The organism is Microcoleus sp. A2-C3 (assembly GCF_036706065.1).
Lineage (GTDB): Bacteria > Cyanobacteriota > Cyanobacteriia > Cyanobacteriales > Microcoleaceae > Microcoleus.
Genome location: NZ_JAUBVX010000010.1, coordinates 38,921 through 145,426 on the forward strand (window position 1 = coordinate 38,921; position 106,506 = coordinate 145,426).

Annotated in this window: 77 protein-coding genes and 8 pseudogenes; 38 read left to right on the top strand and 47 right to left on the bottom strand. The window is 44.4% G+C overall.

All coding sequences use genetic code 11. The features are described from left to right. Window positions 1-1,033 (bottom strand): annotated as a pseudogene (locus tag QUB66_RS08020) (hypothetical protein); the annotation flags it as partial. A 715-nt stretch (window positions 1,034-1,748) separates the two neighbouring features. Between QUB66_RS08020 and QUB66_RS08025 the strand changes: the two are divergent. Continuing rightward, window positions 1,749-7,631 (top strand): tetratricopeptide repeat protein, encoded by a 5,883-nt coding sequence (locus QUB66_RS08025; RefSeq protein WP_332967252.1) that lies wholly within the window; start codon window positions 1,749-1,751, stop codon window positions 7,629-7,631. Window positions 7,632-8,245: 614 nt separating this feature from the next. Here QUB66_RS08025 and QUB66_RS08030 read toward each other — a convergent pair. The 11 genes from QUB66_RS08030 to nadD all read right to left on the bottom strand — a co-directional run bounded on the left by QUB66_RS08030 (window position 8,246) and on the right by nadD (window position 18,537). Then, complete coding sequence (locus tag QUB66_RS08030; RefSeq protein ID WP_332967250.1) at window positions 8,246-9,010, bottom strand: cephalosporin hydroxylase family protein; 765 nt, start codon at window positions 9,008-9,010, stop codon at window positions 8,246-8,248. Between the two features lie 3 nt (window positions 9,011-9,013). After that, complete coding sequence (locus QUB66_RS08035) at window positions 9,014-10,090, bottom strand: class I SAM-dependent methyltransferase (protein WP_332967248.1); 1,077 nt, start codon at window positions 10,088-10,090, stop codon at window positions 9,014-9,016. A gap of 159 nt (window positions 10,091-10,249) precedes the next feature. Continuing rightward, complete coding sequence (locus QUB66_RS08040; protein ID WP_332967246.1) at window positions 10,250-11,179, bottom strand: NAD-dependent epimerase/dehydratase family protein; 930 nt, start codon at window positions 11,177-11,179, stop codon at window positions 10,250-10,252. After that, window positions 11,176-11,709, bottom strand: a complete 534-nt coding sequence (gene rfbC / locus QUB66_RS08045) for a dTDP-4-dehydrorhamnose 3,5-epimerase (RefSeq protein WP_332967244.1) — start codon at window positions 11,707-11,709, stop codon at window positions 11,176-11,178. The genes QUB66_RS08040 and rfbC overlap by 4 nt, the downstream gene beginning before the upstream one ends. Beyond that, window positions 11,706-12,938, bottom strand: a complete 1,233-nt coding sequence (locus tag QUB66_RS08050; protein ID WP_332967242.1) for a class I SAM-dependent methyltransferase — start codon at window positions 12,936-12,938, stop codon at window positions 11,706-11,708. The genes rfbC and QUB66_RS08050 overlap by 4 nt, the downstream gene beginning before the upstream one ends. Window positions 12,939-13,005: 67 nt before the next feature. Next, window positions 13,006-14,004 (bottom strand): GDP-mannose 4,6-dehydratase, encoded by a 999-nt coding sequence (locus tag QUB66_RS08055; protein ID WP_332967241.1) that lies wholly within the window; start codon window positions 14,002-14,004, stop codon window positions 13,006-13,008. After that, on the bottom strand, window positions 14,001-14,777 hold the full coding sequence (rfbF, locus tag QUB66_RS08060; protein WP_332967240.1) for a glucose-1-phosphate cytidylyltransferase: 777 nt from the start codon (window positions 14,775-14,777) through the stop codon (window positions 14,001-14,003). Before rfbF ends, QUB66_RS08055 begins: the two co-directional genes overlap by 4 nt. Before the next feature lie 33 nt (window positions 14,778-14,810). Beyond that, complete coding sequence (locus QUB66_RS08065) at window positions 14,811-15,050, bottom strand: DUF5678 domain-containing protein (protein ID WP_332967238.1); 240 nt, start codon at window positions 15,048-15,050, stop codon at window positions 14,811-14,813. A gap of 25 nt (window positions 15,051-15,075) precedes the next feature. Continuing rightward, window positions 15,076-16,029, bottom strand: a complete 954-nt coding sequence (locus QUB66_RS08070; RefSeq protein ID WP_332967236.1) for a GDP-mannose 4,6-dehydratase — start codon at window positions 16,027-16,029, stop codon at window positions 15,076-15,078. Between the two features lie 581 nt (window positions 16,030-16,610). Next, window positions 16,611-17,630 carry a type I glyceraldehyde-3-phosphate dehydrogenase gene (locus QUB66_RS08075; RefSeq protein WP_265235040.1) on the bottom strand — a complete coding sequence of 340 codons (1,020 nt, stop codon included), beginning with the start codon at window positions 17,628-17,630 and terminating at the stop codon, window positions 16,611-16,613. Window positions 17,631-17,802: 172 nt separating this feature from the next. Further along, a complete protein-coding gene (gene nadD, locus QUB66_RS08080; protein ID WP_332967235.1) occupies window positions 17,803-18,537 on the bottom strand; it encodes a nicotinate (nicotinamide) nucleotide adenylyltransferase in 735 nt (244 codons plus the stop codon). Between the two features lie 846 nt (window positions 18,538-19,383). Between nadD and murC the strand changes: the two genes are divergently transcribed. The 3 genes from murC (at window position 19,384) to QUB66_RS08095 (ending at window position 22,897) form a co-directional block, all read left to right on the top strand. Beyond that, entirely contained in the window at window positions 19,384-20,937 is a 1,554-nt protein-coding gene (murC, locus tag QUB66_RS08085) for a UDP-N-acetylmuramate--L-alanine ligase (protein ID WP_265235044.1), read from the top strand. A 149-nt stretch (window positions 20,938-21,086) separates the two neighbouring features. Then, window positions 21,087-22,043, top strand: a complete 957-nt coding sequence (gene murB / locus QUB66_RS08090) for a UDP-N-acetylmuramate dehydrogenase (RefSeq protein WP_265235075.1) — start codon at window positions 21,087-21,089, stop codon at window positions 22,041-22,043. Between the two features lie 506 nt (window positions 22,044-22,549). Beyond that, on the top strand, window positions 22,550-22,897 hold the full coding sequence (locus QUB66_RS08095; RefSeq protein ID WP_265235045.1) for a YbaB/EbfC family nucleoid-associated protein: 348 nt from the start codon (window positions 22,550-22,552) through the stop codon (window positions 22,895-22,897). 107 nt (window positions 22,898-23,004) lie between these two features. Here QUB66_RS08095 and QUB66_RS08100 read toward each other — a convergent pair whose 3' ends face one another. Next, the gene (locus QUB66_RS08100; RefSeq protein WP_332967284.1) at window positions 23,005-23,139 is read right to left on the bottom strand and encodes a hypothetical protein; all 135 of its coding nucleotides are present in this window, start codon (window positions 23,137-23,139) and stop codon (window positions 23,005-23,007) included. On the opposite strand from QUB66_RS08100, the gene QUB66_RS08105 reads away from it, so the two are divergent. After that, window positions 23,138-23,575, top strand: a complete 438-nt coding sequence (locus QUB66_RS08105) for a low molecular weight protein-tyrosine-phosphatase (protein WP_442923286.1) — start codon at window positions 23,138-23,140, stop codon at window positions 23,573-23,575. The two genes, QUB66_RS08100 and QUB66_RS08105, sit on opposite strands and share 2 nt — an antisense overlap. Here QUB66_RS08105 and QUB66_RS08110 read toward each other — a convergent pair. The 4 genes from QUB66_RS08110 to QUB66_RS08125 all read right to left on the bottom strand — a co-directional run bounded on the left by QUB66_RS08110 (window position 23,572) and on the right by QUB66_RS08125 (window position 27,769). Then, entirely contained in the window at window positions 23,572-24,984 is a 1,413-nt protein-coding gene (locus QUB66_RS08110; RefSeq protein ID WP_332967230.1) for a hypothetical protein, read from the bottom strand. The genes QUB66_RS08105 and QUB66_RS08110 overlap by 4 nt on opposite strands. 48 nt (window positions 24,985-25,032) lie before the next feature. Continuing rightward, window positions 25,033-25,767: a response regulator transcription factor gene (locus QUB66_RS08115; protein WP_265235048.1), complete on the bottom strand. Its 735-nt coding sequence runs from the start codon at window positions 25,765-25,767 to the stop codon at window positions 25,033-25,035. Window positions 25,768-25,839: 72 nt separating this feature from the next. After that, the gene (locus QUB66_RS08120; protein WP_265235049.1) at window positions 25,840-27,432 is read right to left on the bottom strand and encodes a glucose-6-phosphate isomerase; all 1,593 of its coding nucleotides are present in this window, start codon (window positions 27,430-27,432) and stop codon (window positions 25,840-25,842) included. Window positions 27,433-27,544: 112 nt separating this feature from the next. After that, window positions 27,545-27,769 carry a hypothetical protein gene (locus QUB66_RS08125; protein ID WP_265235050.1) on the bottom strand — a complete coding sequence of 75 codons (225 nt, stop codon included), beginning with the start codon at window positions 27,767-27,769 and terminating at the stop codon, window positions 27,545-27,547. Between the two features lie 271 nt (window positions 27,770-28,040). On the opposite strand from QUB66_RS08125, the gene dusB reads away from it, so the two are divergent. Together dusB and argF are read left to right on the top strand one after the other, a co-directional pair. Then, window positions 28,041-29,051, top strand: coding sequence for a tRNA dihydrouridine synthase DusB (gene dusB / locus QUB66_RS08130; protein ID WP_265235051.1), 1,011 nt, complete (start codon window positions 28,041-28,043; stop codon window positions 29,049-29,051). A gap of 71 nt (window positions 29,052-29,122) precedes the next feature. Next, the gene (argF, locus tag QUB66_RS08135; RefSeq protein WP_265235052.1) at window positions 29,123-30,043 is read left to right on the top strand and encodes an ornithine carbamoyltransferase; all 921 of its coding nucleotides are present in this window, start codon (window positions 29,123-29,125) and stop codon (window positions 30,041-30,043) included. 188 nt (window positions 30,044-30,231) lie between these two features. On the opposite strand, the gene QUB66_RS08140 is transcribed toward argF, so the two are convergent. Together QUB66_RS08140 and QUB66_RS08145 are read right to left on the bottom strand one after the other, a co-directional pair. Further along, on the bottom strand, window positions 30,232-30,816 hold the full coding sequence (locus tag QUB66_RS08140) for a Uma2 family endonuclease (protein WP_265235053.1): 585 nt from the start codon (window positions 30,814-30,816) through the stop codon (window positions 30,232-30,234). Between the two features lie 276 nt (window positions 30,817-31,092). Then, on the bottom strand, window positions 31,093-32,712 hold the full coding sequence (locus QUB66_RS08145; RefSeq protein WP_332967225.1) for a family 10 glycosylhydrolase: 1,620 nt from the start codon (window positions 32,710-32,712) through the stop codon (window positions 31,093-31,095). Window positions 32,713-32,875: 163 nt separating this feature from the next. On the opposite strand from QUB66_RS08145, the gene QUB66_RS08150 reads away from it, so the two are divergent. After that, the gene (locus QUB66_RS08150; RefSeq protein ID WP_265235055.1) at window positions 32,876-34,006 is read left to right on the top strand and encodes a hypothetical protein; all 1,131 of its coding nucleotides are present in this window, start codon (window positions 32,876-32,878) and stop codon (window positions 34,004-34,006) included. On the opposite strand, the gene QUB66_RS08155 is transcribed toward QUB66_RS08150, so the two are convergent. Next, window positions 34,003-35,187 carry a DNA cytosine methyltransferase gene (locus QUB66_RS08155; protein ID WP_265235056.1) on the bottom strand — a complete coding sequence of 395 codons (1,185 nt, stop codon included), beginning with the start codon at window positions 35,185-35,187 and terminating at the stop codon, window positions 34,003-34,005. The two genes, QUB66_RS08150 and QUB66_RS08155, sit on opposite strands and share 4 nt — an antisense overlap. 312 nt (window positions 35,188-35,499) lie before the next feature. Between QUB66_RS08155 and QUB66_RS08160 the strand changes: the two genes are divergently transcribed. Continuing rightward, a complete protein-coding gene (locus tag QUB66_RS08160; protein ID WP_332967223.1) occupies window positions 35,500-36,864 on the top strand; it encodes an MFS transporter in 1,365 nt (454 codons plus the stop codon). 97 nt (window positions 36,865-36,961) lie between these two features. Here the strand turns inward: QUB66_RS08160 and QUB66_RS08165 are convergent, their stop codons facing one another. Then, the gene (locus tag QUB66_RS08165; protein WP_332967222.1) at window positions 36,962-38,320 is read right to left on the bottom strand and encodes a calcium-binding protein; all 1,359 of its coding nucleotides are present in this window, start codon (window positions 38,318-38,320) and stop codon (window positions 36,962-36,964) included. 220 nt (window positions 38,321-38,540) lie between these two features. Next, window positions 38,541-39,911 carry an Mbeg1-like protein gene (locus QUB66_RS08170; protein WP_332967221.1) on the bottom strand — a complete coding sequence of 457 codons (1,371 nt, stop codon included), beginning with the start codon at window positions 39,909-39,911 and terminating at the stop codon, window positions 38,541-38,543. Between the two features lie 135 nt (window positions 39,912-40,046). Between QUB66_RS08170 and QUB66_RS08175 the strand changes: the two genes are divergently transcribed. The 4 genes from QUB66_RS08175 to QUB66_RS08190 all read left to right on the top strand — a co-directional run bounded on the left by QUB66_RS08175 (window position 40,047) and on the right by QUB66_RS08190 (window position 42,804). Further along, a complete protein-coding gene (locus QUB66_RS08175; protein ID WP_265235060.1) occupies window positions 40,047-40,250 on the top strand; it encodes a hypothetical protein in 204 nt (67 codons plus the stop codon). A gap of 4 nt (window positions 40,251-40,254) precedes the next feature. Beyond that, entirely contained in the window at window positions 40,255-40,770 is a 516-nt protein-coding gene (locus QUB66_RS08180) for a GNAT family N-acetyltransferase (RefSeq protein WP_332967220.1), read from the top strand. Between the two features lie 196 nt (window positions 40,771-40,966). Next, the gene (locus QUB66_RS08185) at window positions 40,967-41,713 is read left to right on the top strand and encodes a HEAT repeat domain-containing protein (RefSeq protein WP_265235062.1); all 747 of its coding nucleotides are present in this window, start codon (window positions 40,967-40,969) and stop codon (window positions 41,711-41,713) included. Window positions 41,714-41,880: 167 nt separating this feature from the next. Further along, window positions 41,881-42,804, top strand: coding sequence for an Rpn family recombination-promoting nuclease/putative transposase (locus QUB66_RS08190; protein ID WP_332967217.1), 924 nt, complete (start codon window positions 41,881-41,883; stop codon window positions 42,802-42,804). Between the two features lie 94 nt (window positions 42,805-42,898). On the opposite strand, the gene QUB66_RS08195 is transcribed toward QUB66_RS08190, so the two are convergent. The 7 genes from QUB66_RS08195 to QUB66_RS08225 all read right to left on the bottom strand — a co-directional run bounded on the left by QUB66_RS08195 (window position 42,899) and on the right by QUB66_RS08225 (window position 47,974). After that, entirely contained in the window at window positions 42,899-43,672 is a 774-nt protein-coding gene (locus tag QUB66_RS08195) for a class II aldolase/adducin family protein (protein ID WP_332967215.1), read from the bottom strand. A gap of 35 nt (window positions 43,673-43,707) precedes the next feature. Next, window positions 43,708-44,388 (bottom strand): VOC family protein, encoded by a 681-nt coding sequence (locus QUB66_RS08200; RefSeq protein WP_265235065.1) that lies wholly within the window; start codon window positions 44,386-44,388, stop codon window positions 43,708-43,710. Between the two features lie 268 nt (window positions 44,389-44,656). After that, window positions 44,657-45,925, bottom strand: a complete 1,269-nt coding sequence (locus QUB66_RS08205) for an NAD(P)/FAD-dependent oxidoreductase (RefSeq protein ID WP_332967213.1) — start codon at window positions 45,923-45,925, stop codon at window positions 44,657-44,659. Between the two features lie 24 nt (window positions 45,926-45,949). Next, window positions 45,950-46,111, bottom strand: coding sequence for a rubredoxin (gene rd, locus QUB66_RS08210; protein WP_332967212.1), 162 nt, complete (start codon window positions 46,109-46,111; stop codon window positions 45,950-45,952). 259 nt (window positions 46,112-46,370) lie between these two features. Beyond that, window positions 46,371-47,138 (bottom strand): ChaB family protein, encoded by a 768-nt coding sequence (locus tag QUB66_RS08215; protein ID WP_332967210.1) that lies wholly within the window; start codon window positions 47,136-47,138, stop codon window positions 46,371-46,373. Window positions 47,139-47,312: 174 nt separating this feature from the next. Then, window positions 47,313-47,684, bottom strand: coding sequence for a DUF5615 family PIN-like protein (locus QUB66_RS08220; protein WP_332967208.1), 372 nt, complete (start codon window positions 47,682-47,684; stop codon window positions 47,313-47,315). Next, entirely contained in the window at window positions 47,681-47,974 is a 294-nt protein-coding gene (locus tag QUB66_RS08225; protein WP_332967207.1) for a DUF433 domain-containing protein, read from the bottom strand. Before QUB66_RS08225 ends, QUB66_RS08220 begins: the two co-directional genes overlap by 4 nt. Window positions 47,975-48,053: 79 nt before the next feature. Between QUB66_RS08225 and QUB66_RS08230 the strand changes: the two genes are divergently transcribed. From QUB66_RS08230 to QUB66_RS08245, 4 genes are all read left to right on the top strand, one after another. After that, window positions 48,054-48,728, top strand: coding sequence for a polysaccharide deacetylase family protein (locus QUB66_RS08230; protein WP_332967206.1), 675 nt, complete (start codon window positions 48,054-48,056; stop codon window positions 48,726-48,728). 136 nt (window positions 48,729-48,864) lie between these two features. Beyond that, window positions 48,865-49,851 carry a hypothetical protein gene (locus tag QUB66_RS08235; protein WP_332967205.1) on the top strand — a complete coding sequence of 329 codons (987 nt, stop codon included), beginning with the start codon at window positions 48,865-48,867 and terminating at the stop codon, window positions 49,849-49,851. Window positions 49,852-49,937: 86 nt separating this feature from the next. Continuing rightward, window positions 49,938-51,419, top strand: a complete 1,482-nt coding sequence (locus QUB66_RS08240) for an S-layer homology domain-containing protein (protein ID WP_332967203.1) — start codon at window positions 49,938-49,940, stop codon at window positions 51,417-51,419. A gap of 425 nt (window positions 51,420-51,844) precedes the next feature. Then, complete coding sequence (locus tag QUB66_RS08245; RefSeq protein WP_332967202.1) at window positions 51,845-52,519, top strand: acetoacetate decarboxylase family protein; 675 nt, start codon at window positions 51,845-51,847, stop codon at window positions 52,517-52,519. A 44-nt stretch (window positions 52,520-52,563) separates the two neighbouring features. Here the strand turns inward: QUB66_RS08245 and QUB66_RS08250 are convergent, their stop codons facing one another. Then, entirely contained in the window at window positions 52,564-53,043 is a 480-nt protein-coding gene (locus QUB66_RS08250; RefSeq protein WP_332967201.1) for an orange carotenoid protein N-terminal domain-containing protein, read from the bottom strand. A 287-nt stretch (window positions 53,044-53,330) separates the two neighbouring features. Here QUB66_RS08250 and QUB66_RS08255 point away from each other — a divergent pair, with 287 nt between their 5' ends. Then, window positions 53,331-53,921 (top strand): Uma2 family endonuclease, encoded by a 591-nt coding sequence (locus tag QUB66_RS08255; RefSeq protein ID WP_332967199.1) that lies wholly within the window; start codon window positions 53,331-53,333, stop codon window positions 53,919-53,921. Window positions 53,922-54,003: 82 nt separating this feature from the next. Here QUB66_RS08255 and QUB66_RS08260 read toward each other — a convergent pair whose 3' ends face one another. The 3 genes and pseudogenes from QUB66_RS08260 to QUB66_RS08270 all read right to left on the bottom strand — a co-directional run bounded on the left by QUB66_RS08260 (window position 54,004) and on the right by QUB66_RS08270 (window position 58,811). Further along, entirely contained in the window at window positions 54,004-57,135 is a 3,132-nt protein-coding gene (locus tag QUB66_RS08260) for an MFS transporter (RefSeq protein WP_332967198.1), read from the bottom strand. Between the two features lie 365 nt (window positions 57,136-57,500). Next, window positions 57,501-57,812, bottom strand: a pseudogene (locus QUB66_RS08265) (hypothetical protein); the annotation flags it as partial. Window positions 57,813-57,869: 57 nt separating this feature from the next. Further along, window positions 57,870-58,811, bottom strand: a pseudogene (locus QUB66_RS08270) (hypothetical protein). A gap of 273 nt (window positions 58,812-59,084) precedes the next feature. Here QUB66_RS08270 and QUB66_RS08275 point away from each other — a divergent pair. From QUB66_RS08275 to QUB66_RS08285, 3 genes are all read left to right on the top strand, one after another. Next, a complete protein-coding gene (locus tag QUB66_RS08275; protein ID WP_332967196.1) occupies window positions 59,085-60,890 on the top strand; it encodes a proline--tRNA ligase in 1,806 nt (601 codons plus the stop codon). Window positions 60,891-60,979: 89 nt separating this feature from the next. Further along, window positions 60,980-63,952 (top strand): adenylate/guanylate cyclase domain-containing protein, encoded by a 2,973-nt coding sequence (locus QUB66_RS08280; protein ID WP_332967194.1) that lies wholly within the window; start codon window positions 60,980-60,982, stop codon window positions 63,950-63,952. A gap of 151 nt (window positions 63,953-64,103) precedes the next feature. Continuing rightward, window positions 64,104-66,167, top strand: a complete 2,064-nt coding sequence (locus QUB66_RS08285; RefSeq protein WP_332967193.1) for an adenylate/guanylate cyclase domain-containing protein — start codon at window positions 64,104-64,106, stop codon at window positions 66,165-66,167. A gap of 256 nt (window positions 66,168-66,423) precedes the next feature. On the opposite strand, the gene rpmB is transcribed toward QUB66_RS08285, so the two are convergent. The 4 genes from rpmB to rppA form a co-directional block, all read right to left on the bottom strand. Next, on the bottom strand, window positions 66,424-66,660 hold the full coding sequence (gene rpmB / locus QUB66_RS08290; RefSeq protein WP_265237677.1) for a 50S ribosomal protein L28: 237 nt from the start codon (window positions 66,658-66,660) through the stop codon (window positions 66,424-66,426). An 84-nt stretch (window positions 66,661-66,744) separates the two neighbouring features. Continuing rightward, on the bottom strand, window positions 66,745-68,730 hold the full coding sequence (htpG, locus tag QUB66_RS08295; protein WP_265237675.1) for a molecular chaperone HtpG: 1,986 nt from the start codon (window positions 68,728-68,730) through the stop codon (window positions 66,745-66,747). A gap of 217 nt (window positions 68,731-68,947) precedes the next feature. Then, the gene (gene rppB / locus QUB66_RS08300; protein WP_332967191.1) at window positions 68,948-70,279 is read right to left on the bottom strand and encodes a two-component system sensor histidine kinase RppB; all 1,332 of its coding nucleotides are present in this window, start codon (window positions 70,277-70,279) and stop codon (window positions 68,948-68,950) included. Between the two features lie 182 nt (window positions 70,280-70,461). Further along, window positions 70,462-71,151 carry a two-component system response regulator RppA gene (rppA, locus tag QUB66_RS08305; RefSeq protein WP_265237671.1) on the bottom strand — a complete coding sequence of 230 codons (690 nt, stop codon included), beginning with the start codon at window positions 71,149-71,151 and terminating at the stop codon, window positions 70,462-70,464. Window positions 71,152-71,358: 207 nt separating this feature from the next. Between rppA and QUB66_RS08310 the strand changes: the two genes are divergently transcribed. The 4 genes from QUB66_RS08310 to QUB66_RS08325 all read left to right on the top strand — a co-directional run bounded on the left by QUB66_RS08310 (window position 71,359) and on the right by QUB66_RS08325 (window position 76,262). Then, window positions 71,359-72,363, top strand: a complete 1,005-nt coding sequence (locus tag QUB66_RS08310; RefSeq protein WP_265237669.1) for a multicopper oxidase domain-containing protein — start codon at window positions 71,359-71,361, stop codon at window positions 72,361-72,363. 162 nt (window positions 72,364-72,525) lie between these two features. Continuing rightward, window positions 72,526-73,557: a helix-hairpin-helix domain-containing protein gene (locus QUB66_RS08315; RefSeq protein ID WP_265237667.1), complete on the top strand. Its 1,032-nt coding sequence runs from the start codon at window positions 72,526-72,528 to the stop codon at window positions 73,555-73,557. A gap of 194 nt (window positions 73,558-73,751) precedes the next feature. Continuing rightward, window positions 73,752-74,708: an FTR1 family iron permease gene (locus QUB66_RS08320; protein WP_332967189.1), complete on the top strand. Its 957-nt coding sequence runs from the start codon at window positions 73,752-73,754 to the stop codon at window positions 74,706-74,708. A gap of 81 nt (window positions 74,709-74,789) precedes the next feature. Then, on the top strand, window positions 74,790-76,262 hold the full coding sequence (locus QUB66_RS08325; protein WP_332967187.1) for a sensor histidine kinase: 1,473 nt from the start codon (window positions 74,790-74,792) through the stop codon (window positions 76,260-76,262). 120 nt (window positions 76,263-76,382) lie between these two features. On the opposite strand, the gene QUB66_RS08330 is transcribed toward QUB66_RS08325, so the two are convergent. Further along, complete coding sequence (locus tag QUB66_RS08330) at window positions 76,383-76,853, bottom strand: DUF2808 domain-containing protein (RefSeq protein ID WP_265237662.1); 471 nt, start codon at window positions 76,851-76,853, stop codon at window positions 76,383-76,385. A gap of 236 nt (window positions 76,854-77,089) precedes the next feature. Next, window positions 77,090-77,569 (bottom strand): hypothetical protein, encoded by a 480-nt coding sequence (locus QUB66_RS08335; protein WP_332967184.1) that lies wholly within the window; start codon window positions 77,567-77,569, stop codon window positions 77,090-77,092. Window positions 77,570-78,011: 442 nt separating this feature from the next. On the opposite strand from QUB66_RS08335, the gene QUB66_RS08340 reads away from it, so the two are divergent. The 5 genes from QUB66_RS08340 (at window position 78,012) to QUB66_RS08360 (ending at window position 81,420) form a co-directional block, all read left to right on the top strand. Continuing rightward, window positions 78,012-78,239 carry a hypothetical protein gene (locus tag QUB66_RS08340; protein ID WP_332967183.1) on the top strand — a complete coding sequence of 76 codons (228 nt, stop codon included), beginning with the start codon at window positions 78,012-78,014 and terminating at the stop codon, window positions 78,237-78,239. A gap of 95 nt (window positions 78,240-78,334) precedes the next feature. Next, a complete protein-coding gene (locus QUB66_RS08345; protein WP_332967182.1) occupies window positions 78,335-78,829 on the top strand; it encodes a PepSY domain-containing protein in 495 nt (164 codons plus the stop codon). Window positions 78,830-78,955: 126 nt separating this feature from the next. After that, window positions 78,956-79,723, top strand: a complete 768-nt coding sequence (locus tag QUB66_RS08350; protein ID WP_265237654.1) for a COG4705 family protein — start codon at window positions 78,956-78,958, stop codon at window positions 79,721-79,723. 178 nt (window positions 79,724-79,901) lie between these two features. After that, window positions 79,902-80,618: a COG4705 family protein gene (locus tag QUB66_RS08355; RefSeq protein WP_332967180.1), complete on the top strand. Its 717-nt coding sequence runs from the start codon at window positions 79,902-79,904 to the stop codon at window positions 80,616-80,618. Then, window positions 80,596-81,420, top strand: coding sequence for an ISL3 family transposase (locus QUB66_RS08360; RefSeq protein WP_265237650.1), 825 nt, complete (start codon window positions 80,596-80,598; stop codon window positions 81,418-81,420). Before QUB66_RS08355 ends, QUB66_RS08360 begins: the two co-directional genes overlap by 23 nt. Window positions 81,421-81,441: 21 nt before the next feature. Here QUB66_RS08360 and QUB66_RS08365 read toward each other — a convergent pair. The 6 genes and pseudogenes from QUB66_RS08365 to QUB66_RS08390 form a co-directional block, all read right to left on the bottom strand. Further along, window positions 81,442-81,855: pseudogene (locus QUB66_RS08365) on the bottom strand (transposase); the annotation flags it as partial. Between the two features lie 15 nt (window positions 81,856-81,870). Further along, on the bottom strand, window positions 81,871-82,149 hold the full coding sequence (locus tag QUB66_RS08370; RefSeq protein ID WP_332967178.1) for a hypothetical protein: 279 nt from the start codon (window positions 82,147-82,149) through the stop codon (window positions 81,871-81,873). Between the two features lie 135 nt (window positions 82,150-82,284). Beyond that, window positions 82,285-83,709, bottom strand: a pseudogene (locus tag QUB66_RS08375) (IS5 family transposase). A 119-nt stretch (window positions 83,710-83,828) separates the two neighbouring features. After that, window positions 83,829-84,164, bottom strand: a complete 336-nt coding sequence (locus QUB66_RS08380; protein ID WP_332971222.1) for a helix-turn-helix domain-containing protein — start codon at window positions 84,162-84,164, stop codon at window positions 83,829-83,831. Between the two features lie 234 nt (window positions 84,165-84,398). Beyond that, complete coding sequence (locus tag QUB66_RS08385) at window positions 84,399-90,104, bottom strand: AAA family ATPase (protein ID WP_332967176.1); 5,706 nt, start codon at window positions 90,102-90,104, stop codon at window positions 84,399-84,401. A gap of 208 nt (window positions 90,105-90,312) precedes the next feature. Further along, complete coding sequence (locus tag QUB66_RS08390; RefSeq protein WP_332967174.1) at window positions 90,313-91,056, bottom strand: hypothetical protein; 744 nt, start codon at window positions 91,054-91,056, stop codon at window positions 90,313-90,315. Window positions 91,057-91,954: 898 nt separating this feature from the next. On the opposite strand from QUB66_RS08390, the gene QUB66_RS08395 reads away from it, so the two are divergent. From QUB66_RS08395 to QUB66_RS08405, 3 genes are all read left to right on the top strand, one after another. Further along, window positions 91,955-92,161 carry a hypothetical protein gene (locus QUB66_RS08395; protein ID WP_332967173.1) on the top strand — a complete coding sequence of 69 codons (207 nt, stop codon included), beginning with the start codon at window positions 91,955-91,957 and terminating at the stop codon, window positions 92,159-92,161. A 322-nt stretch (window positions 92,162-92,483) separates the two neighbouring features. Further along, window positions 92,484-99,296, top strand: coding sequence for a PAS domain S-box protein (locus QUB66_RS08400; protein ID WP_332967172.1), 6,813 nt, complete (start codon window positions 92,484-92,486; stop codon window positions 99,294-99,296). Between the two features lie 547 nt (window positions 99,297-99,843). Further along, window positions 99,844-101,568, top strand: coding sequence for a two-component system response regulator (locus QUB66_RS08405; RefSeq protein ID WP_332967169.1), 1,725 nt, complete (start codon window positions 99,844-99,846; stop codon window positions 101,566-101,568). Window positions 101,569-101,848: 280 nt separating this feature from the next. On the opposite strand, the gene QUB66_RS08410 is transcribed toward QUB66_RS08405, so the two are convergent. Continuing rightward, entirely contained in the window at window positions 101,849-103,039 is a 1,191-nt protein-coding gene (locus QUB66_RS08410; RefSeq protein ID WP_332967168.1) for an RNA-guided endonuclease InsQ/TnpB family protein, read from the bottom strand. Between the two features lie 209 nt (window positions 103,040-103,248). On the opposite strand from QUB66_RS08410, the gene QUB66_RS08415 reads away from it, so the two are divergent. From QUB66_RS08415 to QUB66_RS08435, 5 genes and pseudogenes are all read left to right on the top strand, one after another. Then, complete coding sequence (locus tag QUB66_RS08415; RefSeq protein ID WP_332967167.1) at window positions 103,249-103,413, top strand: response regulator; 165 nt, start codon at window positions 103,249-103,251, stop codon at window positions 103,411-103,413. A gap of 19 nt (window positions 103,414-103,432) precedes the next feature. Next, on the top strand, window positions 103,433-104,566 hold the full coding sequence (locus QUB66_RS08420) for a hybrid sensor histidine kinase/response regulator (RefSeq protein WP_332967166.1): 1,134 nt from the start codon (window positions 103,433-103,435) through the stop codon (window positions 104,564-104,566). 213 nt (window positions 104,567-104,779) lie between these two features. Continuing rightward, window positions 104,780-104,971, top strand: a pseudogene (locus QUB66_RS08425) (IS5/IS1182 family transposase); the annotation flags it as partial. A 276-nt stretch (window positions 104,972-105,247) separates the two neighbouring features. After that, window positions 105,248-105,819 (top strand): annotated as a pseudogene (locus QUB66_RS08430) (ISAzo13-like element transposase-related protein). Beyond that, a complete protein-coding gene (locus QUB66_RS08435; protein WP_332967163.1) occupies window positions 105,794-106,312 on the top strand; it encodes an ISAzo13-like element transposase-related protein in 519 nt (172 codons plus the stop codon). The pseudogene QUB66_RS08430 and the gene QUB66_RS08435 overlap by 26 nt, the downstream one beginning before the upstream one ends. A 26-nt stretch (window positions 106,313-106,338) precedes the next feature. On the opposite strand, the pseudogene QUB66_RS08440 reads toward QUB66_RS08435, so the two are convergent. Next, window positions 106,339-106,506: pseudogene (locus QUB66_RS08440) on the bottom strand (ISKra4 family transposase); the annotation flags it as partial.

Sequence of the window (106,506 nt, forward strand, 5' to 3'; positions counted from 1 at the left end):
CCAATTCACTCTGAGTCTGATGCAGTTGTAACTGGGATTGTTCCAATTCACTCTGAGTCTGATGCAGTTGTAACTGGGATTGTTCCAATTCACTCTGAGTCTGGTGCTGGATTGCTTGGGATTGTTCCAATTCACTCTGAGTCTGATGCAGTTGTAACTGGAATTGTTCCAATTCACTCTGAGTCTGATGCAGTTGTAACTGGGATTGTTCCAATTCACTCTGAGTCTGATGCAGTTGTAACTGGGATTGTTCCAATTCACTCTGAGTCTGGTGCTGGATTGCTTGGGATTGTTCCAATTCACTCTGAGTCTGATGGAGTTGTAACTGGGATTGTTCTAATTCACTCTGAGTCTGATGCAGTTGTAACTGAGATTGTTCTAATTCACTCTGAGTCTGGTGCTGCAGTGCTTGGGATTGTTCCAATTCGCTCTGACTCAGTTGCAATTGCAACTGAAATTCTGCCAATTCACTTTGAGTTTGCTGTAGCAGAGCCTTGTTTTGCTCGAATTCTGCCCGCGTCTCATAGGGCATATTGTATAACAGAGGACTCGGCTCGACATTTAATTTCAAGTGAAAGTCACTTGAAAGCTTGGAAAGCTCGATAACTGCGATCGCATTTGCTTGAGAAAAAGGCGAGCCGTATTCCACATAACTAAGTTCAAGAGCATCTAACTCTTCCCAAAGCACGTTAAAACCACGGTCAGTTGTTTCTCTGTCTATTAGCTTTAAACAATTAACTGAGACAGCCTCTTTAGGAATTCCATATTTTTTGCCTAATAGATACAAATACTCTTTACTAAGTTGAATATACCATTCCCCATCTATAAGTTTTCCAAAAGGAACGGTAATCAAAGCTTTGCCATCAGGAGCAAGTAGGTCGTATATCTTAGCAATTGCTTTTAATGGGCCTTCAAGATCGCGGTTTTCTTCCTGCTCTCCATATCCACCCGAAGGATCTCCTTTTTGTCCAATGTGTTCGACTGTAGAAAGTGAGACAATCGCGTCGTATTTTTCTTCCGACTGCAGGTTCATTAAATCTTCATTATCTACCCCTAGTTCTACTTCAAATTTATCAACAATTCGTCTTGATGTTATACCAAGCGTTTCACTCAAATGGTTTTCATAATGAGATAGTACATTTCCGACTTCAAGGATGCTGGCTGGTTTGTTGATAGTGGCAAGAAAGTTAAAAGCAATAGGTATTTCTACCGCTCTTTCGGTTGGATTATTAAAATTTATACGATTGTAATAAAACTCTTGGTTATTGAAAAAAAACGTTCTTTTCCATTCTTGCATTGTGGCTCATCCTGTCTTTTCTAGATTAAATTTATTCGGCTTTGAGACTTGTGTAAATTGACTTAAGTGATCCTGAAAATGATTCCATTTGACTCATCTGCAGGTCCACCCAATTTTCGCATAAATGATCATTAAGCGCAGCTTATATTACAGCCATTTCCCTGAGTCTATTAAGACTGGCGTCGATAGCTATATGTTCCTGCCAATTTAATCAGGCATCAAGCACTGTCGCCAGAATTTCTGACAACGCATGATGACTTTCACCTGTTGCACTTACACAGCCCTCTGGCTGTTCGTGCTACAACATCAAGTACATCGCCTCTCCAGAGTCCGAGATTCAACCACAGTTTACACTAAGGTTAGGTTATTAAGGTTACATCTTGTCAAAAGTACACAACTTAGTGTAAGGTGAATTAGCTCATCAGCTTAGCACGATTGACAGTAACTCAAAATGGAAGCCAAAAAAACTGCCGTTGATTATTTGGAAGAGGGTGATAGACTTCTAGAGTCAGGGACTCTGGAGGAGGCGATCGCAGCTTACCGTCATGCCATAGAGCTAAATCCTGACCTCTCTTGGTCTCACCACAATTTAGGGGAAGCTCTAGCAAAACTTGGTCAATTGGAGGAAGCGATCGCAGCTTTCCGCCGTGCGATCGAACTCAACCCGGATTTTTCGTGGTCTTATCATCACTTGGGAGATGCCCTCGATGGACAACAACAGTGGGAAGAAGCGGTGCTTGCTTTCCGCAGGGCCATTGAACTCAATCCTGAACATTTTGGATCTTACTGCGGGTTGGGGCAGAGCTTGATTGAATTGGGTAAGTTAGATGAGGCGATCGCGGCTTACCGTCGTGCCAGTGAGCTGGAGCCAGAGGCGGATTGGATTCAGTATAGACTGGGGGATGTGCTGCAACAGCGAACTCAGTTAGATGTGGAGGGGGCGATCGCTTCTTATCGCCGTGCTATAGAGCTCAATCCAGATGATGTGGAAGCTTGTCGCAAACTCCTAGAGATTCAACCTGATAACTTTGAAGTCTGGTTGCAGTTAGGGAAAGCATTGGTCAAACTTGAGCAGTGGGAAGACGCGATCGCGGCTTACCGTCGTGCCAGTGAGCTTGAGCCAGAGGTGGATTGGATTCAGTATACACTGGGGGAGGTGCTGCAACAGGGATCTCAGTTGGATTTGGATGGGGCGATCGCGGCTTATCAAAAAGCGGTTGATTTGAATCCGAGTTCGGAGACGTTTCGGCAGAAGTTAGAGAAGGTATTAGCTGAACAGAATCATGTTTCTGAAGAAGAAATAACAGAAACCATTGAAGATTGTTTGGAGTTCAAGGAAACTCCAATTGAACAAAAGAATATAGAACAAGCGATCGCTGAGTGGCGAAGTAATGTTGAGTTGAATCCACAAGCAGATAATAACAGCTTATTAAATAGCTTAGAACCGATATCTAATTTCCAGATTTATCCTGAACAGTTAGCGATTAATTCAGGGCAATTGGTTGAAAAAGGCACTAAAAAACAGTTAGTTAGTCCTGCCGGAAATCATGCGTTAGTGTCTTTTGGTCCTTACATTAATGTTCCTGATGGTTTATATAAAATCGGGGTTAACTTTCAGTTTATAGAAACCAATTTAGACAAAGAATTAGAAAATTCTGATCGAGTTGGTTTTAAGTTAGATGTAGCAACTGAAGGCCTCTACGTTTGGGGGGAAATCAATGTTTATACCCGACAAGACAAACTAGAATTTTTTATAGAGTTAGTGGATGCCAAAAACCTAGAAATTCGTTTTTGGTCAACAGGGATATCTTTTGCCGTAAATTGGATAGAATTGAACCTGCTTTATCCCCCTATAAATCAAGATTTGGCTGCTGATTACTTTTTTGATTTAGGAAAGCACCTACAATTGAAAGGCAAACAAGAACATGGAGGTAGATTACACCGCAAAGTGGTGGAATTGTATCCAGAAGGTTATCTGGACAAAGCAATTGCCCATTGGCGACAAACCAGAGAAATAGAACCTAACTGGATAACATACTTTAACCTAGGAATGCTACTCGCGCGAAAACAACAATTTGAAGAAGCTTTCGCCTGCTCCCAAAAATTATTGGAAATCCAGCCTAAAAAAAACGATGTTTATTCAGATTTAATCCTGAGTTTAGCCAAAAAGGATATCACCATTTTTCAAAAGGCTTCTCAGAAACAATTGAATGAAGGAGAGATTTATGAAACAATATGGCAGGGCCTTAATCAGTTAGGCATCCTCAACAAGGAAAGTTGTGATTTGCCTACAGCAATTAGTCCTGAAGCTACTTATAAATACTTTAGTGAAAATAGTAATTATAAAATTATTAACTGGTCGTCTCTGACAGATTCTGATCGATATTTTATTGAACAAGAGGGTTTGTCTATCGCTAATTTAGAATTAATCTCCAAAGATGATATAGAATTAGAAGAAATATATATTAACAGTTTTGAACATAATCTAAAACGAAACCTATCTAAACAAGCATGGCGGGAAGATAGAAGCGTAAAAGGTTACCATAACGTCAAAGAAGGAAATTATTTTAAGCAAAGTATTGTAGAAACTGGCTATATTTATTGTGTTTGTCCTGTAACGGGTAAGATTCTTAGAAGTAATCATTCATTTTTACTGGCACTTGGTCACACTATACAGATATACCGATTTGAGGGGGGTGAAGTATTTTATTTAGTATGTTCAACATGGCTTGGACATAAAACCCTACTCTATTTTCCCCAAAAAGAATTAATTATTAGAATTTATCCTTTGAAATATATCCCAGATGAAAATGTCATAAATCTACTTAAGAGTAAAGCCGTCGCTTTTTGGAAACAATTTAAACATTATATATCAAAAAATAATCAAAAAAAGCAAATAGTAGCAATGTTGGGTTTTTATGGTAGTCTAGGTCATTATTATTGGAACGAACTAACAGGAATTTATCATTTATACGAAGCTAAAATTTTAGATAAAGTGGATAAATTTTTAAGAGGGCCGCAAGATTTATTACAAGTAGGGGAAATTTTCCCAGAAATTCCTGCTGAAAAGATAATTTCTACAACAGACGATACCGAAGACATTTTTAAAAAATGTATGGAGAATAATTATTTTCTTGTTTGGGTAACAGATTTAGTAATTAAGGAGGAATTAGCCAGTAGAACGTATCAAAACTCGATCAAAAGATGCTCCAAAAATCCCGAATTTATGCAAGAAGTAGCTACAGCAAAACAACATTTTCCTTTGCTTTGTGTGCAAGTTCGTTCCCACAATAGAAGATGGATATCTCAAGTAGAAGGAACTGCTAATATTATCAAGAAATTATATCAAGATTTTCCTAATTTAGGAGTTGTTTTTGATGGTTGGTCTCGAACAGATAAAGAAAACTTAGTCGTCGAATCAATGATTAAGATAGATCGATCTATAGCAAAACAAATTAAAGAACTTATACCCGATACTATTCCCTGCTATAGTACAATAGGTTCCACACTTTATGAAACAATATATTTTGCTCATGCTATAGATTTATACACAGGATCAATGGGTACTGGACTCACTAGCTTATTATGGATTGCTAACAAAACTGGTGTAGTGCATACATCACAAATACATTGGAATGCTTTCAATCAAGACGCATTCTCATCTAAAATCAGAGAAAATGGAGTGATGCCAGTTTGGATACAAAAAGATGATATTATTGAAAATATGAATGACCCTAATCTTAACCGTGACTATGATTGTGATTGGCAAATGATTTACAGTGAACTCATGCAAATATTAAAAAACTTGCCAAAAAGAGACTTTGAAGGGGTAATCAAATATTATCGTAAGGCTTGTGAGTTAAATCCTAACTCATTTGATGCTCATTATCAGTTAAGTGTTTGTTTGTCTGAATATACTCAATCTAAGTTAGCAGATATTGAGTCTGATCCTGAATCGGGAAAAGTTATTCTGCAACAGCTTCAAGAAGCTCACCCTGACAGAGATTTGTCCGATTTGAATGATGACGCACTTCTGCAAGCCTTATCTGAATTTTCTGATCAATCTTTTGTTAGAGAACTTTACACAACTTATCTGATGCGTGAACCAGCACCAAGTGAGACAGAAGGGTGGTCTATCCATATAGCTTCAACCGGTAGAAAAGGATTGATCACTATATTTAGAAATTCGCCAGAATTCAAGAACGTCCTAAATATACAGGGACAAGAAAACGTACAGAAACATATAGCTATTCACTGCAAACGCATAAACGTTGGCTCAGAATATTTACCAGAAAAAAAGGATTGCTATCAACGATGTATGGAATTAAACCCCTACTCTTATGATTTATATTTAGAGTCCGGTCAAGATTGGGATAGAGCAGGAAGACCTGATGAAGCTATTTTAGATTACCAGCAAGCTATTAAAATTGGCTGTAAACTGGTAGACGAAGACCGCATAGAAGAAGCAATTAAATGCTACAAAAAATCCTTAGAAATTTTCCAGGAAAAAATCGAAATTTACTATGATCTATCATTAAAACTAGCTAGTCACGGAAAAATTAATCAGTTACTGTCCTGTTATGATGAACTATTAAAAGGATCTGAAAAAAGCTTTTATTTTTATCATAACTTAGCTTTGTTTTTGGCAAAACAAAATTTTATGAATGAAGCTGTTACCTGTTTGGAAAGGTTGTCGAAGATTTCAGAATTAAATAATGATAAACATTTATACGAAAGGATATGGAATGACTTAAACAATAATACCAATAATACTTTTGTATTTTCAAACAATCAAATTGATTATCCCGATGAAATTGATCGGCAAGAGGCAGAAAAATACTTCCAAAGCCATAGTCGTTATTTATTTGTCACTTTACAGACATTAACAGAAGAACAAAAACTCTATCTAAATCAAATGGGTTTGCTCATAGATAATTTAGGATTAATGGCTGAAGATGATTTTTATCTTGAAAGAATATACATTAATAGTTTTTCTGAGCCACAACAAGAACTCTCATCTAGTAAGCTTAGACTAACCACCCCTTCTTATCAACAAAGTTTAGTAGAGACAGGTTATGTTTATACAATCTGCCCTTTCAGTGGTCAGGTTCTAAGGTCTAATCAATCCTTTGTGATTAACCATCACGAAAACCCTATCAAGCAAAGAGGACACGACTTACAAAGTTTCTGTTATAGATTCTCAGGGAAGGAGATTTTTTATTTAATTGTAGGTTGTCCCGGTGGAGAAAGGCTTTTAGCTTATTTTCCTAAATTAGAGTTAATAATTTGTTTAAATGCCGCATTATTGGGGTTTGCAAGACCAACAGAAAGCATCAACAAACTTAAAAGTTATATGGTTAGTTATTGGCGTGAGGTAAAATCATATTTATCTCAAGAAACTAAACATAAAAAGCTTGTTGATGTTATCGGCTTAGGATTTAACATAGGACATTATGTTGGGCAAGATTTGGCGGGGATTGATGTACTGCGTGAAAATGATATGTTACACAAGTTGGATAAAATTATGGTAGCGCCTGGCGACTATTTCAGTTGTCAGGATATTTTTCCAGAAATTCCTGCTGACAAGTTCATTGAAGTAGAGGATGTTAGCGATGTCTTTAAAAAAGTTATAGAAAATAATTATGTAGCTTTAAGAGTAAATGGCATCTTTATGAGAGATCAATTAATTGAGAGAATACGCAAAGTTTCTTACCAGAAATGTTCCCAAGAATTTATTCAAAAGGTTGAGGAAGCCAAGAAACAATGTTTCCCCTTTTTGGGTATTCAAATTAGGGCTAAAAATAGTAGGAGAACATGGCTATCTCAAGTAGAGGGAATTGGCAATATTATCAATCAACTTTATGCCGACTACCCAAAATTAGGTATTGTGTTTGATGGTTGGTCTATTACAGGTAAGGAAAATGAGTCTAGTTCCTGTTGGTCTATGATTGATGCGGACAAAGCCACTATGAATGACATAGTAGCTTTGATTCCTAGTCAAATTCCTGTGTATAGCGCGATTGGTTCCACAACTTACGAAACGGTTGCTTGGGCTTTGAATATAGATTTGCACATATCACCCGTTGGGGCTGGATTAACGTTCTCCGTATGGATAGCTCATAAGCCTGGTGTATTACATGCACATACTGCTGGTCTTGCTGCTTGGGGAGAACCATACTATGTCAACCCAAATCAACAAATTATTGAAAGTTTCCAGCCACAAGTATTGGTTCCAGATAATAGTGTAGAAAATTTTGACAACTTTAACTATAAATGTGATTGGCGAGTAATTTATAATGAAGTTATTAAGATAATCAAGGAATTGAAAGAGTAAATGATGTTAAGTTTAGGAAAAAATAGATTTTTACTTTCGCATCGAGTCCCTTGCTAGCCACACAATGACTAACAAGGTCACTTTTTACAACAGTCAATAGTCAATTCCACCACACCTACAACTTACCTATGCTGAACTAGATTTTCTTCTCGGAGGTTTGATAATTCCAGAAAGCTTAGCCAAAGAGGTACTGAGTATTCCTATTGGCTCTCATTATCAAAGGAGAATTTTAACTTAGTTAGGGCTTGCTGAAAAAGCCCACAAATCGAATCCAGGTGCCAAACAGCTTGAAAAATGGGAGATTCGGAGATGGGTTCCCAAATTTACTCCACAATTTTCCACCGAAATCCAAGGATTTTGAGCCGAAAAACGTCATAACCTTGCACTTTTTTTTGTTTAAAAATATTGAAAGCCTTGGCACTCATAGCTTCTAGTTCTATTCAGCAAGCCCTAGTTATTTCAGATCTCTAAAGAACCATAAGTTCTAGCGCCTTTGGCTATCCTCAGTAAGGGTACTTGCAGGCAAACTGAGGATGCTCAAACTTATTTTGGTGTATTCTGTATCGACTTCGGCCCTGAAATGACGCGATCCCACTCGCATCACAAAATTTTCGTTACTTGCGCTGCAACCAAGCCCCCGGCCAGTGAGTTACATTCTCTGTCAAATCGCTCTCGCTAAACGGCCATTTAGGCTGCTCTAGCACAAACTCAGAATGCCCCTCCGCAAACTCAGCCGCCGCCGCAGTAGGATGATCCCACTTCCACTCTGGATTGCCACGCGGCACATCATCCAAATCCTTCATAATCCCATCTGTAGCAATTATGTAGGAGCCCGGTGTCACCAGACCGCAATAAGCCTCTAACTCGTCAGCAACGTGCTGTTTCGTGTGGCACGAGTCAAGACAAACCAAGACAGTCTCCCCAGGATTTAGAAGTTTTTTCACATCACCTACAATGCCGGGGTCTGTAGAACTCCCTTCCACTAAAGTAATGAACGATGACAATTCATGTTCCTCTATAGCCTTGCGGTTGTGAGGTCTGATTTCAATGTCAACTCCTATTACCCTCCCTTTGCCCATTGCTTTACAAAGACTTGCATAATAAATCAGAGATCCACCATGTGCTACACCTGTTTCAACAATCACATCCGGTTTAACTTGATAAATAACTTCCTGAATGCGAATCACATCTTCAGGCAGTTGCAGCAAAGGGCGACCGAGCCAACTAAATGTATAAGAATATTTCTGATTCCATCCGACTTTAACCCATTGCAGCGATATCAGTTCAAAAGCCTCTTTTGTATAAAGGTCTAATACCTGCTTCTGGTTATCAATTTCACAAGTGAGTGTTTTTTCAGTCGTATCGATTGTCAATTTCATAAGTTACTCCACTAATAAATCAATATTGATATTTGCTGCCTTTAATAAAGCTGAATTCTCTTCATAATAATTCGGATTCATCAAAATAGCAGTTGTAATTCCCCGATCGCCCATCTCATGATAGCTGACAATGGGGTGGGCTGTCCCAGGGATATACTTACCTTGTTTGTTAGGGTTCAGGTCAACAATGCAGTCAATCCATTTACCATCGGGATCAATAGTATTGGCAAAAGTTACGCCCTTAGCTCCCGCCCCCCAAAGAGCAACTTTTCCTTGACTAGCTAATTCTTGAATCTTAATTTCCCACTTTCCGATCAGTTCCCGTTCTGATGTAGCAAATTGCTTAGCTAAAAGCGAGATGGATGCTGGGTTTTTCGTGACCGCAGGTTGTTGGGCCGGAATCGTAGCTTCTAACCAGAGATATTGCCCTCCAAATACATGATCTACACTCTCAACCTGAAAACCAGATACTTCAAAAGCCGTCGCGAGCGACTGTGCCGTAAAGTAGGAACAGTGTTCGTAGAAAAAATCCCATATTACTTGATTGCGGAGTATCCACTCCACGCACGGCGTTTCAAAGAAAACGCGAGCTTGAGGGGAATTAACCAAAGCTTGTCGGACAGAAGAGAGTAAGTTCAGAGGATCAGGAACGTGTTCGATCGCGTGGCGACAAACAACCACGTCAGCATGAATATTAGCACAATCTGAGTCATAGTAGCGTTTTTCAAACTTCAAGCGGCCGTCAAGAACAGTTTCTTCCCCGACATAACTTGGGTCAAACCCATAACCCTGATTTCCCAATTCCTCAGATTCTACTAGCTTCCTTAAAAATGAACCCTTACCGCAGCCCACTTCCACAATCGAACAATTTTGAACATTTTTATCATAGATTAGAGACCGGGCAAGTTCGCAAATATAACTCTCAAAAGATGGCGAATAAGTCTGGCTGTTATCATAATCTTTGCCATAGCTTAACTTGGAACCATCGAAATCAGCATTAAAAATAAATCCACAGTCTTCACAAACTGCTAGATTCAGATTGCCGCGATTGATTTCTAGAGCAGATATGCGATCCGCCATCACTAGGTTTTGATGAACGGGTACGCTACATCGAAGCAAAAATGGGGATACTAAGTTGGAACTACAAACAGGGCATTTCTGCATATTTAAAACTCATTTAAAGGTGAAATTTTAGATGTTGTGTAGGTGTTAACTTCCTTATCTTAAAAAAAATACTGACTAATTGCTCAATTTGCAATCCTGTATTATTTGAGTTTCCCACCAGATTATAGCTTGTCTTAATCCCATCTCTAAGCTAAACTTTGGCTTCCAACCCACCTCATTCAATAAGCGACGCACATCAGCCACTAACAAGGGCGGTTCTTTCGCAGCAGACGGGATAGCACCTAACTCTACTAAATCGGATCGCCCAATTAAATCAGCTATTTTATAAACAACATCTTTAATCGCGATCGCCTGTCCCGATCCAATATTAACAGCACCCGTCACCTCACTCTCCAAAAGAGCCACAAAAGCATCAGCCACATCCTGCACGTACATAAAATCGCGAATTTGATTGCCGTGAGAACAACGAGCGGGTTCTTCCTTCAAAAGAGAAAGAATCACCGAAGAAACCAGCCGGTTCGGATACTCGTAAGAACCGTAGGGAAAGAAAATCCGTCCCCAAGCACTGCTGAGACTTGTTGTCTGTGAATAGGAACTCACTATCTCCTGCAAAGCTTTTTTACAAATACCGTAGGGAGTATCTGGATTGAGCGGTGTTACAAATTCTGAGCAATAACCGTAATTCCAATCATACTCCGCACAGGTTCCGCCCATCACAGCGCGATCGCCCCCATGCTCTCGAAATTGCCTCAACAATTCTATACTAGCTTGCACCCACAAAAAGTTATCCTCAGATTTCCAATATTGACCGGGTACTGTATAACACCAGGCAAAGTGCAACAAATGCGTTGGCTTTACTTGACAAACTAACTCTTTAATGGATGTATGATCTAACAAATTTGCCAGATGCCACGTACAGTCAGAACTCAAACTCGGCAAAGTCTTAGAAGTGACAGCATGAACTTCAAAGCCGCGTTCCACCAGCGTCTTTAAAGCGTGTCTGCCAACAAAACCCCCCGCACCCGTAACCAACACTTTTTTCATAGCAAAAAATTAGGGTAACTCCGGTCTTTTTCCGAAATCACGCGCTGAGATATCTCAGGCCAATCAATCCCAAATATCGGATCGTCCCACCGCACTCCCCTTGCAGATTCCGAGCAATAAAACTCCGACATCTGATAGAAAACCTCAGTATTGTCCGCCAAAGTTTGACAACCGTGAGCCATACCTTCAGGAATATATATCATCTTGCGGTTTTCAGCATTTAGCTCAACTGAAAACCAGTCTTTGAAAGTAGGCGAATCGGGACGCAAATCTATAATTACATCATAAATTCCCCCTTTTACACATCTAACTAACTTGGCTTCCTCGTAGGGTTTAGCCTGATAGTGCATCCCCCGCAAAGTACCTTTCTTCAGGTTAAAAGAAATATTGCACTGCACTAAATTAGGATTCAAACCGTGTTCTGCAAACTCCTTTTGACACCAAGAGCGCCCAAAAAAGCCGCGCTCGTCCTCTATTCTATCTACCTCAATAACGTAAGCTCCCTTAATTTTTGTTTCAGTAAACTTCACCCTATCACCTCCACTTTAGGAATCAGCACCACAAATTTACCTCCCCACTCGCGGATATAATCCATCTGACTTACTATCTCATCTTTGATGTTCCAAGGCAAGATCGCCAAATAATCCGGTTTAGTTTCCCGAATTTTATCTGGATGATATATCGGAATTTGAGTTCCCGGCAAAAACAAACCCTGCTTGTGCGGGCTTAAATCCACCGTATAATCAATCAAATCCGTGCGAATACCGCAATAGTTCAGCAGTGTATTAGCCTTAGCCGGCGCACCGTAGCCCGCAATTGATTTGCCCTGGTTTTTAGCCTCAATTAGGAAACTTAGCATTTGGCGCTTGGTAGACTTCACCTGTTCGCCAAATCCTACATAAATTTCTATTTCGTTGAGTCCTGCTTGCATTTCCTTAGCTTTAAGTTGGGAAATGCGATCACAAACCTGTATACTCTCACAATCTGCGTGCCTTCCGTAAATCCGCAGAGAACCCCCGTGCGTCGGTAACTCATCCACATCAAACAAAGTTAAACCGTGACTTGCAAAAATTTTCTCGACAGTCAGAAATGAGAAATAAGAGAAATGCTCGTGGTAAATTGTGTCAAACAAATTGTCTTGAATTAGTTGCAATACATGAGGAAACTCCATTGTCAAGACACCGTTTGGCTTCAGGAGAATTTTCATCCCCGCCACAAAATCATTCAAGTCGGGTACGTGAGCCAACACATTATTGCCCAGCAACAAATCCGCCTGCTTCCCTCTTGCAACCAACTCTTTAGCCGTTTCCACTCCAAAAAACTTGACCAAGCTTGGAATGCCTTTTTCCTCAGCTACTTTGGCTACATTTGCAGCCGGTTCAATCCCCAATACGGGAATTCCTTTCTGCTGAAAATACTGGAGCAAATAGCCGTCATTGCTAGCGAGTTCAATTACCTGACTGGTTGTATCAAATCCAAACCGCTCCACCATCAAGTCAGTATAATTCTTGGCGTGGCGCAGCCAAGAGTCTGAATAGGAAGAAAAATAAGCATAATCGCTGAAGATGCTATCTGGGGATTCAAACTCTTCTAGCTGCACTAAAAAACAATTACCGCAGACATAAGTATGAAGCGGATAAAATTTCTCTGCACAATTCAGATGCTCTTGAGCAACAAAAGCATTCGCCAGCGGCGACATCCCGAGATTTACAAAAGTATGCTCCAATGGGTGACTGCAAAAACGACATTTAGATGGCACCGAATTAGCCCCCTTGACTATCCAATAAGAGAAAGAAAATTAAAACCCCAGTCACAGAAATCCTCAATCACACGTTGATAAAACAGGGACTTTCATTCAGCAAAAATTGCTCATACCACTCAATTGTTTCTTTCAACCCTTCTTCTAGAGGATATTTAGATTCCCATCCGAGCATTTTTCGCGCCTTATCTGCCGAGAGATACTGATGTTTGATTTCATTCTTAGCCCGATCCAATATGACTGGCTCTAAATGACTCTTACCCATCAATCTCAAAACATGGTCTACCATGCCGCGCACAGAAATTTGTAGCTCATTGCTGAAATTAAACGCTTCTCCCAAAATTTCCGGCCTGTCCATTTGCTCTGCCAAATGGAGATAAGCTAAAACCCCATCCTTAGCATAAAAATAGTCGCGGATAAAAGTGCCATCACTACGGATGACTACTGGCTTTTCACGTAATGCCGATCGAATTGTAGACGGAACAATGCGATTAAAATTTAAGTCTCCACCGCCGTAAAAGTTGCCACAGCGAGTAATGCAAACAGGCAAACCATAACTGACGTAATAAGTCCGACTGATTAAATCAGCACAGCTTTTAGAAACATCATAAGGGTGTTCTCCTTGCAGCGAAGTTGTTTCGCTATAAGGCAAAACAAGCTGGTCTCCATAGGCTTTATCGCTGGATGCGATGACAATTCGACTCACACCTCCGACACGGCGACAAGCTTCTAGAATATTCCAAGTGCCTTTGATGTTGGTTTCAAAAGTTGCTAACGGCTCTCTATTTGCAACTCCCACAATTGTCTGAGCTGCTAAGTGAAACACCGTGTCTATTTCATACTCATTAATCGCTCGTTCTACGGTTGGCAAATCCTCAACACAACCGCGCACTATATTAATTTGCCGATACCACTCTCCAGCATAAAGTCGGGATTGTGGCACCAAATCACGGACTAATCCCGTTACCAAGGCGCCTCTTTCCAACAACTCAGCCACTAACCAGTTGCCCAAAAGACCTGTGCAACCTGTCACCAATACCGATCGATCGCGCCAAAATTCACTCATTCCCACACCTTCCAAGGAGCCTCTCCATTATCCCAAAGTTCGTTCAAATATTTATACTCGCGGTAAGTATCCATCGCAAAAAAGAAACCTTCGTGGCGGTAAGCCATCAATTGCCCCTCTGCCGCTAACCGCTCCAGTGGCTCTCGCTCTAAGAAACAATCATCTCCGCTCAAATCTTCAAATATGCTGCGGTGAAGTATCAAAAACCCTGCACTTGCCCAGCCATCTATTTGAGGTTTTTCCGTGAATTCCAGAACTTTACCTTGGTTGTCCACATCTAAAATACCATATCGAGACATCGGACGCACTGTACTAACAGTTGCCAGCTTACCATGAGACTTGTGAAAATCTAGCAGCGCCCCAATATCGATATCAGCGACTCCATCACCATAAGTCACCATAAAGGTATCCTCGGCAATGTATTTTTCCACCCGCTTTACCCGCCCTCCAGTCATGGTATCCGGGCCAGTTTCCGCAAGTGTCACCTTAAAATCTTGCTCTTGATGCTCCTCGTGATAGGTGATCTGGTTTTGGCGGCCCAAGCAAATAGTCAAATCATTATTCATCGCTTCATAATTCAGGAAATACTCCTTAATCATGTTCCCGCGATAGCCCAAACACACAATAAAGTCCCGGAAACCGTAGTGGGCATAGGTCTTCATAATATGCCAAATAATCGGCCGCCCGCCCACATCAACTAGGGGCTTAGGACGAAATTCTGTTTCTTCTCGGAGACGAGTCCCCAAACCGCCGGCTAGTATAACTACTTGCATTTTTTCACACTTTGAAATGTCATTAACTAATCTCTAGTTACAGTGGAATCCTGGGAAACGGACAGCAGTTCCAAATTCGCTTTCAAATATGCGACAAAGCACATAACTCAATTTAGGTGTATCAGGGGTAATTCCATCCTTCATTTTGTCATAATCTGGGTCGTGACTAATTACCCCATGATTACTATAGGCAATCCATTCACCTCGATATTTTTTCAACTCTTGGCGATTAGCCTTATACCATTCCTTAGCCGTTGGATATTCTGGTGCCATATTTTTACCCCAGAATTTTACAACATCAAACCATCCTCGCCTCCACCATCATCCGCACCACATCGGGCATCTTATACTTCGCCTCCCAGCCTAACTTTTCCTTCGCCTTACTCGGATTCCCCAACCCAACCGCAATCTCCGTCGGTCTGTAGAGACTCGCATCAGTTACCAAATGTTCCTGCCAGTCCAAACCCGCAGCAACAAAAGCCGATCGCACAAACTCCTCCAAAGGATAACTTACACCCGTAGCAATGACATAATCATCCGGTTCATCCTGCTGCAACATCAAATACATCGCCTCCACATACTCCGGAGCCCAGCCCCAGTCCCGCTGCACCGAAATGTTGCCCAAATGCAGTTTTTCCGAACTACCCGCAGCAATTCGGCACACCACAGATACAATCTTTTGCGTCACAAACCTCTCCGGCCGCAGCGGCGACTCGTGATTGAATAAAATACCAGAACACGCAAACAAATTGTACGCTTCCCGATAATTTGCTACTTCCCAAAATGCCGTTGCTTTCGCTACAGCGTAAGGACTTCTGGGGCGAAAGGGCGTGTTTTCATCCGCTGCTGTGCCTCCGGTATCCCCAAAACATTCGCTGGAACTGGCATTGTAAAGTTTAATTTTTCCCCCTGTGAACCGGATTGCTTCTAACAGATTTAATGTGCCTGTGGCAATGCTTTCGAGGGTTTCTACGGGTTGTTCAAAAGACAAGCCGACGGAACTTTGACCCGCTAGATTGTACACTTCGTCTGGTGCAATTTTTGCCAATACTTGCAAGACGCTGCGAAAATCGTTGAGAGACATGGATTCTAGTTTTACTCTGTCTCGGATTCCCAAACGAGCCAGGTTTCCGAAACTCGACATTTGGGCGTCTCTGGAGGTGCCGGAAACTTCATAACCTTTATCCAGAAGCAGTTTAGCTAAATAAGCTCCGTCCTGACCGGATATACCGCAAATTAACGCTTTTTTCATATCACATTTTGTTTTTTCAACTCTACCGTAGAAGAACGGGCGGTTGCAACCGCGTCAATACAGACAAAACCCACCTCCGTGGGTTGAAGACCGGGCGGTTGCAATTGGGTTATTCTTCCGTCCGCGGAGGCGGACATCGTTTGTGTAGACGCGGTTTCAACTGTACCTCTGCATCTACAAAAAAATTTCAGGACTTACGCCGGGGACTAAAGAAACCGGGTTTTTTACCGATATTAAGGGTTTGAACCAAATATTGGGGGAAAAACCCGGTTTCTGCTCACCCGTGTGATATCGCGAAATCTCGTTTATATCCGAGGCCTGATCCCCCTAAATCCCCCTTAAGAAGGGGGACTTTGAGAAGACTCCTGTCCCCCCATTTTTTAGAGAAGACTCCTGTCCCCCCCTTTTTAAGGGGGGTTAGGCAGGGTCTGGGCCTAAGAAGACCGGGCGGTTGAAACCGCCTCTATACAGACAAAACCCACCTCCGTGGGTTGAAGACGCGGCACTTACAATTGGGTTATTCTTGAGTCCGCGGAGGCGGACATCGTTTGACAAGACGCGGTTTCCACCTTACGTCCTATCTAGCCTTCCCACCGTTGGGCGACCAATTCAGCCAAGTCAACAACCCGCTGACTGTAGCCCCACTCATTGTCGTACCAAGACAACACCTTTACCAGGTCGCCGTCCATAACTAGCGTCAAGCTGGAATCCAGGATCGAAGAAGCATCATTTCCGCGATAGTCGCAAGAAACCAGAGGCAAATCGTTGTACTCCAAAATCCCCTTCATCGGGCCTTCGGCTGCTTCTTTGAAAACTTGATTTACCTGCTCGGTAAAAGTCTTTTTCTCTACCTGAGCCACAAAATCAACTACCGACACATTCGGAGTCGGCACGCGCATGGCTATGCCATTTAACTTACCCTTCAACTCTGGAATCACCAAAGCCACAGCTTGAGCAGCACCAGTAGAAGTTGGCACAATGTTCATCGCCGCAGCCCGCGCCCGCCGCAAGTCGCGGTGGCTGGCATCCAACAAGCGCTGGTCGCCAGTATAGCTGTGCGTAGTGGTCATCATGCCTTTGATGATGCCAAAATTGTCGTTAAGCACTTTCACTACGGGAGCTAGACAGTTAGTGGTACAGCTAGCATTGCTGATGACTGTGTAGTCACTGTGCTTGTAGTTGTGGTGGTTGACTCCCATCACATAGGTGCCGACTTCAGGCCCTTTGCCCGGAGCTGTAATCAGCACCTTTTTTGCGCCTGCTGTGATATGCTTCGATGCACCAGCTTGGTCAACGAATACACCAGTCGCTTCAATAATCAGATCAATACCCCAATCTTTCCAAGGCAGGTTGAGCGGATTACGATCGCTCACACATTTAACTGTCTTGCCATTGAGAATAATCGAATTTTCATCCGTACTGATGTCCACACCCTTCAACGTTCCCATCATGGAATCGTATCTCAGCAAGTGAGCATTAGTTTTGGGATCGGAAGTGTCATTAATTGCTACCAGCTCAAGCTGGCTATTTTCTCGGCCCAGCAAGCAGCGCGTAAAACTGCGTCCAATACGTCCAAAACCGTTGATCGCGACTCTAATCACCTAGTACCTCCTAATGATGGCAGCCCTTAGCTCAGGCTGAAATTTTGGAAAAATTTAAGAATTGACTTATGAGACAAAATCATATCGCAAAGCTCGATCCTTTCTCACTTTTTGTGTTTATCCAAAAAACCTAAACTTTTTTAGAAGGCAGAAATCCCAACACACAAGGCATTCAGCTTTCGACTGCTGGTTGCTGGTAAAGGCTGTGAGTCGCAATATAACTTCGGACACTTTCCGGTACTAAGTAGCGGAAGTCGCGACTTTCGGCCGAGCAGCGACGGATGTGGCTTGACGAAATCTCGATCGCCCGCATCGCCAAAACCTGCCACCGAAGTTGCACTCCCAAAACAGCCATCTGTTCAGCAACTTTACAGCAAACAGCACTTGTCTCAACCTGGATATTGTCTCCGGCCCAATCATCAATGCTCGACTTTCCCATCTCCGACTCCCCCACTCCGACACTTTCCCGTCCCGCCACCAACCAGTCACACAAACCGGCAATTTCCGCACAGCGTGGCCATTTGGGGAGAGTTTGGAGTGCGTCAGCACCGATAATCCAGTAACGCTGAGCCTCGGTCGCCAAATTTTGTAAATACAGTAGGGTGTCAATAGCAGAAGTTCCAGAGGCATTGGTATCCACTGGCAAAAATGCAAAATCCGACCGCCCGGCCGTTGCCAGAGCCACCATTTCCCGCCGTTGGTCAAAACTTGCCAAAACACTGTGCGACTTGTGACGAGGCGTGTGATCGATCGCCCAAATGACTCGATCGATCCCAAATTGACTCACCGCCGTCTCGGCCATCAACAAATGCCCGCAGTGAACCGGATCGAAAGTCCCCCCCAAAATTGCTACTTTTTCCATACAAAGTGGTAGTCTTGGTAAATCTTTGTGGGTTTCACCCCACATCGGGCTTAATTCAGTTGACAGTTGACAGTTGACAGTTGACAGTTGACTGCTTGAGGGCGACCTCTACCTAAAAGCAAGAGAATTGGAGTAATGAATAGTTTTCTTTTAATTTCTCCCGATCAGGGTTCCGGCTTTAAACCAATTCTTTCTGATAAAAACATCCCCCGGCTGTGCTGACGTATCCCAGCACAGCCAGGAGATGGAAAAAAATCATACAGGAATATGCGATGCGATCGGCCCAAATCAGTCTGTTGCCCCAGACTGCAAAGCCCATCCTCTCTAACCTGCAATTTTATAGTTGTGACTATTCCGGAAATCGACTCGGTACTAAGTCAAATAGGATACAAGACAAACCTCTCTACAAATCCCCAAATTTAGGGAAGGGCAGAGAATTGTATACAAAAATGTCTAGCGAACTGTATCCTGAAAAAAACAATTCTTGATGTCAGGAACCTCAGCTATCAGGCATGAGGCTTGTAAGATTCTTACGAGCCGTTCTGACCAGCTATAGTCTTAACTGACTACGTTTTTTGAGTCACGACTGAGGATGCGAAGCTAGTCCCCTGAGAGTGTCATTTGCAGTTAAACAGTTCTAAGGTCACTGGAACGGTGCTGCAAGTCTAAAAAGCTCTTAAAACTTTGACCGACAAGCTAACTTTACCCCACAAGGGAGTTTTGGAGACAACCATATCTCCACGGAGGGGCAACCATGCTCCTCCTTCCCGAAAGGGAATATAAAGCCGTCCTATAAGGCTCGCCCTGAGCTTGCCGAAGGGACGGGGTTTCTACCCATTTTTTTGATGATATCGCGTGTTATTGGCGTGGCGTGGTGTGTGAGGAGCGAAGATGCCGAGTTCTGTTGATTTCAGCGGTAGACCATTTCATTTCATCGGCATTGGCGGGATTGGGATGTCAGCCATTGCCTATATTCTAGCTAAACGCAAGTTGCCTGTATACGGCTCCGACATTAAATCGAGTCACATAACCGAGCGCTTGCAAGGAATGGGAGCTCATATTTTTTGGAGTCAAGACGCCAGCAATTTTGAAGTATTTCAAACGGCACTCAACGGTAGCAGTCCTGACAGCGAGATGATTGGGGTCGTATCCTCGGCAGTCGCTGGTACGGTAGGAACTTCCGTCGCGACAGCCGAAGCTCTCAAATTGAACGGCAACGGTTCAAGCGCCCAAGCAATTGGGGGATTGCCTCAAGTAGTCTGTTCGACGGCAATTCACCCGGCAAATGCCGAATATCGAGCTGCTTTAGATTTGGGCTGTCCGATTTTTCATCGATCGGATGTGTTGGCAGCCTTAATTCAAGATTACCAAAGTATCGCCGTAGCCGGGACTCACGGCAAAACTACTACTAGCAGCTTAATTGGCTTCATGCTGATGGCTGCGGGTCTAGATCCGACGATCGTAGTCGGAGGCGAGGTAAATGCCTGGGAAGGCAATGCCCGTGCCGGCGAAGGCCCCTACTTAGTTGCCGAGGCTGATGAATCCGACGGTTCTCTCGTCAAGCTGGTAGCAAAAATTGGCATAGTGACCAATGTGGAACTGGATCATCCAGACCATTACGAGACCCTCGATCAGGTGATAGACATATTTAAGGTGTTTGCCCAAAACTGTCAAACCTTGGTGGGCTGCATTGACGACGAAATCGTCAAAGACTGCCTCGCCCCTCATGTCAGCTACAGCTTGCAGCCGGACAAGGGTGCTGACTACACGGCTTCGGACGTGGAGTACGGCGCAGAAAGCACTAAGGCTCAAATTTGGGAGCGAGGAGCTTTCCTGGGGGAAATGGAGTTGAAGTTGCTAGGCAAACACAATCTCAGCAATGCACTAGCTGCGGTAGCAGTGGGTCGATTGTTGGGGTTGGAGTTTTCGGCGATTGCGACAGCGATTGCCGGCTTTGAAGGCGCTCGCCGCCGTTTTGAGGTGCGGGGTTTTCATAATGACATCCTGTTTGTGGACGACTACGCCCACCACCCCAGCGAAATTCTTGTCACCTTGGCGGCGGCTCGGTTGCGCATCGCAGGTAGCGACAAGACTCCCCAATCCCGAAGAGTAGTTGCTATTTTTCAACCCCACCGTTACAGCAGGACTCTGACATTTTTGCCAGAATTTGCTCAATCTTTTGGGGATGCCGATTTGGTTGTGGCTTGCGATATTTATAGTGCTGGGGAACCGAATTTAGGAGAGATTAGCGGGCAGCAAGTTGCTGATTTGATTGCTAAAGAAGGCCGAGAAGTTGTGTTTGCGCCTTCTCTGGAATCGGTAAGTAAGTTTTTAACCGAAAATCTGCAACCGGGGGATTTGGCTCTGTTTTTGGGTGCTGGTAATCTGAATCAGATTATTCCAGAGGTTATGGCTTTCTATCAAGCAGCCGATCGCCCGGATTAGCTCTCAGATGCGGGATTAGCTCGACATGATGGCGGTGCAGGTTCTACCGACACCGCTGGAAGAGCGGCTCGCTCAAAGCAGCGACATAAGTTGCGTAAATGAATTTTCAACCACCTCTTCAAGCGAATGTATTTTTAAGGATTTTCAAGATGGTGACTATCTCGAATGACTCCTCTGTTAAGGAAAATCGGCGAGTGTATTCTCCTATTTCTTTGCGGGGAACTGACTGTAAGATTAACTCCCAAGTGGCGCTGGCCGGTCTGACTTCCTTCCGAGTGGGCGGCCCGGCCGAGTGGTACGTGGCTCCCCGCAGTTTGGAGGATTTACAAGCGAGTTTTGCCTGGGCACACGATGAAGGAGTGCCGGTGACTCTGCTGGGCGCGGGTTCTAATCTGTTGGTGAGCGATCGGGGTTTGTCCGGTTTGGTCGTCGGCACTCGCTACCTGAAACAGGTAAATTTTAATGCAGAAACAGGTCAAGTTACAGCCGGGGCGGGGGAGTCAATCCCTCGTCTCGCTTGGTTGGCTGCTAAACGGGGCTGGAAAGGTCTCGAATGGGCGGTTGGTATACCTGGCAGCGTGGGAGGGGCTGTGGTGATGAATGCGGGGGCTCACAGGGGCTGTGCTGCTGATATTCTGGTCAATGCTCGCGTCCTATCCCCCGGTGGTAAGCTGGAAATTCTCACACCGGGAGATTTGGGCTATCGCTACCGGACTTCTCTGTTGCAAGGGGGCGATCGCCTGGTAACAGAAGCGACTTTCCAGTTGCAGCCAGGATTCGATCGATCGCAAGTAATGGCAGAAACTAATCACAATTTTAGCCAGCGGCGGACGAGTCAACCCTACCATCTGCCTAGCTGTGGCTCAGTTTTCCGCAACCCCAGCCCGAAGGCGGCAGGTTGGTTAATCGAACAAGCGGGACTGAAGGGATATCAGATCGGCGGCGCACAAGTAGCTCAGCGCCATGCTAATTTTATACTTAACTGCGGGTCGGCAACGGCCAATGATATTTTTCAAGTGATCCGCCACGTTCAACAGCAAGTCGAGCAGCGGTGGTCGCTGTTGTTGGAGCCAGAAGTTAGAATACTGGGAGAGTTCCCTTTCTAAGGCATCATTGAAGTAATACGAAGGCGGCAAACTGCCAGCCCACACACCATCAGAAACTAGCTGTCAGGAACTCTGGTCTAAAGACACGCTCGCTTGGTCGCGAGCAAGTCTCGAAGCAAGCTATTCTGACCAGCTATAGTCTTAACTGACTACGTTATTTAGGTCACGACACCCTGTGGATGCGAAGCTGTCCCCTGCTCTGTCGCTAGTGGTTAAACAGTTCTAAAGTCACGCTTTACAGTGCTGCTAGCCCTGCGCAAGCCCTGATAACATTGACCGACAAGCTAACATCACCCCGCTTTCGTAGGCTCTAATCGAGCAAACATTATGCGTACAGGGTTGTAAGGTTTGAGATGGTAATTGTCCCATCGAAAGTACACTACAAAAGTACACCTGATCGAACAACTCGCCCGGCGGTAATGGAAAGATTCAATGCGGTTAAAACCGCCTGGTCGTTTTTCTCTCAGGTCTAAAGACTCTGAGTTTCCCACTTACCTAGTGTTTTTATGACAAAATCAGGACAAGGATTTGGCTTCGGCCTGGGCAAAATGAAGGAACTGACTGAAGCTTTCAAAAAAGCTCAGCAGGTTCAAGAAGGAGCTAAAAAGCTCCAAGAAGAGTTGGATGTAATGGAAATTGAGGGAACTGCCGGCGGCGGCTTGGTTAAGGTTTTTCTCAGCGGCAACCAAGAACCCCGCCGGGTGGAAATTTCGCCGGATGCGATCGGTGAAGGTGCTGATGTGGTTTCTGAACTCGTCACGGTGGCGATGCTGGATGCTTACACTAAGTCTACGGCAACGATGCGGGAGAAAATGGAAGAACTCACCGGCGGACTGAATCTCCCTGGTTTCTAAGTCAGTTGGCAGTTGACAGTTGACAGTTGACAGTTGACAGTAGTCATTGGACTGTTAGCTGTTGACTGTTGACTAAAATCTTGTAACTACCAACTATTAACTGTTGACTAAAATCTGGTAACTGCCAACTGCCAACTAGCCACCGCCAACTGCCAATTAGCCACTGCCAACTGACTAATGACTAAATTATTGTTTGTCTGCCTGGGAAACATCTGCCGATCGCCCTCAGCAGAAAATATCATGAATCACTTAATAAAAAAAGCTGGTTTGGGCGATCGCATCACCTGCGATTCGGCTGGAACTGCCGGCTATCACATTGGTAGCCCCCCTGACAGCCGGATGGCGTTGGCAGCGAGGAAGCGAGACATTGAATTGTTAGGCGCAGCCCGCCAATTTAAAAAGAAAGATTTTGAAGATTTCGATTTGATTCTGGCGATGGATCGGGACAATTATCGGAATATTCTTGCTGTTGATACTGCGGGGAAATACAAAGATAAAGTGCGCTTGATGTGCGATTTTTGCCAGCAATACGACCTGAAAGAAGTTCCCGATCCTTACTATGGTGGGCCGGAGGGATTCGATCGGGTAATTGATTTGCTGATGGACGCTTCGGAGGGTTTGTTGGAGTATGTTATCAGTCAAGAAAAATTCCGAGTTAGCGGCAAGCAATCAATTTAAAAAAGTGCCTTCTTCCGCCCGAATATTAGCAATACTGTAGGGGGGACAACGCTGACAAAACTCGTCACTAGGGATATCAGATTTTTTCCAGCACCCCCTCCCAAGAGGATACTTGGTGACAAACAAAAAGTTAAACTTGTCAATACAAAATTGGGAGAATTGATACTTAAAGCAGCAATTGGCAGCAAAATTGATGGATACCAAGGCATTAGCCAAGGTGTAGCAAACAAAAACAAAGTTAGAGTCGTCCATCCAATATCTGATACCAAATTAATTGCCGAATCATTTTTGCGGAAATATGATTTAATTAACGTCCCTGCATAGTAAAGTATCCAGCTTAAATACGCAAAATATTTGAGGAATGATAAAATACTTTCCCTGGCTTCAACAGTTACATTGGGGAAAAAATTCAGAAATAAATTGATAGCATGGTGAAACGATCGAGCTGTAGCCCCCGACACTCCTGGATTTAACAAACTTCTCCAAGCTGAAACTGTTGGCAGAAATGTATAAGTTACCACCACGATAATTAATAAAGAAAGTAAGATTAATACTGCTAAATCTCTCCACCGACGGTGCTTGCAGAGAAAGACAAAAACTAAGGGCAGCCAAATAATAGGCAATGTTTTGACGAGAAAACCCACCCAAATTGCTAAAACTGCCAAAACATATCGCCGATAGTAAAGATATCCTATTAAAACAATCAATGTATTAGCAAGAAATACGTCAAGGTGAGCATTAGCGATCTGCTCGTTTAACAAAATTGGATTGATTAAATAGGCTATTGTTATGAGGTTACGGTTTTCATAGTTTGTTAGCAACCTCCAAATCAAGTAGGCATTGAGTGTATGTACCAAGACGCAGATTATTTTAAAAATATAAACTCCCAGTAGAGGGCTAATTGGTAAAGCAAGTGCTGATATAGCAAAAAAGAATAGAGAAACTGGGCCGTAGGTAGAAGTTTGCCGCCAGTGGAGGAAGGGAGATACGTTAGAAACAAATGTAGAGGAACTATTAAGATAAGGATTTATTTTATGTAAGCTCAACGATCCGTAATGCAAGTACAAATAAATATCACTGCTTGCGGGATAAGCTATGAGGGCAAGTGCCAGAAAGGGGATTGCATACTTGCAAATATCTAAAAAGCTGGAACTGGTCGCCTTTTTTTGAATTAACCAGATAATATATGTAACTGTTGCTATTAAGTAGGAACCGTTAATTAGAAGTCTGATGACACTGAAACGGCTGGTAGGGAAATCGTTATAGTTTTCTCCCCCCTGTAAAACGCTGTAAAACTTGGTGATTCCCATTGATGTCATGGAAATACAGAATATTATGGAAGCTGCTAATGCGACAGCATATAGAATTTTCTCATTTTTTAAGTAATTTTTGAGTGTGCTGTTATTCATATTTGTGGGCTAAGTGCAGGTAATTTTCGTGCCAAAAGCGGTTTGCGGTTATCTGACTAAATGGTGTTCCATCGCAAAGCGCACGAGTTCTGCACGGTTGTTTCTTTCAGTTTTTCTGAACAAGCTGCTAACGTGCTTTTCGATGGTGCGAGGACTGAGGTGGAGCCGATCGCCAATTTGAACATTAGAAAGACCTTCTGTCAGCAAATCTAGCACTTCCTGCTCTCGCTGCGTCAATTTCGGAGCATTTGGGCTTGGAGATGCACGCGCGGCGTAGCTCTCCCGTAGGGAATCACCCGTTTTTGACTTTTGAGTTAAAAAATCCGTTTCTGGCTTGTCATTGGCTCTGCTGCGTGCCTCTAATGGCATCGGTTCGGGTTCCGGGGAACGAGACGGTGCCTGAGCAATTAGAGCATAGCGATCGAGCAAAGAGCGAATTACCGCCCCCAATTCCTGGAGTTCAAAAGGCTTAGCCAGAAAATTGTCGCACCCCATCTGATAGCCACGAATCCGTTCCTCAGTGCTCGTGCGTTCCGTCAAAAAAATCACTGGCAGCAAGCGGAAAGCGGGACGAGTCCGAACTCGTCGCACAAATTCGTAGCCATCCATTTCGGGCATTGTAATGTCGGTAACAATCAAGTGGGGCTGAAATTCCTGTACCAACCCTAAAGCTTCTTTGCCGTTCTCAGCAGCGATCACAGAGTATCCGATAATTTCCAGATAATCGGTAATCGACAAGCGAGTCGCAAAATCGTCGTCAGCAACCAGAATCGTCAAGGGCATGGGGGGAAATTAAAAATTAAACATTAAAAATTAAAAGTGAGTAATTTCACTTTTAATTTTTTATTCTACTGTTTAATTCTCTTGATAAGTTGCAGTTAAAGTAACAGGCTGTGCTAAATTTCCCTCCAAAGCTACGCCGCGCCCGTTGGCGGCCAAATGCCGCAGAGTTTTGTAAATTGTCTCAATTTGCTCTGGGCTGCCGGCTTTTTTGGCTATTTCTGCTACAGATAGAGGTGTTTGGGCGTCTTTGAGCACTTGCAGTACCCGTTGCTGCAAGTCCAACACAGCAGCAGCGGCTTTTTTGCCTGCTTCCACCCCTGGCTGGTGATAGGCATTGACATTCACCAAGGAACCGTAAAAACCTACGGCTCTTTCGTAGAGGGCGATTAATGCTCCTACTGTCCGAGGGGTGACTTGGGGAATCGTGACTGTGATTGAATCTCGGTGATTTTCGTACAAAGCTTGTCGAGTTCCCTGCAACAAACCAGATAAATAATCTCCACAAGTGACTCCGGTTTCTACTTCCACAGAAATGCCTTGTCTGTCTTCCAATACTTCGATAAATGTTAGGAAGAAATTCGGCACGCCGTCTCGCAGTTGCTGGACGTAGGCGTGTTGATCGGTTGAACCTTTGTTGCCGTAAACTGCGATTCCTTGATGAACTATGTTGCCATCTAAATCTTTTTCTTTGCCTATAGATTCCATGACTAATTGCTGCAAATAGCGGCTGAACAATAGCAGGGAATCTTTGTATGGCAAAACTACCATGTCTTTTTCGCCACGTCCATTGCAGGCATCATACCAGGACATGGCTAAAATGGCGGCAGGATTGTGTTTAATGTCGGTAATTCTGGTAGCTGCGTCCATAACTTTCGCACCTTCGAGCATCGCCCGAATGTCGATGCCTTGCAAGGCTGCTGGCAAAAGTCCTACTGTTGAGAGTTCCGAAGTGCGTCCTCCCACCCAGTCTGCCATCGGGAAGGTGGTAATCCAGCCTTCGGATTTGGCTAATTTGTCTAGTTTGCTGTCTGTGCCGGTGATGGCAATTGCTTGTTTGGCGAAGTCGAGTTTTTGGGCTGCGAAGGCTTTTTGAACTTCGATCATGCCGTTGCGGGGCTCCGGGGTGCCGCCGGATTTGGAGATGGTAATTACTAGGGTGCTGGCGAGTTTGTCTTTGAGTTGGTTGAGGATGCGATCGATCCCAGCGGGATCTGTGTTGTCAATAAAATGAATTGCTAGGGGTGGAATGTCTGGTGATAGGGCTTCGGCGACGAATTGGGGGCCGAGGGCGGAACCGCCGATGCCGATCGAGATTATATCGGTAAATTGTGGAGCAAATGGCGGTTTGATATCGCGGCTTTGAATTTTTTTGACAAAATCTTCGACTTGTGCTATGCCTTCGACTATTTCTTGTTTTAATTCTGGAGTGGGAGCTAAATCGGGGTTTCGCAGCCAGTAGTGGCCCACCATGCGGTGTTCGTCGGGATTGGCGATCGCTCCTGCTTCTAAAGCTGCCATGTCTTTGAAAGCTTTGTCAAATTTGGGTTTCATTGCTGCTACGAAAGCGTCGTCGAACCCCATGCGGCTGACATCGAGGTAAAGTCCCAATCCCTCGTGATAGTAAAGCCAGTCTTGATAGCGTTGCCAGAGTGCTGCGGCGTCCATAGGAATTCTCTACAATTTTTATAATGTTCGATCGGCATCGTCGGGAATCCAACAATTGTAGTTTAAAACGATCTGATGTCATGATTTTGCAGCATCCCAATAAATTTAAGCATTAGTCGCCTGAAGGCTGAAGGCTGGGTGCGGCAGAATTAAACAATAAAAATATGACTTGGGTGGCACTTTTCGTAAGTAGATCGCCCATTGGTGGTAACGCCCCATAGATCGATCGCTCGTCAAGGGACAGTGGCATATAGATTGACGAGTTGTCCGGGTTGGGCTTTGGGTGCTGGTTTGACAATACTCGAATTCGGGCGATCGCCCGCTGTAAAATAGGCATTACAGTCTGGTTAAATATACTTTTAGCTGTCACTCAATCATCGGCTAAAAATATAATGAACAACTGTAAACTACCAAAATTGTAGTATAATATACAGCAATACGGTTCACTTAAGACTGATCCCCCCTAGCCCCCCTTCTTAAGGGGGGGACAAGAGTATTTTCAAAGTCCCCCTTCTTAAGGGGGATTTAGGGGGATCTCCGAGCAATAAACAGCGCTAACTGAACAGTATTGGAATATACAGATATTAGAATTCAAAGTGCGATCGACTATGCTTACTCTATCTCCCGAATTAAAAGAAAAATTAGCAACTCCGCTCAAAATCGGCGACTTTGAAGTCAAAAGCCGCGTCCTGCAATCGCCCTTATCCGGCGTTACAGATTTGGTATTTCGCCGCCTGGTGCGCCGCTACGCGCCGGATTCGATGATGTACACCGAAATGGTGAATGCTACGGGTTTGCACTACGTGAAGCAACTGCCGAGAATTATGGAAATTGACCCAAACGAGCGCCCAATTAGCATTCAATTGTTTGACTGTCGCCCGAATTTCTTGGCAGAAGCGGCGCAGAAAGCTGTGGCAGAAGGAGCGGATACTGTTGATATTAATATGGGCTGTCCGGTTAACAAAATTACTAAAAACGGCGGCGGTTCTTCTTTGCTGCGAGATCCCGAAAATGCCGAGGCAATTGTGCGGGCGGTTGTGGAAGCTGTAGATGTTCCTGTGACTGTTAAAACTCGCATCGGTTGGACGGATAAAGAAATTAATATTTTGGACTTTGCCAAGCGGATGGAAGATGCGGGAGCAAAAATGATTACTATCCACGGCCGCACTCGATCGCAAGGTTACACTGGCCCGGCAAAATGGGAGTGGATTCGCCGCGTTAAGGAAGTTTTATCGATTCCCGTTATTGGTAACGGAGACATTTTTTCAGTGGAAGCAGCGATGCGGTGTCTGGAAGAAACCGGCGCTGACGGAGTGATGTGTTCGCGGGGAACTTTGGGCTATCCTTTTATGGTGGGAGAAGTTGATTATTTCTTGAAAACTGGTGTGGAAAAGATACCTCCGACACCAATTGAACTCCTCGAATGTGCTAAGGAACATCTGCGGGGTTTGTGGGAATATAAAGGTGAAAGCGGTGTCTGTCAAGCGCGCAAGCACTTAACCTGGTATGCTAAGGGTTTCCCCGGTGCTGCTGAATTACGGGGCCTGTTGGCTGTGGTAGAAACGGTGGAGCAAGGTTGCGATTTGATCGATCGCGCGATCGATCAATTGCCCGCATAAACCTTGAAACAAAACCCGCCTCTGCCGGCTAAAATTTAAGACACAGTTAGAATTTTGTGTGTGGGGAAAGCATGGATTCATTAAAAGGGCGAGATTTATTAAGTCTGGCAGATTTAAGCATTGATGAATTAAATTATTTGCTGGATCTAGCAGCCAGTTTAAAATCAGGAATGGTCAAGCTGAAACGCAATAAAGTTCTCGGCTTGTTATTTTCCAAAGCTTCAACACGAACGCGGGTGAGTTTTACTGTGGCAATGTATAAATTGGGAGGGCAAGTAATTGACCTCAATCCCAACGTTACGCAAGTCAGCCGCGGCGAACCCTTGGTAGATACAGCCAGGGTTTTAGACAGATATTTGGATGTTTTGGCCATTCGGACTTTCGATCAAAAGGATTTAGCAACATTTGCCAATTATGCAAAAATTCCTGTGATTAATGCCCTGACAGATGACGAACATCCATGCCAAGTGTTGGCGGATTTAATGACAGTCAAAGAGTGTTTTGGTAAGCTGGAAGGAGTGACATTAACTTATTTTGGCGACGGTAACAACATGGCAAATTCGCTGATGTTAGGCTGTGCAATGACAGGGATGAATGTCAGAATTGCTTGTCCTGAAGATTTCCGACCAAATCCTGAGATTGTGGCAAAAGCTCAGGCAATTGCTAATGGAAAAACAGAAGTTATTGTGACTGCTGATGCGGCAGCGGCGGCGAAGAATGCTCAAGTTATTTATACTGATGTTTGGGCGAGTATGGGACAGGAAGAGGAAGCGAAACTCAGGATTCCTTTGTTTGAGCCTTATCAGGTAAATGAAAAACTTCTAGAGTTATCCGATCGCAATGCAATTGTACTGCACTGTTTGCCGGCACACCGGGATGAAGAGATTACGGATGCAGTAATTGAAGGTTCGCGATCGCGCGTTTGGGATCAAGCGGAAAATCGGATGCACGCTCAGCAAGCTTTGTTGGCTGCGATTCTCGAAAGCGATTAGATAAGATCAGATTAGACGGCGGTTGAAACCGCGTCTACACCGACAAAACCCAGATGGTGCGTGGGTTGAAGAGTAGGCGGTTAAAATTACGTGATATTCTGAGTCTTCCGTTATTTCAAGCGCCGTTTTATCTGAACCGTATTGGATTAAAATCGACTGCAATTATTGTATTAGTTTGATGGCGGTTTTCAATTTGATATAATCGGTGGCAGCATTTCCTGAATTGCGATATTAAAAGCGGGAAATTGCAGCGGTGAAATGCTCGCAATTTCCCCAATAATTACTTCGCTTTGATATCCATCTTCAGCGGGTTCTCTAAAAATGTGCAGTTGTCTGTCATTTACATTTAGTACCCAATAATCGGCAATTCCAGATCGCGCGTAGATTTTGGCCTTAATTTCGCGATCGTAAGCCAAGCTGCTGTCTGCCACTTCGATAATTAGATATACTTCTGAGGGAGTCGGATGGTGAGTGGCGTAGTCCAAGGGATCGATTCTGACTACGGCGATATCGGGTTCTGGTTCGGAATTGTCATCGAGGGCGATCGGATCTTGAGTATAGACAGCAGCCAGGTTTTCGAGAAGAGCGCGCAGAAGCGTCGCAGTGCGTCTAGTTGCGGAAGTATGGGCAGTTCCTTTTGCACTCATTCTGATAATATTTCCTGAAATTAATTCAACTCGTTCCTCTGGGTGAAAAAATCCCATCTCTCCCAGCTTCTGATATTCTTTAACTGTCCATTTGCGGAGCGTGAAAGGAGCTTCTGTACTCAGCATAGTTCCCTCGCTAATTGATAATTTTATTGTAACTCATATCTTAGATCAAATCCAGTAACATCGGAATTATGATTAGCAGAAATGATGAGACGGCAATGCCGTGTCCCTATAATATTATTTTGGGTAGAAATGAGGAGACGGCAATGCCGTGTCCCTACAATATTATTTTGGTTGGGTAGGGACACGGCACTGCCGTGTCGTCTATATTCTGGTGCAACCGGAATTGATATTTAACTGGTTCCCAGGCTCTGCCTAGGAACCACTAGAATGAGTAGATTAAGAGGCTCCGAAATTCACTTTTGTGACTCCGCCAGCGACAACATTAACTGTTTGTTGAATTTGACTACCGTCAACTTTCAACTGATAAGAACCGGGCGCAAGCTCGATCGCCCCAAACCATCCTTTACCATCGGCGCGCAGTTGTCGCACCTTCCTATTAGCATCGATCGCCTGCAATGTCAAACTCGCACCGTCGCAAGTTCGATCGCACTGCTGCAAATTTCCGGCGATCGCCCCAGCAGTAGGCCGCGACTTCCAAGGCATATCGGGAACCGCTGCCGGCATTGTCCACACCGGCTGAGTTTCAACGGTTCTGCCCGTAGCGCCGTCAACGTATTGACTCGGCTGCGAGAGGGCGGTGTAAAATAGATCGTTGCTTTTCGGCAGGTATTTCCAAGGCTGACGGGGTAAATCTCTGCTGTTGCCGCCAGTTCGCAGTTCAACGTTGGTGTACACGTTGCTGCTAGCGTAGGAATACAGGACAGTACCCGCAACGTGATTCCCAAGGGCTGAAGGGGCTTCGGCGCGGCGGACTTGCGAAAGGGTGTCTTCGATGTAGTTGAGGTAATTGCCGGGGCCGATCGCAATTTGGCGGTTGTACTGGTGGTTTTTGGCGTACTCGATCCAATTGTCGTAAGCGATTTTTTGCGATCGCTTGTATTCGCGCTGGTAAGTCATCGGCATCGCCATGTCGAGAATACCTTCTTCTAGCCAAGCGCGCCAATCTTGCAAGACTTCTTTGTAAGGTTGAGTTTGCATCCAGTCGCGATCGTTTTTCGGGCCGTCTCCCCAGGCGATGGTGGCGGCGGTAATTTTCACGCGCGGTTTAATTGCTAGGGCTTCTACATAAAGCTTTCGTACTAAATTTGTCACCTGATCGCGCCGCCACTGCATCCACAGGGGATCTGTGGGTGCGGGTTTGCCCGATCGACCGTTTTGCTGGTTGAAACGGGCGATCGAAGTCGGATTGTAGCCCCAATTCGGCCCAGCGTAGCGCACGTAATCCAACTGTACGCCATCCACATCGTAGCGCTTCAGCAAGTCCAAATAGACGGAAACAGTATAATCTAGGGCGTCTGGATTACCGGGATCGAGGAAACCTTTAGCTTCGCCGCCCGAAGTCAGCATCGCCCAATTGTCCTTTCCTGAGGCATTGGGCCCGTGTTTTTGCCAAACGTGACCGGCGGGAAGTTTGCCACCGGAAACTACTGGTAGCGTCACCATCCAAGCGTATACTTCTATACCTGCGGCGTGGGCTTTGCCGATCAAATCTTGCAGGGGATCGAAACCTGCTGGAACATTGGGATCGGTGGTGCGGGGTTCGATCGCGCTCGTATAAAAAGCATCGCCACGGCGGCGGACTTGGGCAACGATCGCGTTGGCATTAGCCCTCTGCGCGTCTGCAATCAACTTTGTGACTTCTTGAGGGGTTTTGAAACCTGGGTTGAATGCGTCCACCCAGAAGGCCCGAAATTCGCTGGTTTGGGTTTGTGGGGGGAGAGTTGCGATCGCCCGTGAAGGGAACAAGTTTGATAACCAACCGGGAGTCAGCAGAAAACTGATTGTTAAGCCGATCGAGAACAGGCTTGACAAAAAGAATGTTTTGGTTTTTCGCATGAGGAATGTGTGAGAGAGCGTTTAACTGTCCTTTACGGACTTTTGGTTTGAGCGTCCGCTTGACATTTTCGCACATCGGTGCAAGTTTGGGCGAAAATACACTGAACTGGCGATCGCTTATACTTAACTCTGGTATTTTCTATACAATCGCTCTATTTTTTCAATGTACGAACGCACTGATCCTGAGATTGAAGCAATTCAAGAATTCCTCTCGCCACACTTTGGAACTGACTTTGAGCCTGACGAACTGGCAAATAGCGAACAGACAATCATCGAACAGGTATTGGAGTATGTAGGTAGCCGGTTTACCCGGATGAAGTATATCCTCGGTCTTGCCCTTGATTTTGCGATCGTTGCACAGCGTCTATCTAATGTTGATGACTCTGCCAAAAGATTAAGAGAGCATCTGACAATTGAACAATTATTTCAACGCTATCAAGTTGTCACTGAACGGGGAGAACAACAGGCAAATACACTAACTTTAAAATTTGGTCAATCAACTCAAGTAGGTATCCGACGTATAGAAGAGTCACTTGTTCAATTTTTTCACAGTCTCAATCGTTCAAAATATCCCAGTGCTTATGTTTACAATACAGGTCAATGGCAAAAGTTTCAAGACCTACTGATTCTCTGTTTTCGTCTGTCCGAGTCGGGACGATTTCAACTCTGCCAACAACTTATTGATTTTGGTCTTGAACGATTGCCAAAGAACATATTTGTTACTAGAGAATCTTTACGAGTTCGTTTATTTTCCGAGATTGTAAGCAATTACCCGCGCAGCGATCCAGATGAGAATGGAGGTTTAGTTTTTCAAGCCATTGCTTGCGGTTATTTCAAAGCCGATCGACCTCATCTCAGCTTTGTCGTTGATAAGGTACGCACAGGTTCGTCCAGACAGCGGCGTTTTGGAGATATTGACTGTTATTATGGCCTGGATCTAGAAATATCAATAGAAGTAAAAGACTGTCACATTTCCCTGAAGAACCTCAAGCAACAATTGGGAAGTTTCCAGAAACAAGTAACAGGCAATCAAATCCTTGGTGTGGCTTTTGTACTCTCCATAGATGGGGAAGCGAGTTCTGTACTTAGCGACAGCGGTATCATTTCGTTCGCACAAGACGAGCTCATTAAATCCGTGAATATCTGGGATTGGCAAAAGCAGGATGCAGCCGTGCATGAAATGCTTCACTATCTTGCTCACGTTGAACAGAATCCTAGTGCTGTTGGCAGGCTGCTGGCATTTATTGGCGATCGAGATCCCCAACACAACTCTCTTACTTATTATCAAAGTTAAACTGTGATTTCAAGAGCAAGCTGAATCGGAAAAATTAACTCTGAATTGAGTGGCTTTATTTTTTGCGATCGGGCTCTAACAATTTCATCATCTGAATGGCTTTGATAAGCCTTGACAACTTCCTTTCCTACCGCCAATCCGAGTAGTGGCGGTACGGCATTTCCGACTTGAAGGTACTGTGATGTTCTCGAACCAATCACCTCAAAATCATCGTCAAAAGATTGCAGCCTCAATCCTTCGCGGACAGTCAATCCCCGATGCTGACTTGGATGAGTGGATCGTGCAGACGAAGGTTTTCTCATGTTAGATGTTACAGCAATAGCTGGTTTATCACTAGCTAGTCGAGCATAGCTATTGTGAAAACCGCTGGCTGGTTGAAGGCGATCGGGAATTGACTTTCGGTTGCCACCATCTGGGATATACTTCAGAATTTCAATTAACTTTTGTGAATGATTGGCCGCCTCGTGATGTAGCAGTATATTGGCAGTTTTTCGTCTAGCTATTTGATAGTCAGTTTGCGGCATAATCTGGTAATTTTTACAAATTTCTCCAGCATTTAATGGCGGCAAATCTGAAATTGCATCAGCTACATTCACATAAGAGTGAGAACTTGGCAGTGGAAATTCAGGCGGCAACAATCCATCAAGCCAACCTATAAAAAAAGCACGTTTTCGCAGTTGTGGTACGCCGTAGTCAGCCGCTTTTAAAAGACGACATTTCATGTGATATCCGATGTCAGCAAAGCTAGCAATGACTGAATCACGCACCTTGCCTCCCTGCATTACCAGCATTCCTTCAACATTCTCGATAATCACATAAGCAGGACGAATTTCAGCCACCAAATCGCGAAAATTACGCCATAAAGAATTGCGAGGATCTGCGCTTTCTCGCTTGCCAACGGTGCTAAATCCTTGGCATGGTACTCCCCCAGTAATAATATCGATTTCTGCTACCGAAATTTCAAAGAACTCCTCTATCTCGGAAACGGTTGTCTGTGTTAAGTCAGATAGCAAACAGGGAAGTGGAGATAGGTTACGTTCAAAAGTTTGTTTGGCGTTTTGACAGTAATCTATGCCGCCGATTGCTTGAATGCCAGCACGTTTAAAACCCAGAGTTAACCCTCCAATGCCGCAAAACAAGTCAAGGCTACGCGGAAAATCCTTTGTTTGAGTTTTTGTCATCGTTAACTACCTCTTGAGAGAACTATATAGAAAGTCAACATACTTTTGCGAACTTACGGCACTTCCGACTGGGATAAGAATGTCCGCGCTGACTTCGTTCATTTTAACGGAGAAAATCTTTTGCAGGCTTATTCCAAAAATGAAGATATGCGTGAGTCAGAATGATGCTAAAATACACTGTTTGTATGGCTGCCGCTCGCATCAGAATAACATATACTGTGATGCCAGCGGTTTAATTGACCGGAATTCTCGATCGCACTCAGTAAACCAGATCAGTAAATCAGATCAGTAGTTAGCCCAAATATGTCTGCAATGGAAAAAAAACAAATCGATGGATTGTGGGTATCAGTATTGTACTTTGCTCAAGGTCTCCCTTACACCGTCGTTAATTTAATGTCGGTGATTTTTTTGAAAGGGATGGGAACCAGCAACGAGATGATCGGATTGACAAGTTTGTTGTCTTTTCCCTGGGTATTAAAAGGTTTGTGGGGGCCCCTCGTTGATATGTATTCCACTAAACGCAAGTGGATTTTAACAACGGAAATTATTTCTATTTTTCTGTTTGCGTTGCTAGCTTTTGGTGTATTAACGCCGGAACCTGTTATTATATCGCTGGCGATATTTACGGCGATCGCCTTTGTGTCCGCTACTCACGACATCGCCATTGATGGATTTTACTTAAACGTTCTGAATAAAGACAAACAAGCGCTTTTTGTCGGCGTTCGCAACACCGCCTACAGGGGCGCAGTCATTGCCGGCAGCGGTGTATTGGTGTTCTTAGCAGGGAAAATAGCAGAACAGCATTTAGTAACAGGAACTGCGGGCGATACGAAGGTATATCAGGACATTCAGTTGTCACTTTTGGGCTCGTCTTTTAGCGTGTCTGCGCTTAAATATGGCTGGGCGACAGCCTTTGGCATTTGTGCCATTATATTTGTGCTGATTTATCTGTTCCAGCGCTGGTATCTTCCCTATCCTAAAAATTATGCTGTCGAAGCGGGTGCACCGCAGCGGACAACGAGTTTTATCGAGGCATTTAAAACTTATTTCGAGCAAGATAAAATTGGCTGGATTGTGACTTATGTCTTGATTTTTCGATTGGGCGATGCCTTAACATTCAAAATGGCTCCTCCTTTTTTAATGGATAAAGTTGAGAAGGGAGGGTTGGCAGTTTCTACGTCGCAGATGGGTTTGCTATCGGGTACTGTCGGCGTGATTTTTCTGTTAATCGGAGGATTACTGGGCGGCTATTTGATTGCCAAACAAGGATTGAAAAAATGGATGTGGCCGACGGCTATTTTGCAAAATTCAACTAATGTGCTGTATTGGCTGCTAGCAATCAATCAACCGGGGATTGAATGGGCTTATGCTGTAAATTCGATCGAGCAATTTACTTACGGACTTGGTGTAGCTGCCTATACAGTGTTCTTAATGCGGACTGTTCGCCCCGAATATGAAGCATCCCACTACGCGATTACAACGGCTTTTATGGCCGCAGGAGTGCTGATTCCGGGCGTTTTTAGCGGCTACTTACAGGCAGACTTGGGCTATCAAAATTATTTCTTGTTCAGTTCACTGGCTGTGATTCCCGGTATGATGACGATTTTCTTTTTGCCGCTAGAAGATGAGTACAAATTAGCATCTATGCCCCGGCCTGGACTGGACGATCGAGATTAATTAAATTGTATCTGTTGACTTTCCTACTTGGCGCCCATAAAATAGAGGACACAACATTGTTGTGTCCCTACCGCATATCTTTAGTGCTAATCGCCAACTAAATCGAAATAAAATCGCTAGCTGTAATCGGACTATTTAGTATGCCGAAGAAACTGGCAAGAACTTCACCACTGCTGGCAATTTCGATAGTTGTTGAAATATCGCCTTGACTAATTCTCAGTTGGTTGAAGCTCAAACCTTTGGTCAAACCAATTAAATCTTGACCCTGTTGAAAGTCTAGAAGTGTATCTGTACCTGCACCTGCTCCTAACACAAATACGTCGCGTCCAGCGCCACTAATTAAGATGTCTGCACCCACTCCGCCAACTAGGGTGTCGTCTCCGTCTCCCCCGTTCAAATTGTCATCTCCTTTGCCACCGAATAGCTGGTCATTTCCTAGACCACCAGTGATAATATCGTTGCCGCGGTTGCCGCTGAGAGTATCGTTTCCTCCGTTACCAGTGATAATATCGTCGCCACCAAAACCTGATGCTGTATTGTTGGCATCGTCGCCTACTAAATTATTAATTTTAGAGAGGTCGAGAGCAGTTCGCATTGCAAAAAAAATTCCCAAAAAAGAGCTTCCCGGAGTAGTTCTTAACTGCTCTGAACTGCTCCGCGATTGCAATGCTTCTCCTATTTCCGGGAGCGCAAAGTCTAAGCCATTTAACAGCTCTAAATAATCTGAATCTGTAAAAGTAAAATCAGGACGGCTCAACTGGTTTACAGAGATTTCTGTCTGAGTCAGGCCGGGAGGAGGAGTTGTTAATAAGCCTAATTGCGTGTGCTTGTCTAACGCCAGCAACGGGTTAATAATCGGGTTAGTAAATGTTTGTAAAACAACTTTTCCTGGCAGAAAAGCTTCTCCTCCCAAACTAACAAAATCGCCGCTAACTATGTAGTGAGTTACATTTTTTCCGGCGCCAGCTTTCTGTGTAAAAGTATTGACTGTGCTCTGAGCAATTCCGGGAGAATTGAAGGTGACAACATCTCCGATCGCAGATGTGAATTCTGTGGCGGCTAGCTGCGTTAGGGCGCCGCCCAAGCTGTGTCCGAGAAGGTCTGGCGGCAAGCGGCCGGGGTTTTTTGTTGTATCTTGACCGATTTCTGTCAGCCAAGTTCCTAAGGCTTGTTTGTTGGCTTCAAATTGGTTGAAACCGACGCTTCGCTTGTCTGCGTTGGCAAGATCGTCTACGAGGGAGTCGGTGCCGCGAAATACTAATACGGGCGGTTTGTCTGGGGTGGTGGAAATTAAGCCGATCGCGTGAAATCCAGTTCCCGGATCGTCAAAAGTGCGATCGATTTGGTAGCCGGCAGCGCTCAAACCAGTTTGAACGACAGTTTGAAACTGGGGGTTGTTATCTATGTAAGCAACTTGTTTCGCTAGATTTTCGTAAACGGCGGGGGAAGAAGGCATATTTTTTATTTCCTGTGGTTGAATCGGGAATTAGTTGTTAACCTGGTTAATTCATTTTACTGTAAACTGGATTAATTAACAATATTAATTTATTCAATTTTGCAATTATAAAATTATCAAAACAACAAAACAAGCCAAACGAATTTAGTAAAAAATAAGTAATATTTTTTACTAAATTTGGCTCGCTTTTACGATATCCAAACTACAAATTTTTCTCGCACTAAAGCTGCACAAAATCAGTCTGCGTAATGTCACTCGCCGACACGGCTGTGAGAGTAGCAAGAATTTCGCCAGTAATCGGGATAGAAATTACAGCTCCGTCACCACCTTGTCGGACTATAATTAGAGGAAAAGTTAGCCCCCGCGACAGTGCAATTAAATCTTCACCCTTTTTAAAATCGACAATTACATCGCCTCCGCCGCCGGATTCCAGTACAAAGCGATCGCGCCCCGCACCGCCGATCAAAATATCGTTGCCAAACTCGCCGGACATCAAATCGTTTCCCTCGCCACCCTCCAAATAATCGTTATCTCTGCCGCCGTACAAGAAGTCCTCACCGCGATCGCCGGTGATGCTGTCATTACCTCGATTGCCTCTAAGAGTATCGTTACCCCCGCTGCCGATAATTGTATCCTCGCCCTTGCCGCCCGTAGCAGTATTGTTGCGAATGTCGCCCAATAAATAATTCGATTGCAGAGGAGCTAAACCGTATTGCATTTGTCTGATTAAGTCCACAAAAGAAAATTCTGAGGCTGTTCTCAAACTCTCTGCACCCCCTCTGGTTCTGATTGCTACTGACACATTTGGTAGGGGAAAATTTAGCGCAGCGATAAACTCGTTAAAATCTGAGTCGTTGTTACTATAGTTAAACTCGATACTGTTTAAGTTTTCGAGGGAAATTTGCCTCTGAAAAAAATCTGCGGGCGGAGTAGTTAACAAATTTTCGGTTCGATGTTTTGCCAAAACACTTAAGGGATTAATAGTCGGGTCAGTAAAAGTTTGGAGAAATACTTTTCCCTGTATAAATGCTTCGCCAAACAAGCTGACAATATCTCCGCTGACAATGTAGTGACTGACATTTTTGTTGCCTGCTCTACTGAGATTTTTCCGAAAATTGCTGGCGATACTCGCTGAGACTCCGGGAGAGTTGAAAGTCAATATATCGCCGATCAGAGATGTGTATTCGCTGGCGACAATTTGAGCGATCGCTCCGCCCCAACTGTGTCCGATGACATCTGGCAATAATTTGCTGGGGTTTTTGGCAGTATCTTGACCGATTTCTGTGAGCCAGTTTTTGATACTATCTTTGTTTTTTTCAAATTCTGGTAAGCCAATGTCGCGGGAGTCGGAAAACATAGCGTCGCCGTCGATGAAGTCTGTACCTCGAAATACTAGGACTGGCGGTTTTGTGGGGTCGGAGGAACCGAAGCCGATCGCATAAAATCCGGTTTCTTTGTCGTCGAATATGCGATCGATATAGTAGCTGTTGGTGTCCAGGAAGCGCGAAACTTGATTTTGCGCGTTCGGCTTTTGATTCAAAAAAACAATTGACTTAGCCAGAGCTTCGTAAACAGCAGGCGAGGCACTCATAATATTTTATTTGGTGTTTGTTGGTATTGGCGATCGCTCTGGTTTTGAGCTAATTTTCCACTGCCCGCCATTATAACTGACAGATTTTTATGGTAAACTTGATCATATCTACTCAACAATCATTTTTGTGCAGTTATGGCTATCATTCGTCAATACATTGCTCCACTTATAGCGATATTAGTATTTTTCGTGGCTCTGGTAGCAGTCAGCGCTCGCATCTTTTTGCCGGCTGACATGGCTGCCCCGGCACCAATTGAGGAAGCGATCCCCCAAAAGCAAGCGACAGGAGTTAATCCAATTTTCTTGGGGCTAAATTATTCCCCTCTCCGTGTCCGCTAAACCGATGTCAGCCGAGATATTACCGGGCTACGGGCTGCGATCGGGTTCTGGACTCGATCGCGCAAAACTGCTAAAGTTCCTGCACCATACTTACCGAGAGCTTTACCCCGATCGGGAATTGGGACATTTGGCTCAAACTGTCGAGCAGTATTTTTCTAACCAGACGCCGCTTTGGTGGGTAGAGTGCCTGAAAAACAGCCAGAAAGAGGGAGAAAGTTTTTCTGCACTCCCCTCGCAGTCTGCCAATCTCAAATCGATTGTCGGATGTTTGTGGTTGGGAAATGCGATCGACCAAACCACTGGAGAACGCCACGGTCATATTTTTCTGCTCTACATAGCACCGGAACACCGCCGTCAGGGACTCGGTGCAGCTTTAATTATTCAGGCAGAAAATTGGGCCCGTTCAAGGGGCGACAGGCAAATTGGTTTGCAAGTTTTCTTGAACAATCAGCCTGCAATGAATCTCTATCAAAAATTAGGCTATGAGAGTCATTCTGTCTGGATGATCAAATCTCTTTGAAAAACCAGAGGTATTTGTTGGCAGTCAGAACTAGAGTTCGGATTCATCTAAATTATGAGGACTCTTCCTCCAGCAGGGCGAACAATAGGAGGACTTGAGTCTTGAATCGGAATGCTTTTATTGCCCGGAATGCTAATTTATATTGACCGTTGACTGAGTTGCACCCGTAGCATCCTCTGTGCGGTAAAGTTTTTTTATGAACAATAACGACTACCCCAACGCCCTCGATCTTGATACGGAACTGGAAAGCCCTTTGGATCAATTTGACGAGTCCGAACCCGCGCTACCAGATCCAGAGGAAATGCTGCCTTTGCTGGAATCCCCGGAACCTCAGCACCGGATGATGGCGGCGCGGGCTTTTTGCGAATTGCAGGACGATCGCGCGATTTCGCATTTAATTAATTTGTTGAGAGACGGTTGCCCCTTGGTGCGGGTGAGTGCGGCCTATGCTTTGGGGCGAAATCCGAGTCCCGATGCTGTGGAACCGCTGATCGAGCAACTTAACCGCGATTGGAACGGTTACGTTCGCAAAGGGGTAGTTTGGGCCCTAGGAAATTGCACGGATCACCGCGCCTTAGCGCCCTTAATTGATGCTCTGAGAACTGATATTTCGGCGGTGCGTTTGTGGGCGGCGAGTTCTCTGGGTCAAATGGCAAAAGTTGGTTACTATGTGGTGATTGCGGGGATTCCGCCGTTGATTGAATCGCTGCGGGGAGATGCTGTGTCTGCTGTGCGAAGTAACTCGGCTTGGGCGATCGGGCAACTGGCGCGGGAATTGCCGAATAATGTAGTGTACGCTGGGGCGATCGACGCTTTAATTGAATCTTTAGAAGAAGATGCAGATATGGGCGTGCGGGAAGATGCGAAATCTTCCCTCTTGCGAGTCGGCGATCCGCGCGGTTTGCAGACAATTGAAGATTTAGAAATGGAAGGAATGTTATGATCGAATTCCTACAATTAAATACTGTCAGGGATTGTGCACTCCGAATCAAGAAACCGGGTTTTGTATAAAAATACTTGATTGCAGCCAGCAAATTCGGTAAAAAACCCGGTTTCTGGGCTCTGCGTAAGTTTTAAGTGTTTTAAAATTACCGTTTAGCGCGATCGCTTGTGAACTTCATCAATCCCAAAACAGAGTTTGGCTTCAAAAAAATCTTTGCTTCGCCCCAGAGCAAAGAAGTTTTGATTAGCTTCCTGAATGCCATGCTCTACAACGCAGAGCCGACAATTCAAGACTTAGAAATCATCGATCCCTACGCCGCACCAGCCATTACCGGTTTAAAAGACACTTACCTGGATGTCAAAGCCAAAATTACAGGCAACACAACTGTCATTATCGAAATGCAGGTAATTAATGTAGAAGCTTTTACCAAGCGCGTCATATACAATGCAGCCAAAACCTACGCCACTCAACTAAAACCGAGAGAAGGCTACTCAAAATTAAATCCTCTGATTGCTTTAACAATTACAGATTTTGTGCTGTTTGAAAATACCGAAAAGTTTCTCACCCATTTTGTTTTTAAAGAAGTCGAAGAAAACATCGAATATTACAGAAAAATAGAATTATTTTTTGTAGAACTGCCAAAATTCAATAAAGAATTGGAACAAGTCGAAAACCTGATTCAAAGCTGGGTTTATTTTATCAAAAACGCTACCAAGCTTGATGAAATACCCGAAAAATTTGCATCAATACCCGAAATTAATACAGCTTTTTCAATCGCCAGTAAAAGTAATTTAAGCGTTGATGAATTAGCCGAATTTGAAAAGCGAGAAATGTTTTTTGAAGACCAGCGCGGTGCTATTACTAAAAGCCGCCAAGAAGGCCGCCAAGAAGGCCGCCAAGAAGGTAGAATTGAGGGGCAAATAGAATTAATTATGCGTCAAATAGGGCGGCGCACTGGTGAGATTTCGCCGGAAATTCAAAGTCGCATCCAGCAGCTATCTCCCGAACAATTGGATGATTTAGGTGAAAATTTGTTGGATTTTAGCAGTCAAGAGGATTTGATTGCTTGGCTTGAATCGGTGTCAGCGTAAATTTCTAATTATGTCCGGCAAAAAGGACACGGCAGTGACGTTTCCCCACGGATATTAGGACACGGCAGTGCCGTTTCCCTACGGATATCATGTGTTAATCTAATAAGTCAGGTTCCCGGTGTACAATCATGTCATAAAGCGGTTGAAAGCTAAACCATCCCATGCGGTGCGAGCCTACTTGTTGCTGTGTCAAACGCGCACATTCTGGCTTAATGAGAATCGGTTTTCCCGCTGCTTGGGCCATTAACTGCGCTTGACAAGAACGTTCCATCGAAATAAACCACCAAGCCGCTTCATCTACTGTTTCACCAACTGTTAAAAGCCCGTGATTTTGTAAAATAATAGCTTTTTTTTCACCTAAAGTTTGGGCGATGCGTTTAGCTTCTTCGATTTCCAAAACAACTCCGGTATAATCGTCAAATAAGGCATGGTCTTCATAAAAAGAACAAGCATCTTGCGTCAGCGGGTCAAGCAGGCGGCCCAAACTCGACCAACTTTTGCCGTAGGGAGAATGGGCGTGCGCTGCTGCGATTACGTCGGGGCGGGCGCTGTGCACTTGGGAATGAATGGCAAAGGCTGCTTCGTTTACGGGTTTATTTCCTTCAACTACTTCGCCTTTGTGGTTGACTAAAATTAGGTCGCTGACTCGAATCAAACTAAAGTGCATTCCAAAGGAATTGACCCAGAAATGGTCGAGGTGTTCGGGATCGCGGACGGTTATGTGTCCAGCAATTCCTTCGCTAAATCCGAAGCGACCAAATAACCGAAGTGCGGCGGTTAAACGTTGTTTGCGGTGGCGACGTTCTTCTTCAAATGAGTTGAATGTTGGGGGTTGAAAAGTGACTTTTGGGATTTTTACTGCTATCATAAACTGTTTGGTAATTGGTAATTAGTCAGTAGTCATTAGTCAGTAGTCATTGCTTCGTATTCACTCAAGCGCAAACCTGCTATGTTTTTGCAGTCAAAAGTGGCGTTATTTCCGGGGTGGCGTTCGATTAATTCGATGATTTGTCCGGCGGGGTTTTGCAGAAACCACTGGGTTAATGAGCCGTAGTCTAAAGGTTGATATGACAGGGGTTGAAAGTTTTTATTTTGCCATATTTTAGCAGCATTCTGAACGTTTTCGACTCGAATCGCGACGTGGTGAACTGCTGTCAATCCCCTTTCTTGCTGGAAGCGGTTTTTTTGGTCGCCGGCTGCGTGGGGCGCATCCAATACTATTAAGCCGCCGGCTGGCATTAATAAGGTCATTAAATGCAGCCACAAATCGGAGGGAATGTTAATGTTTGCGGTACAAAAGTTAATGGGAAACAAGTCGGGACCTTCAACTATTTTGGCGCCGAAGGATCGAAAAGATTCGGCGTAGTCTTCTAGGGCGGCGCGATTAGGAAATGTGATGACAAAGTGGTCTATTGATACTAATTCTCCGTACAGCTTTGTCTCAAATGTCCAGGTTGTCAAAAATTCGGGATTAATAAATTTGGGGTTGAACTCCAGCAAGCCATTTTTTTCGATGAATGGTGAGTCAAGATGGCTGTCAAGGTTGCTGTCTAATTTTAGGGTTGGTAGATTCAAGTTTTTCATGTCTCTCACCCGATGTTATAGCAGTGGACAGTGGACAGTGGACAGTTGACAGTTGCAGAATCAGGAAATCAAACCGTTTAGGCTATGGGTTAGGAGGCTCTATTCATGAGGTTATTTATGTCCTAACCGCTGTGGCGATTGCTATAACTGTGCAAAACAGCGAATTTTGTCTCCAGGCTGAAGTTGACGCACATTGAGTGCGCCTTAATTCAAAAATAACACAAAATTTAATACAGGCAAGCCGATCGCCCGATCGCCACTCCCAAATCTATAATCCCAAATCGGCTGATTTGCCGATCGCCATTCCAGCCAACCACGCCGTAGTCCAAGCACTTTGGAAGTTGAAACCGCCCGTCACGCCGTCGATATCCAAGATTTCGCCAGCAAAGAAAAGTCCGGGACAGCGGCGGCTTTCCATTGTCTTGAAATCAACTTCCTTGAGGTTGACACCGCCGCAGGTGACGAATTCTTCCTTAAATGCGCCTTTTCCTGAAATCTGATATTCGCCTTGAACGAGCTCTAGCAAGAGGCGATCTAGGGCCTTATTCGATAAGTCGGCCCAGCGTTTTTGCTCGTCAATGCCGATCGAACTTGTCAAACGTTCCCAGAGGCGGCGCGGCATCGGAAACGGACAGCTAGAGACGATCAAGCGGTGCGACAACTGCGATTTAACCGCTACCAGTTGCTGCCGCAAAACCTCCCCATTGTACTGGGGAAGCCAATTAATCAGCACAGATGTTCGATAATGGCGATCGTGCAAAAATCTCGCACCCCAAGCCGAAAGTTTGAGTACAGCAGGCCCGCTTAAACCCCAGTGAGTAATTAACAAAGGCCCGCTTTGTTCTAATTTAGCACCAGGCAATTTTACCTTAGCATTCGGAACCGAAACTCCGGCTAAATCTTTGATTCTGTTGTCAGCAATATTAAAAGTAAATAGAGAAGGAACGGGCAGTTCTACAGTATTACCTAACTCTTTTGCCCACTTAAAACCCGACGGATTGCTACCTGTAGCGAGCAAAATGCGATCGGACTGCAATATCTCTCCGGATTTTAACTCAATTTCAAACCTAGGGGCGGTGATTTCCGGCCCGCCTTCTTCTCCGGTATTCCCCATTAATTTATTGACTGAAACCACTGCATCGCCCGTGCGAATTTTAACACCGGCATCCTCAGCGGCCCGGATCAAACAGTTAACAATTGTCTCAGAATCATCTGTGATTGGAAACATTCGCCCGTCTGCTTCTGTTTTCAATTTCACACCGTGACTGGCAAACCAATCTACAGTATCGCGGGGTTGAAATCGACTAAAAGCACCGCGCAGAGCTTTCCCTCCTCTGGGGTAATTCTGCACTAAAACACCGGGATCAAAACAAGCGTGAGTGACATTGCAGCGCCCGCCGCCAGAGATGCGAACTTTTGCCAGAAGTTGGCGGCCAGCTTCTAGTAAAGTGACGCGGGCCTGCGGGTAGGTTTTCGCGCAGGTAATCGCACTAAAAAAACCTGCTGCACCGCCACCTATGACTGTAATTTTGAGCATTCGATCGGACAAATTTTTTCTCGCTTATTCTTCTGGTTCAAAATCGGATTTTGCCGCCCCGCAAGTGGGACAAACCCAATCGTCTGGGATATCTTCAAAGGCAGTACCGGGAGCTATCTCCCCGTCGGGGTCGCCTAGTTCTGGATCGTAGACGTAATTGCAAACTGTACAAACGTATTTTTGCATTTGCTTAACTCAATTTTATATTGTAAGCTTATAGATTATACTTGACAAAGCAACCAAGTGCAATACCCATTTAAAAAGGGAATGCGACTTTGGACAATTCCCAAACTCTTAGGAATTAAGTTTTTCACAAATCTAAAATATAAAATATAATTAAGTCTTCCCAAAATCTAAAATATAAAATTTAAAATCTTCAAAGCCTCCAAAACCGAAGTTCTAGAGGCTTAATTGTATTTTTTATTAGTTTACTGCGATTGGAAGACTAGACTTTTGCTAAAGGCTTAGTCCAAACGCCGTTTTCATCTTCTTCATACTGCTGGTGAATGGCGTTCCAAGCGGTGTGTTCGGCTTGTATCGAGTCGTTGCTTTCGTCAAATGCGGTGTTGTAGGATTCGATAAAGGTTTTTTGTGCTGCTTCCGACAGGTGCGATCGCACTTCTGGAGACAAATCTGCCGGACTGTTGCAGCGACCTTTGACGGCGCGCGGCAGCGTCTTTTCGCTAACTGAAACTTCTTCACCGCCGGCACTTTCTAGCAAGAGTTGAAATTCGCCCGATTTATCTGCTGCGACTTCGGCCATCACGAGAAATTCGCCTGCTTCAACGCGGGTTTGATAGATAGTTGCTTTCTCTTCAGGCATTCCCAAAGCGACTAAAGCGGAGACTAAACCTGCACCGGCCGAACCTGCGATCGCGCCGCTAGCTGCACCCAACAGTACAGCGCCCAGCGGGCCAGCCGATACTACTGCACCGACAAAGGGAATAAACAGCACGCCTACGCCGGTTAGCAAGCCCAAAAAAGAACCGAATAAGGAACCAAAAATCGCCCCGCTTCGCAGACCGCCTAAAATCACATCTTTTTTAGTAATAAAGCCGGCAATTTTAGTTTTGGACTGAAAGTTTTTGCCCATTACGGAAATGTGGTCGCGGGAAACTCCGCGATCGAGCAACCGCCGAATTACGCCGTCTAATTGTTCTTCTTCCTTAAATACGGCTGAAACAGTGCGTTCTGCTAGATATTCCTCTGTCATTGTTTCTCCTTGATGGTTTGTCGATTAGTTGTGCTGGTTTTTAGTATAAGAGGACACTGTAGGGCGATCGCATCGATCTTGAGAGAGAGGTGAATGCGATCGGAGATAGTTTGAGGCTCTATCAAAAGAGTTAAGTAATTTTATAATTGGCGATCGCTAATCTTTTACAGACAGTTATTCATCTCTAATATAAGCTCCCATAAACTCCAATTGATTTATCATTTCTTCCGCTGACTTGGCAGCCATCAAATTCAAAATTCCTCGCCATTGAGCGCCTATTGAGTAGCTTTGTCGCGTTGCAACAATAATTCCTGAATGAGCCATCTTTAGTTCAGCAAAAATTCTGTGTAAACGGCAGAAATCTCCCATATTAGCAGTGTAAATGACCCGCCCTTGCTCAGTTGCCCAGATTAACTGCTCCTCATCTGAAGAGCTAAGTTTGTTCGCGTCTGGAGTAGTCATCACATCTACACCAGAATTCCGCAAAGATACTACCAACGACAGATTGCCAGAATCTTCATCAATATAGAGACGAATTTGACTCACGATAAATTACCTGCCATATATTCAGCTTCCCAATACTGACACTCTTGGTAGTACGCTGCTATATCAGCCTCGATTTCATCTTTATTAGCATGATAATAAGCCAATCCAGCATAAATTTGTGCTAAGGTCAAGTGCGGAAATTCTTCAGCGATTTTTTCAGGAGTCATTCCCGCTTTGTAGTCAATGGCTATGCTTTGCACGGACATTCTTGTACCTGCGATGCGGGGACGGCCGCCACAAGTTCCCGGCGTGCTGACAATTAGCGTTCCAATATCAACGGCAGTTGTCATATTGACCTCGATTGAGTTAACTTTATTCTATTATAACGCAGCTTCATTTCTACCCGATCGCATTCAACAAGGTTAACCAATGCCACTAGCACCTTTGTTTCCTGTCGTTCATCCCATTCTCAAATCTACCTTTCCCGGATGTCTGTGGACGGGAGATATCAACAGCCGAGAAATAGCCCTAACATTTGACGACGGGCCGCACCTGCAGCACACACCTCAACTACTGAAAATTTTAGATAAATACGACATCAAAGCGAGTTTTTTCTGGCTGGGATTTTGCGTTGACAGACATCCAGAAATTGCCAAAGAAGTGTGCGATAGCGGACACTGGATCGGTCTTCACGGCTACCAGCACGTATCCTTTGCCAAACTCAAAACCCACGAACTAAAAAATAGTTTAGAAGACACGCAAAAAGCTATTAGCAAAGCTTGCGATTTAGACCCAAAATTAATCCGCGACGTGCGGCCACCCAATGGAATTTTTATACCGCGAACATTAGAATTATTGCAGCAGTGGGAATATCGCCCGGTAATGTGGAGTGTCGTCCCAGAAGATTGGGTGCGGCCGGGGGTGATGAAAGTTATGAGTCGCGTCGTGCAGCAAACAGAAAACGGTTCAATTATTGTACTGCACGACGGTTATTCCGGCGGCGAAGATGTTGCCGCATCTGCTGATAAAATTATTCCATTGCTGTTGTATAAAGGTTACAAGTTTGTAACAATCGATCGCCTGTGGCAACAAATTTCAGTCTGATGGCGTCAGTGCGATCGCTCCTTTGAACCAAAAAACCGGGTTTTTCAACCGAAATTCATGGTTTTCAGTCCGTGTAGGGCGATCGAAAAACCTGATTTCTGGCCACCAGTGCGTAAGTCCTAATTCTCATAAATTCATGAAAAAAACACTGTTTGTAGCATCTCTTTGTTTGGCAAGTACGGGATTGGCGATCGGGCTTTCTCCTGCTTCCCTCAGTGCTAAAACCCCACTTGTCGTACAGCAGCCAGCCAGTGACCTGTCCGTGCCTGCGATCGACTCAAAACGCCCTCAAGTCGAACTGGTGAATCCGGGAGTGGAGCCCCGACAACAGTTGCGTTTAAAACCAAGTTTAGGTGTTAAACAAACGACTACTATGATTGTAAAAATGGAGATGGAAGTGTCTACAGCCGGCAGTAGTACGAATGTGAATAAAGTTCCGACTATGGTCTTAACTATAGAGACAGAAGCCACTAAAATTGATGCCAATGGAGATATTCACTACGATTTTTCATACGCTAATGCAGATATTACTGCCGATACTCCAAATTTGCCAACTGCGGCCCTGGATAGTATGCGATCCGCAGTCAAAAAATTAGTAGGATTGAAAGGTTCTTTCATCATGGATAGTCGGGGCGGTAATAAAGGAGGTAGCTTTACTTTGCCCGCAGAAGCTGACAACAATTTCAAACAAATGGTTCAAAATATGTCTAAATCCTTACACCAGCTTGCCTCGCCTCTGCCAACAGAAGCAGTTGGCAAAGGTGCTAAATGGCGCATCTCTTTTCCATCTAATGCAGGTGGCATGAATGTGAATCAAACTGCTATCTACGAATTGATTGGCTTGCAAGATGGAGTTGCTACTCTCAAAACTAGCGTAGAACAACAAGCAAATCCCCAAAATTTGACTTTACCCCAATTACCTGCTGGCTCTACTATGGCCATAAAATCTTTTGCGTCTCAGGGTCAGGGAGAAGTGATAATGCGACTGGATCAATTAATGCCTGTTCGTTCTGTCGTCTCTATCAATTCTAATTCTGAAATGACTATTAAAGTTGCAGGTAATCCAAAAGAATTAACAATGAAAACAAAAATGCTGATGGAGATGACTTTGGATTCTAAATAAGCGATATATTAGGTGAGAATACCTGATAGGATATAAAATTTACGAAAGTTTCGATCGCAAACAAAGCAAGTAGAGGAGGCTGTGGTATGGTTCGATCGCACAAACGTCAAGCTGTCATCGCTTTAGTCGTAGCCCTGGGTACAATCATCGGAAATTTAGTGCTTCCAGGCTTGAATGTAGCCCCAGCATTTGCTGAAGCCAAATTTAAGGATGTCACAAACCATTGGGCCCAAGGCTGCATAGAGGAATTAGCCGATAAAAAAATCATCAGCGGCTACTACGAAGACGGCAGTTTTCGCCCGAACCGCCCAGTCAGCCGCGCTGAGTTTGCGGCAATGCTGCGTAGGGCTTTTCCCGATGCAAAAACCGTCCGCAATCCGATCGACTTTGCAGATATTCCCACGAACTACTGGGGTTATAAACCAATTCGAGAAGCTTATCAGACAGGTTTTCTGTCCGGTTACAGCGGCAGTATTTTTAACCCAACTTTGAACATTCCCCGCTGGCAGGTTTTGGTAGCTTTAAGCAGCGGCTTGAAATATACGCCTACAGGTTCAGCGCCTGAGATTTTGGATGCGACTTTTGAAGATGCGCCAGACATTCCAGAATTGGCGAGAAATGCGATCGCCGCCGCGACAGAAAAACAACTCGTGGTCAATTATCCCGCCGTCAAACAGCTAGAACCTACGCGCAATGCTACCCGCGCCGAAGTAGCAACTTTCTTGTGTCAGGCGATCGCCAAACCCGGACAAACAGCCTTAGTTCCCTCGCAATACATCGCCCAAGTGCCAACAAATGTCGGCCCGGCGAGAACCACAGAAACCTCGGAATCTGGGAATATTCGGGCGGAAGTTTCTTTCGTCAAAGAAGGAGAAAATGCCAAAAATATCCGCATCAAAATTATCCGAGACGGTAAAACTTTATTAGAAGAACAAGTGCTAATTCCGACTCGTTCCCTAGTAGACAATCCCGACAAAAAAGCCAACGAAGAAGTATCAGAAGGGCGCTTGTTATCGGTGCGAATCCGCGACTTTGACGGCGACAAGGAACCGGAAGTGCTGGCAGATTTAGTCTCAATCAATAGCGGTGTCCGCTGCTGTAATTATTCGTTTATTTACCGCTACGACTCAGTAGCTAAAAAATACACTCATATCAAGCATTTTTGGGGCAATGTGAGCTACGAAGTTGTCGATTTTGGCAAAAATGATATCCCGGAGTTCAAGAGTCAAGACGGGCGATTTGCAGAGGCTTTTACAAATTATGCGGATTCTCGATTGCCGCTGCAAATTTGGCAGTACCGCCAAGGTAAAATGGAAGATGTGACTAAGCAGTATCCGGTGGAAGTATACACGAATTCTGCTGAACTGTGGCTGGAATCTAGGAAGCGATCGAGCGAAGATGCAGAGGTAAAAGGGGTGTTGGCCGCTTTCATGGCGAGCAAGTATGTTGCGGGCCAGGAGGCGGAAGGTTGGCAATTGTTGGACAAAGTGTATCAAGGGCGCGATCGTACTCAATTCTTGGAGAAGTTGCGCGAGTTTTTGGTGAGCACTGGTTATGCTAGTAAGTAGATTTGGAGGTTTTTAACCGCAGATGAACGCGGATAAACGCTGATAATATCTGTAGGGGCGGGTTTTACGAATAATATCTAATTCCTACTAAGAAATGAAAATTTAATAACTTAAGCGATTGCTCGTTACCAGGCTCTGCCTGGTAATGCAGATCCGGAGGCTCTGCCTCCTTTTATGTGGCAACTTACAGGCCCTGAGAGAGGACTGTAGGAGGTGTTTAATTATTAAGTTTTCGATCCTAACAATATTACTTAACCCGCTCCCATACAACAGATAACCCACGTCAATTATTCATCAAATTTGTCGTCAAATATTCATTTGTTTAAATAAAGTAAATTACTCAGAACTTGTGAAGAAATACCAAAATTGTTGCTTTTTGAAGCGCTAAGCTAAAATATAAAATATCCCACATAAAATCACTTAAAATGGTATATCCACCTGCACCTTGGAATTTGCAAGGTTATGCTATTCAGACTTTACAATTGCTAGATGTGGCACGGGTGCGTCCCTTGGTTCCCTCTGAGTTAGAAATAGTCTCTGTATTGCCAGGAAAAACCCTAGGTGGAGTTTATATATCCTCCTACGGGTTGGGTTCCATGATGGAGTACAATGAGTTAATTGTCGTAAGCGCGATCGCCAATTATGCAGGAAAATGGGGCGCTTGGATTTCCCACATCTATGTAGACAACCCTCACTCGGTAGCCGGCGGGCGCGAAATTTGGGGACTTCCTAAAGAATTAGCTCAATTTAGTTGGGAAGGAAACGATTCAGTAAAAGCAACACCGTTAGGCTACCGCGTCACAGTTAGCCAAGCCAACCGTCAACTGTGCAGTCTCAATTACAGCAAGCAAAGTTTAGCGCTACCTGTATCTTTTAGCGGAAATGTTTTCAGCGCATTAAGCAGCAATTTGCTCCTATTTAAAGGAGAATTTAACTCTCGAATCGGTTTGCTCAGGGGCGAATTAGAAATACCTGAAGATAGTCATTTTGCCAATTTAAACTTATCTCAGCCCTTGCTTACAGTTGGCTGCGAAGATATGCGTCTAATTGCAGGTGCGCCGGAAGTTGTGGGGAACAGAGCCGCACAATTCAGTTATTAGCTGGAATTTGTAGGGTGCGCAGTGCGCACCTCACTATACTAAAATTAAATGCCAGCCCCCGGAGCCGCTTCAGCACCCATTTCTAAAACTGTACCGCGCAGGAAATCAATTTGCTGCTGAAAATCCATGCCCTTAATTTTGGCTAATAAAGCATTTCCAGCTTCGGGAAGTTTATAGTCGGAAGGTACGGGAATAATTGTTCCTTCGTCCATTCCTACTGCCAGGAAATACCAAAAAGCCAGCTTGGTTTCCGGGCTCATCGAGCCGTACATCCGGCTGATTTCAGTATTGGCTTTTGAGGCAATGTCGCGCATTACTTGCAGTTGTTCTTTGTGGGCCAGCGGCTTGACTTGCTCGAACAAACCCTGAGCGATTTCGGAACCGGCAGCACCGGGAGCCGCTGGCGTGATTGACTTGCCCAATTCGGTGTAAACAAACCACAGCAAACCTAATTGATCGTCTACACTCAAGCTCTGAATTTCTGCTTTTCCTTGGTCGTAAGCGCTGGTCTTAGAAAATGTCATTGCAGTCTCCCAAATAATATGTATTGCTCAGTTTTCTTATTTTTGAGAAAACTTTTGTTTGCTACTTAGTTAAAATACCTAATAAATAATGATGCTAGAATCTTGCTTAAGACAGAGATGATCCCGGACATAAGTTTGGGGAGTAAATTCACAAAGATTGAGAAAATTTGCAACCAAAGGATGAGGCAAATTTGACAAGATTGTTGTTAGCTGTGTTCCTGATTAGCATTGTTTAGCCGATCGACGATCGCCTATAATCGCAACAGACCTGTATAGAGGTGGCTGTTATGTCGATCGCAACTGCAAAACGCTTCACCACAGAGGAATATCACCGCTTGACAGAAATGGGATTTTTTGCGGAGGACGAGCGAGTTGAGTTAATTAATGGAGAACTTGTGAAAATGGCAGCTAAAGGTACTGCTCATTCTGTTTGCGAGACACGCTTGGAACGCGAGTTATTTAAGCTGCTGGGAGAACGGGCGACACTGCGAGGGCAACAACCGATTATTTTACCGGATGACAGCGAACCAGAACCCGATCGCGCGATCGTGCAAAATCGCCCTGACGACTATCTATCCTCTCACCCCTGTCCAGCGGATATACTGTTGCTGATTGAGATTGCAGATTCTTCTTTAAGTTATGACAAACAGGTTAAGTTGCCCCTTTATGCGGCAGCGGAAATCTCTGACTATTGGATATTTAATTTATCACAAACTTGCTTGGAATGTTACAGCGAACCCTATCAGAATGCAACAGGTCAATTTGGTTATCGCAAGACACTGATTTTTCTGCCCAACGAGTCTGTTAATCTGCCTTGTTTTCACGACTTGGCGCTCGATTTATCGAGAGTGTTTCCGCCAACTGTGAATCCTGAATAATTTTGATATTATTCCCAAGAAAATAGGCTGACATAAAGCCAGCCTAGAATCAGGAGAATTTTGATTGAAACTTGTTGAAATTCTAGCTAAACAAACCGGAAATACCGCCCACTGCTATTGCTCCAGCCAGCGCCGAAACAACCACAGAAGTTAGAGCCGTACCGAACAGCCACCAAGCAGCAGTTGCTGCGGCTTCGCGCGCATCTTCTGCTTGCTGTTTGGTCTTTTTCTTGATATCTTTAATGCGTTTTTTGGCTTGCTCTTGCAGGCGTTCCGAGCGCGAAAGCACGCTGTCCCTGGCTCCTTCAATTTGGTCGATAATTTTGTTAGCTTGACCTTCTGAAATATCGGAGCGAGAGCTAATTACCGCCACTAAAGTACCGCGATCGAACTCACCTAAACGCTCTTTAATTGCGTCAAATCCGGCTTGCGGATCGTCAAATACTTTGCGGATGTCTCGTTTGATGCTTTCGTAATTAAGTTCAGGTCGATCGAGCGAATTGAGGTAATCCCGAATTTTCGCGAAAATACCGTCAATTGCTGACTGGAACTTGTCTTGCACCATTTGAATTTGTTCGACAAACTCGTTGCGGACTGATTCAATGCGATCGGCAATTTGGTTAGCTTCCTCTTCGGAAATGTCTTCCCGCTGCGACAGCAAGGCTACCAGCGTACCGCGATCGAAGTGCTTGAGCCGATCGCCCAAACTGTCCATCCCCATACCAGGTTCGCTAAACAGCAACTGTAAATCGCGCTTGATACCGTCAGGATTGAGTTCTTCCTTATCCGTATTCCGCAAGTAATTTTCCAAACTTCCTTGGAAATCCTTGACAGTTTTTTGAGCGCGAGATGCCAAACGACGGGGCGATTTCACGATGCTGCGAATCGAATCTTGCACGCGATCGATCGTCCGATTGATTTGTTCTTCGCTCAAATCGTCCCGCTGCGAAAGCAACTTAACCAAAGTTTCGCGATCGACCTGAGACAGCCTTTCCCGCAGCGCCAAAGCGCCTTCTTTAGGATTTTCAAACAATTTGGTCAAATCTCGATTCAGACCTTCAGGATCGAGTTCTTCCAGGTTGGTATTCCGCAGATACTCACCAATTTTCCCAGTAACTTCCTCGTACTGTTCCTTAGCTTTATCCGCCACTATTTGCGGTGCGTGAATAATGTTGTCGCGCACGGATTCGATTTTTGCGATCGCCCGATTGATCTGTTCTTCATTGAGGTCTTGGCGCTGCGACAGCAGTTGCACCAGCGTATCGCGATCGAATTGAGATAAGCGTTCTTTCAGCGCTTTAAATCCCGCTTCCGGGTCGTTTAACAGCGTTTGAAACTCGCGCTCGATCGCTTCAGGATTGAGTTCTTCCTTATTAGTATTACGGAGGTAATCCTCTACCTTTTGGCGTACTTCTTGTGCTTTTGATTTCGCTTGCTCTTGCAATTCTTGAGCTTTGGAAATTACTTGATCGCGCGAACTTTCCAACCGCCCGATTAACTGATCCGCTTCTTCAGGGCTGAAATCCTCCCGCTGACCGAGCAATTGTACCAAAGTATCGCGGTCAAATTGCGACAGGCGATCGCGCAAAGCCTCAAAACCAGAATCGCGATCGTCCAACAGCGCTTGGAAGTCCTTCTCGATACCTTCAGGATTCAATTCTTCCTTACCAGTCGATCGCAAATAATTCTCAATTCGGCTGCGTAAATCTTGAGACTGTTCCTCACCAGCAGCATCTCCAACAATTCCCAAAACTTCTTGACGAACACCTTCAAGCTGTTCGGCAATTTCCGCCGCCTGTTCCTGACTAAACCCCTCGCGGCGGCTCAAAATCCCTACAAAATACTCAGGATTAAACATCTCTAACTGGCGCAAAACCGCCCCCGGAGAAGCTTCGGGATCGTAAATAACATCCCTAAATTCCTGCTTAATAGTTTCTCGGTTGAGATGCCAAGGTTGAGTATTCAGCAAGTAATTTTCCACATCAGCCTTAGCTGTATTGAAAGGCAGCGCAGGCAATTTATCGCCTACCTTCTCGCTCAAAGACTTAGCTGTTTCCTTTCCTTTTGCAGTTAGTTGCTGCAACTGACCAGAGATTTTTTCAACATCCAAATCCGACAAATCAGTCCGCGACAAAACAGTACCCACAAGAGCTTCTACACCCAACTGCATCGCCCGGTTCATGCCCTCGCTGGACTCCGATTTGTTGTCCCGATTTTCCAGAATTTGAGACAATTTGGCATTGAGTTCGTCAGACTTCAGCAAATCGGGAGCCGCAAACTTGAGAAAATCCACTAACTCTAAATTCGGGTCTTTCTTTTCTTGCTGCTTGCCGAAGGTTTGCTTCCAAACGCCTTCGAGTTGGTCGGCAACTTGATTTATTTCATCTTGAGAAAAATCACTGCGGCTGCTAATTAAATCCACAAAAGTTTGCCGGTTAACATTCTTTAAAACATCGGTTCCTGCCAAAGATTTGATATCAGCATCCCCCAGCAACTTTTCAAATTGACCGCGAATTTCCTTGACATCCAGCTTCGGCAACTGCAAAGAACCCACATAATCTTGCAGTGTTTCGCGAATGCTCTCCGGGTCTACAGCCGAGCTCAATTCGCGGCGGACAGCAGCCACAGATGCTTCTACAGTATTGACCATTTGGTCGCTGGCTATCTTGCCGCCGATCGCCGAACTAGCAGTACCCATGACGCCTTGAATGCCTGAAAAAGCAGTTTTTATCAAGGAACCGATCATAGAACCGACGGCGCTAGAACCGAGCCATACCAGCGTTAAGAAGTACGCCGACCAAATGACCACACCAATAATTGCCGCTCCATCTACTGAGGAAATTGAAGTTAGTTTGACCGCCAGAAAACAAGCTAAGAATAAAGCTAGGTTAACTGTGACTAAAATCCAACCGCCGACTAAGCCTTCGATCTTGCGAACTTTCTTGCCCAAAGTTTCGGACTCATCATCATCGTCATCGTCGGGTAAAGCTTCGTCCCAGTTGGAGATTTTGGCGGCGATCGAGAAATTTGTCAACAAGAATTGGAAGCCAAAAGCCATGATGACTCCGGCGATTAATGCCACGAAAAACTGAGGGCTTAAAAACATTAGCCCTGCGATATCGGGGTGCTCAAATGGCACATCTATTTCTACTGGCATTTGGGCAATATTGAGTTTTGGACTGTACATCGACATTAATAACTCGCTTTCAAACATAAATTACCTCCTAAAGTTTGATGCCGAATTAGGCACATTGAAACTAGCCCTAACGTTTAAATAGGGGGATTGACATTTTTTAGATGGTGTTTTTTTCGTCAGGCTTTATCTTACGGAAGCCCTAATTCGTGAAATCAGGATGAATAGTAAATCAGTTCTTTAGTTATGTCATCCTTACTGCTGATTATGGCTCTGGAAGCGGCAAAATAAATCCCTCTAAAGTCAGAAATGAGTTGATTTGGGAGGAGTAGCCGTAGAGTTAGGCCAAAAAAGGCAAGTTTGATGCGGGGGCGATGGCTAGTAATTATGAATAGTAGTAAACTGGGATGCAGCGTACCCTACCTATCGTAGAGTGCGCTGGCTTTTTAGGATTCCGTTTGATTTTTAGGCTGAAAACGAGCTAATAATTGCGATCGATCTAGCTGCATAGTCAACCGCGTGCAATCATCGAGGGTTTCTAATTGAATCAAAGGCTCGATTATTTGAGCTAATTCTTCATCAATCTCGCCAAATCTCACTTGTAAAACACTCTCAACGATCAGGCGTTTAGCTTGCTCGATACCTTGCTCGATACCTTGCTGCATACCTTGCTCGATACCTCGCTGAGTTGCATCTTCAAGTCGTTGCAAATAAAGGGGTGACAGTTCCATAATCAACTCCCGATCTTCTCGATCTATAATAAACAGTCAAGTGATATTGAGCGCACCCTACATATCGTAGAGCGCGCTGCTGAGTTAGGATTCCGTTTGATTGTCAGGCAGAAAACGAGCTAGTAATTCAGTGCGATCTAGTTGCCTAATTAGTCGCGTGCGATCGAGGGGTTCTAGTTGGATCAAAGGCTCAATTATTTGAGCTAATTCTTCATCAATCTTGCCAAACTTCACTTGTAGCATACTCTCAACCATTAAGCGTTGACTGCGCTGGATACCTTCTTGGATACCTTCTTGCATACCTTGCTGGATACCTCGCTAAGTTGCATCTTCAAGTCGTTGCAAATAGAGGGGTGACAGTTCCATAATTAACTCCCGATCTTCTCGATCTGTGTCTTGACGGACTTCTAAAATCGTTCGCAAGTTGTACAACAATTCTAACGCGCTCAACTGAAATAAATTATCAGACGGTAATTCTCTCAATTCGGCAATAGCTTGCTTTTGCACGTTTCCCTTCCCCAAAATCCTCAGCCACAGCGTTTCGGGAGTGCGGGGCAGTTGGTGAATGGCAATGATCGCTGCTTTCAGAGACGGACTCAGAAAATAAACTCCATTTACCCAATTTTCTGGTTCGGGAATCGCTCCAAATCCAGCTAGCATGGTGTCGGAAACCGTCGGCGACAGTATCCAGAGTTGGGGCAAGTCTGCCTCTGCAATCCTGCTATTATCTCTAGTTGCGACTCGTTCATATTCGGCGTGGACATCAAATAGTTTGCCCAAACAACTACGAATTTCTCCGGTTTGAACTGGACTGCGGAATGGTTCCAATACAGCGGGTTTTGCTGCGATTTGACCCAAAATGCCGAGGGCCGTTGGTTCGACTTCTGGTTCCGCTTTTGGGGCAAAAAAAACGTCAATCTGCCTCACTTCTCCAGCAATGTCGCGGCTGGTTTCGACATTGCCGAGAGGGGTTAATAGTTCTTTGAGATATTGTTTTGCAAATTGGTCGTGGATGAATCTGGTCATGATAATTGTCAGCTATCAACTGTTTAAAAATCTCGCCCTCAACTCTTAACTCTTAACTGTCAACTGTCAACTGTCAACTGTCAACTGTTTTCATCTTTTAAAGCAATCCACTGAGATTGCAGAGTAGGAGAGTGACAATTATCATACGCTGTCATACCTTTTTGATAATTTTTCCAAATTTTGTTCATAGATTTAATCAAATCAGGCTGAGTTCTGATAATATCAGAAGTTAATCTGAGATTACAATCATCCGGTATTTTAAGGAAATTAGCTATGCGACTCTCTCAAATGCTTTTCGTCACCCTGCGGGAAGACCCCGCAGAAGCAGAAATTCCCAGCCACAAACTATTACTCCGTGCGGGATACATCCGGCGCATCGGGAGCGGCATTTACGCTTATCTACCTTTGATGTGGCGAGTTCTCAAAAAAGTCTCCCAAATTGTGCGGGAAGAAATGGATGCTACCGGCGCTCAAGAATGCCTTCTCCCGCAACTGCAACCTGCCGATTTGTGGCGGGAATCTGGTCGCTGGGATACCTACACTCAAGCTGAAGGTATCATGTTTTCTCTCACAGACCGTCGCGATACTGAATTGGGATTGGGCCCAACTCACGAAGAAGTGATTACTACAATTGCTAAAGATATGATTCGTTCCTATCGGCAGTTGCCTTTGCATCTCTATCAAATTCAAACTAAGTTTCGTGATGAAATTCGCCCGCGTTTTGGGTTGATGCGCGGTCGCGAGTTTATTATGAAAGATGGCTATTCTTTTCACACTAGCGAAGAAAGTTTGAAAAAAACTTATCAGGATATGGATCGAGCATACAGCAATATGCTGCGCCGTTCGGGTTTGGAATTCCGAGCAGTAGATGCCGATTCTGGTGCAATTGGTGGCTCTGGTTCTCAAGAGTTTATGGTGCTTGCAGAAGCTGGTGAGGATGAAGTTCTTTATACTGAAGACGGTCAGTATGCTGCTAATGTTGAGAAGGCTGTATCGATGCCTGCTGATGCTGAAAGTTCGCCCTTTGCAACTTTTGAAAAGCGGGAAACGCCGGGAACTGACACAATTGATAAACTTTGCAAGTTTTTGAAGTGTTCTTCGACGCAAGTTGTCAAAAATGTGCTTTATCAGGCTGTTTATGACAGCGGTATTACAGTTTTGGTATTGGTAAGCATTCGCGGCGACCAAGATGTGAATCAGGTAAAGTTGCTGAATGAATTAACTAAGTTGGCACCAAATTATCAAGCTAAAACAATTCTGTTTTTGACGGTTCCTGATGCGGAAGCTCAACGGAAATGGACGGCTAAATCTTTGCCTCTGGGTTATATGGCTCCCGATGTTGCTGATGATTATATTGCTGGGAGTAAGGAGGTAAATTCTAAGTTTTTGCGTTTGGTCGATCGCACTGCTGTCGATCTTACCAACTTTGTCACTGGTTCTAACGAGTCAGGATATCACGTTGTGGGAGCTAATTGGAATAAAGAATTTCCTCTACCTGCAACGGTTGTGGGCGTTAGAAGTGCCAAAAAGGGCGATCGGGCAATGCACAATCCCGAACAAACTTTGCAAAGCGCCAGAGGCATCGAAGTCGGCCACATCTTCCAATTAGGCACCAAATACTCCGAAGCGATGGGGGCTACCTACACCAACGAACAAGGCGAAGAAATGCCCTTTATCATGGGCTGCTACGGCGTTGGCGTGTCGCGGCTGGCTCAATCTGCCGTAGAACAATCCTACGACAAAGATGGGATTATCTGGCCAGTGGCGATCGCGCCGTATCACGCGATCATTAGCATCCCCAATATTTCCGATGCTCAACAAGTAGAAGTCGCCGAAAAACTCTACGCACAACTCAACAAATCTGGCATTGAAACATTACTAGATGACCGCGACGAACGAGCCGGAGTTAAATTCAAAGATGCCGATTTAATTGGCATTCCCTATCGAATTGTGACTGGCCGTTCCCTGAAAACAGGTAAAGTTGAAATTGTGGAAAGAGCAACTCACAAATCCCATGAAATTCTCATTGAGGAAGTTAATGCTACTTTAAAACAGTGGATTGAGGCAGCCCTCAAATAAGCCTTAATAACGGTAAGGTGCGCAGTGCGCAACGTATAGAGGTAAGGTGCGCAGTGCGCACCCTACATTAACGAGTAGTAAGGTGCGATATGAATCTGAATCTAAGTCAGTTTCTTCGATTTCCTCAATCCCGAATTTGGCGGTACTTAGCCCAAGTAACTGTCGTGGCGATCGCTTACGCCGTGGGGGCGAGGCTAGCATTTTCAATTCAAGGTGTCAGTCCCTTTGCTTCCTCGGTGTGGCCGCCCGCAGGCATTGCACAAGCCGGACTTTTATTGTTTGGTAGAAAAGTCTGGCCTGCGATTGTTTTGGGTATATTTTTACTCAATTTTGTTAACCCAAGTGAACAGATATTCGCGGTCTGGGTGGGAGGAAACCTCGGGGCAATTTTGCAAGCTGTGTTTGCAGTAACTGCGCTACGCTGGCTGGGGTTTCGTCCATCTCTAGAACGTTTGAAAGATGTAGTTAATTTAATCTTGTTTGGCGGGTTAATTTCCACTCAGATTAGTTGCACTATTGGCGCTTTTTCCCTATATTTACTAGGAAAAGTAGATTGGGTAGGCTATTTTTCTGCTCGCTGGAATTGGTGGTTGGGAGATACAATGGGAGTTTTGATTTTCACTCCGTTAATTCTCATATTCTTTCGCCCTAAAGTCACGGCAGACCGTTTAAAAAGACAAACAGAGAAACCGAAAAATTATCTAATTTGGCGGGGAGTATGGTTGATATTATTAATTGGGCTGAGCTGGTTTGTATTTGAGTCAAAAAATGACGCTTCTATTTCTCGCTATCCCCTTGAATATTTGCCGTTTCCCTTGATAATTTGGGCGGCGCTCCAATTCGGTCAGCGGGCCGCTGTTCTGGCCTCGTTAGTTGTCTCCATCATCGCAATTTTCGGCAGTTCTAATGGAGGTGGGCCATTTATAGCTAAAGCAGAAAATATTAGTCAGGCTATTTTATTTTTACAAGCTTTTATGGCTGTAGTTACGATTACTTCGCTGTTATTGGCAGCGACGGTAGCCGAACGCGCAGCCGCCGAAAATTCTCTGCGAGAAAGTGAAATTAAATATCGAGAGTTGGTTGAGAATGCTAACAGTATTATTGTCAAATTGGAGCCAAAAGGCACAATTATTTTTTTTAATGAGTTTGCTGAAATATTGTTTGGCTACAATCAGGAAGAAATCCTGGGGAAAAATGCAGTGGGAACAATTATTCCCCAAACCGACGACGAAGGGAATAACTTACAGTCGGTTTATAATGAAATTTTACAAAATCCCGATCGCTTTACTAACTATGAAAATGAAAATATCCGGCGCGACGGATCTCGCATTTGGGTAGCTTGGGCAAATAAACCGCTGTTTGATGCAGCGGGAGAACTCCAGGGCATCCTCTGCATCGGCACAGATATCACCGATCGCCGAAACGCTGAAATAGCCTTGCAAAAGCTGAATGAAAAGCTGGAAATCCGAGTTGCAGAGCGCACAAATGCCCTGAAACAAAGCGAACTTCAGCTACAGAAACAAAAATCGGCATTAATTGATTTAGCCAAAAATAAAGCGCTGAATCAAGGCGATTTAACCAAAGCGCTTCAAGAAATCACTGAGACTGCTAGCCGTACTCTGGAAGTTACCCGATCGAGTGTATGGTTGTACGATCGCCCTAAATCTAAGATGGAGTGCCTGGATTTGTTCGATCGCACCGCCAACCAGCACTCAAAGGGTATGGAATTAGCAGCAGCAGACTATCCTGTCTATTTTCAAGCACTGCGAGAAGAACGCGCAATTGCTGCCTTTGACGCGCAAAAAGATTTTAGAACTAGAGAATTTGAGGAATTTTACCTAATTCCCTTGGGCATCACTTCCATGCTAGATACCCCGATTCAAATAGGCGGAAAAATAGCAGGAATTCTCTGTTTGGAACACGTAGGAATGCCCCGCAATTGGACTATTGAAGAACAAAGTTTCGCTGTTTCTCTAACAGATTCTGTAACTTTCGCAGTGGAAGCGCGGGAACGCCAGCGCGCTGAAGCAGCGCTACGGCAAGCTGAGGCCAAATACCGCAGCATTTTTGAAAATGCGATCGTCGGGATATTTCAAACTACTCCAGATGGGGAATATCTCAGCATCAATCCTGCTTTGATTCGCATTTATGGTTACAGTTCTTGCGAGGAGTTGATGGCCAATTTAACTGATATCAACCGCCAGCTATATGTAGACCCAGAACAGCGCGCCGAAGTCATACAGTTAATGCGAACTAACGGCAAAGTATCGGATTTGGAATCTCAAGTTTACCGTCAAGATGGCAGTATAATTTGGATTGCCGAAAATGCTTATACTGTCTGCGATATACATGGAAATTTACTGTATTACGAAGGTACTGTTGAAGATATCACAACTCGCAAAGAAGCTGAGGCAGCTTTACGATTAGAACAAGAAAAATCCGATCGCCTCCTACTCAACGTTTTGCCGCAAGCGATCGCCGAAAGACTCAAACAAGACCAAAGCATCATCGCCGATACTTTTGCTGAAGTAACAGTATTGTTTGCGGATATAGTCGGTTTTACGCAAATTAGTTCCCAAATTTCTCCGCCGGAATTGGTTTCGTTGCTTAACGACATTTTTTCTACCTTCGATCGCCTAGCCCAAAAGCACGGATTGGAAAAAATTAAGACGATTGGTGACGCTTATATGGTAGTAGGAGGGCTGCCCGTGCCCCGCAGCGATCATGCAGAGGCGATCGCCCAAATGGCCCTGGATATGCAGCAGGCAATTATTGATTTCAGCCACACCCAAAATCAAGATGTCAGCATCAGAATCGGCATCAACAGCGGCCCGGTTGTCGCGGGAGTCATCGGGATTAAAAAATTCATCTACGATTTGTGGGGAGACACCGTTAACACCGCTTCCCGCATGGAATCCCACGGCTTACCGGGGTGCATCCAAGTCACATCTGCAACTTATGATATATTGCAGTACAAGTATGTATTTGAAAGTCGCGGCGCGATCGAAGTCAAAGGCAAAGGTGAAATGAACACTTATTTTCTCAAAGGCATTAAATTGTAAAATAAGGAAGAAGGAAGAAGGAAGAGGGAAGAAGGAAGAGGAAAAAAAGAGGGAAAAAGGAATAAACAATGTTCAGCTCATATTTGTGCAATTAATTAGATCCTAATCGTCTTAGCTGTTTGCATAGCTAATTAAAAATATAAAGCTGAGTATGAACCAAAACAAAAATCTGTTTCTGCGATTTGCTCAATCTATAAATTGGCAATACTTAGCAAAAATAGCTGCCGTTGCCTTTGTTTACGCTTTAGGAGCAAAAATAGCAGTTTCAATCCCAGGCGTAAATAAATTAGCTACCTGCGTCTGGCCGCCCGCAGGAATTGCACAAGCTGCAATGTTATTATTTGGTTGGCGCGTGTGGCCGGGAATAGCTTTAGGCGTATTTTTTTACGAGACTATTAACCTCAATGTATCGTTAACACTTGCAACAATAAGTGCCTTTTGCGCTTGTTTACAAGCTTTGTGCGCCTTTACCTTGCTGCAAAAATTCAAGTTTCGCCCGTCACTCGATCGGCTGATCGATGTAGTCAATTTAGTCTTTTACGGTGCTGTAGTTGCCACTCAAATAAACTGCACTCTCGGCACGCTGCGCCTGTGTGTAACTGGTCTAGTTGACTGGAGCGAATATTGGGCAATTCGGTGGAATTGGTATTTGGGAGACACCTTAGGAGTTTTAATTTTTACGCCATTGTTGCTGATTACATACCAAAAAATAGCGGTACGAAATCAAGCAAATACAGGCAATAAAAGAATTGCCAACCAAATCTGGCGCGGCATATGCTTGCTATTATTGGTAACAGTCAGTTGGCTAGTATATAACTCAAAAAGTGAAGGTAATATCTCCAGTTATCCCCTCGAATACTTGCCATTTCCTTTAGTCATTTGGGCAACGATTCAATTCGGCCAGCGCGGGGCTGTTTTAGCATCTTTTATTGTATCCAGTATCGCCATTTGGGGAGGTTCTCAGGGAGGTGGGCCGTTTATTGCCAAAGCGGAAAATATCAATCAAGCAATCTTATTTTTGCAGGCTTTTATGAGCGTAATTGTAGTTACATCGCTGCTGTTGGCTGCCACAGTGGCCGAACTCACATCAGCACAGGATTCGCTGCGGGAAAGCGAAATTAAGTATCGGGAATTAGTGGAAAATGCTAACAGCATTATTTTAAAATTAGATACGGAAGGTAATATTACTTTTTTTAACGAATTCTCACAGAAATTTTTTGGTTACAGGGAAGAAGAAATACTGGGTAAAAATGCTGTTGGTACAATTATTCCCCAGACAGATACAGCGGGAAATGACCTGACAGTATTATTGAGTCATATTTTAAAGCACCCGGAACAGTATACGACAAATGAACATGAAAGCATTCAGCGTAACGGCAATCGGGTTTGGGTATCGTGGGCAAATAAACCGCTGTTTGATGCGGCCGGAAAGTTCGTGGGACTGTTGGCAATCGGTACGGATATCACAGGCCGCAGGCTGGCTGAAATGGCGCTTTATAAGCTGAATGAAGAGTTGGAATTTAGAGTTGAAGAACGAACTAATGCTCTCAATGATACTTTAAGTGCACTGCGAGTTCAACAGGAACAATCAGAACGGTTGTTGTTAAATATTTTGCCTGAAGAAATAGCCAATCGGTTGAAGCAGGGAGATAGTACGATCGCAGATACTTTTGCTGATGTTACTGTCTTATTTGCGGATATCGTAGGTTTTACTCAATTGAGTGCGCGAGTTTCTCCAACAGAATTAGTTGCCTTGCTGAATGACATCTTTTCGACATTTGACAACCTAGCAGAAAGGCACGGTTTGGAAAAAATTAAGACGATTGGCGATGCTTATATGGTTGTTGGAGGGCTGCCAATTCCTCGCCCGGATCACGCAGAGGCGATCGCAGAAATGGCGATCGATATGCAGGAGGCAATTATTGACTTCAGCAAGACTCAAAATCAACATCTTAGTATCAGAATCGGCATCAACACTGGCCCGGTTGTCGCCGGAGTCATCGGCATTAAAAAATTTATTTACGATTTGTGGGGAGACACCGTTAACACGGCTTCCCGCATGGAATCTCACGGCTTGCCGGGAAGCATTCACGTCACAGCGACAACTTATCAGCAATTGCAGGACAAGTATGTTTTTGAAAGTCGCGGTGCGATCGAAGTTAAAGGCAAAGGCAAGATGACTACTTATTTACTACAATGCAGAAAATGGATCTAATCTCAATACGGATAGGACGTACGGTTGAAACCGCGCCTACAAAAACCAAGTCCGCCTCCGCGGACTGAAGAAAATAAGGTAATTTCAACCAATTGGTCTTTAACCCCTCTGAGCTCGGGTTTGGTCTGTATAGAAGCGGTTTCAACCGCCCGATCTTTTGAACCGTATTGGGCGATAATCTATGTTTTTCTCTAAAAGTAAGGGCGATCGCACTTTTAATTTACACGATCGCCCTTTTCTCAATTAACAAAGTTTTTTACAGCTTGAAAAGGTTAATACCAGCTTTCTTCGCCATTACTTCTAAACCCTTGTGTTCCAAGGTTTTAATCGCCTTCGTAGAAAGATGTAATTTTACCCAGCGCTTCTCCTGCGGCCACCAAATGCGCTTCCACTGCAAATTTGCTTCTTGCAACTTGTGAGTGCGGTGGTGCGAGTGAGAAACCGCAAAACCGTTATTCGCCTTCTTGCCCGTTAGCTGACATTTCCGTGACATATTGCCCTCCAGATTACCGTTTTTTGATGCAGCCTCTCATTATATAGCAATGACAAGGCGCGCAATGCGCGCCCACTTGCAAGATTACATTGCACGTTCAGTCAATTTTGTCAACACTTGATTCGATCGCTCGACAAACTCCTGCATCCCTTCAGCATCGAAACCCTTCTGGGCCATCAAAGCCAAGTCATAAACGTGGTGACAAATCATACTCGCCAACTGCGCCGACGGAGACTCGCCACCGTCTTGAATAATCGCACCCTGGCTCAAACTTGCCAGATTTTGAATCAGCGGGTGAGACGTATTCACCAGCAAAACGTGTTCATCGGGGAATTCGGCCGCTTGCTGCTGTAAAAGCGCCGTCATATCGCGCATCCGGCGCAAAGCTTCCGGTAAAAGGACGATCGCAGGTGGCGCACCCTCAGTAGAGTCAGACTTCAAAGCTTCAGTGCGAATGTTCACTTTCGGCTTATTGAGAGCCTTTTGGAACATTTCTTTAACTTGTTCACTACGAGTTTTGTTAGTTGTCGGATCGACAATTTCCGCTTCTTTTTCTTTGTCAATTAGCGTGTCGTCAATGTCAGAATCAACCCGCGAGAATTTGACATCTGAATGTTCTCTTTCTAAGAAACTCACAAAGTGCGTGTCAATGAAAGAATCCATAAACAGCACTTCTAAACCTTGACTTTTGTGCAGTGCGACGTAAGTTGCTTGAGACGCAGGTTCTGTGCAGTAAAACACGCGATTTTCGTGACGTGTTTGATTGCGTTCCAAATACTCTTTCAGCGTCGTGTAAGGCTGCGTCGAAGAACTGTCCGATTTCGGAGTTACATCTTGCCACAAATCTCCGTCCTCAGTTTGCACCTGCACTTCTGGGGTGGTAGTTTCTGGCTTTTCTACTGTCGGCTCGTAGGTGCTGCGGTAGATTAAGATATCTTCGACTTGCTTTTTAAACTTGTCATCGTTGAGGGCTCCAAACTTGACAAAAGTGCCGATATCTTGCCAGCAACGGATGTACTCGTTGCGGTCATCGCGGTAAAGTTCCTTCAGGCGATCGCCCACTTTTTTCGCAATATAGTCAGCGATTCTTCGCACTGTGCGATTGCTTTGCAAAGAACTGCGAGAAACGTTCAGCGGAATATCGGTACTGTCAATGACTCCCCGCAGCGGCATCAAAAATTTCGGGATAATTTCTTCGCAGTGATCGCTGACAAAAACCTGGTTGGAAAATAGCTTAATATTGCCTTGGGTGACATCGACATCCGGCCGCAGTTTCGGAAAGAAAAGAATTCCGTTGACAATGAAAGGATAATCTGTATTCAGGTGTACCCAAAGCAGCGGCTCATCTTGGTATGGGTAAAGGTAGCGGTACAGTTCTAAGTAATCTTCTTTTTGTAAATTGCTGGCTGATTCCCGCCAGATTGCTTTGTCCTTGTTGAGTGCCTCTCCCTCAAATTTGATGGGAACCGGCATGAAATCGCAGTAGGTTTTGATTAACTGCTTGATGCGGGTGGCATCTACATACTCTTGTTCTTCATCTTGGAGTGTCAGAGTAATGGTAGTACCGCGTTCTGTGCGGGCAGATTCTGATAGTTCAAAAGCGGGAGAACCGTCGCAAGACCAGTGTACTGCTTGGGAGCCTTCTTTGTAGGAAAGAGTATCAATGTCTACTTGCTTTGCTACCATGAAAGATGAGTAGAAACCGAGACCAAAGTGACCGATAATTGCGTCGTCGCCGCTGCCTTGGTATTTTTGAATAAATTCTTCGGCGCTGGAGAAAGCGACTTGGTTGATGTATTTTTTTACCTCGTCGGCGGTCATGCCGATGCCGTTATCGGTAATCGAGAGGGTTTTGTTTTCAGTATCAATGACAATGTTGATTTGTGGTTCGCCAATGTCGTCGCTGTATTCGCCGGAACGGGAAACCATTTTGAGTTTGGCTATGGCATCGACGGCGTTAGAAATTAGTTCCCGCAAGAAGACTTCGTGGTCGGTGTATAGCGACTTCTTGATAATCGGGAAAATATTCTCGGTATGGATGGAGATTGTTCCCTGTTCTAAAACTGTCATAGTTTTTCTGTGTGGTAGTTTTTAGGAATCAGTAGTCAGTAGTTATTAGTTATTAGTTATTAGTTAGTGGTTATTCGTTGTTATATCCAACAACTATCAACTGTCAACTGTCAACTGTCAACTGATTACTGACTACTTAATAATTTTCGGCGATCGCGCTATCTTCTGCAAAAGGGATTACCCTAAAAAGATGATTCGGTTTCCCTCACATAGTACCTTACAAAGGCAACCGCAGGACAAAGGTGCTGCCGAAACCCAATTCGCTGCGGGCGCTGAGGCTGCCGCGGTGGGCGCGGGCGATGGTTTGGGCGATCGCCAATCCGAGTCCCGATCCGCCGGTATGGCGCGATCGATCGCTATTAACTCGGTAAAATCGATCGAATATGCGCGCTAAATCTGCCGCCGCTATCCCAATCCCGGTATCTTGAACCTGAATGATCGCCTCTTGGTGACTGGAATCTAAGATAACTGTGACTTTTCCGCCAGCCGGAGTGTATTGAATGGCATTCACAATTAAATTAGTAACCAGACGGTAAAGTCGATCGGCATCTCCGACAACATTCAACTGCTGCTGTACGCGCATTTCGGATGTTAGCGCTACCTCGGAGGCGATCGCCAAAGCCGCCAATTCCTCGACTAAATCGCTAACCAAGTCATTCAAACAACAAAGCTGAGGGCGATCGGCGATCGCTTGAGAGTCCATCCGCGCCAACAGCAACAAATCAGCCACTAACTGAGTCAATCGTCGGTTTTGGCGATCGACAGTTCGCAAAACTTCCCGCGCTTCTTTCTCATCCAATGCTGGCATCAACAGGGCTGATTCTACTGTTGCTTGGGATGCCGCTAAAGGTGTTCGTAATTCGTGGGCAGCATCCGCCGTAAACTGTTGGATTTGTCGGTAGGAAGAATAAATCGGTTTCATTGCCAATCCAGCCAGCCACCAACTAGAAAAGCCTACCAAAATTAACGCTGTCGGCAATCCCAATTTCAAAATTAATCTCACTGTACTTAGATAACTATTGAAATCTTGCAAACTTCGCCCTACTTGAAAATATCCCCAATCTTGCTGTGTTCTAGTGTGCAGCGATACAGAAATTTGGTGATAAATATTGCCTTGGCTGTCAGCGATCGTTTGCCAGTGTTGCGAGTTAAATGTCGGCGGCAATGCTTCGGGATAAGCGCCTGCTGTTGCAATCAATTTTTTTGAATTATCAAATAAACGGATATAGTAATAGCTTTGGTTAATCGCGCTTAAAATATGGCGATGGGGCAACTTTTCTTTAAGGCCGTTAACTCCAATTACGCGGAGGTTTGGCAAAAGTTCATTGACGATTGGTTCCAAGCGTCCTGGCTGCTGTAGCTTGATTTCGAGGCTGTCGTGGAGTGTCCCCGCTACCGATTCTAGTTCGCGATCTATGGCGATCCAGTGCGCGTGGGCGATTGCCTTATACACGCCAAATCCCAACAAGCTTAAAATCAAACCCATTACTGCGGCATAGGAAATGGCTAATTGCGATCGAGTTCGATTAAATAGTTTGTTTTGATTCACATTTCATAATTTGGCATTGGGCATTGGGCATTGAGCATTGGGCATTGGGCATTGAGCATTGGGCATTGGGCATTGAGAATTGGTAATTGGTAGTTGAGCCTGATGTTTTTTTGTGAACCGCATACAACGCAGAGTTTCTGTTTCTTTAGGGGCGGTACTCGTGTCCGCCCTCCGGGTTTCTTTCAATTTCTCATCCGATATCCAACACCGTGGACAGTTTCAATTAAATTCGCGCAGCCAACTGATTCGAGTTTGCGCCGCAGCAAGCGCACTTGAGCGGCTACTACATTGCTAAAGGTATCTGCGCTGGCTTCCCATATCTGATTCCGAATTTGGTCGGTTGTGACAATTTGGTTCGGATGTTTCATGAAATATTCTAGCAGTTGAAATTCTTTGTTAGTCAGCGAAATTGTCTGGTTTGTGCCGTTTTGATTCAGATGACAAGCCGTGCGATTCCCGCAATCTAAGGCGAGATTTCCAATTTGTAGCTGTTGAGGCTGTATTTGGGGCGATCGCCTTTGTAATGCGCGCAACCTTGCTAACAGTTCCGCCATCCCGAAAGGCTTGACCAAATAATCGTCAGCCCCCGCATCCAATCCCGCGACTTTATCTTCCATCCTGTCTTTGGCTGTCAGCATCAAAACTGGCAAAAAACTATGTTTTGCGCGCAATCTTCGCAGTAGTTCTATTCCCGACAATCCCGGAAGCAACCAGTCAAAAATGGCTAGGGTGTATTGTGTCCACTGACTGTCTAGATATTCCCAAGCTTCATTTCCGTCCTGGGCCCAGTCAACTATGTATTTTTCTTGCTTCAAAGTGCGATCGATCGCTTTTCCTAAATCTGGCTCGTCTTCAACTAGCAAAATTCTCATAAGATTAATTTACAGCAGTCAATCTGTATACATTGTTAGCTGCCGCCAGCGCCAACCCCCAATATATAAGTTGACACACTTAAATGAAATCAGTATGAAATCTCTTGAGTTCGCATAAAAAAATAACAATTGACAAAAATTGACAATAAGCTGGAAATGTCTTATACTCGAATGCAGCCCAAATTTTGACAATTATTATCAAGAAGTATGGCAGACTTATCCGATCGCTCCGCGATGAAAAAGCCGGGGCACTGGACTCGCCGCCAACTCCTACAGCTAGGAATAGGTGGTGCTGGGGTAGCGGGCGCAGCGATCGCACTGCAAAATTTTACCCAAAGGCGATCGGCTGCGGCGAGAATACCACCAATGGCTGCCGATCCAGTCGCAGCTAGCACGATCAACCCGATGCAAATTGCGCGGGATTTCGATTACGGCACGGTGACGCGGGAAAACGGGCGCACGGTGCGCGAATTTCGCATGGAAGCTAACACATCGATCGTCCAGCTTAACAGCGCCGTTAGTTTCAACACCTGGAATGTGAACAATCGCGTGCCGGGGCCGACATTGAGAGCAACTGAGGGCGATCGCATCCGCGTCATTTTTTCTAACAAAGCGGGACATTCTCACTCACTGCACTTTCACGGCGTTCATCCTACAGAAATGGATGGCGTTAAACCGATCAGAAACGGCGCTGCATTTATATATGAATTTGACGCACTTCCCTACGGGCTGCATCTATATCACTGTCACGTTGCACCCGTAACGCGCCACATCGGTAAAGGACTTTATGGAATGTTCATTATCGATCCGCCAAAACCCCGCCCTCCGGCAGACGAAATCCTGTTAATCATGGGAGGATACGACGTAAACGATGACGAAAAAAATGAACTTTACGCTTTTAACGGGATGCCAAATTATTACATGAACAACCCGATTCAAATTTACAAAAATCAGCTTATCCGGCTGTATGTAATGAACATGATTGAGTATGAATCGGCAGTGACTTTTCACCTGCACGCCAATTTTTTTGACGTATATCGTACGGGAATGACTTTAACTCCCAGCGAGAAAACAGATGTCATTACAATGGGAGTAGCTGAACGACATATTTTAGAATTTAGCTACGGCTACGGCGGAAAATATATGTTTCATCCCCATCAAGATGCGATCGCCGAAGCAGGCTGCATGGGTTTATTTGAAGTCATCGCTTAACCCAAATCGCGATCGATCTGCGTCTATTTAAGTTAAGAAAATCTTAAATTATCTACCCAAATTTATCATAAATAGGTAGAATCATTAACTCGCAAATAATTAAGAAACTTTCTTGATAACAGGCGAGTCCTACTGCACCTAACCAAAAAATCATCAACTGCCATGTTACCATCCTTTCGCCAATTACCCACAGCCGCCGCTACAGCAATCCTCGTTGCTTTGACTGGTTGCGTTTCCACCCCCACCGCCAGCAACACCGGCAGCACCGCCTCACCCACCGCCACTGCTAGTCCCGCAGCAACAAGCGGCCACAGCATGAATCACAGCGGCAAAGGCGGAATTAACATTAATACCGCCATTCTTTCGGAGTTAGATAAACTCGAAGCCAAGTTAGGAATCCCGGCACTTTCTAACAAAATTCAAGCCAGCCGCCCCTACGGAAAAACAGAAGAATTGGTCTCAAAAAATGTCATCAATCAAGCCCAATTCGACCAAATTAAAGACATGGTGACTATTGAAGATGTCGTCCTCACAGGGGAAGCCAAAGATGTAGACTACATGACTAAACTCGGCTTGATGAAAGGGCATCTTTTTGTAGCCAAAGAACTCTTGGATGCAGGCAAACCAGACCAAGCCGAACCGCACATCGGTCACCCGGTAGAAGAAATTTATGCCGACGTAGAAGACCAGCTAAACGAGCGAAAAGTTCCCGAATTTAAGACAACTTTAATTAAATTGCAGGATTTAATTAAAGCGGGTGCAAAAGATCCGGCTCAAGTAAATGCAGAATTTAATACATCAATGCAAGCTGTAGATGGAGCAATTGCCGCCCTTCCCGAAGCGCAGCGCCAAGATCCGAAATTCGTATTGCAAGTGATTAACGGCTTGCTAGATACAGCTAATTCCGAATACGGAGCGGCAGTTGCTAACGGCAAAATTTCCGCAGTTATTGAATACCAAGATTCGCGGGGTTTCGTCATGTACGCGGAAATGCTGTACCAAAATATTGCCGCTCAAGTGGCTAAAACTAACCCGGATATCGACAAAGCAATTGTTGCCAACATGACTGAACTTAAGGCAAATTGGCCAACTGCGATCGCGCCGCCAGCCCCGATAAAAACCACCGAACAAGTCGCCTTGCTAATTAAGACGATCGAGAACGACAGCCAAAAAGTTCTCAAACCCGCATCCTAAAAGATAGTCCTCGACGCACGGGTAGCTAGAAACCGGGTTTTTCAACCCAAATATTTGCCCAAAACCTTCAATAAGAGTCAAAAAACCCGGTTTCTTTGCTTTGATGCGTAAGTTTTGAATAATTAACTCAAACCGCCAACGGTAATTGGATAAAAATATACCAATTACCTCCACATATTACCTTAACTAAAAAGATGAATTTTAGCGAAGCATTGCCCACATTTGTAATTACTCTCCGCGAAGGAGTGGAAGCAGCATTAGTTGTCGGAATCGTTCTAGCTTGCCTCAAAAAATCGGGACAAAGTTATTTAAATCCTTGGGTTTTCGGCGGTGTCGCCGTCGGACTTATTGCCAGCGCTTTGATAGGTGTACTGTTCGGCTGGACTATTCAAATTTTGTCCGCATCCAATCAGCCCTTTGCACCAATTATGGAATCTCTGCTAGAGGCAAGTTTTGGAGTTTTAGCAATAGCAATGCTGAGCTGGATGCTGCTCTGGATGACCAAGCAAGCGCGATTTATGAAAGCCGAAGTTGAAGGCGCAGTAAGTGCTGCCTTAACGCAAAACTCTCATGCCGGTTGGGGCGTATTTAGTTTAGTTTTAATTGCCGTTTTGCGCGAAGGATTTGAAACCGTTTTGTTTGTCGTCGCTAAGTTTCAACAAGGCATTCTTCCAGCCATCGGCGCTTTGGGAGGAATACTTTCAGCCGCCGGAGTTGGCGTGCTGCTGTTTAAATGGGGAGTGAAAATTAATATCCGCTTGTTTTTTAAGTATATGGGCATTTTATTGCTCTTCATTGTAGCGGGTTTAGTGGTATCTACTTTAGGATTATTTGACAGCGCGGTGAATATTTTATCGCAAGCAAATCGCGAGTCAGCAGGGATGTGTTTCTATTACGAAAGATTTGCCAAAGTACACTCTTGCATTCTCGGCCCGATGGTTTGGAATACCTCGAAAGTGCTTCCCGAAGAAAAGTTTCCCGGTTTGTTGCTGAGCGCGATGTTTGGCTACACTGACAAGCTTTATTTGGTGCAGGGCCTTGCTTATTTCGCGTTCTTAATGACCGTTGGCGGGATTTATTTTCAAAGTTTGGGCGGTCGAGTCTTTTTTCCATTCAAATCAAAAAACAGCAGTAACGAAATAGGAAATTAAGTGCAAACAACAGGGTGCATCTATCTAGCAACTTAAAATTAGTGAGATTTAAACCCAATTCAAATTAACTAAGGATTGTTTATGATTGACTTACCAATTGCTACAGTTTCAGCAAACTCTGGAATGCTTAATTGGGAATGGCTGCAAGTTCTGATCGTAATTGCCTATTATGCAATTCCCACAATGCTGGTTTACTCGCTTTACAAAGGGCGAGATATCCCGTTTCAGTGGATGTTTCTGGTATTCGGAGCATTCTTCGTCACCTGCGGCACAATTCACGTAATCGAAACATGGTATCTATGGTTTCCTGAGTCTTTAGTCTCACAATTCATGAAAGCGATTACGGCTTTCGTCGCTGGTAGTTCAGTTTTGTTGCTATTAACATTGATGCCTTTTGCCCTTGCTCTCCCCAGCCCAGCAAGGCTAGAAGCCGCAAATTTAGCATTAGAAAATGAGATTGCAGAACGCCGGAAAGCCGAGACAGCACTGGCTGAACTAGCCGAAGTATTGGAACAGCGAGTGCAAGCAAGAACTGGCAAACTTTCTCGAGCAAATAATTATTTAATTAAAGAAGTTCAAGAGCGGAAAAAAGCTAAAAAAGCGCTGCAACAATCTGAAGCAGAATTGAGAATAAAAGCCGAAGAACTAGAGCGAGCTTTGCAAAAACTTCAGGAAAGCCAAGCTCAATTAGTACATACCGAAAAATTATCAGCTTTGGGTGAACTGACAGCAGGAATTGCCCACGAAATTAACAATCCCATCAACTTTATTGATGCAAACATCACCTACGCCCGCAATTATGTTGAAGATTTGTTGCGTTTGGTCAACCTCTACGGCCAACATTATCCCAATCCGGTAGAAGAAATTCAGGAAGAAATTGAGACAGTAGAATTAGATTTTCTCAGCGAAGATTTGCCAAAACTGCTTGCTTCAATGAAGGTAGGAACTGACAGAATTTGCGCGATAGTTTCGTCGATGCGTAATTTTTCGCGTTTAGATAAAGATGGCATGAGTGTGGCTTCGATTCACGAAGGAATCGACAGCACTCTGTTAATTCTCCAGCACCGACTGAAAGCGAACGGCAAACTTCCGGGTATCGAATTGATTAAAAATTACGGGGATTTGCCGCTGGTAGAATGTTATGCAGGGCAATTAAATCAGGTGTTTATGAATATTATCAGCAATGCGATTGATGTTTTGCGAGACTGTTCTAATGCGGCTGTTTTGAATGGTCAGAGAAGCTGTCCTACAATTCAGATTAGCACGGAAGTCGCGGAGGGCGATCGGGCAATCATCCGCATTTCCGACAACGGCCCTGGAATGACTGAAGAAGTCAAGGCTAAAATATTTAATCACTTTTTCACCACGAAACCCGCCGGTAAAGGAACGGGTTTAGGGTTATCAATTAGCTGCGAAATTGTTCGAGAAAAGCACTGCGGCTGCTTGGAGTGCCTTTCGAGAGTTGGAGAAGGTACTGAGTTTGTAATTTCGCTACCAATCAGGCAGCAGAAGTCTGAAACTAGAAGGTTATTGGCAATGCAGGAAGCAGTTTGAATTTGAGATTTTTAACCGCAGGTAGCCCAACGGGCTGAACGCTTGTGCCACAATAAACGCGAATTTTGACTGTTTCAAAATGAGAGTAGAACACAGAATCTTTCCATATTTTTATTACTATTAGTAAGTTTGAATCCCAACTCTACCGAGGGGAATTTCTGCGTTGATTCCTACCATTTTACCAGAAATTGCATACCCCCAATTGCGACTGTAACCGGGAGTATGAATACCTCGCATATCAATTGAGATGGTGGTATCAGGAGCGACTGGTTGAGCAAAAACTACGGTGGCTTTTTGGTTGTTGACAGAAACTTGAGTCTTGATTTTCTGATTGGATTGATTTTTTACCTCAATCCCTCCCCTGATGCTCAGATTGTCTGGAAGGGCGATCGCAATTTCCGAAAGAGCTCTTCCCTGAACGTGAACCTCAAAATGATGGGTAGCACCTTGAAAGCGAGCTTTATTAGGAGTTGCAGCGCTACCAACAAGGTGAGGAATATTAGCATTTTGCATTGCTCCTCCCGCAATAGTAGCAGGGGCATTATATGCAAGGATGACGGTAAAGGCGGTAGCGTAAATTAACTTTTTCATAGCTGTGTTCCCTGAAAACTTAACTAATTGTTGTTCTTATTTATTAGCTTGGGTCTCAGGAATGAAATTAAGATGAAATTTTAGCTACTTAAAAGTGAATCATTCAATTATAACTTAACAGGATTTACGCATTTATACCAAAGAAACCGGGTTTTTGTACGAAAATCTTTCGTTGCAGCCAAAAAATTAGGCAAAAAACCCGGTTTGTAGCCACCCGTGCGTCCAGGACTGTCAAACTACTGAGTGAATGTAAAACGACCGTCTACTTTTTCTCCCTTAATATCTGCATTCACCTTCACAGGATACTGACCGGGTTCTTTGCCGGGAAACACAACAGCGTAATGTTTGCCCTCTGGATCGTATTTGAGCGCTAGAGTTTGTTGCTTTCCATTTGGCAACTGCACTTGAGCCGTCACTTTCGCGTCAGCAACTGGTTCCTTTTTCTCGCCTTTTTGCAGATACAAATCTAAGTGAGTTCCGGTAGATTCTTTTTCAGGTACAAACTCTAAATGGTAAGCACCAGAATTGACAACTTGACCCCCTTTAGCTCCTGTCGCCGCCGAAGTCGTGGCGGGAGCGGAAGACGCAGGTTGAGAGGCAGCAGGAGGTGGTGGTGGAGTAGTATTTGTATCGCTTGTTTTGTCGCCACCGCAAGCTCCCAAAAATAGCAATCCGCCACTGGCTAGAATAATTAAACTTGACTTGAGCGTTTTCATGTGCTTGACTTTTTGAGAACAATGATTGGTAAATTATGGCACTTTGAGACAGCGAGTCAAGGAAATTTATCAAAACTTATTCATAAATTAGCCAGTATAACTGTTGAAACAATGCTGGGCGAATATCAGTAATTAAAAAACAAAAATCTTGCCCTCGGACATCAGCAGAGACGACTATTAATCGAGAGATATTTTCGCAGTTGATGGTATTTTGGTCTGTGGCTGCGAAAGCTTGCACGCTTGATGCTTACTATCTTAAGTGCGATCGCACTCCTCACCGCGACAGCACCTCAACCTAGGTTAAATCGCCATTTAACTTAGGTTGACACCCAAAAATGAAATCAGGATGAAATCTCTTAACTTTCAGACAGATAATCTTGCCAAGTTCTTGACATTTGCCCTGTAGAGTGAAATCGCCAACTCACATTGAAGGGATTTAACGGTGAAAACTTCAACTAAAATCACTCTTGTTGACAACTTAAGCAACGGCGAGGTTAATGAAAACTCGTTAGCTGCGGGTAATGCCAGCAAAGACAAGATGCTTGGCCCGCAGGGAAAGGATGTGGTTCCACCATTCATGAATAATTTAGACGGCAGAATGTGGCACGATCCACTCGATCGCACAATAGGTAACGATTTGCTATCCGGTGAAGAAGAAAACGAAAAATAAATCAAAAATTTTCCAACTAAAACAAATCTTGCTAAGTTCTTGACTTTTGCGCTCTACAGTGAAACTACAAACCTAAATTGAAAAAGTTTTACACCATGAAAACCTCAACAAAAATCGCTATAGCAGCAGCTTTGGTAGGTACTTTAGCAGTCAGTGGATTAGTCCGAACTGTGTACGCTTCGCCAGCAAAATCTCACGTTGCCGCCATGCCTCAGAATAGCAGCAATCCCAAAGCAGAAGCCAGTGATGGCGACGGCGAAACTAACGACGAGGCCCAAGAAAAGCAAGAATCAAGTCGCCTGCAATCTCTAGCTAAAATTACACCACAACAAGCAAAAGCGGCGGCGGAAGCAGCGAAAGGTGGCACAGCAAGTCGCGTCAAATTAGAAAACGAAGATGGCAATGTTGTGTACTCAGTTGCGATCGGTCAGCAGGAAGTAAGTGTAGATGCCGGTAACGGTAAAATCCTCAACACAACCAACGTCAAAAATGAGAGCAATGAGAGCGTTTATCCCCGCAGCAGCGTTCAAGTTTCTGAGGCTGCTGGTGGCGATGGCGATGGGGAAACTAATGATGATGCCAAAAAGTAAATTCCGAACTAATTCGCTTTCTTGATGCAACAAATAGAGTAGGGGCAGTGCTATCAATGCCTGCCCTTACTTGGGGAAATATCTCAAAGTTAGAACACTCAATAATAAACCAAAAATAGAAATATTATGAAGAAGATACTAAACAGGGTTCCAGAGGTTACAGGTTCCTTCTGGATTATTAAGGTTCTGGCAACCACAGTAGGTGAAACTCTGGCTGATTATCTGTCGGTAAACCTGAATCTTGGTTTAAGCGTTACATCCTATGTTATGAGCGCTGTGTTACTGATTGCGCTTTTGAATCAGTTTAGGCTTAAACGGTATGTCCCAGTGAGTTACTGGATAGTAGTCGTGTTGATGAGCATCACTGGCACACTAATTACCGATAGATTGGTAGATGAGCTGGGAGTTAGCTTGACGACAATTAATATAGTTTTCACTGTTGTATTGTCTGCCGTTTTTTTGCTGTGGTATTCAAACGAAAAAACATTAGCTATGCACTCCATCAACACAGCCAAAAGAGAGCTATTTTATTGGGCTGCTATCTTATTTACATTTGCTTTGGGTACCGCAACAGGAGACTTTATAGCAGAGGCTTTGAAGCTGGGTTATGCACAATCAGCGCTAGTATTCGGCGTTTTAATTGCGATAGTAGCCACTGGTTATTATTACTTCAGAATGAATGCTGTCTTGGCATTTTGGATAGCCTACATCTTGACTCGTCCACTGGGAGCATCTACTGGCGATTTATTGTCACAACCTACTACAAATGGTTGTTTTGGTTTTGGTACGGTGGGAACAAGTATGCTTTTTCTTTCTATAATCATGAGTCTGGTTATTTACTTAAGCTTTAAGCAGAAGAAACTAGCCCCAATGGCGATCGACCAACAAGACTGATTAACTATCAAATCATCAGATTACCTTTACTGTTACAAGTCAGCTAGGCGTGGGCAGTTGTTTCACGGTGCAATTGCCACATTATCCCTGGTAAACACAAATGCAATCACTCTTTCCGAGTTCTTGACATTGATCATTTAGAGTGAAGCCGCAAAAGTACCATAAACCGATCGCAAAAATGAGCAAACTTCCACAAATAACCGCGTTTTTCTGGATAATGAAAATATGTGCAACCACTCTGGGAGAAACGGCAGGAGACCTTTTGTCGATGACGATCAATGTGGGCTATGCAGTTAGTTCTCTGATATTAATTGGAGTATTTTTAATTTCTCTTGTCACTCAATTGACCTCAAAAAGCTATAACCCATTGCTTTATTGGACTGTCATCCTTTCAACCAGCACGGCTGGTACAACGATGTCAGATTACATGAATCGTACTTTAGGGCTTGGCTACACTACAGGGTCTGCAATTTTAATTACTCTTCTTTTGGCTATTTTTGCGTTTTGGCAATTCAGTGTTGGATCTCTATCTGTCAAAAACGTCAAAACACCTAAAATTGAGATGCTTTATTGGACGGCAATTCTAATTTCAAATACTTTGGGTACTTCCTTGGGCGATTTCCTGGCTGATACTTCTGGACTTGGATTTGCAGGAGGAGCAATCCTAATTTCTAGTTTGCTTGCCGTGGTATTGGCAGCATATTATTATACTCAAATTTCGCCAGTCTTGTTGTTTTGGATTGCGGGCGTTGCTGATTTACGGTATGAAAGGCTAAATATGCAATTCATAAAAACCAGCGTCTACAAAGCTTCTGGATTTTTCAATTATTTATTTCATACCGTAAATAAGCAACGCCGAAGAAGTTTGGTCAATGGTAAAGACTGTAGCGAATAAAATATTACCGGTTGATGTACAAAACTTACAAAAACTCGGCATAGATGAAATTAGTTTAGTAAAAGGGCAAGGAAAATTTATAGTTGTATTAGTAGATTTAGAAACACATAAATTAATAGGCTTAGTTGCCGAAAGAAAACAAGAAGCAATCAAAAAAAAGATGCTTGAATGGGGAGAAAAAGTCTTAAGCCAGATCAAAGAAGTAAGTATGGACATGACTGGTAATTATAAGTCATTAGTCAAAAAGATTTGCCCGAATGCTGATGTAACAGTAGATAGATTTCATGTGACAAAAATGATTTATGAGGAATTAAATCAGTCGAGAATTGAGCAAAAAAAGGCAGCATTATCGCTGAAAGCGAAAGAAAAATCTAAATTATTGGATAGTTTAAAAGGAAGTAAATATACATTGTTGAAAGCAGAAAATAAGTTATCTGACGACGATAAAATAAAATTAAAACAAGTAAAAGATGCTTCACTAAGAGTAGGAGCTATGCACACTTTAAAAGAAGAGTTTCACTCTTTATTTGAAAAAAGCAATAATTTGGGTGACGGGATATTAGAATTAACAGATTGGTTGAAAAAAGCACAACCATACTATAAAAAAAGTGTAAAAACAATCAAAAGATGGTTGGGAGAGATTGTGGGCTATTTTGAAGAAAGAACAACAAATGGGATAGTAGAGGGAATTAATACTAAATTAAAGCTATTAAAAAGGTGTGGTTTTGGATTTAGAAATTTGAGAAATTTTGAAATAGGGGCATTACTTTTTTGGCATTTTCCTGAAAAATTAGCACAATAAGTACGGAAGAGCCATCATTTTCTATGTATAGGTGTACTGATGAATTTTGGGGAAATCAAATTTATGTTCCTTTGTGAAAAACTCAAACAAAAATTTAATCATCTTAAAAGACTTACATAAATACCAATACTTTAGTAAAAAATTTTTAGCTTGTAACCAAATATCTTCAACGGGATTTTGTTCGGGAGCATTGGGAGCAAATAAAATACAAGTGATTGACCAATTATCAGGTTCTTTGTCACGATTAACTTCTGACAAATAATCTCTAAATTCTCCATATTTATGATAACTAGCTCCATCCCAAATCAAGATAATTTTCCGCTCTTTGTATTTATTTTGCAAGCATTTTATGAATTCAACTGTTGATTTTTTATCCCCAGATTTATAACCTTTAACATGGAATTGTTTGGTTTGATAATTGAGTGCGCCAAAATAAGTTTGTCTATTTTTTTAATTGGTAATTTGGACTTCAATTCTTAGATCGGATCGACCCCAAACGTAGCCATTGATATCGCCATGAAGTAGATGACATTCATCTAAAAAAAATACTATTATTTCTCCAGAATTTATGCCAGCCTTGTTTTTGGCTAAAATATTTTTAATTTGTTCCCTCTTTTTTTTGACCAGTTCGGGATCAGATTTGGGATTGATTTTCTGAGTTTTTTTTCCAGGTAATCTTCGCCAGATATAAAAGTTCATAATAGCTCTGTTTTGATTTATAGCTGACACCAAATTTTCCCTCTAAATAAGTAGGGCTTGCTGAAAAAGTCAGAAAACAGTATTTAGAAAGATGAGTGAATTCGCATTCACATTGATGAGATAAGTTTTATTTAAACTTTCTTGGGTAAATACGATTTTTGCTAATCAGTAAAGGTAGAAAAACTGAAAAAAGCTGTTTGTTCTGAAATAGACACAAAAAAGCCAAAGAGCCTGCCGCAGCAGGGCAGAAAGATTCATCACCAGAAAAGTTATGGCGATGGTTGTTTGAGAAGTATTAGAAAGTTTAGCCATCACTCTACCAAGGCTGAATCTTCTTTTAGCTTCTCCAAATTTTCTGACAAATTGAGTTACGAATTCTCTCGTCTAACTGAGCCTGTTTCTTCATTTTCTTGCTGATATTTGTCGGGGGTCTTCCTAGAGGTGGACCACTCATCCTAATCCCTCTTTCTTTGCACCAAGCTAAGAATGTCTCTCGTTCGATAAATCCGATCTACATGAATTGATTCTGGGTAAAATCCCGTGAACCGTTTAAATTCTTCTACTTGTGTTTTTAAGTCTACAGATTCGTTAAAATTATCCCAACTAATTCGGTCTAAAAACACGTACCCATTACGACAACTCGCTGACATTTTTGCCCCAAATTCAACGGATTTCCCGGCTTTTCCTCTGACAATTGGGCGGATGTGTGGTTGTGTTAAACTTACTATTCTGTCCTGAATACTCTGTTCTTTATTTTCATACATCCATAACTGTTGACGGTAGACCTCTGTAGCCACTAACAGCATTTTATAATGATATTTACTCAGCAACTGTAGCTGACCCATTTCATCGATATGAGCCAAATTTCTTTTGATATATTGAAGTTGTTTTTTAATCGCTTTTCTTCGTGCTTTTCGTAAGGGCTTCCGGTTTTTGGCTATTGTTAAGTATTCTTTTCTGGCTGTGTTTCGATATGTTCTTGGTTTTTTTTTACTGGTAACTGAATTTGAGTATGTAGAGCATCTATAATTTTTTCGGTATGTTCCCTAGCTTGATTTAATAGTCCTAAGTCGGTCGGATATTTAATGTCTGCTGGCGCGCAGGTTGCATCTAATATTAATTTGCCTTGATTTTTAGCCTCACTTATTTGTGATGACTTTTGTTTGACTTCTACTGCTGGCACTTCTGTCTGGTCTTTAACCATTTTTTCGTTAATTTTGTTGACTAGACTGACACCTATTCTCTGCCTAAAATGAACGAACATGGATGAATCGAATGGTGCTTCACTACTATAGGTTGTCATGCCTATAAAGTATTGTAGGTATGGGTTTTCTCTTATTTGTTCTACTGTTTCTTTGTCGCTAGTTCCTAACCTTTCTTTAATGATTAATGCTCCCAATGCTATCCGAAATGACGCAAGCTGGAGCTCCCGTTGAAACTGTAAAATTTTGGGCATATTCGACTTCAAATTCTGACCACGGAATTAGTTTCGCCATGATTACCCAACGATTATCATCTGACAATTGCCCCTCGAAGGGGAGGTCAAAGTTGGATGGCTCTTTTGGGGCCCTAGTCAAGTTTTCGGTACATTACGAAAATGATAGTGTGCTGGGCTTTTGACTCATTTTAGCTACTATCTTTGCACATTTTCAGCGCTAAAACGAGCCCAAGTCTTTTGATGTAAGGGTTTTAGGCTTTTTCAGCAAGCCCTAAGTAACTAGCTCATCGAAATCCCAATATTCTTTATTCTTTAGCCATTCGATTACTTCAGTTTTGTGTAGAGATGTTAAATATCCTTTTGACCCTTTATGCCCTAGTTTGATCCCTGCGACGCCTTTGGTTTTAAATTGTTTTTTCCAATAACCAATAAAAAATTTACTTACACCTAAAATTTTGCTAATTTCATGGTAAGGTCTACCTTCGATAGCCATCCTTACAGCTATTGATCGCTTGAGTTCTCTTACAGTTCGATCGCTTTTGATGAAAGATTCTAACGCCGCTCTTTCTTTTTCCATATCTTTCTGTGGCATTTGTAAGTTATTCATTTTTTTATTGTCACAATCAATTATTGCATATAATTATATCATAATAAGTGTAGATAATGATTTAGGATTGCTATATATACTGGAGGAGTGTCGGATCATTATCACCCCCCCAATTTGCTCTTTGCTTGACAGATTTAGCCCAGCTAGTTAACTTGAAATCTTTGCTTAAACAACCTCGTTCTCCTAAGAAGAAAAAACCGGACTTGATTGTAGACCCACTGCATCGTCATGTATCTACAGCTCGACTTTTGAAGCAAGCTCAGCAAACACCTTGACAGGGCTAGCCACGGCAGTACAGTCACTACTGCTTTGGTCAACTGGAATTTCAATCCAGAATTCAGCCCCTCGACCGGGTTCAGAAAAGCATTCGAGGGAGCCACCATGTTTAGCAACTACAATTTGATAGCTAATTGACAGTCCTAATCCAGTCCCTTGACCAATAGGTTTTGTGGTGAAGAAGGGGTCAAACAACTGTTGTCTAACCTGTTGTGTCATCCCAGAACCGTTGTCTTGAATTTGAATTACCACTCTTTTAGAATGACTAGGCTGAGTATTGTTAGTCAATAACTTAGTCCGAATTGTGATGCAACTGGGATTATTGAGTGCGTCTTTCACAGAACGCTGAGCGTTGTAGTGATCTAAAGCATCAAGCGCGTTTGCCAGAATATTCATAAATACCTGGTTCAACTGGCCTGCATAGCACTCTACCCTTGGTAAATCGCCGTATTCTTTGATAACTTCAATGGCAGGACAATCGGGTTTTGCTTTCAGCCGATTTTGCAAAATCATGAGTGTGCTGTCAATTCCCTCATGGATGTCAACAGGCTTCATTTCTGCTTCATCCAGTCGCGAGAAGTTTCGCAGGGATAGGACAATTTGACGAATGCGCTCGGCCCCTACTTTCATTGAACTCAGTATCTTGGGCAAGTCTTCAATCAGGAAGTCCAAGTCGATTTCTGTAATCTTCTCCTCAATTTGGCGGTTGGTCGCTGGATAGGTCTGTTGATAAAGCTCCACTAAGTCCAGTAAATTCCCCGTATACTCAGCAGTGTGGATCAGATTGCCGTAGATGAAGTTCACTGGATTGTTGATTTCATGAGCCACTCCAGCCACCAGTTGCCCCAACCCTGACATTTTCTCAGTTTGAATTAATTGGGTTTGCGTGCGTTGCAGTTGCTCTAGGGTGGCAGAGAGATGTTGATTTTTCTTGTGCAATTCCTGAGTTCGCTGCTCGACTCGCTTTTCCAGGGTATGGTTTGCTTTCTCCAGTTGCACTTTTGCCACAGCAAGCTTGTTGTATAGCATTGCATTTTGCAGCGAGATCGCTGCCTGCGCCGTGAGCAACCGCAGAACTTCCAGACAGCTACGAGTGAAAGCGGCGATCGTCAAATTATTTTCCAGATACACCATGCCAATCAACTTGCCGCGATTACAAATTGGCATACACAGCAAACTTTTGGGCTGTTGTAGAATCATGTAGGGATCATCGGCAAAGGTCGTTTCCAGTCGGGCATCATCCAGCACTAAAGGCTCGGCAGTGCGGGAAACATAGTTGACAACGGAGTGGGGAATGTCGCGGCTCGATCGCAGGGGTCGCGAGCGCAAGCCAAACGCCGAATTTTCACCGAGTTGGGAGCGCTGGGCCCCCACTTCTAACGGAGTTTCGAGATCAACATTGGTCGCGGTTTGGGCCGCAATCACCCAATTTTCCTCATGTCGCAGCAGCAGTACACATTTTTCGGCTCCGGCATTTTCAACCACTACCTGCATCAACGTTGACAGTAGCTTCTCCAACTCAATTTCTCCCGCCAGCGCATGAGATGCTTTGATCACCGTTGCCAAATCTAGAGCTTCGGAAATGCTGGAACTGTTACGTCCCGCCCCGCTGGTGGTGGAGCGAACGGCCCGGATGGGAGAGCTTGCGTCCTCGCCCTGCACGATCGGAGCCAAGAGTTGGGGATAGCGGTGTTCCAGGTCATCTAGCTTCGCCTTCGCACCCCAGCGTCCGTAGGCATAATAGCCATTCGTCAGGTAAACCTGAGCGATCGCTTCTTTACCCCAGTCTAGATAAAATCGAGCTGCAAGTTCGTTGGCAAGGGCTTCTTCTTGCGTGTATTCGTTGGCTTTGGCGGCCGCGATCGCGCGATCGTAGTGATCGAGCGCGACCGCCGTTTGACCCAACACCCGACACAGTTCCGCTGCCACCAACTCAAATTTATGCAGATAATTCATGGGCGCATGACTGGCCCAGGTTTGCATTTTTTGCTGGTTCTCAGTCACTCGTTGCAGCAATTCTGCCTGTTCAAACGGTGTAGCAGTAGGATAGGCAGCCAGCGCAGTGAGCGAATCATAAAACTGAAAGACCGGAATCGTGGCGTATCCGGTGCCGGCTCCTAGATACTGTCTGGCTTGAGTAGCAGTTGCGATCGCCAAAGACAGATCCCCAAACAAATAGCAGAGAATTAGTTTATGAACGTAGAAATAGTGCAGTCCTGTAAATTCATTTGCAGCAATTAGCTGAGGTAATAATTCTTCCTCGTTCAATGCTTGACCAGTCAGAACACAAGCATTCTCAGCCTTGCCTAGTAAGTTAAGAACCGCTTGATGATAGATCCGGCAGTAGTTGAGGGTGGTAGTTTGTTGGAAATTCTCCAGGACAAGACTATAAGCCTGCATATCTTCCTCTAGCCGAGGCAGTTCCCGCCCCAGGAAATAGGAATACTGACAAATATCTTTCGCATTGAAGCCGAGGTAGTAGATATTTCCCGTGTCGAGCGCAATTTTATAGCCTTCCAACATCAACTGCACAGCATTCTGGAGATGAGATTTCAGATAGATGATGAAAGCACCCACGACATATAAAACCGTGGGCTTGATGACGTTGATATTCAACTTGGCATTCAACTCTAACGCCAATTTGCCCACCCGAGCGGCCACTTCAACGTCTTGTAAAATTCCGTTTAGAAGAATTCCGTAGCAGGCATAGCAGAACGCAGAAAAGGGTGCATTACCATACTGAATCGAGGCTTTCACCTGCGATAAAATGAGCAACGGAAACAGATTTGGGGCGGCAATATAAACAGCGGGAGCCACACTGGCCACAATTTGAACAACTGCCAGTTTGTCTGCCGCCGTCATCATGGGCAAATCGACCAGTTCTTCTGGATTACGCCCGCCCAGCAGAACAGCCGTTTCTTGGAGGGCTGCCTGAATGTCAGCCGGGGTGGGTTCAAGAGGAAAAACGAGGCCGAACTGTGCCATCGCTTGCCGAGCGATCGCGATCGCAGCTAGCACATTATTTTGGGCTGTATAGGCCTGAATTTTGATGTCGTAAATGCCCACGCGATCGAGCAAAGTGTTGGCTTGTTGCATCACGGCCTCACCCAGTTGCTCCATCTGCTCATAGGCTCCGCAGAGATAAGCCGCTTCAGCCGCTGACTCATGCAGAGACAGGGTTAACCCATACTGACGATGCCAGCAGTCCAATCGCAGCAAGCGGATTCCCCTGGTCAAATACTCAATAGCAGCTTTGTATGCGGTAGAAGCGAGGGCTTTTCGTCCTGCGATCAGGTTGAGTTGAGCGAGTTGCTCCCGTAGCGGAGCAACTAGCAAGCCATCGTCCTGCGATCGCATCAACTCGATACCGATATTAAGGTGATTCACAATCTCAAAAACGTTGGCTTCTCGCTCGGCTTCTGGCACATTGTTTAACAGCCGTTGCCCGATTTTGAGATGAGTCGCCTGTTTGTCATCGTCTGGAATCAACGAGTAGGCTGCTTGTTGGACGCGATCGTGAAGAAAGTTGTAGGAGGCGATCGGTTTTTCCTGAGCGCTAGGGATGGGTGCATTTTCTGTCACAAATGTCCAACCATCGGCCGGGAATAATTTGTATCCCTCGCCGTTGGGCAAAATCACTCCTTCTTTGAGGGCTTGCCACAAAGCAGCAGCCGTCTCTGTGGGAGATTGCTCATACACGATCGCCAACGTTTCCAGGTCAAACTGGTTGCCAATACAAGCCGCCAGTTTCAAGACATTTTGGGTTTCCAGCGACAACTTCTGCAATTGCTTGGCCACAAATTCCACCACATCCTCAATCAGGCTCATAGCGCGGATTGGGGCGATGTCATAATGCCAACCGCCCACCGAGGTATCAAATACAATCAGTCCATCGTCATAAAGTGATTTAATAAATTGATTGCTGAAAAAAGGATTCCCCTGGGTCTTTTGATGCACCAACTTGGTCAAGGAAATTGCTTGCTCTGGTGAGACATTTAGAGTATCGGCAATCAAGTAATTCAGGTGGATGGGGGTCAAGGGAGCTAAAGCAATTTTATTGACCGTGACCGATGCCTGCAGCAGTTCTTCGATCATCTGCATTAACGGATGCGCGGGCGAAACTTCGTTATCCCGATACGCACCCACCAGCAGCAAATAGTGGCTTTTTGCTTCGCTCATCAGCAGTTGCATCAGCTTGAGCGAGGCGGAGTCTGCCCATTGCAGGTCATCCAGAAAAACCACCAGGGGATGATTTTGCGTGGTGAAAACCTGGATGAACTTTTGGAACAACAGATTAAAGCGATTTTGGGCTGCACTGCCGGACAGTTCCGACGCAGGAGACTGTTCGCCAATGATTCGTTGGAGTTCTGGAATTACTTCGACGATCACCTGGCTATTCTCGCCCAGTGCAGCCAGAATGTTGGTCTTCCATAGATCGATCTCGGCATCGCTCTCGGTCAGCAGTTGCCCCATCAAGTCGCGGAACGCCTGCACCAACGCCGAGAAGGGGATGTTGCGTTGGAATTGATCGAACTTGCCTTTGATGAAGTACCCGTGTTGGCGCACGATCAGCTTGTGCACTTCGTGGACGACGGCCGTTTTGCCCACGCCGGAAAAGCCCGCCACCAGCATCAGTTCGGTGGCACCCTGCTGCACCCGCTCAAAGGCTGTCAGCAGCATGGTCACTTCCGCTTCCCGACCATACAGCTTTTCAGGAATCACGAAGCGATCGCAAGTATCCCGGTGTCCCAGCTTAAACGGCACAATCATGGCCGTTGCGTTCCATTGATGCAAACAGGTTTCCAGGTCGTGCTTCAGTCCCCAGGCGGTCTGATAGCGATCTTCGGCATTCTTCGCCATCAGTTTACTCACCACCTCCGAGAGGAGCGGCGGCACGGCAGGATTCAGGTTATGGACGGCGGAGGCTTGTTTGGCGATGTGGCAATGTACCAGTTGGAGAGCATCGTCCGATTGAAACGGCAACTGACCAGTGAGCAATTCGTAGAAGGTGATGCCTAGCGAATAGAAGTCGGTGCGGTAGTCAATGCCCCGGTTCATCCGGCCGGTTTGTTCAGGGGATAAATACTCCAGCGTCCCTTCCAGCACTGAAGGATTAATCAAAAGTTGCGTTTCTCTAGGCAGCAGGGAAGCGATGCTAAAGTCAATCAGCTTAATCTGCTTGGTGGTGGGATGAATCAGAATATTGGCAGGCTTGATATCTTTATGAATAATGCGATGACGGTAGAGATTGTTGAGCGATTGAGCGAGGGCGATCGCAATCTGCAAAAATTCGGTGAGAAACAGTGGCTCGTAGCGAGGAGCCTTATGAAGTGAGGTGTTCACTTCAGATTGCTGGCCCCAAAGCGCTGTATACTCCTTGAGTGAAATTCCTCCGAAGTCCTCCATAATTAGAGCAAGCTGATTTTGGTAGGTCTCCAGACTATAGAAACGGACAACATCAGCCATGTTCAAATTTTGGGCGATCGCATATTGGTTCTTGAATTGTGCTAATTCAACCAGACTGGGATAAGCCGTTTTTAGAAGTTTGATCACAACGGGGGTTTGATCCCACTCTCGCCAGCCACGGTAAACCACCGTTCTGGAACTGGTGTAAATCGTTTCATGAATTCGGTACCCTGGAATTCCAATCAAGCTTTTTAGCATAAACCCTGTTCAAAACAATGGATTTATCATTATATCCACTCTCAAGGTTACTTTCACACTACACTCATATTTTTCTCAGCATAAACCGATCGAATAGATAGAGCAGAAGCCATTTGTAAATATAAACGTAATACTACTAAAAAACGATGGTAAAACAGAAGCGTTATCCCCTCTACCATCGCTACAACAACTGACCAATGGCAATAAATTAGACGGCGCTCAACGCTGGCTCTGAAAGAGCCGCCTTGCCAAACGGATTTTCGTAGGAATGAGTTTTAATGTAAACCAAAAATTCATTGACCAGTTCTGCAAAATAGTCAAAGGCGACATCAATCAACTCCATCGCTTGTTGGCGAATCTCCTCTGGGATTTCAATGTCTCTGATGGCTTGCAAAGAGGCTGGAGTATGGAGCGTGTGGGTATTTTCAATGTGATTGTGACACATACCAAAATAGCGGAACTCATGCCCGGTCATGGCTTGCAGTTGCATTGCCACCGGATTGGTTGCCCGGAAAAAAACATTGGCTGTAACTTCAGAAACCTCGATCGCCACCAGCTTCATGATCGGATCGGCTTGGTAGGTGTAGCGTTCAAACAGAGGAAGCATGGAGCGAGATACCTTGGTGTGCTCACTCCAAATAAATCGTACAACGTCGCTGAAAGGCATGGAATAATTCATGCCCATCTTCTCCATGTCTTCCAGCAGCCATTGCCAGTGAAAATGTTCTTCATAAGTGTGCCGATTCACCATTTCTTGAATCTTGTTTGTCGTGGGTTCCTGTCGCAAAACCCGCTTGCACAACTCGCTGAACTCCAGCGCCAGTGGGGTAATCACTGGCGCAAATGCTAGTTTTTGGCGAGGCTCAACACTTTCATCTTTCATATAGTCGAAAAACGGCAACTGAGCAAACTCCTGATTCTTTTTCTCTATTATATCTAGAAGTGTTTTCATCTCAATTTTTCTCAAGTAATGGGCAACAATTTAGGAGTTGAATTTAGCTAGACCCGAATTCCACCTCTTCCAAGGAATTTGAAGTAGGGGCTTATTCATAACAGGGAATTCCTTAAAATTTCCTCACATTAAGGGCAATCAGTCAAATAAAATCAGACTGATGCGGTCACAACTTGGAGTCCCTACGAATGAGTGAAGGCACTTTTATCACTTCAAGCAAATTATAACTTAAAATTTTTTGTAATTGCTCAACCCCCCCTATGGACAAAAATAAAATCTCTGAAACCCTTTGTAGGCAAGTATTGCAAAGTTTGAACACAATTATTTCATTTTTCCGTTTTGATCGCTGAAACCCTCATTCTCTCGTTGATTTTATTTAAGAAGAAGCTTTTTGCTGAAAATTCACAATCTGAAACTGTCTCGCTTGAGGCAGTTTCAGGGGAGGGGGGGTAGTTGAGCAATTACAATTTTTTTTAGAGCCATCGGCAAAACTACAGTTTAGCCAACTGTCCAAACTGCTCATTCAATACTGAGTATTTCCCAGTATTCAGTAATTATACGGAGGCTACTGATTGCTATCTATCTATCTATCTATCTATCTATCTATCTATCTATCTATCTATCTATCTATCTATCTATCTATTTATCTATCTATCTATCTATCTATCTATCTATCTATCTATCTATCTATCAGATAGCACTTTTAAACTTAGAGGTTATCGGTAAAATTTGAATCTCTAATTTATATAATCCAGTTTCTGTCTAGGTGTCGTCCTGCCTAAATTTGTTAGCCTAACTAAGTAAATCTACGATTCTGTAGATATACTGACACGGACTACTCTGATAGGAGGACAGAGACTGTTATCCTAGAGCAGACTCAACAAAAAAAGTCTGGGTCATGTCAGGTATTATAGTAAAATATAGAGTCTTAAAGGTCGTAGAGGAAATGCCACCAGAGATTACTTTTGAGGAAGTTATGAAGAGGGTTTACTTCCTTGACAAACTTGACCGAGGTTTGAAGCAAGTTGAAGTCGGTGATATTATTTCCGGCGAAGCAGCGAAAAAAGTGGCTCAGAAGGTGGGACGAGTAAATTTGACTAATTAGCCTTTAGCGGATATCGAAGCGATCGCTACATGGTGCAGGGCTATTTTATTCTAAATAGTTCTTTGGCGTTGCTTATTTACGGTATGAAATAAATAATTGAAAAATCCAGAAGCTTTGTAGACGCTGGTTTTTATGAATTGCATATTTAGCCTTTCATACCGTAAATCAGCAACGCCTTATTTTGAATACAATAATACCAGAACCAAGAAACCTGGTGAAGAATGCTTAAATTTTACTTTTTTAGAAGCCTTTTCTGACTGAGGAACAAATGTCACAGTACAGGTGCGGGATGTAAGATGAACAATAAAACCCCTATAAACCCATGTTGACTCACGCCACAGCTCTGACCCCGCTAGAACTGAAGTCGGCGATCGCCCGCGAGCCCTTGATTGTCTCGCCCGATACAACAGTAAGGTCAGCGATCACCCTAATGAGCGGGGTGCGATCGCTCTGTGCTGCCAATAAAACAGCGGATAGTCAACTGGATGAACTCCACAGAGAGGTACGGTCAAGCTGCGTGTTGGTAGTAGAAAACGAGCGGTTGCTAGGTATTTTGACCGAACGGGACGTAGTACGCCTCAGTGCCCAGCAGCAGCCCCTCGATCGCCTAGTCATGCAGCAGGTGATGACACATCCCGCTGTCACTTTGCGCGAGTCAGACTTCACCGATTTGTTTTTTGCCATGAATCTGCGACCGCAGCACCAGATTCGCCATTTACCGCTCCTGGATGAACACGATCGCCTCGTGGGGCTTGTTACCCATGAAAGTCTGCGCCAAATCTCCCGACCGCTCCACCTATTGCGGTTACGTCTGGTGGCGGAGGTGATGACCAGGGAGGTGATTTTTGCTACACCTGATAGTGACCTGTTGGCGATCGCCCAACAGATGGCAAACCACCACATCAGTTCCGTCATCATTGTCGAACCGAGCTGCTGCTCCACAGAACTCCTGCAAATTCCCGTGGGGATTGTCACCGAGCGGGACATGGTGCAGTTTCTAGCACTGGGATTGAATCTGGACAACTGCACAGCACAGGCGGTGATGAGTACACCAATTTGTGCAGTCAAGCCTGATGATTCGCTCTGGAATGTGCAGCAGATCATGGAGCAGCGCTCGATTCGTCGGTTGGCGGTGACGGGGGAGCAGGGAGAACTATTGGGCATTGTCACCCAAACCATTTTGCTACAAGCCCTTAACCCCCTAGAACTATACAAACTGGTGGAGGTTTTAGACTCCAAGGTGGTGCGCCTAGAGGCGGAAAAGGTGGCACTACTAGAAAATCGCAACATTGAGCTAGAGCAACAGGTTCAAGCCCGCACAGTTGCTCTAGAAACAAAAGCAAAGCAAGAGCGACTCCTAAACACGATTGCCGATAACATCCGATCGTCCCTGAATTTGCAAGACATCCTCGACACCACAGTGCGAGAAATTCGATCACTCCTTGGGTGCGATCGCGTGATCATTTACCAGTTTCGTCCTGACTTTAGCGGCACGGTGATCGCCGAAGCGATTACCGGTACTGGGCGATCGGTATTGAATACCGAAGCACACGATCCTTGTATTAGCGCAGAATGGCTAGAACCTTATCGCAATGGTAAAATTCGCATCATAAATGACATCTACAACGAAGCGATGACCCAGTGCCATCAGGAACTCTTAGTGGGGTTTGAGATTCGCGCCAAACTGATGGTACCGATCGTAGTCGAGGAGCAATTGTGGGGTCTAATGCTCGCCAGTTATCGAGCCGTGCCGCACACTTGGACAACCGATGAGATCGAACTCATAAGGCAAGTATCCCTGCAAGTGGCGAGCGCCCTCCAACAAGCCATCACCCACCAACGGTTACAAAAGGAACTGACTAAACGACGGAAAGTTGAAGTCCTATTGGTAGAGAGTGAAGAACGCTACGCCACCCTAGTGACAGCAGCTCCCGTGGGGATTTTTCGCACCGATCTTGCGGGTAAGTTGACCTATATCAACGATCGCTACTGTCAGATCAGCGGACTCACCCCAACAACCGCCATTGGGAAGGGATGGCAACAAGGGCTACATCCCGACGAGCGCGACTGGGTTACTGCTGAATGGGAGCAATCTGTCTCCGAAAATCATCCCTTCCAGCTAGAATATCGCTTTCAACGTCCCGATGGTAAAGTGACGTGGGTATGTGGGCAGTCTGTTTCTGAACTGGATGCAGATGGGCAAGTAGTCGGCTATGTAGGCACGGTGACAGATATTAGCGATCACAAGCGAACTGAAACCCAATTGCTAGAGAGCGAAGGACGCTACGCCACCCTAGTTGAAGCGTCTCCAGTGGGGATTTTTCGCACCGATGCTGTCGGTAACTGCATTTATGTTAACGATCGCTGGTATCAAATTAGCGGAATCACCCCAACAACCGCCTTCGGAGACGGATGGCGAGAAGGGCTACATTCTGACGATCGCGTCGTGCTCGCCACCGAATGGCAGCAATCTATCGAAGAAAATCGTCCCTTCCAACTCGAATACCGCTTTCAACGTCCCGATGGTAATGTGACGTGGGTCTATGGGCAGTCTGTTTCTGAACTAGATTCAGATGGGCAAATAGTCGGCTATGTAGGCACGGTGACAGATATTAGCGATCGCAAGCAAGCCGAACAACAAGTCCAGCAACTCAATCAAGAACTAGAAGCCAAAATCGTAGAACGCACCCAAGAGCTTTGGCAAGTCAACAGCCTACAACGGGCTATCCTCAATGGTGCTGATTACTCGATCATCTCCACTGACCCAACTGGCATCATCCAAACCTTTAATGCCGCAGCCGAAGAGATGCTGGGTTATAGTGCCGCAGAAATAGTAGGCATTGTCACACCTGCACTCATTCATGATGCCAGGGAGGTAATTGACCGAGCAGCCTCCCTCTGTGCCGAACTGGGGCAATATGTGCCTCCCGGCTTTGAGGTTCTTGTTGCCAAAGCACGCCAAAACATTGTTAACGAAGAAGAGTGGAGCTATATCCGCAAAGATGGCTCTCGCTTTCCTGTGTTGCTATCCATCACCCCCCTCAAGGATGTCAATCAGCAAATTATGGGCTTTTTAGGGATCGCCAAAGATATTACTGAGCGCAAACGAGCTGAAGCCGAACTACAAAAACTATCAGATCGACTCGCCTTGTCCCTCAAATCTGGGGCGATCGGTTCTTGGGAATGGGACATTGAACAGAACACCATCCTTGGGGATGAGCGGATCTACGAACTGTTTGGCTTCACGAAACAATCTGATTCCCCTATAGCCTACGACAGTTGGACAAACGGAATACATCCCGATGATCGCACCTCCACCGAAACATTGCTCCACCAAGCCGTCTTGGGACAGGCAGAATACGATACCGAGTATCGGGTGTTGCATCCCGATGGTAGCGTCCACTTTATTAAAGCCAATGGAGTGGTGGTGCGAGATGCCCAGGGCAATCCCCAGAGCATGATTGGGATCAACTTTGATATTAGCGATCGCAAACAGGCTGAAGCCGAACGACAGCAGTTAATTCAAGAACTCTCCGCTTTCAAACTCGCCCTCGATCATTCCGCCATTGTCGCCATCACTGATGCTCAAGGGGTCATTAACTACGCTAACGATCGCTTCTGCGACATTTCTGGCTACTCCCGCGATGAACTCATCGGTCAAACCCATCGCATTGTCAACTCTGGCTACCATCTCCCCGCTTTTTTCCAAGAGCTGTGGCGCACCACTTCTAGTGGTCAGATTTGGCGCGGTGAAATTTGCAATCGGACGAAGAATGGTAGCCTGTACTGGCTTGCCAGCACCATCGTCCCCTTTCTGGACGAACAAAGGCAGCCTTTCCAGTATCTAGCAATTCGCTTCGACATTACCGCCCGCAAATTGGCTCAAGCAACTCTCCAGCAGGAAAATACTTTCCGTCAACAAATTGTAGAAAACATGGCAGAAGGTTTGTGTGTTTTTCATGAAGTTGAGGAGTTTCCTTTTATCCGCTTCACAGTCTGGAATCGGCAAATGCAAGCGATTACAGGCTACACCTTAGAAGATATTAACCGTCTGGGGTGGTATCAAAGTTTATACCCAGATCCAAGGGATCGAGAACAAGCGATCGCCCGTTTGGGACAGATGTGGCAAGGGGAAAATCAGATCGCTCAAGAAAGGGAAATCCAGCGTCAAGATGGGCACAAACGAACTGTCACCATTTCTACCTCTGTCCTATCAAGCCATGACGGACTGACACACTTACTAATCTTGATTCAAGACATTACCGAGCGCAAAGAAACTGAGCAGGCGATGACGCAGCAACTAGCGGCAATTGAGGCGGCGATCGATGGCATTGCAATTATGCAAGGAGACACCTACCTCTACTTGAATCAAGCTCATTTAGAACTATTTGGTTACGAATACCCTGAAGAATTGGTAGGCAAAAACTGGAGTGGTTTGTATTCCCTAGAGGAGTTAGAACGGTTTGAGCAGGAAGTTTTTCCAGTGCTGGGGCGCGATCGCGCTTGGGAGGGAGAAGCAATCGCTACCCGTAAAGATGGCTCGACTTTTAGTGAAGGTCTATCTCTGACTCTTACAGAAGATGGATTGTTGATTTGTGTATGCCGCGATATTAGCGATCGCAAACAAACCGAATTGAGATTGCAACAACAGGCAAAACAGGAACGTTTGCTGGGAGCGATTACTCAACGGGTGCGATCGTCTCTGAATCTAGACGAAGTTCTCAATACCACTGTTGAGGAAATCCGTCAGGTCTTACAATCAGACCGAGCGCTGGTTTATCGGGTTTTCCCTGGAGGAACGGGGGCTGCCATTGCTGAATCTGTGTTGCCAAAATGGCCCCAAATTCTGGATATCCTTTTTCCTCAAGAGGTTTTCCCAGAAGAGAATTATGAGCGCTATATCCAAGGAAGAGTGTATGCCCTCAGCGATCGCGAAGATGAAAACCAGCCAGTTTTACCCTGTCTGATTCAATTCCTCTCAAAAATTCAGGTGAGAGCTAAACTCGTAGTTCCAATTGTTCAGAATCACACACTCTGGGGATTGCTAATTGTCCATCAATGCGATCTTCCACGCCAGTGGGAAGACTGGGAAATCAATTTACTCAAACAAACTGCTAACCAGTTAGCGATCGCCATTCAGCAAGCTAATCTCTACGAACAGGTGCAATCGGAACTGGTCATCCGCAAGCAAACAGAAGAGGCGATCGCTTTACAACTGCAACGGCAGCGAGCTTTGGGAGTGATCGTCCAGCAAATTCGCGAATCCTTGGATATTAACCAAATTTTGGCGACTGTGACGCAGCAAGTCAAAGAAATTTTGCGAGGCGATCGCGTCATCGTGTTCCGGCTATTTGGCAATGGCAAAAGCCAAATTGTTAAGGAATCGGTATCTAGTCAGTTCCCCGCTCTCAAGGATCGTCAGTGGGATAATGAAGTTTGGTCTCAAGAAATCTTACAATACTATTGGCAGGGTAAGCCGCGCATTGTCCCTGATGTGATGACTGACATATCGAGTGATTGTTTAGTAGAATACTGCATTGAAGGTCAAATTCAGTCCAAAATCGTTGCGCCTATCCTGCAAGAAGTGCGAGGCAGCGAAAACGATAGATGGGTTGCCCCAGACCAAAGCAATAAGCTCTGGGGGGTTTTAGTCATCCATGCCTGTCGAGAAAAACGAGTATGGCAAGAGTCTGAAGCGCAACTACTGCAACAAATTGCTAATCAGTTGGCGATCGCCATTCAGCAAGCCCACCTCTTTGAGCAGTTGCAGCAAGAACTCACTGAACGACAACAAGCGCAGCAGCAAGTCACTGAGCGCAATCAACAATTGGCAGTTTCTAACGAGGAACTTGCCCGTGCTACCCGCCTTAAAGACGAATTTCTCGCCAACATGAGTCACGAACTCCGCACCCCCCTTAATGCCATTCTGGGTATGACTGAGGGGCTACAAGAGGCAGTCTTTGGCATAGTTAACGAAGCACAAATTAAGGCTTTACAAACCATCGAGCGCAGTGGCTTTCACTTACTAGAATTAATCAACGACATTTTGGATGTGGCTAAAATTGAATCCGGTCAAATGGAGTTGGATTTTACACCAGTTTCAATCAATCGTCTGTGTCAATCTAGTCTGGCATTTATCAAACAACAAGCCATGCAAAAACGCCTCCAGCTAGAGATTAAAATTCCCTTAAATTTGCCAGACTTCTTAATTGATGAACGGCGCATCCGCCAAGTCTTGATTAATCTGCTTAACAATGCTGTCAAATTCACCCCAGAAGGGGGACGAATTACCCTAGAAGTCACTCGTCACAAGCGGGCAACGGTTCTAGTCCCGCACGATCTCCAAGGGGACACCAAGGTGATGTTATACCAGACTCCCTTCGAGCAGGAACTAGCTCTCAAACCCCAGGAAGAGGGGTTAGAACTCAAAGACTATCTAAGAATTGCTGTCATCGATACAGGCATCGGTATTGCCCCAGAAAATATTAACAAATTGTTTCAGCCTTTTATCCAAATCGATAGTGCCTTAAATCGTCAATATGCGGGTACTGGCTTGGGTTTAGCCTTAGTGAAACGCATTGTCGAACTTCATGGCGGACAAGTGGGCTTAACGAGTCAAGTAGGATTAGGAAGTTGCTTCACGATTGACCTTCCCGGCGTTGGTTGTGAACTATCTTCTCCTAACCTATCTTCTCCTAACTTATCTGCTTCTAATTTGAAATCCCAGGCGGAGTCTCCCATCGAGTTTTTTCAACCAGAAAAGGAAGCATCTCCTTTAATTTTGTTGGCAGAAGACAACGAAGCTAATATTAGTACGGTTACGAGCTACCTGAAAGCTAAAGGCTATCGTATTGTTTTGGCTAAGAATGGAGAAGAGGCGATCGCGCTAGCCAAGTCTAAAAACCCCAATATAATTTTGATGGATATTCAAATGCCGGGGCTGGATGGATTAGAAGCTATGGAGCACATTCGCCGTGATCCAAACTTAGTCAATGTGCCGATTATTGCCCTAACTGCTTTAGCGATGACTGGCGATCGCGATCGTTGTCTTGCCGCTGGAGCTAATGATTATCTTACGAAACCTGTTAAGTTGAAGCAATTAGTATCCTCTATTCAACAACTTTTAGCTCCCTAAACAAAGGTATTTGGTTCTCAATAGGGGTTTTCTTGCTAGGGCGTGTTTTCAAACTATAAATTTGGTGTAGGGGTTCAGCATTCGGACGATAAATTCCCCCTAAAAAACAGTGTTTTAGTCCCGAATACTTTGCCATTCGAGGGTTTGAAAACTTTTTTCTACCAATTCCTAAAACTATAATTTGTAGAACGAGCGCGAGCTTAAATTATATATGGGTAAGATAAATATCACTTGTTTGCGGCGATCGCCCACCTACTATCCTAAGTTTGATATAGCAATCCGATCTGAGTCTCAAGATATAACGACCTCTTATATTCTTAGACTCTTTGTATAGCAAGGGTTTCAAGTTTTGTATACCTAAAAAATTAATGAGGATTGCTAGAGTTATAATAATAATAATAATAAGCTGTTAGTCATTTAAATTTCTTGCCTGAACCCCTTACAGTATGGGGTATAGACCACAAATAATGCAGTTTAAATGTGGAACAGCTTAATATAAAAGAGTGCATACAATATCTTCAGACCCTTCATTACGTACATTGGTTTTATGAATACCCCTTCTATTTTAGTCGTTGACGACGAACCCGATAACTTTGACGTGATTGAAACCCTTTTGCCCAATCTTGGCTACAAGTTATACTACGCTTCCAATGGTCAAGATGCGATCGCTTCCTTAGACCTTTTTAAGCCAGATGTCATTTTGCTCGATGTAATGATGCCAGGGATAGACGGCATAGAAGTCTGTAAACGCATTAAAGCTATGCCGCAATGGGAATCAGTGCCTATAATTATGGTGACAGCCTTGACAACCAAAACGGATCTCGCCAGATGTTTCGCGGCAGGGGCGGATGACTTTATCAGTAAACCTATCAATCACTTAGAATTAAAAGCAAGGGTGCGATCGATGTTACGCATTCATGGGCAATATCAGCAATTAGTAAGCTTCAATGCTCAATTAGAAGCAACGGTGCAACAACGAACCGCCCAATTGGAAACCATGATTCTTCAAGATGCACTCACAGCATTACCCAGTCGAACTTTCTTGCTTCAAAAATTGGCTGAGATTTTACAAGCTGGGGAATTATCATTTGCGGTGGTTTATCTAGACTGCGATCAGTTTAAATTGGTTAATGGTTCCTTTGGTTATGCCGTCGGCAATCAATTGCTACTCGCCATCACAGAACGGTTACAGCATCATCTACACCCTGGCGATGTGTTAGCACGTATGGGTGAGGACGAGTTTTGCTTTTTGCTTTATAACATTGATGGTGCGGTCGATCTTGAACTATTTATTGAAGCTGTTTTACGGGGATTTAACGCATCGTTTCTAGTTGCAGATTGTGAAATCTTTATGACGGCTTGTATGGGCATTGCTCTAGGTAGTAGTGTTTATAAACAACCGGAAGAACCCTTACAAGATGCCGATACAGCAATGTATAAAGCTAAACTTTCTGGGAAAGGCTGCTATCAAATTTTTGATTGTCAGATGTCTTTGGCAATGCTAAACCGGCTGACCTTGGAAAATGATTTACAGCGAGCACTGGAACATCAAGAGTTTGTCATCTACTACCAGCCAATTGTCAATCTACAAACCCAAAAAATGGTCGGATTTGAAGCACTGGTACGCTGGCAAAATCCCGTTCGGGGTATGGTTTTACCAGGAGAATTTATCCCCTGCATGGAGCAAACAGGGCTGATTGTGCCAGTAGGAATGGTAGTGTTGAAGCAGGCGTGTCAGCAACTTCGGATATGGGAGCAACGGGGCTGGACAGAGTTAACAATGAGCGTTAACCTCTCTGTGCGACAATTTTCTTCCCCAACCCTTTTGGCTGATGTCGATCGGGTGTTGGCAGAAACTGCGGTTAATCCTGCTAACATCAAACTGGAAATTACCGAAAGCGCGATTATAGAAAATGCTCAGATGGCGATCGCACTAACTGAACAATTGCGTTCGCGCCAAATTCAGATCAGCATTGATGATTTCGGCACGGGATATTCTTCCCTGGGTTATCTGCACCGTTTTCCAGTGGATAACCTCAAAATCGATCGCTCTTTTGTCAATCAGCTCCAAGCAGAAAATCGCAACTATCAAGTTGTGAACACTATTATTACTCTGAGTAATCAACTCGAACTTACCGTCATTGCCGAAGGAATTGAAACAACTCAGCAACTTCAGTGGCTCCAACAACTCGGTTGTGAATTTGGACAGGGTTATTTATTTTCTAAACCCCTCCCGGCGACTGAAATTGAAAGGATTTATCTTACCAATTAATATAAAAAGTGTTGCCCACCTGCTTCAATCAATTAATTCAATATATAGCAACCGCTGTCGTCGTTTACGACAGATGCAACCCCTCTTCCCTCCAACCCTAGCCCGTAGAGCCTGTTTTCAGTAGGGGGCGAACCCTGCGGGTGATCGCTTACCGCTAAAAACGAATGTTTTGTGTCCGCAGGGTTCGCCCTCCCAGGGTTGGAAAACACACCCTAGTCTTGAGCATCGGTGCATCGTAGCTTTGACACTCCCCAGCCTGAAGGCATGGGGATTCTTTGATCTACGAGCCGACTTGCTCTAATTGGATTTCTCCAACCACAGTAGAGGTCAATTCTCCCAAAGCGTTATTTGCATCTAATGCAAAGGTTCCGGTATGCCCTACCGTACCCAATCCCCGACCTAGGATATTCATAGCAGCATTGAAATCTCTATCCATTAGACACCCGCATTTACAAGCGTGAGTTCTGGTGGATAGCGTTTTTTTGACAACTTCGCCGCAGCTAGAGCATTCTTGACTGGTATATTGCGGATTCACCGCAACCGTTACGCGCTCAAATACTTTTCCAAAATATTCAAGCCATACACGAAACTGATACCAAGATGCGTCGTTAATAGACTTAGCGAGACAATGATTCTGCACCATATTTTTAATTCTCAAATCTTCGTAGGCTATCAAGTCGTTTGACTGAACTACGCACCTTGCCAATTTTACGGCATGGTCTTTACGTTGCCTGCTTATTTTGAGATGGCGCTTGCCTAAAACCTGTCGAGCTTTGCCTCTATTCTTTGAACTTTTAACTTTTCTCGATACTCGACGCTGACTGCGCTTAAGGATACGTTCACTTTTTCTCAAGAACCTAGGATTTTCAACCGTGACTCCGTTTGAATCAGTGTAATATTCTTTTAGCCCAACATCTAGTCCAATGGTTTTACCCGTTGGTTTTGTGTTTTCCTTTCTATTGACATCAACACAAAACTGGACGTACATACCGTCAGCACGTTTTACCAATCGTACCCGTTTAATTTGGCTGATTTGGTAAAAATGCAAGTCGCGTGTACCTTTGAGCTTGAGCTTGCCGACCCCTTTTTTATCGGTGAAAGTTATCGACTTTCTGTCATCTGTAAGTTTCCACCCAGTAGATTTGTACTCAACAGAACGGCAGTCTTTCTGGAATTGTGGATATCCTTTTTTGCCAGGAATCTTTTTCTTACAGTTTTCGTAGAACCGAGAGATGGCTGCCCAGGCACGTTCGGCACTTGCTTGTCTTGCCTGGGAGTTGAGTTCGTCAGCAAACGGAAAAGTTGCCGCTAGTACAGCACAGTATTTATTCAAGTCGTACTTGTTCTTTTTAGGATTGTCTATCCAGTAACGCAAACAGCTATTACGGATAAACTGGCTGGTGCGAATAGCTTCGTTTACCGCTTGGAACTGACTTGATTTTCCGTAAGCCTTGAACTCAAAAACTAGCATTGCCTTACCTCCACCCTTATGCTATCACGGTCAGCACAAAACAAATGGGTGCGTGACAAAAAGTTACAATTAAAGCCGTCGAGCTTATGACGGGGTTTTAAACCCAAGTTCTTGATAAATGGAGAGGAGGCCATCACTCTAGTCTAGTCTGAAAACCCCAATCTGATGCTGATTAACATTCAAATCCCTGTATGAATTGACGAGAAGCCATGCAGCAGATCTGCCGCGATTCAAACTTAGTTGATGTACCCATCATTGCTCTCACCACCCTAGTCATGACAAGCGAGCGCGATCGTTGCCTTGCCCTTGGAGCCAACGATTACCTTAGCAAATCTGTCAACTTAAAGCAATTGGCAACTATTATTAACTTTTAGCTCCCCAATCAAGATCACCATGAAAACACCATCCATTTTAATCATTGATGATGAGCCAGATAATTTTGATGTGATTGAAACCCTGTTATCCGAGCAGGATTATCAATTGCATTATGCTGCCAATGGTCAAGAGGCGCTCGCTACCCTCGACACCTTCAATCCCGATCTAATTTTGCTAGATGTGATGATGCCAGGAATAGATGGCATCGAAGTTTGTCGGCAAATCAAAGCTATCTCAAAATGGCAAGCAATTCCCATCATTATGGTCACGGCATTAAGCTCAAAATCAGACCTTGCTCATTGTCTAACCGCCGGCGCCGACGACTTCATTAGTAAACCCGTAAATGGAATTGAATTGCGTGCTCGCGTCAATTCAATGCTCAGAATCAAGCAACAGTATGACAATATCCAGAACTTGTCCCACATCCAAGAAAATACTATCAATATCTTAGAAAGTACCCTCAATGAACTGCGTGGCAACTTAGCTTCTAGTCTATCCCATGAATTGAATACGCCCCTCAATGGCATATTAGGTACTATCGGATTGCTTAAGGAGGATTTTGAAGAGATGGATCTCGCCGAAATCAATGAGATGTTAGGCTGGCTCGATCAATCTGCCCGTCGCTTAGAAAATTTAACGAAAAAATTCCTCATTTATTTAGAATTAGAATTATCCGCCAATCGGCAACACAAGCTTCAATCCGCCCCTACTCAATTCTCAACTTCTGCCATTGAAACTGCGTTGAAATCCCATGCTCAGAGCTTCAACCGTAGCAACGACCTCATATTTGCACTTGAGGAAGTGGTACTGTCTCTACCAGAGCGATATCTATCAATAATTCTGCATGAATTAGTTGATAATGCACTGAAATTTTCCCCACCAGATACAACAATTAAAGTTAGTGGTCAAGTTGTGGGGGAAATGCTGAATTTATCTGTACATGACTCAGGGCGGGGCATGACAGAAGAGCAAATTGCTAAAATCGGTGCCTTCATGCAGTTTGAGCGCAAGACCTATGAGCAACAGGGCATTGGTTTGGGCTTAAAAATTGTCAATAAAGTTGTCGAACTAGCCGGAGGTGAGTTCTCGATTACCAGTATTTATCAACAGGAAACAACGGTATATGTCACCCTGCCGATAGTTCCCAGTTAGCAGGGGTTTTGACAGGATTATTTCAAGATCGTAAAAGCTACAAAGTATCATAAAAAATGTCTTCCATCCTTGTTGTCGATGACGAACTAGATAGGGTTTGCTGAAAAAGCCTAAAACCCTTACATCAAAGGACTTGGGCTCGTTTTAGCGCTGAAAATGTGCAAAGATAGTAGCTAAAATGAGTCAAAAGCCCAGCACACCATCACTTTCGTAATGTACCGAAAAGTTGACCCAACCCCAAGCCCGCCGTCCAGCTTTGACCTGCCCTTCGAGGGGCAATTGTCAGAGGATAATCGTTGGGTAATCATGGCAAAACTAATTCCGTGGTCAGAATTTGAAGCAGAATATGCCCAAAATTTTACAGTTTCTACTGGAGCTCCAGCCAAATCATTTCGGGTGCATCTCACTTTGGCAAATACATCAAATTGAAAGTTGACCGTTGAGATAAGGGGCTTGCAATTAAATATCACCCCAGGTATGCTAGAAAGGTAGGAAACAAAAAATCTGACATAAGTGGTTGTGACCTCTGTGAGTGGGATGCGAGAAATGATATTGAGTGAGCCCGTTAAATCGACATTCAAGGATGCTGCCAAAAAACTGACGGGCTATCGCCGTCGAGACTTTATGGCAAAAGTAGCTGAAGACTACTTTAATAGTTCAGCCCGAAAAGTAGAAACATTTATGGGATGGAACCGAGACAGCGTTCAATTAGGCTTACATGAACGACGAACCGGGTTGATTTGTGTTGATAATTACCGAGCAAGAGGGCAACATAAAAGTGAAATATTGCTGCCCAACAAAGATGCCGATATTCGTTCTTTAGTAGATCCCGATTCCCAGACAGACCGGAAGTTTCAATCGACATTTTTGTATGCTCGGATCAGTGCCAAGGCGGTACTATCGGCATTAGTGAATCAGAAGAACTACGACTGTGAGCAATTGCCTTCTCGTCAAACAATTGGCACGATTTTAAATCGGATGGGATATCGCCTAAAAAAACACAAAAAACCAAGCCCTTGAAAAAGATTCCCGAAACAGATGCCATTTTTGAGAATGTATCAAAGGAGAATCAAGCCTCCGATAAAGATGTTAAGTCTCTACGAATATCAATTGATACCAAAGCCAAAGTCAAAATTGGCAACCTCTCACGGGATGGTAAATCCCGAACCCTTGAACCGAAGTCGGCTGATGACCATGATACGGAGTGGCAAGCCGTATTAGTCCCCTTTGGCATTCTCAACAATAAAGAGTGACCAATTATCAATTTATATGGGACAGTCCGCTGAAACCACTGATTTTATCGTCGATTGTCTAACGGATTGGTGGCAAAATAACCAATCTGATTACACCGAACTGGAAGAATTGGTGATTGACCTTGATGGTGGTCCAGCAACTAGAAGCAATCGAACACAATTCATCAAACGTATCATTGAGTTATCTCAGAGAATTGGTTTAAGAATCCGACTAATTTACTATCCACCTTATCACAGCAAGTATAATCCAATTGAACGCTGCTGGGCGGCACTTGAACATTATTGGAATGGTGCTATTTTAGATTCGGTTGAAACTGCCATATACTGGGCATCCAACATGACATGGAAAGGAATTCAGCCCATTTTACACTTAGTTGAAATCACTTATGAGAAAGGAGTAAAAGTCTTACCTGATGAGTTAAAACAGTATTTGCCTGAATGGCAACGTTCTGAAACTTTACCAAAATGGGATATCACGATTATCCCATTTTGACTGGTATTTTATTTGTCCGCGAGCCCCTAAGCACAGCGAAGAGAAAGGATAGAGGGAACGCTCTCAATCTTCCATTGCGCTCCTGATATTTTCACCCTAAACCCAATTCGTTTAATGATTGATTCAACTGTTCCAGAACCAATCGAACTTATGGATTCTTCTTTATAGTATTGGTAGTTGACTATTCGGCAGCG

Bases quoted from the DNA above. Each gene is read 5' to 3' on its own strand.
- QUB66_RS08025 (WP_332967252.1), top strand. From the start codon at position 1,749: ATGGAAGCCAAAAAAACTGCCGTTGATTATTTGGAAGAGGGTGATAGA.
- QUB66_RS08030 (WP_332967250.1), bottom strand. From the start codon at position 9,010: ATGAAATTGACAATCGATACGACTGAAAAAACACTCACTTGTGAAATT.
- QUB66_RS08035 (WP_332967248.1), bottom strand. From the start codon at position 10,090: ATGGCGGATCGCATATCTGCTCTAGAAATCAATCGCGGCAATCTGAAT.
- QUB66_RS08040 (WP_332967246.1), bottom strand. From the start codon at position 11,179: ATGAAAAAAGTGTTGGTTACGGGTGCGGGGGGTTTTGTTGGCAGACAC.
- QUB66_RS08055 (WP_332967241.1), bottom strand. From the start codon at position 14,004: ATGAGTGAATTTTGGCGCGATCGATCGGTATTGGTGACAGGTTGCACA.
- rfbF (WP_332967240.1), bottom strand. From the start codon at position 14,777: ATGCAAGTAGTTATACTAGCCGGCGGTTTGGGGACTCGTCTCCGAGAA.
- QUB66_RS08065 (WP_332967238.1), bottom strand. From the start codon at position 15,050: ATGGCACCAGAATATCCAACGGCTAAGGAATGGTATAAGGCTAATCGC.
- QUB66_RS08070 (WP_332967236.1), bottom strand. From the start codon at position 16,029: ATGAAAAAAGCGTTAATTTGCGGTATATCCGGTCAGGACGGAGCTTAT.
- nadD (WP_332967235.1), bottom strand. From the start codon at position 18,537: ATGTGGGGTGAAACCCACAAAGATTTACCAAGACTACCACTTTGTATG.
- murC (WP_265235044.1), top strand. From the start codon at position 19,384: ATGCCGAGTTCTGTTGATTTCAGCGGTAGACCATTTCATTTCATCGGC.
- murB (WP_265235075.1), top strand. From the start codon at position 21,087: ATGGTGACTATCTCGAATGACTCCTCTGTTAAGGAAAATCGGCGAGTG.
- QUB66_RS08095 (WP_265235045.1), top strand. From the start codon at position 22,550: ATGACAAAATCAGGACAAGGATTTGGCTTCGGCCTGGGCAAAATGAAG.
- QUB66_RS08105 (WP_442923286.1), top strand. From the start codon at position 23,138: ATGAATCACTTAATAAAAAAAGCTGGTTTGGGCGATCGCATCACCTGC.
- QUB66_RS08100 (WP_332967284.1), bottom strand. From the start codon at position 23,139: ATGATATTTTCTGCTGAGGGCGATCGGCAGATGTTTCCCAGGCAGACA.
- QUB66_RS08110 (WP_332967230.1), bottom strand. From the start codon at position 24,984: ATGAATAACAGCACACTCAAAAATTACTTAAAAAATGAGAAAATTCTA.
- QUB66_RS08115 (WP_265235048.1), bottom strand. From the start codon at position 25,767: ATGCCCTTGACGATTCTGGTTGCTGACGACGATTTTGCGACTCGCTTG.
- QUB66_RS08120 (WP_265235049.1), bottom strand. From the start codon at position 27,432: ATGGACGCCGCAGCACTCTGGCAACGCTATCAAGACTGGCTTTACTAT.
- QUB66_RS08125 (WP_265235050.1), bottom strand. From the start codon at position 27,769: ATGCCTATTTTACAGCGGGCGATCGCCCGAATTCGAGTATTGTCAAAC.
- dusB (WP_265235051.1), top strand. From the start codon at position 28,041: ATGCTTACTCTATCTCCCGAATTAAAAGAAAAATTAGCAACTCCGCTC.
- argF (WP_265235052.1), top strand. From the start codon at position 29,123: ATGGATTCATTAAAAGGGCGAGATTTATTAAGTCTGGCAGATTTAAGC.
- QUB66_RS08140 (WP_265235053.1), bottom strand. From the start codon at position 30,816: ATGCTGAGTACAGAAGCTCCTTTCACGCTCCGCAAATGGACAGTTAAA.
- QUB66_RS08145 (WP_332967225.1), bottom strand. From the start codon at position 32,712: ATGCGAAAAACCAAAACATTCTTTTTGTCAAGCCTGTTCTCGATCGGC.
- QUB66_RS08150 (WP_265235055.1), top strand. From the start codon at position 32,876: ATGTACGAACGCACTGATCCTGAGATTGAAGCAATTCAAGAATTCCTC.
- QUB66_RS08155 (WP_265235056.1), bottom strand. From the start codon at position 35,187: ATGACAAAAACTCAAACAAAGGATTTTCCGCGTAGCCTTGACTTGTTT.
- QUB66_RS08160 (WP_332967223.1), top strand. From the start codon at position 35,500: ATGGAAAAAAAACAAATCGATGGATTGTGGGTATCAGTATTGTACTTT.
- QUB66_RS08165 (WP_332967222.1), bottom strand. From the start codon at position 38,320: ATGCCTTCTTCCCCCGCCGTTTACGAAAATCTAGCGAAACAAGTTGCT.
- QUB66_RS08170 (WP_332967221.1), bottom strand. From the start codon at position 39,911: ATGAGTGCCTCGCCTGCTGTTTACGAAGCTCTGGCTAAGTCAATTGTT.
- QUB66_RS08175 (WP_265235060.1), top strand. From the start codon at position 40,047: ATGGCTATCATTCGTCAATACATTGCTCCACTTATAGCGATATTAGTA.
- QUB66_RS08180 (WP_332967220.1), top strand. From the start codon at position 40,255: ATGTCAGCCGAGATATTACCGGGCTACGGGCTGCGATCGGGTTCTGGA.
- QUB66_RS08185 (WP_265235062.1), top strand. From the start codon at position 40,967: ATGAACAATAACGACTACCCCAACGCCCTCGATCTTGATACGGAACTG.
- QUB66_RS08195 (WP_332967215.1), bottom strand. From the start codon at position 43,672: ATGATAGCAGTAAAAATCCCAAAAGTCACTTTTCAACCCCCAACATTC.
- QUB66_RS08200 (WP_265235065.1), bottom strand. From the start codon at position 44,388: ATGAAAAACTTGAATCTACCAACCCTAAAATTAGACAGCAACCTTGAC.
- QUB66_RS08205 (WP_332967213.1), bottom strand. From the start codon at position 45,925: ATGCTCAAAATTACAGTCATAGGTGGCGGTGCAGCAGGTTTTTTTAGT.
- rd (WP_332967212.1), bottom strand. From the start codon at position 46,111: ATGCAAAAATACGTTTGTACAGTTTGCAATTACGTCTACGATCCAGAA.
- QUB66_RS08215 (WP_332967210.1), bottom strand. From the start codon at position 47,138: ATGACAGAGGAATATCTAGCAGAACGCACTGTTTCAGCCGTATTTAAG.
- QUB66_RS08225 (WP_332967207.1), bottom strand. From the start codon at position 47,974: ATGACAACTGCCGTTGATATTGGAACGCTAATTGTCAGCACGCCGGGA.
- QUB66_RS08230 (WP_332967206.1), top strand. From the start codon at position 48,054: ATGCCACTAGCACCTTTGTTTCCTGTCGTTCATCCCATTCTCAAATCT.
- QUB66_RS08235 (WP_332967205.1), top strand. From the start codon at position 48,865: ATGAAAAAAACACTGTTTGTAGCATCTCTTTGTTTGGCAAGTACGGGA.
- QUB66_RS08240 (WP_332967203.1), top strand. From the start codon at position 49,938: ATGGTTCGATCGCACAAACGTCAAGCTGTCATCGCTTTAGTCGTAGCC.
- QUB66_RS08245 (WP_332967202.1), top strand. From the start codon at position 51,845: ATGGTATATCCACCTGCACCTTGGAATTTGCAAGGTTATGCTATTCAG.
- QUB66_RS08250 (WP_332967201.1), bottom strand. From the start codon at position 53,043: ATGACATTTTCTAAGACCAGCGCTTACGACCAAGGAAAAGCAGAAATT.
- QUB66_RS08255 (WP_332967199.1), top strand. From the start codon at position 53,331: ATGTCGATCGCAACTGCAAAACGCTTCACCACAGAGGAATATCACCGC.
- QUB66_RS08260 (WP_332967198.1), bottom strand. From the start codon at position 57,135: ATGTTTGAAAGCGAGTTATTAATGTCGATGTACAGTCCAAAACTCAAT.
- QUB66_RS08275 (WP_332967196.1), top strand. From the start codon at position 59,085: ATGCGACTCTCTCAAATGCTTTTCGTCACCCTGCGGGAAGACCCCGCA.
- QUB66_RS08280 (WP_332967194.1), top strand. From the start codon at position 60,980: ATGAATCTGAATCTAAGTCAGTTTCTTCGATTTCCTCAATCCCGAATT.
- QUB66_RS08285 (WP_332967193.1), top strand. From the start codon at position 64,104: ATGAACCAAAACAAAAATCTGTTTCTGCGATTTGCTCAATCTATAAAT.
- rpmB (WP_265237677.1), bottom strand. From the start codon at position 66,660: ATGTCACGGAAATGTCAGCTAACGGGCAAGAAGGCGAATAACGGTTTT.
- htpG (WP_265237675.1), bottom strand. From the start codon at position 68,730: ATGACAGTTTTAGAACAGGGAACAATCTCCATCCATACCGAGAATATT.
- rppA (WP_265237671.1), bottom strand. From the start codon at position 71,151: ATGAGAATTTTGCTAGTTGAAGACGAGCCAGATTTAGGAAAAGCGATC.
- QUB66_RS08310 (WP_265237669.1), top strand. From the start codon at position 71,359: ATGGCAGACTTATCCGATCGCTCCGCGATGAAAAAGCCGGGGCACTGG.
- QUB66_RS08315 (WP_265237667.1), top strand. From the start codon at position 72,526: ATGTTACCATCCTTTCGCCAATTACCCACAGCCGCCGCTACAGCAATC.
- QUB66_RS08320 (WP_332967189.1), top strand. From the start codon at position 73,752: ATGAATTTTAGCGAAGCATTGCCCACATTTGTAATTACTCTCCGCGAA.
- QUB66_RS08325 (WP_332967187.1), top strand. From the start codon at position 74,790: ATGATTGACTTACCAATTGCTACAGTTTCAGCAAACTCTGGAATGCTT.
- QUB66_RS08330 (WP_265237662.1), bottom strand. From the start codon at position 76,853: ATGAAAAAGTTAATTTACGCTACCGCCTTTACCGTCATCCTTGCATAT.
- QUB66_RS08335 (WP_332967184.1), bottom strand. From the start codon at position 77,569: ATGAAAACGCTCAAGTCAAGTTTAATTATTCTAGCCAGTGGCGGATTG.
- QUB66_RS08345 (WP_332967182.1), top strand. From the start codon at position 78,335: ATGAAAACCTCAACAAAAATCGCTATAGCAGCAGCTTTGGTAGGTACT.
- QUB66_RS08350 (WP_265237654.1), top strand. From the start codon at position 78,956: ATGAAGAAGATACTAAACAGGGTTCCAGAGGTTACAGGTTCCTTCTGG.
- QUB66_RS08355 (WP_332967180.1), top strand. From the start codon at position 79,902: ATGAGCAAACTTCCACAAATAACCGCGTTTTTCTGGATAATGAAAATA.
- QUB66_RS08360 (WP_265237650.1), top strand. From the start codon at position 80,596: ATGGTAAAGACTGTAGCGAATAAAATATTACCGGTTGATGTACAAAAC.
- QUB66_RS08380 (WP_332971222.1), bottom strand. From the start codon at position 84,164: ATGAATAACTTACAAATGCCACAGAAAGATATGGAAAAAGAAAGAGCG.
- QUB66_RS08385 (WP_332967176.1), bottom strand. From the start codon at position 90,104: ATGCTAAAAAGCTTGATTGGAATTCCAGGGTACCGAATTCATGAAACG.
- QUB66_RS08390 (WP_332967174.1), bottom strand. From the start codon at position 91,056: ATGAAAACACTTCTAGATATAATAGAGAAAAAGAATCAGGAGTTTGCT.
- QUB66_RS08395 (WP_332967173.1), top strand. From the start codon at position 91,955: ATGTCAGGTATTATAGTAAAATATAGAGTCTTAAAGGTCGTAGAGGAA.
- QUB66_RS08400 (WP_332967172.1), top strand. From the start codon at position 92,484: ATGTTGACTCACGCCACAGCTCTGACCCCGCTAGAACTGAAGTCGGCG.
- QUB66_RS08405 (WP_332967169.1), top strand. From the start codon at position 99,844: ATGAATACCCCTTCTATTTTAGTCGTTGACGACGAACCCGATAACTTT.
- QUB66_RS08410 (WP_332967168.1), bottom strand. From the start codon at position 103,039: ATGCTAGTTTTTGAGTTCAAGGCTTACGGAAAATCAAGTCAGTTCCAA.
- QUB66_RS08415 (WP_332967167.1), top strand. From the start codon at position 103,249: ATGCAGCAGATCTGCCGCGATTCAAACTTAGTTGATGTACCCATCATT.
- QUB66_RS08420 (WP_332967166.1), top strand. From the start codon at position 103,433: ATGAAAACACCATCCATTTTAATCATTGATGATGAGCCAGATAATTTT.